Origin of the sequence: Rhodoferax sp. (assembly GCF_028688795.1) — a bacterium.
Taxonomy (GTDB): domain Bacteria; phylum Pseudomonadota; class Gammaproteobacteria; order Burkholderiales; family Burkholderiaceae_C; genus Rhodoferax.
The window spans coordinates 115,343-216,249 of the sequence record NZ_JAQTXM010000004.1; the positions used below are offsets into that span (position 1 = coordinate 115,343).

At 48.0% G+C, this 100,907-nt stretch carries 103 protein-coding genes (1 of these 103 cut by a window edge); 86 read left to right on the plus strand and 17 right to left on the minus strand.

Features of this window, described 5'->3' with window-relative positions:
• The 33 genes from PHQ58_RS04680 to PHQ58_RS04840 all read left to right on the plus strand — a co-directional run.
• Positions 1-266, plus strand: the 3' portion of a protein-coding gene (locus PHQ58_RS04680) for a hypothetical protein (protein ID WP_300107646.1). Its footprint begins 139 nt before the window's first position; 266 of the gene's 405 nt are visible here — the last part of the coding sequence; the start codon falls outside the window, past its left edge; it ends in the stop codon at positions 264-266.
• Positions 267-277: 11 nt separating this feature from the next.
• Positions 278-667 carry a hypothetical protein gene (locus PHQ58_RS04685; RefSeq protein WP_300107649.1) on the plus strand — a complete coding sequence of 130 codons (390 nt, stop codon included), beginning with the start codon at positions 278-280 and terminating at the stop codon, positions 665-667.
• 60 nt (positions 668-727) lie between these two features.
• Positions 728-1,249 (plus strand): hypothetical protein, encoded by a 522-nt coding sequence (locus PHQ58_RS04690; RefSeq protein ID WP_300107652.1) that lies wholly within the window; start codon positions 728-730, stop codon positions 1,247-1,249.
• A 59-nt stretch (positions 1,250-1,308) separates the two neighbouring features.
• The gene (locus PHQ58_RS04695; protein WP_300107655.1) at positions 1,309-1,917 is read left to right on the plus strand and encodes a hypothetical protein; all 609 of its coding nucleotides are present in this window, start codon (positions 1,309-1,311) and stop codon (positions 1,915-1,917) included.
• A complete protein-coding gene (locus PHQ58_RS04700) occupies positions 1,914-2,282 on the plus strand; it encodes a hypothetical protein (RefSeq protein ID WP_300107658.1) in 369 nt (122 codons plus the stop codon). Before PHQ58_RS04695 ends, PHQ58_RS04700 begins: the two co-directional genes overlap by 4 nt.
• A gap of 158 nt (positions 2,283-2,440) precedes the next feature.
• Positions 2,441-2,728 (plus strand): hypothetical protein, encoded by a 288-nt coding sequence (locus tag PHQ58_RS04705; RefSeq protein WP_300107661.1) that lies wholly within the window; start codon positions 2,441-2,443, stop codon positions 2,726-2,728.
• Positions 2,725-3,093: a hypothetical protein gene (locus PHQ58_RS04710; protein WP_300107664.1), complete on the plus strand. Its 369-nt coding sequence runs from the start codon at positions 2,725-2,727 to the stop codon at positions 3,091-3,093. The genes PHQ58_RS04705 and PHQ58_RS04710 overlap by 4 nt, the downstream gene beginning before the upstream one ends.
• A gap of 61 nt (positions 3,094-3,154) precedes the next feature.
• Positions 3,155-3,523, plus strand: coding sequence for a hypothetical protein (locus tag PHQ58_RS04715; protein ID WP_300107667.1), 369 nt, complete (start codon positions 3,155-3,157; stop codon positions 3,521-3,523).
• 60 nt (positions 3,524-3,583) lie between these two features.
• Entirely contained in the window at positions 3,584-3,937 is a 354-nt protein-coding gene (locus tag PHQ58_RS04720; protein WP_300107670.1) for a hypothetical protein, read from the plus strand.
• Between the two features lie 12 nt (positions 3,938-3,949).
• Entirely contained in the window at positions 3,950-4,336 is a 387-nt protein-coding gene (locus PHQ58_RS04725; protein ID WP_300107673.1) for a hypothetical protein, read from the plus strand.
• Positions 4,337-4,373: 37 nt separating this feature from the next.
• Positions 4,374-4,667, plus strand: a complete 294-nt coding sequence (locus PHQ58_RS04730; RefSeq protein ID WP_300107676.1) for a hypothetical protein — start codon at positions 4,374-4,376, stop codon at positions 4,665-4,667.
• A gap of 11 nt (positions 4,668-4,678) precedes the next feature.
• The gene (locus PHQ58_RS04735) at positions 4,679-5,581 is read left to right on the plus strand and encodes a hypothetical protein (RefSeq protein ID WP_300107679.1); all 903 of its coding nucleotides are present in this window, start codon (positions 4,679-4,681) and stop codon (positions 5,579-5,581) included.
• A gap of 159 nt (positions 5,582-5,740) precedes the next feature.
• Positions 5,741-6,346: a hypothetical protein gene (locus PHQ58_RS04740; RefSeq protein ID WP_300107682.1), complete on the plus strand. Its 606-nt coding sequence runs from the start codon at positions 5,741-5,743 to the stop codon at positions 6,344-6,346.
• 46 nt (positions 6,347-6,392) lie between these two features.
• Entirely contained in the window at positions 6,393-6,986 is a 594-nt protein-coding gene (locus PHQ58_RS04745; RefSeq protein WP_300107685.1) for a hypothetical protein, read from the plus strand.
• A 607-nt stretch (positions 6,987-7,593) separates the two neighbouring features.
• Complete coding sequence (locus PHQ58_RS04750; protein ID WP_300107688.1) at positions 7,594-9,858, plus strand: ribonucleoside-diphosphate reductase subunit alpha; 2,265 nt, start codon at positions 7,594-7,596, stop codon at positions 9,856-9,858.
• 98 nt (positions 9,859-9,956) lie between these two features.
• Positions 9,957-10,958: a ribonucleotide-diphosphate reductase subunit beta gene (locus PHQ58_RS04755; RefSeq protein WP_300107691.1), complete on the plus strand. Its 1,002-nt coding sequence runs from the start codon at positions 9,957-9,959 to the stop codon at positions 10,956-10,958.
• A 1-nt stretch (position 10,959) separates the two neighbouring features.
• Positions 10,960-11,466 carry a hypothetical protein gene (locus tag PHQ58_RS04760; RefSeq protein ID WP_300107694.1) on the plus strand — a complete coding sequence of 169 codons (507 nt, stop codon included), beginning with the start codon at positions 10,960-10,962 and terminating at the stop codon, positions 11,464-11,466.
• 162 nt (positions 11,467-11,628) lie between these two features.
• Positions 11,629-12,378: an HD domain-containing protein gene (locus PHQ58_RS04765; RefSeq protein WP_300107697.1), complete on the plus strand. Its 750-nt coding sequence runs from the start codon at positions 11,629-11,631 to the stop codon at positions 12,376-12,378.
• Positions 12,379-12,540: 162 nt separating this feature from the next.
• Positions 12,541-13,095 (plus strand): hypothetical protein, encoded by a 555-nt coding sequence (locus PHQ58_RS04770; RefSeq protein WP_300107699.1) that lies wholly within the window; start codon positions 12,541-12,543, stop codon positions 13,093-13,095.
• 122 nt (positions 13,096-13,217) lie between these two features.
• A complete protein-coding gene (locus PHQ58_RS04775; protein ID WP_300107701.1) occupies positions 13,218-13,466 on the plus strand; it encodes a hypothetical protein in 249 nt (82 codons plus the stop codon).
• Positions 13,447-13,905 carry a hypothetical protein gene (locus PHQ58_RS04780; protein WP_300107705.1) on the plus strand — a complete coding sequence of 153 codons (459 nt, stop codon included), beginning with the start codon at positions 13,447-13,449 and terminating at the stop codon, positions 13,903-13,905. Before PHQ58_RS04775 ends, PHQ58_RS04780 begins: the two co-directional genes overlap by 20 nt.
• 436 nt (positions 13,906-14,341) lie before the next feature.
• Positions 14,342-14,839, plus strand: a complete 498-nt coding sequence (locus PHQ58_RS04785) for a hypothetical protein (RefSeq protein WP_300107708.1) — start codon at positions 14,342-14,344, stop codon at positions 14,837-14,839.
• 1 nt (position 14,840) lies between these two features.
• Complete coding sequence (locus PHQ58_RS04790; RefSeq protein WP_300107711.1) at positions 14,841-15,134, plus strand: hypothetical protein; 294 nt, start codon at positions 14,841-14,843, stop codon at positions 15,132-15,134.
• A 6-nt stretch (positions 15,135-15,140) separates the two neighbouring features.
• Positions 15,141-15,992, plus strand: a complete 852-nt coding sequence (locus PHQ58_RS04795) for a hypothetical protein (protein ID WP_300107714.1) — start codon at positions 15,141-15,143, stop codon at positions 15,990-15,992.
• Between the two features lie 31 nt (positions 15,993-16,023).
• Positions 16,024-16,455 (plus strand): hypothetical protein, encoded by a 432-nt coding sequence (locus PHQ58_RS04800; RefSeq protein ID WP_300107716.1) that lies wholly within the window; start codon positions 16,024-16,026, stop codon positions 16,453-16,455.
• Positions 16,456-16,554: 99 nt separating this feature from the next.
• Complete coding sequence (locus PHQ58_RS04805; RefSeq protein WP_300107719.1) at positions 16,555-17,526, plus strand: hypothetical protein; 972 nt, start codon at positions 16,555-16,557, stop codon at positions 17,524-17,526.
• Between the two features lie 122 nt (positions 17,527-17,648).
• Positions 17,649-17,912, plus strand: coding sequence for a hypothetical protein (locus tag PHQ58_RS04810; protein WP_300107722.1), 264 nt, complete (start codon positions 17,649-17,651; stop codon positions 17,910-17,912).
• Between the two features lie 138 nt (positions 17,913-18,050).
• Positions 18,051-20,240 (plus strand): NAD-dependent DNA ligase LigA, encoded by a 2,190-nt coding sequence (gene ligA, locus PHQ58_RS04815; RefSeq protein WP_300107725.1) that lies wholly within the window; start codon positions 18,051-18,053, stop codon positions 20,238-20,240.
• 100 nt (positions 20,241-20,340) lie between these two features.
• Positions 20,341-20,625 carry a hypothetical protein gene (locus PHQ58_RS04820; protein ID WP_300107727.1) on the plus strand — a complete coding sequence of 95 codons (285 nt, stop codon included), beginning with the start codon at positions 20,341-20,343 and terminating at the stop codon, positions 20,623-20,625.
• 20 nt (positions 20,626-20,645) lie between these two features.
• On the plus strand, positions 20,646-21,218 hold the full coding sequence (locus tag PHQ58_RS04825) for a hypothetical protein (protein ID WP_300107730.1): 573 nt from the start codon (positions 20,646-20,648) through the stop codon (positions 21,216-21,218).
• A 52-nt stretch (positions 21,219-21,270) separates the two neighbouring features.
• On the plus strand, positions 21,271-21,924 hold the full coding sequence (locus PHQ58_RS04830; protein ID WP_300107733.1) for a hypothetical protein: 654 nt from the start codon (positions 21,271-21,273) through the stop codon (positions 21,922-21,924).
• Positions 21,924-22,163, plus strand: coding sequence for a hypothetical protein (locus tag PHQ58_RS04835; RefSeq protein WP_300107735.1), 240 nt, complete (start codon positions 21,924-21,926; stop codon positions 22,161-22,163). Before PHQ58_RS04830 ends, PHQ58_RS04835 begins: the two co-directional genes overlap by 1 nt.
• 76 nt (positions 22,164-22,239) lie before the next feature.
• Entirely contained in the window at positions 22,240-22,809 is a 570-nt protein-coding gene (locus tag PHQ58_RS04840; RefSeq protein ID WP_300107737.1) for a hypothetical protein, read from the plus strand.
• 65 nt (positions 22,810-22,874) lie between these two features.
• Here PHQ58_RS04840 and PHQ58_RS23620 read toward each other — a convergent pair whose 3' ends face one another.
• Genes PHQ58_RS23620 through PHQ58_RS04850 form a run of 3 tightly spaced genes read right to left on the minus strand, consistent with a single transcriptional unit; the run spans position 22,875 to position 25,432 of the window.
• Entirely contained in the window at positions 22,875-23,075 is a 201-nt protein-coding gene (locus PHQ58_RS23620) for a DUF551 domain-containing protein (protein ID WP_367187272.1), read from the minus strand.
• Positions 23,069-23,839 (minus strand): hypothetical protein, encoded by a 771-nt coding sequence (locus tag PHQ58_RS04845; protein WP_300107739.1) that lies wholly within the window; start codon positions 23,837-23,839, stop codon positions 23,069-23,071. The genes PHQ58_RS23620 and PHQ58_RS04845 overlap by 7 nt, the downstream gene beginning before the upstream one ends.
• A gap of 60 nt (positions 23,840-23,899) precedes the next feature.
• Complete coding sequence (locus PHQ58_RS04850; protein WP_300107741.1) at positions 23,900-25,432, minus strand: DnaB family ATPase; 1,533 nt, start codon at positions 25,430-25,432, stop codon at positions 23,900-23,902.
• Between the two features lie 58 nt (positions 25,433-25,490).
• On the opposite strand from PHQ58_RS04850, the gene PHQ58_RS04855 reads away from it, so the two are divergent.
• The 5 genes from PHQ58_RS04855 (at position 25,491) to PHQ58_RS04875 (ending at position 33,859) form a co-directional block, all read left to right on the plus strand.
• Positions 25,491-26,129 carry a hypothetical protein gene (locus tag PHQ58_RS04855; protein WP_300107744.1) on the plus strand — a complete coding sequence of 213 codons (639 nt, stop codon included), beginning with the start codon at positions 25,491-25,493 and terminating at the stop codon, positions 26,127-26,129.
• Positions 26,130-26,225: 96 nt separating this feature from the next.
• Entirely contained in the window at positions 26,226-28,436 is a 2,211-nt protein-coding gene (locus PHQ58_RS04860) for a hypothetical protein (protein WP_300107746.1), read from the plus strand.
• Between the two features lie 147 nt (positions 28,437-28,583).
• Positions 28,584-30,017: a hypothetical protein gene (locus PHQ58_RS04865; protein WP_300107749.1), complete on the plus strand. Its 1,434-nt coding sequence runs from the start codon at positions 28,584-28,586 to the stop codon at positions 30,015-30,017.
• Positions 30,018-30,120: 103 nt separating this feature from the next.
• Positions 30,121-31,728 (plus strand): hypothetical protein, encoded by a 1,608-nt coding sequence (locus PHQ58_RS04870; RefSeq protein WP_300107752.1) that lies wholly within the window; start codon positions 30,121-30,123, stop codon positions 31,726-31,728.
• 31 nt (positions 31,729-31,759) lie between these two features.
• The gene (locus PHQ58_RS04875) at positions 31,760-33,859 is read left to right on the plus strand and encodes a hypothetical protein (protein ID WP_300107756.1); all 2,100 of its coding nucleotides are present in this window, start codon (positions 31,760-31,762) and stop codon (positions 33,857-33,859) included.
• A 183-nt stretch (positions 33,860-34,042) separates the two neighbouring features.
• On the opposite strand, the gene PHQ58_RS04880 is transcribed toward PHQ58_RS04875, so the two are convergent.
• The gene (locus tag PHQ58_RS04880; RefSeq protein WP_300107759.1) at positions 34,043-36,805 is read right to left on the minus strand and encodes a hypothetical protein; all 2,763 of its coding nucleotides are present in this window, start codon (positions 36,803-36,805) and stop codon (positions 34,043-34,045) included.
• Between the two features lie 40 nt (positions 36,806-36,845).
• Here PHQ58_RS04880 and PHQ58_RS04885 point away from each other — a divergent pair, with 40 nt between their 5' ends.
• The 5 genes from PHQ58_RS04885 (at position 36,846) to PHQ58_RS04905 (ending at position 41,606) form a co-directional block, all read left to right on the plus strand.
• A complete protein-coding gene (locus PHQ58_RS04885) occupies positions 36,846-39,074 on the plus strand; it encodes a hypothetical protein (RefSeq protein ID WP_300107762.1) in 2,229 nt (742 codons plus the stop codon).
• A gap of 82 nt (positions 39,075-39,156) precedes the next feature.
• Entirely contained in the window at positions 39,157-39,987 is an 831-nt protein-coding gene (locus PHQ58_RS04890) for a hypothetical protein (RefSeq protein ID WP_300107765.1), read from the plus strand.
• A complete protein-coding gene (locus tag PHQ58_RS04895) occupies positions 39,987-40,577 on the plus strand; it encodes a crossover junction endodeoxyribonuclease RuvC (protein WP_300107768.1) in 591 nt (196 codons plus the stop codon). The genes PHQ58_RS04890 and PHQ58_RS04895 overlap by 1 nt, the downstream gene beginning before the upstream one ends.
• Positions 40,578-40,661: 84 nt before the next feature.
• Positions 40,662-40,988 (plus strand): hypothetical protein, encoded by a 327-nt coding sequence (locus PHQ58_RS04900; RefSeq protein WP_300107771.1) that lies wholly within the window; start codon positions 40,662-40,664, stop codon positions 40,986-40,988.
• Between the two features lie 3 nt (positions 40,989-40,991).
• Entirely contained in the window at positions 40,992-41,606 is a 615-nt protein-coding gene (locus tag PHQ58_RS04905) for a hypothetical protein (protein ID WP_300107774.1), read from the plus strand.
• 51 nt (positions 41,607-41,657) lie between these two features.
• Here PHQ58_RS04905 and PHQ58_RS04910 read toward each other — a convergent pair whose 3' ends face one another.
• The 4 genes from PHQ58_RS04910 to PHQ58_RS04925 all read right to left on the minus strand — a co-directional run bounded on the left by PHQ58_RS04910 (position 41,658) and on the right by PHQ58_RS04925 (position 45,735).
• Entirely contained in the window at positions 41,658-43,091 is a 1,434-nt protein-coding gene (locus PHQ58_RS04910) for a hypothetical protein (RefSeq protein WP_300107777.1), read from the minus strand.
• Positions 43,092-43,105: 14 nt separating this feature from the next.
• Positions 43,106-44,491 carry a hypothetical protein gene (locus tag PHQ58_RS04915; protein WP_300107780.1) on the minus strand — a complete coding sequence of 462 codons (1,386 nt, stop codon included), beginning with the start codon at positions 44,489-44,491 and terminating at the stop codon, positions 43,106-43,108.
• A 65-nt stretch (positions 44,492-44,556) separates the two neighbouring features.
• Positions 44,557-44,880 (minus strand): hypothetical protein, encoded by a 324-nt coding sequence (locus tag PHQ58_RS04920; protein ID WP_300107783.1) that lies wholly within the window; start codon positions 44,878-44,880, stop codon positions 44,557-44,559.
• A gap of 9 nt (positions 44,881-44,889) precedes the next feature.
• On the minus strand, positions 44,890-45,735 hold the full coding sequence (locus PHQ58_RS04925) for a hypothetical protein (protein WP_300107786.1): 846 nt from the start codon (positions 45,733-45,735) through the stop codon (positions 44,890-44,892).
• 130 nt (positions 45,736-45,865) lie between these two features.
• Between PHQ58_RS04925 and PHQ58_RS04930 the strand changes: the two genes are divergently transcribed.
• Entirely contained in the window at positions 45,866-47,098 is a 1,233-nt protein-coding gene (locus PHQ58_RS04930; RefSeq protein WP_300107789.1) for a hypothetical protein, read from the plus strand.
• Between the two features lie 36 nt (positions 47,099-47,134).
• On the opposite strand, the gene PHQ58_RS23625 is transcribed toward PHQ58_RS04930, so the two are convergent.
• Positions 47,135-47,398, minus strand: coding sequence for a PAAR domain-containing protein (locus tag PHQ58_RS23625; protein ID WP_367187273.1), 264 nt, complete (start codon positions 47,396-47,398; stop codon positions 47,135-47,137).
• A gap of 11 nt (positions 47,399-47,409) precedes the next feature.
• Complete coding sequence (locus tag PHQ58_RS04935; protein WP_300107792.1) at positions 47,410-48,210, minus strand: hypothetical protein; 801 nt, start codon at positions 48,208-48,210, stop codon at positions 47,410-47,412.
• A 79-nt stretch (positions 48,211-48,289) separates the two neighbouring features.
• On the opposite strand from PHQ58_RS04935, the gene PHQ58_RS04940 reads away from it, so the two are divergent.
• The gene (locus tag PHQ58_RS04940; protein WP_300107795.1) at positions 48,290-50,773 is read left to right on the plus strand and encodes a hypothetical protein; all 2,484 of its coding nucleotides are present in this window, start codon (positions 48,290-48,292) and stop codon (positions 50,771-50,773) included.
• 56 nt (positions 50,774-50,829) lie between these two features.
• Entirely contained in the window at positions 50,830-51,309 is a 480-nt protein-coding gene (locus PHQ58_RS04945; protein WP_300107798.1) for a hypothetical protein, read from the plus strand.
• A gap of 63 nt (positions 51,310-51,372) precedes the next feature.
• Here the strand turns inward: PHQ58_RS04945 and PHQ58_RS04950 are convergent, their stop codons facing one another.
• Positions 51,373-51,996, minus strand: coding sequence for a hypothetical protein (locus tag PHQ58_RS04950; RefSeq protein WP_300107801.1), 624 nt, complete (start codon positions 51,994-51,996; stop codon positions 51,373-51,375).
• A gap of 13 nt (positions 51,997-52,009) precedes the next feature.
• Entirely contained in the window at positions 52,010-53,332 is a 1,323-nt protein-coding gene (locus tag PHQ58_RS04955) for a hypothetical protein (RefSeq protein ID WP_300107804.1), read from the minus strand.
• Positions 53,333-53,449: 117 nt separating this feature from the next.
• On the opposite strand from PHQ58_RS04955, the gene PHQ58_RS04960 reads away from it, so the two are divergent.
• From PHQ58_RS04960 to PHQ58_RS04975, 4 genes are all read left to right on the plus strand, one after another.
• A complete protein-coding gene (locus PHQ58_RS04960) occupies positions 53,450-53,917 on the plus strand; it encodes a hypothetical protein (RefSeq protein ID WP_300107807.1) in 468 nt (155 codons plus the stop codon).
• A 20-nt stretch (positions 53,918-53,937) separates the two neighbouring features.
• The gene (locus PHQ58_RS04965) at positions 53,938-54,231 is read left to right on the plus strand and encodes a hypothetical protein (RefSeq protein ID WP_300107810.1); all 294 of its coding nucleotides are present in this window, start codon (positions 53,938-53,940) and stop codon (positions 54,229-54,231) included.
• A 44-nt stretch (positions 54,232-54,275) separates the two neighbouring features.
• Positions 54,276-55,736 (plus strand): ribonuclease H, encoded by a 1,461-nt coding sequence (locus tag PHQ58_RS04970; RefSeq protein ID WP_300107813.1) that lies wholly within the window; start codon positions 54,276-54,278, stop codon positions 55,734-55,736.
• An 80-nt stretch (positions 55,737-55,816) separates the two neighbouring features.
• Positions 55,817-56,194 carry a hypothetical protein gene (locus PHQ58_RS04975; RefSeq protein ID WP_300107815.1) on the plus strand — a complete coding sequence of 126 codons (378 nt, stop codon included), beginning with the start codon at positions 55,817-55,819 and terminating at the stop codon, positions 56,192-56,194.
• A 57-nt stretch (positions 56,195-56,251) separates the two neighbouring features.
• On the opposite strand, the gene PHQ58_RS04980 is transcribed toward PHQ58_RS04975, so the two are convergent.
• The gene (locus PHQ58_RS04980) at positions 56,252-57,193 is read right to left on the minus strand and encodes a hypothetical protein (protein ID WP_300107818.1); all 942 of its coding nucleotides are present in this window, start codon (positions 57,191-57,193) and stop codon (positions 56,252-56,254) included.
• Positions 57,194-57,252: 59 nt separating this feature from the next.
• Complete coding sequence (locus tag PHQ58_RS04985; RefSeq protein ID WP_300107820.1) at positions 57,253-58,098, minus strand: hypothetical protein; 846 nt, start codon at positions 58,096-58,098, stop codon at positions 57,253-57,255.
• A 173-nt stretch (positions 58,099-58,271) separates the two neighbouring features.
• Here PHQ58_RS04985 and PHQ58_RS04990 point away from each other — a divergent pair, with 173 nt between their 5' ends.
• The 11 genes from PHQ58_RS04990 to PHQ58_RS05040 all read left to right on the plus strand — a co-directional run bounded on the left by PHQ58_RS04990 (position 58,272) and on the right by PHQ58_RS05040 (position 65,122).
• On the plus strand, positions 58,272-58,682 hold the full coding sequence (locus PHQ58_RS04990; RefSeq protein ID WP_300107823.1) for a hypothetical protein: 411 nt from the start codon (positions 58,272-58,274) through the stop codon (positions 58,680-58,682).
• 117 nt (positions 58,683-58,799) lie between these two features.
• Positions 58,800-59,183, plus strand: coding sequence for a hypothetical protein (locus PHQ58_RS04995; RefSeq protein WP_300107825.1), 384 nt, complete (start codon positions 58,800-58,802; stop codon positions 59,181-59,183).
• Between the two features lie 91 nt (positions 59,184-59,274).
• Positions 59,275-59,481, plus strand: a complete 207-nt coding sequence (locus PHQ58_RS05000; protein ID WP_300107827.1) for a hypothetical protein — start codon at positions 59,275-59,277, stop codon at positions 59,479-59,481.
• Positions 59,482-59,615: 134 nt separating this feature from the next.
• Positions 59,616-61,043: a hypothetical protein gene (locus tag PHQ58_RS05005; RefSeq protein ID WP_300107830.1), complete on the plus strand. Its 1,428-nt coding sequence runs from the start codon at positions 59,616-59,618 to the stop codon at positions 61,041-61,043.
• Between the two features lie 77 nt (positions 61,044-61,120).
• The gene (locus tag PHQ58_RS05010; protein WP_300107833.1) at positions 61,121-61,447 is read left to right on the plus strand and encodes a hypothetical protein; all 327 of its coding nucleotides are present in this window, start codon (positions 61,121-61,123) and stop codon (positions 61,445-61,447) included.
• A 136-nt stretch (positions 61,448-61,583) separates the two neighbouring features.
• On the plus strand, positions 61,584-61,727 hold the full coding sequence (locus tag PHQ58_RS05015) for a hypothetical protein (protein ID WP_300107836.1): 144 nt from the start codon (positions 61,584-61,586) through the stop codon (positions 61,725-61,727).
• Positions 61,728-61,834: 107 nt separating this feature from the next.
• Positions 61,835-62,209 (plus strand): hypothetical protein, encoded by a 375-nt coding sequence (locus PHQ58_RS05020; RefSeq protein ID WP_300107839.1) that lies wholly within the window; start codon positions 61,835-61,837, stop codon positions 62,207-62,209.
• 104 nt (positions 62,210-62,313) lie between these two features.
• Entirely contained in the window at positions 62,314-62,982 is a 669-nt protein-coding gene (locus PHQ58_RS05025; protein ID WP_300107842.1) for a hypothetical protein, read from the plus strand.
• A 10-nt stretch (positions 62,983-62,992) separates the two neighbouring features.
• Positions 62,993-63,886, plus strand: a complete 894-nt coding sequence (locus PHQ58_RS05030) for a hypothetical protein (RefSeq protein WP_300107845.1) — start codon at positions 62,993-62,995, stop codon at positions 63,884-63,886.
• Positions 63,874-64,392, plus strand: coding sequence for an SLOG family protein (locus tag PHQ58_RS05035; protein ID WP_300107850.1), 519 nt, complete (start codon positions 63,874-63,876; stop codon positions 64,390-64,392). The genes PHQ58_RS05030 and PHQ58_RS05035 overlap by 13 nt, the downstream gene beginning before the upstream one ends.
• On the plus strand, positions 64,367-65,122 hold the full coding sequence (locus PHQ58_RS05040) for a hypothetical protein (RefSeq protein ID WP_300107853.1): 756 nt from the start codon (positions 64,367-64,369) through the stop codon (positions 65,120-65,122). The genes PHQ58_RS05035 and PHQ58_RS05040 overlap by 26 nt, the downstream gene beginning before the upstream one ends.
• Positions 65,123-65,195: 73 nt before the next feature.
• On the opposite strand, the gene PHQ58_RS05045 is transcribed toward PHQ58_RS05040, so the two are convergent.
• Entirely contained in the window at positions 65,196-65,639 is a 444-nt protein-coding gene (locus PHQ58_RS05045; protein ID WP_300107855.1) for a hypothetical protein, read from the minus strand.
• A 201-nt stretch (positions 65,640-65,840) separates the two neighbouring features.
• On the opposite strand from PHQ58_RS05045, the gene PHQ58_RS05050 reads away from it, so the two are divergent.
• The 11 genes from PHQ58_RS05050 to PHQ58_RS05100 all read left to right on the plus strand — a co-directional run bounded on the left by PHQ58_RS05050 (position 65,841) and on the right by PHQ58_RS05100 (position 73,355).
• Complete coding sequence (locus tag PHQ58_RS05050; protein WP_300107858.1) at positions 65,841-66,272, plus strand: hypothetical protein; 432 nt, start codon at positions 65,841-65,843, stop codon at positions 66,270-66,272.
• Complete coding sequence (locus PHQ58_RS05055) at positions 66,269-66,706, plus strand: hypothetical protein (RefSeq protein ID WP_300107861.1); 438 nt, start codon at positions 66,269-66,271, stop codon at positions 66,704-66,706. Before PHQ58_RS05050 ends, PHQ58_RS05055 begins: the two co-directional genes overlap by 4 nt.
• A gap of 3 nt (positions 66,707-66,709) precedes the next feature.
• The gene (locus PHQ58_RS05060; protein WP_300107863.1) at positions 66,710-67,237 is read left to right on the plus strand and encodes a hypothetical protein; all 528 of its coding nucleotides are present in this window, start codon (positions 66,710-66,712) and stop codon (positions 67,235-67,237) included.
• 15 nt (positions 67,238-67,252) lie between these two features.
• A complete protein-coding gene (locus PHQ58_RS05065) occupies positions 67,253-68,191 on the plus strand; it encodes a hypothetical protein (RefSeq protein ID WP_300107866.1) in 939 nt (312 codons plus the stop codon).
• Between the two features lie 89 nt (positions 68,192-68,280).
• A complete protein-coding gene (locus PHQ58_RS05070) occupies positions 68,281-69,513 on the plus strand; it encodes a hypothetical protein (protein ID WP_300107868.1) in 1,233 nt (410 codons plus the stop codon).
• Positions 69,514-69,735: 222 nt separating this feature from the next.
• A complete protein-coding gene (locus PHQ58_RS05075) occupies positions 69,736-70,167 on the plus strand; it encodes a hypothetical protein (RefSeq protein WP_300107871.1) in 432 nt (143 codons plus the stop codon).
• A gap of 24 nt (positions 70,168-70,191) precedes the next feature.
• Positions 70,192-70,527, plus strand: a complete 336-nt coding sequence (locus PHQ58_RS05080) for a hypothetical protein (protein ID WP_300107874.1) — start codon at positions 70,192-70,194, stop codon at positions 70,525-70,527.
• Between the two features lie 232 nt (positions 70,528-70,759).
• Positions 70,760-70,990, plus strand: coding sequence for a hypothetical protein (locus tag PHQ58_RS05085; RefSeq protein WP_300107876.1), 231 nt, complete (start codon positions 70,760-70,762; stop codon positions 70,988-70,990).
• A gap of 154 nt (positions 70,991-71,144) precedes the next feature.
• Positions 71,145-72,161: a DHHA1 domain-containing protein gene (locus tag PHQ58_RS05090; protein WP_300107879.1), complete on the plus strand. Its 1,017-nt coding sequence runs from the start codon at positions 71,145-71,147 to the stop codon at positions 72,159-72,161.
• A complete protein-coding gene (locus PHQ58_RS05095) occupies positions 72,151-72,633 on the plus strand; it encodes a hypothetical protein (protein WP_300107882.1) in 483 nt (160 codons plus the stop codon). Before PHQ58_RS05090 ends, PHQ58_RS05095 begins: the two co-directional genes overlap by 11 nt.
• 53 nt (positions 72,634-72,686) lie before the next feature.
• The gene (locus PHQ58_RS05100) at positions 72,687-73,355 is read left to right on the plus strand and encodes a hypothetical protein (RefSeq protein WP_300107884.1); all 669 of its coding nucleotides are present in this window, start codon (positions 72,687-72,689) and stop codon (positions 73,353-73,355) included.
• A 61-nt stretch (positions 73,356-73,416) separates the two neighbouring features.
• Here the strand turns inward: PHQ58_RS05100 and PHQ58_RS05105 are convergent, their stop codons facing one another.
• On the minus strand, positions 73,417-75,504 hold the full coding sequence (locus tag PHQ58_RS05105; protein WP_300107887.1) for a hypothetical protein: 2,088 nt from the start codon (positions 75,502-75,504) through the stop codon (positions 73,417-73,419).
• An 85-nt stretch (positions 75,505-75,589) separates the two neighbouring features.
• Positions 75,590-84,502, minus strand: a complete 8,913-nt coding sequence (locus PHQ58_RS05110) for a transglycosylase SLT domain-containing protein (RefSeq protein ID WP_300107890.1) — start codon at positions 84,500-84,502, stop codon at positions 75,590-75,592.
• A 96-nt stretch (positions 84,503-84,598) separates the two neighbouring features.
• On the opposite strand from PHQ58_RS05110, the gene PHQ58_RS05115 reads away from it, so the two are divergent.
• The 14 genes from PHQ58_RS05115 to PHQ58_RS05180 all read left to right on the plus strand — a co-directional run bounded on the left by PHQ58_RS05115 (position 84,599) and on the right by PHQ58_RS05180 (position 100,765).
• Complete coding sequence (locus PHQ58_RS05115; RefSeq protein WP_300107893.1) at positions 84,599-86,239, plus strand: hypothetical protein; 1,641 nt, start codon at positions 84,599-84,601, stop codon at positions 86,237-86,239.
• 10 nt (positions 86,240-86,249) lie between these two features.
• Positions 86,250-89,477 carry a hypothetical protein gene (locus PHQ58_RS05120; protein WP_300107895.1) on the plus strand — a complete coding sequence of 1,076 codons (3,228 nt, stop codon included), beginning with the start codon at positions 86,250-86,252 and terminating at the stop codon, positions 89,475-89,477.
• 704 nt (positions 89,478-90,181) lie between these two features.
• Positions 90,182-91,099 (plus strand): hypothetical protein, encoded by a 918-nt coding sequence (locus tag PHQ58_RS05125; RefSeq protein WP_300107898.1) that lies wholly within the window; start codon positions 90,182-90,184, stop codon positions 91,097-91,099.
• Positions 91,100-91,154: 55 nt separating this feature from the next.
• A complete protein-coding gene (locus PHQ58_RS05130; RefSeq protein ID WP_300107901.1) occupies positions 91,155-92,378 on the plus strand; it encodes a hypothetical protein in 1,224 nt (407 codons plus the stop codon).
• A gap of 296 nt (positions 92,379-92,674) precedes the next feature.
• On the plus strand, positions 92,675-92,950 hold the full coding sequence (locus tag PHQ58_RS05135) for a hypothetical protein (RefSeq protein ID WP_300107904.1): 276 nt from the start codon (positions 92,675-92,677) through the stop codon (positions 92,948-92,950).
• Positions 92,951-93,016: 66 nt separating this feature from the next.
• The gene (locus PHQ58_RS05140) at positions 93,017-93,928 is read left to right on the plus strand and encodes a hypothetical protein (RefSeq protein ID WP_300107908.1); all 912 of its coding nucleotides are present in this window, start codon (positions 93,017-93,019) and stop codon (positions 93,926-93,928) included.
• Between the two features lie 49 nt (positions 93,929-93,977).
• Complete coding sequence (locus PHQ58_RS05145; RefSeq protein ID WP_300107911.1) at positions 93,978-94,178, plus strand: hypothetical protein; 201 nt, start codon at positions 93,978-93,980, stop codon at positions 94,176-94,178.
• The gene (locus tag PHQ58_RS05150) at positions 94,178-95,623 is read left to right on the plus strand and encodes a hypothetical protein (protein WP_300107914.1); all 1,446 of its coding nucleotides are present in this window, start codon (positions 94,178-94,180) and stop codon (positions 95,621-95,623) included. Before PHQ58_RS05145 ends, PHQ58_RS05150 begins: the two co-directional genes overlap by 1 nt.
• A gap of 5 nt (positions 95,624-95,628) precedes the next feature.
• On the plus strand, positions 95,629-96,354 hold the full coding sequence (locus PHQ58_RS05155) for a hypothetical protein (protein WP_300107918.1): 726 nt from the start codon (positions 95,629-95,631) through the stop codon (positions 96,352-96,354).
• A 45-nt stretch (positions 96,355-96,399) separates the two neighbouring features.
• Positions 96,400-97,536 (plus strand): GIY-YIG nuclease family protein, encoded by a 1,137-nt coding sequence (locus tag PHQ58_RS05160; protein ID WP_300107921.1) that lies wholly within the window; start codon positions 96,400-96,402, stop codon positions 97,534-97,536.
• Positions 97,537-97,558: 22 nt separating this feature from the next.
• Positions 97,559-98,314 carry a S80 family phage morphogenetic serine protease gene (locus PHQ58_RS05165; RefSeq protein ID WP_300107924.1) on the plus strand — a complete coding sequence of 252 codons (756 nt, stop codon included), beginning with the start codon at positions 97,559-97,561 and terminating at the stop codon, positions 98,312-98,314.
• Positions 98,315-98,382: 68 nt separating this feature from the next.
• The gene (locus PHQ58_RS05170; protein ID WP_300107927.1) at positions 98,383-99,471 is read left to right on the plus strand and encodes a hypothetical protein; all 1,089 of its coding nucleotides are present in this window, start codon (positions 98,383-98,385) and stop codon (positions 99,469-99,471) included.
• Between the two features lie 166 nt (positions 99,472-99,637).
• Entirely contained in the window at positions 99,638-100,474 is an 837-nt protein-coding gene (locus PHQ58_RS05175) for a hypothetical protein (RefSeq protein ID WP_300107930.1), read from the plus strand.
• A gap of 63 nt (positions 100,475-100,537) precedes the next feature.
• Positions 100,538-100,765, plus strand: coding sequence for a hypothetical protein (locus PHQ58_RS05180; RefSeq protein WP_300107933.1), 228 nt, complete (start codon positions 100,538-100,540; stop codon positions 100,763-100,765).
• Positions 100,766-100,907: the final 142 nt, after the last annotated feature.

Below are 100,907 nucleotides of genomic sequence, written 5' to 3' on the forward strand. Positions count from 1 at the left end.
GCGACGTGAAAGGACATCAGCCTGGAGGCACAGATTGGGTACTGGGTAAAGGAAAACCACCACTGAACCCAAGCACGGACTTATGGAAAGAATATCTCACACTCTGGAGACAATGGGCCAACAACAACTTGCCGTTGATGCGAGAACTCTACTACCATGCACGGGACCGCGACAGCGTGTTAACAGACTGCTTCGCAACCACTGAAGTGAATCAAGCCCGTGCTCTAGCCACAGTGCTCAACGAACTGGTCGTAAAAGGACCATAACAAGGACTGATATGGAAAACAAAATCCCTCTAACCAAGACAGGAAAAAGTAGTCTGCTGGAAATCAACGGGCAACGCTACATCGCTTGCATGTTGAACGAGGTTTCGACACTGGGCATACTGATGGGCTATTCGCTCTCAGGATTAAGCATTTTCGCATTTCCTTGGTCAAAGTCAGCTTACAGCAACCGTTGCATGATCCTGGTAATGTCGAATGATACGTTTATCAACATAGATCAACCGATCTATGCGCAGAACTACGAAGGAGTTCGCGCACCGCGTGTTTATTACGAGCACATGAAAGAAGCCGTGACTCGTTCGGCATTATTCAATAAACTACAAATCAACAAGTTTGTCTGGATGGATGCAAATGCTGTTTGCGAATTCGTAAACGACAACTAATCCCGACAGTGAGCAGTGTATTGCTCGTTTATTTTTAATGATTTTCCACAAGGAGTTACCATGAGCCAATCTGACAGCAACAACAACATCGACCCTGACATCGAAGCAGCCAACCAGCATCGAGAGGAGCAACTTCGAAAGTTTGGTCATCAGATACCACCCGCACAACAGATGGGCCATATGTCGCAGAATGACTTCAATCGCTGGATGGGCGGCTACCGGTTGCCGTCTATGGCACAACATCAGTATCCTGATTCCCTGCAAACTCAACCAGAACAGCTGAATACGGGTAAGCTGGTTTATGTGCGTGAGAGGTTGGCTCACGCAGGCGTACTGAGCACGCAGTCAAAGCAATCTATAGTACGTTTTGGTGAAAGCTTTCGTTGCGCCATGATCTTCAAGTGCGTGGCCGAGGACGAACACTGTGCTTATGTGCAGTGTGTTTTTCAGAACAACACTGTGCAGGACGTTCCAGAAAAACCCGTCTTGGTCTCTAAAGCAAATATGTTGCTTTTGCCTGTCGGCGAAGAAGTAATAAAGGCTTTGGGCCTTGAGGTCAAGGACGACAAGCTCCCGTTTTAAGCAATCCAAAGCGCCCTAGGGCGCTTTTTTATACATAATCACACCTTTGAGGGTACAACATGAGCAAGTCAATTCAAGTCTCCATCGACATCGACGAAAGTGATCTCTCTAAACGAGTCAAGAAATACCACGATGAGGCAGTCGCGCGATGCCTCGAACAATTGATGGGTAGCCGTCTCGACCTGGTCGCAGGAAAGCTCGTGCGCCGTCAAGGAGCAGTGGCAGAAATCGTGGAAGAGACAGTGGCCAATAGCCTGGCTAACCATGCGGTTAAGTTCGAAAAAGAAATCGAGCACCGCATTGCACAAGCATTTGACCAAGCAGTCCTCAAGGCCATCGACAAGGCTGCAACGCACTTGGCCAACAAGATGGTCTTTGGGTCCGATGCACGCACCAAAGTCAAGGACCTCTGCCTGAAAGAACGGCCATGTCTGTTTGCTCGAGTCAGTGAAGGTTATTTTAACCTCACCGTTCGGGATTGGGTGGTGCTGATGGTCACGCCTGAGTTCTTGAATCAGAACAGCGAATGGACAGGTGGGGAAATTCAAGCGCTTTACCTGAATGACAACGTTCTTCTCGATCGAGAAAATCTGGCCCGTTCTGACACCAAGGAAGAGGCTGAAGCCTATATCAAAAACTGGTGGGCTAACCAAAAGGAGCAATCATGAAGCTGGCGGTCAGTAAGAACAAGCTGGTGGTGCGCGGAACAATGGGCAGCATGGAAATTTTCAAAAGTGGAGAACGCACGGCAAAAATGCACCTGTGGCGCTCCGGCGTGCTGGTGTTTGAAACCACGCACCCTTTGGAGTGGTACAAACACAAGCGCCAGCTCAAGAAATATATCCGGCAAGTCGCTGCAAAGTGGCTCAATCCACGTTGTCGCTTGGTGAAATACACCTCAATCACGAAGAGTCTCCAGGCTGGTCAACCCGACAAAGTGGAAGTGTTCCACTTTGTCGAACCCAGAGACACGCCTACACGGCAAAACTTCAGCGACGAACTCTACGTCAATCGGTTCGTCTCCCTCGACTAAAGCACTCGACCATAAGTCTAAGCGCTTTAAACGGCTTTAAACGCGTTTTGTAGTTTGGTGATAAGCTGATACCAAACTCTAAAAACAATCGCTGTAAAGGGCTTAGAATTCGTGCTAAGCCCATTACAAACACACTGCCTTTGTGCAGGAAGTCTTTCATGACAGAAACCAAACTGCCTTTTATTTTTGCCCGCATTGAAGAAAATTCTCGGGCCACTGAGTATCCGATTAAAGATTGGGTGGTCATAGTTGCTAATCCCGACTTCGTGACTTACAACACGGAATGGATGGATCACGACGGTCTTGGAAATTTGTGTCTAATACCCAGTGTCGACATCTGCGTCGAGGACGATGAAGTCTTCCAAACCTACCACGAAGCCAGGGAATACATCAGGCAGTGGTGGTGTAAACAACAACAAACCATTTTTATCAAAGGTGCATCATGAAAGTTTACAAATCCAAGAACCGCATCGTTATCAAGAACCGCTATGGTACACTGATCATGAAACGCCACGCCGGCGAGGGTGCAACGAAATATCGCCTCTACCGTAACGGCTTCCTCGTGCGCTCAGGAGGTGATGGCTGGATCGAGCACTACCGTTGTGATCGACAGCTTCGTACTGTGGCCAAGATTTTGGTCAAGCATTACTGTAGCCCTAAAACGAGTGTGTATGAGGCCACAATGGAGATACGCTCGGGCGAGCACAAAGGCAACATATCACGAACTGCGTTTTTGCGTCCAGCGGACATGCCGCTCCCTCAAAACGTGCTCACTGACGGCATCGAATACCGTTATCGTCTATTGATGTAACGCCTTTGACGAGTACAGTGCGCTGTACTCGTTTTCTTTTTACTTCTTGCAAGGACGCATCATGAAACTCTACAAATCCAAGAACCGCATCGTTATCAAGAACCGCTACGGCACTCTAGTCATGCGCCGGAACGTGAAAGAGGAATTCGTAGAGTATGTACTCTGCCGCTGCGGGCACGTAGTGCGCCGAGGCGGCCCGCAATGGATACCGCCATATTTGAACAATAGGCAACTGCGCACGATTGCAAAGGTCATGGTCAAGAATTTCTGCAGTGCCAAATACAGCGTGTACGAAGCCACGACAGAAATCACTGCCGAAGAAAACAAAGGCATTGTCGAGGTGACAGGGTTCTTGCGCCCCGCTGACGACCCTATGCCAAAAACAGCAGATGTCGGTGGCGTTTTATTCCATTACCGCAAACTCATGTAACTCCACAACGGGTACATGACCATGTACCCGTCCAGCATTACTCTATTGAAAGCAAACACCATGAAACTGTATCAGAGAAAGAATCGCATTGTGGTAAAGAACAGCCGTGGACTTATCCGCATTTACAACGAAGGTGATTCTGCAATAATGCATTTCTACCGCAGTGGTCATTACCTGTGGACTTCTTCTCTGCTATGGATCAGACCCCATACAGACAAACGCAAACTTAAAAATATGGCGCGAGTGACAGCGAAACCGCTGTGCGATGTCAAGAAGAAACTCTATCGGGTCATCACCATATTCACAAATGGCATCACCACAAAAGTGGGTTACGATCTTCAAGACCCTTGGGCACCGCCTCCGCAAGACTACGCCAATGCAGCGTACAGCGTAAAATACACCTTGATCGAATAAAAAGGATCGACTATGCGGCGTTATCAATCCAAAGACGGAATTGTCATCAAAAACTCCCTAGGGAGGGTTGTTGCAAGGTATGTCGACAAAAGGGCCTACATCAGCGTGTGGTACAATGGGTCTCAAGAGCGCAGCTCGCACTATCCTGGTGTTCGTGTGGCGACCTTTTCTGATTACCGTAAGCTATCCTGGGTTAACTTCAGAAAAGGAGTTCAGGCTCTGGCCAAGGCGTGGCTGAATCATGAAAATACCGTTCAAGTGCTTACTATTTTTGAAAAAGAAACTGCGGATGCAGACGAGACATTAAGAGCCACGGAATATCTGATTGCCAAAAAAGGCTCCAAGCCGCACCGCGAGATCATCACACCCAAAATGCGATATCACTACAGCGACTTCTAAAGCCACAGTTAATCGGTTAACTCAAAAGGAAATTGACATGGACTGCCAAGAAGCTCATCAGACGCCGTTTTCCGACCAAGAAGTAGCCAGGCATCAAGCGGTTACAAATAACGCGCCACAGAGCGATTTGACACCTTCGCAGGCAATCGTTAAAGAACTCGAAGAAGCAGAGATTGCATGCATCGACTGGCTGACCAGAAACCTGCAACCTCAACAAATCCAAGAGTTCTTGCCCATCCTGGGTAGACAACTCAAAGCAATGAGCCACTACTCCCAAGACCTGGTTTGGGCCAGCTTGAGCGAGCGTATCAAATTCATCAAACCCCTTTGAAAGAAACTACCATGTTCATCTCTCAACCGAAATGCCAAACGTTCAAGAGCACGCTGCACCGCCAACCCTACAGCGACCAAGCCAAGGCGATCATTGACAAAATCAACGCCATTGAGGAGATCGCTTTCATTTCCATGAGCTATCAGAAGACCTGCCGTATCAATGTCGTGACCACCCGTGAGGGGCTCGACAAACTGATGACATTGCTCAAGCTCTTGAGCGTCAGTATCAATACCGCCATACCCAAGCTGTCGATCGATGCTTTCTTGTCCTCACAGTACCGCGTGCCTGTCTTCAGCTTCTATCTCCCCATCTTCAACTACGACGAGTTGTCCCTGGCAGCATTCGACAAGGCGTTAGACTTGCTGAACACCCCCAACCAAGACGACTGCTTCGTGTCACAAGACCTGCTCGACAAGAGCCGCGCCATGCCTGCCAAGCACCCACTGGCGCAAGATGGCCCTTACGCCAGCGAATGCCAACGAATCCGTCAAGCACTCTCTCAACGCAAAGGGATTCATTGCTTCATTGCCAAGGTTGAAAACGACAGTACTGCTGTGTTAGCAAATCAACTCATCCTGCGCAGCGTGTGTACTGCCGAGGGGTTTAAGGATCTCGTGGACTTCTTTGTCAATGTCGAAGCCATACTGGAAGACCGAGCTTTCGTCACTGCAGTGTTCCACGCTGCGCAAGGCGTGTCCTCGTCTTCGATTCATATCACACCTCTCGTCGTGTTGCAAAAGGACAACACGAAGTATGATTTTCACCACGTGGATGACTCTATCTTTCGCTTTGGTGAAGCGGTCGTTCCTGAGAAAAATGAACCAGTCATGACTGAGCTCATCAGCGAGAGGCTCAATGAGTGTGTTAACAAAGTTGTAGCCGCTGCAGAAGAAGGCTACAAGGTAGACTAACTACACAGCGACCCTAGACCTGCTCAGTGCAATGTTGCACTGGGTGGGTCAAAGGTTGTTTATTTTTGTATTCCAGAATAAGCAGGTCCTATATTCTTTCATTGAGTATATTAGGTACTCACGCAATCCCATCACCCTTTTCTTCTTGAGGTAATTCAAATGAAAAACAAAGCACTGAACGCACACCAGACTAACCTCTACTGGCTCTTTAACACGCCGTACAACGTTTATATCAACGGGCTGAGGGTAAGGCGTCAGAACTCTAGGAAAAACGCTCCTAGCGTCTTCCATGCCATCATTGGACATCAGGCGATTCACTCGTTTGACAACAACAAAGTTAGCCTGGCACTCAAAAACCCCGGCACTGCACGCTGGATAGAAGACACTCGCGGCGCGACGCATCAAATGCAGTTCAAAGACACGCAAGGAAAAGTCGTACCACTCAACGTGGTCTACAAGTACCTTGCTGAAAACGAGGTCTATGGATACAAAGAAGCCCGAGACTTCTCCATTTTTTCTGACGTCTGCAGCGCAGTACCCACTTCTGTGCTTTGCGATCAATGGGGGATCACGCGGTCCACGTTGTGCCTCATCATCAATCGCCTCATTCGAAAAAGCAAGTTCACTGAATCGGCCAAGCGTGACCCTGCACAATTCAACGACAAAGGCACTACCATCACAGGGCTTAGGCAACACCCTGAGTTCTGGACAGAACGACTCAACGACCTCAAGCGCCACGTGCACAGCCGACTGATCAACGACTGATCCCTCTCTTGCTTTCCTCATTATCACCATTTTGGAGTAATTGAAAATGAACATCAACGGTCAACCTATCGCATTGCCTGCATTGCAGTGGCTCTTTAACACCCCTTACCATTGTCAGCTCAATGGCAAAGAGATCAAGTCCTTCAAGGAGTATGCCAAGAAGAGCAAGCCTCTGCGCATCACCTTCACAGACGGTGAGGTGATGGACATGCCACACTACCTGATACTGGAGAGTGCAACACCTTCACAAAACACCATCCATCTCAAAGACAACAAAGGCAGTAGTTTCTTGCTGCGCTATTACGACTTGAAAACTAATCGGGTGTTGGTGCAACAAGTCCTGGATTATGTCAGAGACAACCAAAGGTACGGCATGAACATGTCCAAGTACCTCTCAATGGCTATAGCTGTCTGTAATGGCGCTCCTATAGCTGCAGTAGCCCAGCAATGGCATCTGGGTGAGTCGTATGTCAAGGTGCTGATAGAGCACCTAGGATTACGACTAACAATCCTCAGCAAGAAGCATCCTCATCTCACCCCTATCATCTCGCAGATGTCAGCAAGCAGACTCAAACACTACAGCGACTATTGGATTAAAACCTTAGAAGAGTACAAGCCTTACCTCAAAGACGCTGAGTGAGACTACACTACCCTACTACTCTTTCCAACAAGGAAGGGTAGTAGGGAGTTATGTCTGTATTTCTTTTTTGTTAGGTTTTTGTCTAAACTTAAGCTAAAAGCTAAAATAAGCTGTTTTACAGCTTTTCTCTTCTTTTGTCTTGTTTAGTGTTAATCTTGAAAATAAGGTAAAGGTTAATCGGGTTTGACTATGCTGTCAAACCCTTAAGTGTAAAAGGTCTCTTAATCGCAAAACCACCTGCGTGGTTTTAACGAGCTCACTGCTCGTTCGCTCTAGCGACAGCATAAAAGCTCACAGAGCAGTCTCTGTGAGCAGTGTTTCTGGTTTCTTCTTCAAACAAACAAATACCTGATTATACCCCTGTAGACTGGGGTATAGTTCATTTTGCTAATATATAAAGATAATAAACCCTTACCCATTTATACGTAGTATTTTACTATTCTTTATTAGTATTACTAGGTGCTGGTTCTCAATTCATATATACAGTGCTGATCTTTTTTAACATACGTACATCTATGTATGATACCTACCTAAAAATATAAAGAAATCATGACCTAAATTCTGTGTACTCGACCCAAATAACCACAACCCACCTAACAGGTACCCCATGAAGATTATCAAGCGTGATGGCTCCTCTGAAGACTTTGACTTCTCTAAGATTGAACGACTCAACGAGTATGCTACCAAAGACCTCAACGTAGACCTCTCCTTGCTACGCAGCCAAATCAAGTTCTTGGTGTATGATGGCATGTCCACCCAAGAAATCTTCCAAGCACAGATCAAGGCAGCTTCTGGCCTCATCTCTCAAGAGAACCCTGACTTCACCTTTGTAGCGGCCCGCTACCTCCTGGCAGACACCTTCAAGCAAGTCACAGGTCATTCCACCTACAACCACCTGTCTACTTGTATCGCCTACGGCATCGAAACAGGTCGTTACACCGACAAGCTCAGCACGTTGTTTGATCTGGATCTTCTGGATGCCATGATCGATTACGACAATGACTTCCTGTTCGATTATTACGGCCTCCAGAACGTCGTAGACCGCTACCTGATGCGTGACCCTTCAGGCAAGCTCTTTGAGCTGCCACAGCACTTTTTCATGCGTGTAGCGATGGGTTTGTGTTTGAACGAGAAAGACCCCACCTCCATGGCAGCACAGTTCTACAAACTGCTGTCTTCGTTTGACTACATGGCCAGTACGCCAACCTTGTTTAACTCGGGCACCAATCACAGCCAACTGTCGTCGTGCTACCTGAACACCGTCAATGACCAGATCAGTGCGGACGGTGTCGACCACCGCTACGCTTCCATCTTTGGCACCATTGAAGAGTCTGCTCGTCTGTCCAAGTACGCCGGCGGCATTGGTACGGACTGGACCCGTGTGCGAGGCGCAGGCAGCGCCATTGCGTCGACCAATGGCAAGTCCTCCGGTGTGATTCCTTACCTGAAGATTTACAACGACACTGCAGTCGGTGTGAACCAAGGTGGTCGACGCAAGGGAAGCTTTGCACCCTACCTTGAAGTGTGGCACCCTGACTTCTGGGACTTCTGTGAGATCAAGAAAGAATTCGGTGATGACCGCCTGCGTGCCCATGACATCTTCCCTGCGGCTTGGGTAGCTGATTTGTTCATGGAACGTGTGGAACAAAACGGCCTCTGGAGCGAATTCCAACCACATCTGTACCCTGAGCTGCATGAGCTGCATGGAGCGGCTTTTAAAGACCGCTACGAGCAGTTAGAGCGTGAAGGCAAGGCCTATAAGCAACGACCAGCAACTGACGTCTGGAAGCGCATCCTGACCAACTTGTTTGAGACAGGTCATCCTTGGATCACTTTCAAGGACGAATGCAACCGCCGTAATCCTCAAGACCACGTGGGCGTTATCCACAGCTCCAATCTCTGTACTGAAATTACACTGAATACTTCGGACACAGAGACCGCAGTTTGTAACCTGGGCTCTGTCAACCTGTCCAAGCACATTCACAACGGCAAGATCAATGAAGCCAAATTGCAGCACACTGTCAAGCTGGCAGTACGGATGCTGGACAACGTCATTGACTTGAACTACTACCCTTCTGACCGGGCTAAAACGTCTAACCTCAAGCACCGCCCTGTGGGCCTTGGCCTCATGGGTGAGACTGAAGCCAAGGTCGCTTGTGGGATCGCTTTTGACAGCGATGAGGGTGTGGTCTTCTCTGACTACGCCATGGAGCTGATCAGCTACTATGCCATCACGGCCTCCATGGAGCTGGTAACGCAACACGGTCGCAAGCCTTACGATTCGTTCGAAGGATCGAAATGGTCTAAGGGTATCCTTCCGATTCACACCGCTGTGATTCGCCAAACTTCTCTTGGAAAAGAAACGTGGAATGCCTTGGCAGATGCCATTATCTACAACGGCATTCGAAACAGCAACTTGATGGCAATTGCACCGACTGCCACCATTTCTACCATCACCGGCACGACCCCTTGCATTGAGCCGATCTTTGAGATTGAGCGCAGTGAAAAGAACATGAGTGGTCAGTTCAAGGTGGTGGACCCTTGCGTGAAGTACCGTCGTCCTGATTTGCTCAAGACCGTGTGGGAGATTGATCCTATTTGGATTCTGAAGAGTGCAGCTGTTCGCCAGAAATGGATTGATCAGTCTCAGTCAGTCAACATCTTTGTCAAGCAAGGCACAAAGGGTCGTGACCTGGCCACCATCTACATGACTGCGTGGAAGTTTGGTCTGAAGACGACCTACTATCTGCGCGGCCAGACCAAGACCAAAGAGACCCCGAAGCCTGTTGTGGTACAACCCACACCTTCAGTGCTGGAGGAAGAAGTCAAGTTCTGTTCGCTCGATAACCCAGATTGTGAATCGTGTCAGTAACCACTCACAAAGGCCGTTTAAAGCCACTGTGAGCGCGTAAAACACACCGACAGCATAATGGCAGCCATTGGGCTGCCAAATCGTTTTAAGGACCTCTAATGACAAGCAGTACCCATATCACCAATCGCCGCCGGATTGCCTTTGGTGCCAAAGACGAGCTGATGAATATGTCTCGCACCAAGTACCAGTGGGCAACAGAGATTTATGACCGCATGGAGGCCAACACCTGGTTTCCTAAGTCGATCCCCTTGGGCGATGACCGCGTCATGTACCGCAGTGGCGCATTGAACGAGCGCGAGCGCAATGCGTTTGACAAAGCCCTGGCATTCGTCTCCAACCTGGACGGCATTCAGTTTAACAACCTGATCCACAACATCGGCCAGCACATCACTGCGCCTGAAGTCAGCCTGGCAATCGCACGACAAGCTTCTGAAGAGGGTGTACACGTGCGCAGCTACCAGTTCATGATTGAAGCGGTCTCGCTTGATCCTGAATCGGTGTACATGATGTTCGAGCGAGACGGTATGCTCGCCAAGAAAAACGAATTCATCATGCGCAGCTCTTCAGTGCTAAAAGATGATCCGACTCCAGAGAACTTTGCTCGTGCAATTGTTGGCAACGTCATCTTGGAAGGCATCTACTTCTATTCGGCGTTCCTGGTGTTCTACACCTTGGCACGCAACGGCAAGATGTTGGCCTCTGCTGACATGATCAAGTACATCAATCGTGATGAAGGTGAGACCCATCTCGATCTTTTCACGAACATGCACCATGCGTTCAAGGCAGAAAACCCTGAGCTTTACGATGAACAGTTCCGCAAGGACGCCATCGAGCTGATCAAGACCGCTGTTGACATGGAAGTCGCGTGGGGACAGTACATCATTCAAGGCGGTTTCTTGGGTTTGACCAATGACGTGGTGGAAAACTTTGTTAAGGGTTTAGCGAACAAGCGCGCACTCGCTCTGAACTTGGGTGAGATTTATGCCAATGTACAAAACGCTGTGCCTTGGTTCGACGACTTCAGCAAACCCAATGGCACACGAAGCAACTTCTTTGAGAGCAAACCCACAGACTACGCCACTGATGGCTTAGAGTGGTAACGTGTTGTTGCCAAAAAAGCTTTATCACGGTTCTGCGTATCGGCACACAGAACTGATGCCTGGCTTTAATAGAACAGGTTCTTTGGTAGAATGGGATAAAACAGAGAACAACAAATTCCTTTACGCCACTGCGGATAGGGACTCTGCAATTGAGTTAGGTTTTGCCAGCTCGATTGAAAAGAAATTCTACCTGGATCGGTTTAAGTCGAGTGGAAGAATGTTGTTAATTGAAACGCCAGATAAAACTCTGACTGTTTCAAAACTGTATGAGCTGGATGTCTTTTTGTACGACATAATCGTCACGGTCAATGATGGTTGGGTTAAAAACAATAATCAGCATAACGGCATAACAACTGAATTCAAAACACCCAAAACCATTACGTCCATTGAAAAATGTGAAAAGATCAATGTGCGGGAGTGGTTGTCTAATTTTGACGTGCAAATAAAAACTGTCAATCAATCGCAAGAGAGCTTGAGAAGTGACCCTGCAAAGTTCATGGACTGGTAAATTACGATTGTACAAAGACTGAGTGGCCCTAAAAATAAGACAAACTCTATACCTGAGCATTTTGCTTAGGCTCAGGGTTTGCCTTATTTTTTATCTACTGTAAATTAATATCTACCTTTGCTCATTAAGTGGCACTCGCTAAATCCCATCACTCACATTGCTATGTCTACCAAACTCGACCTCACTGCGCTCAATGACGCCGTTCAAAAATTTGATCTGGCCAACCAACAACAACACCTAGTCAAGCTCTTTGAGCATTACGGCTTGGTGAGTTATCTGATCGGCTTTGATGAAGTCCAGCCGGATGAAGACGGTCCCGTGTATCACGGCATCATGCATTCCTACATGACGGCGCTGAACTGCCTGGAAGGTTCTATCCACACTGGCTTGGGCAATTCGGAAAAGCGTGCCATGTTGGTAGCCGGTCTGTACCATGACGTGCTGCACAGTCGTGGTCAGTTCAGCGACAACATCAACATCTCTGTAGCAGTCAAACAACTCGAAGCCATCCATGCTCGCGTCCCAGAGCACCTCAAGCTCAAGCCTGAGGAATTGAAGATTGCTATTACAGCCATCCGCCAAAGCAAGTACCTCAATGGGCGCTACGTCAGCTCCAAGCCCAGCGTATATGGTGCGATTCTGCAAGATGCCGATCGAATGGGTGCTTACTGCACCAATGATGAAGAACTCGTGGGAATGTGGGTAGGTCTCTATAATGAGATTGACTATGGCCGGCGATACAACTTCGAACCACCACTGTCTGCAGAGCAGTTCATGGAAATGCAATCCAATTTCCACAGCAGTGTGAAGTGGAATACGAAGTGGGCCACTGTAAAAGCCATGAAGCTCAATTGGCCCAATAAATGGAAGAACGGCCTGACACTCCTGTGGGCACAACCCCAATTCAAGTAAACAACATAATACCAGCGGCATAATAACCGCTGGTATTATGCCGTCTAAAACTCTAATCCAGATTTTTTCAATCACATATAGTTATCGTGAGCTTCTACAAGTGTAGTTAAGCTTAGGTACTCAAACGCCTATTTTAAAGCTTTGAATCTTTTGGAGTTTACCATGACCGCAATCAACAACAACACCGAAACCGTCGTCGCCACCGAAACCACCACTCCGGTGGAGACTACTGCTGCTCCGGCACCGGCAGCGGCACCCTCTGAGACGAAGCTGAGCTTGCGCGACCTCGCGCAGCAGTTGGCGGCTTCGGCCGCCCGCGAGGTAGCCATCAAGGCCGACCTCGATAGGCTGCTGCAGCAGCATGCGGAAACGCATGCAGCTGCTGCCGTAGCAGCTGCAGCTGCTGCAGACAGTGCGAAAGCGCTGGCGGCTTCGGCCGCTGCTACGGAGGCAAAGGTGGTTGCAATGGCGACCACCACGTCGGCCATCCAGACCACCATGGCCACCAACGCCCAGATGGACAAGGCCCTCGCGGCCATCCAGGCCCTGGCAGCCAGGGAGGCTGCACCTGCAGCCGCACCGAAGGCCACATCGGCCGAGTGGATGGACTCCACGCCGGTTCGCATCGGCTTGGGCGTGGCCGCTGCCGGTCTCGTGGCCGGCGCAGGGTACTTCGCCTACACGAAGTTCTTCGGAGGTAACACCTCCGAAGCTTAAGCCCTAAAGGCTTAAGCATACGAGGAGGGGTAATCCCCTCCTCGTATGAACTTCTTTTTTTTTTGTTTAAAAACATAAACCTCAAACATCGTTCGAGAAGCACAACCCACAGAGGAGCTAACGTGACAGACGAAATTATCATGTATCCCAAGTGCAACCCTGAAGAATTTCCAGAGTTGTTTACTGCGCACATGAGCGCGATGACTACCGAGAAATTGGAGTCCAAGTCAGCAATTGCAGCCCAGTTGGCTTACCGCGACCATCAAATTCAAACGCTGCTTAAAACGGCTGCAATCTTGGCAGGCGTGTCCGAGACTTATCACAAAAGACTTTTTGCGAATGGAGAAGGTAATGCGACTCGATCGGTTTGAAAACCCAGACTACTCACTGATGGTTCGGTTCTATCAACAAGATCCGTTCCCTACACCCGGTTCTGATGTTATCTTTGTCTTTGGCTCTAACCTGAGAGGCCGGCATGGAGCTGGCGCAGCCTTGGCTGCAGCTAGACACTATGGGGCCATAGAAGGTGTAGGTGTAGGAATACAAGGACAGTCTTACGGCATTCCTACTAAAGACGAGCACATACGGACTTTGAGCCTTGAAGAAATCGAAGTATATGTCAAGGAGTTCGTCAAGTTCACGCACGTCAATCCGCACCTGTGTTTCATGGTGACACCTATTGGCACAGGTTTGGCCGGCTACTCACATCACCAGATCGCACCGATGTTCAGGGACGCAATGAATTGTTGGATGCCGTTGGTGTGGCTGCCTTTCTGGACGGTACAGAACACACCCGTATTCCAGATTTAAGTGAACCTATATCACTAATGTGCAGCTTGAGCAATCCAAAAGGCATAGGTAAAAATAATCAACTTACCTAATTGCTTGAGACAACAAATTTTCGCTGTCTCATGTGAATGTTTAATGACACAATCGTTAAGCATCGCGCACTTACTCACAGAACACAATCTGAAAAAGAGTAGGTTAACAAAAGCCAGTAGGATTGTTATGCTGAACGTTTTTGTGAATAGCCGCCGCAAGCCGATGCCAACACCTTGAGACTAGGGCATGACCTGTCGATTGGTTTATACTGACTCTTGTGGCGGCGCCCTTCTATGCCTGATGAGGTGCCGTCACCTCATTTTTAAAGCCACCTTTGTGGGTGGCTTCTTTTTGTCAGCTAGAAAAAGCCGATGTAAATATCGGCTTTTTATGCTGTGTGTTTTCTTTCCTCAAGGAGTTTAACGTGAATGCACCCGTGTCTTATGACGACCTGAACAAAATGCTTTCTGACCACCAATGGGCAGACCCTCAGAGCCCGCACAATGAATACTGGCGCGCGATGAAGGCGGAACAACGGCTGTTCAAGCTGGCGCAGTCTCTGGGTGGGCGCGGTGTCGAGATGTACCGCATCAGCCATGAGAATCACCTCGCGCAGGCCAGAGCAGTCAGTTATCGCAGTGGCATGGACTATCAGCGACAGAGTGATGCTACTATATTGGCGACGGTGAAAAGGCAGTTGGAAAACTGCCGTGCCAAGTACATGACGCCGCTTGATCTGTTCAAGGAAAAGCTGGACAAGCATGATTGGTACTATGAGTTCAGCGACGACATCACAGTCTATCGCTCAGGCAAAGCCAATGAAGCTGCTCTCATGAAAGAAGCTGCAGAAGCTGGGCCTGAATTCCAAGCAGCCTTCTCCGCAGCGCGCATCGAACGAGCCAACAACATCAATAAGGGGTAAGATGAAAGTCTACATCGCATTCAGTATTCATGGAACGAATTGTTTCATCACGGCGACCAAAGAGATCGGCTCAATAGCCGAACTGCCTTCGGGCATGGTGCGTGTGGTGTCACGCCGTAAGAACTACGACCCTGCTACCGATTGGAAAGTCAATTGGGATGGTCTGCTGACCAAGAAGGGTACGCCGTATCGCTCGCACATCCGCGTGATGCAACGATTCAATGAGCTCGAGTCCCAAGGCTGGGCTGTCGATAAGACGGCTTTCCTGAACAAGTTCTTCAAAAAGAAAGGATAATCCACTATGCTCGATACCATCACACTTTTCCGTGGCGACGCAGAAAAAGTGGGTGAGTTCGACATCAAGCGCACCAGCAAGCATTCCTTGCTGGGGCGCGGTGTTTACTTGACAAACTCAAAGGCGGTGGCTGGTACCTACCGCTCAAAGGGTCTGTACTCCCCCAAGGGCGCCCGTAAAATTTTGTTTGAAGGAGCGGCTAAAGACAGAAAGGAAGCGCTGGAGTTGGCGCTTCCGCATTTTGCGGATGATTTTTTTCCGCCCATTCCCTACAGCTATCCCAAGCCAAAGCGGGACGCTTTACGTAAAGCAAACATCGAAAAGGCCAGGTCGCAATTCTACCGGATGGTAGAAGAAAAAAGCATTGTCGCCGAATACCTTAGCAGCAGCCAGGGTAAGTTTTTGCGCGTATCAAATTTCTCATTGCCCGAAGAGGGTTACCTGACCGAGTTTCACTTCAACCGCCGTGAGTTCAATACCTCTGTGATAAAGGTAGACGGATATATCCGTGACGAAGGCTTCTGGGAACTGATGTGGGAGCATAAGATCCCTGTTGGCCTAGAGTTCACTACCAAGGAAGCGTATTGCAACATTAACAGTTCTGCAAACTTTAACCTGTCCCGCAGCCTTATGAACAGGGTATCGTCCCATTTATACGGCGAACAAAACTTGCTCAGGAGTGGTCTGAACCGGTCGGTGATATTTACAAAGATCCGCCATGCTTTAGAACCCTATGGCTACCGCGGATTGGAGTACAGCGGTGGCAGATACCTGGGCGGAAACCGATACACACATCGAGCGTTTTGTATGTGGGACGATGAGTTTGTTAATGATCACAAAGTTCGTGTGATTGCCTAACCTCTTTGTTCTTTTCGTTTCGAGTAGTTTAATGACAAAGAAAAAGAGAATACCAAAACCTATCCATCCGATGATTGTGCACAAGTTGACGAAGGAGGAATCTGATTCTCTCAAGAACGCCCCGCGAGTAGGACACATTCGTTTTTCCGAAAACATCGGCACTGCTACCAATTGGTACGACATGACCCTTCGGTTACAAATTGGTCGCTTGCTGGTAAAGAACACTTCAAAGCGCTGCGAGTATACTGAAGAAGTCACCAAGGTGCTTGACTTGGCACGGACTGCTTCTGATGAAATTCGCCAGCGCGCTGTCAGTGTTTCACCTCAGGTGTGGACAGCTAGTGACGCAGAACTGCTGAGGCTGGGTGACGGCCTAGATGTCGTCGATGACCTCCAAGACATCTGTACTCGTTTGGAGTTATTGAAAGCCCATCGGCAAGCCCAGCGCCTCATCAAAACCTGATCTTTTCACTTGCAGTGCGTTGCGTAAAATTAACCAATCACCACAATCTTTTGTGTTTCGCACTGCTTACCACTTTCTCTCAACCAAAGGAAATCAATCATGGCTAAATCTGCCCTTGTCATCCCTGCTGAACAGCGCTTCTTCCATTTTGAAAACTGGACGCCGTCTATGGTCTCTCGTGACATCTGTGAGACCGACCCCACCACTCTGCAAGTGCTGCCGTACGTCATCCTCGTGAACGAGCACAACGAGGTTTACATGTACACCCGCGGCACCGCTGGGGATGAAAGCCGTCTGCATGCCAAACGCTCGATCGGCCTGGGTGGTCACATCGACACATTGCCGGTCAGCATCAGCATGGAAGACCACATCGTCAGTGAAACCATTCGCGAGATCGAAGAAGAATGCGGCTACAAGGCGAGTTTCGATGAAGTCAAGCAAGCACTGTCCCAACACAACCGGATCTATTTGACCGACACAGACGTGGATGCGGTTCATTTGGGCCTGGCGTTCCCGTTGCGCGTCAAGAAGAGCGACATCACTCGGCCGGAGGCTGGCACCGTCATCAATCCTCAGTGGGTTCCCTTGGACGAACTCAAGCACTACATCTACATGGAACGCCTGCTCAAGCCGCAAGTGCTGCTGTGGACCATGGAGAACTGGTCCAAGCAAGCGGTGTCTATCATGACCGTCCAGAACCACCTGTTTAACCTGAGCATGCAGGCTGAAGCAGAAATTGCGCGTTACCGCTTCTACGCGGATATCGTGACCTGCATGAACAAGGTAGGCATCAATGCCAAGCTGAACGCCGTTCGCGGCCTGAGGGTGATGATCCCGATGTGGGCAGATGAAGACGGCAATGGCGAAGGTTATGTGGCATGGTCTATCGAAAACGAAGAACGCTACAAGACCGTTGAACAGTATCTGGAAGGCTTTGTCTTCAGCGACGGCAGCGGCGTGGGTGAAGTGGCCGTTACGCCGGACTTCGAACGCTGGGAAGTACGTGACATCACCACGCTGCATCCTCTGCCTGCTGTAGATGAGGCTGCAACAGCTAACAGCCCAACATAAATACCCTCGGTATTTCGTTGCACACCTCGTAATTCCATCCTCGCATAAAGAGACAGCATGCGTTTTGCATGCTGTCTCTTTATTTCAACTAAGCTATAAATCTTTTTATTTTCCAGCCAATCATGCTGAAGTCAAAAATAATGCCTTATCACATCCTCGGAATGTTTGCAATGGTTTCTGTTATCGCTGTAGCGATCGTTAAGCCGGACTCATTGCTGTATTTGATCGGGGGATTCATGTCCTTGATCATGGCACCCTACGCAATTATCATCATTGCGATGATGATTGCTATGGCTGTCATGGTGCTCTTAGCCGCAGGTATCCTTCTTTGGGAAGGCGTGCGCAATATTGCTGCTTGTTTCTCGAGAAACCCTTGGAAGCGATAATGTTACTTTACGTCATCAAGCAGGTGATTGTCGTAGTTGCGTTTGTCGCAATTGCCTGTTACTGCTATCGTGTCATTTCAACCATCGATGAAGATGACAATCGCGATTCGGATTAACCCATCTAACGGAGATTGAAACATGTCTAACAGTCCTTTGGAGGAATTGAGCTATCTGCGCAGCAAGATAGTGAAATACAACGATGCTTACTATGGTGCTGACAAGCCCGAAGTCTCTGATGCTGAATACGACAGACTCTATAAGCAGCTCAAAGAAATTGAAGGCGAGCATTCTGAATTGGTTACTGAAGATTCACCCACACAAAAACTGACCTACACCCTGCCAGAAACTGCTGCCAAAATCAAACACAGCGTACCCATGCTGTCGCTGTACACGGAGACGGACTTCACTTCTGAAGGTGCTATTGAGTTCGTTCGCCGCGTCAGTGCTTATTTGGTCAATAAAAGAATCGTTGAAAACAGGGACCGTGCTTACTGTTGCGAGCCGAAATACGACGGACTCGCAGTATCCTTGCGTTACACAGATGGCCAACTGGTGTGCGCAGCGACACGTGGCGATGGGGAATACGGCGAGGACGTTACAACCAACGTCCGCAGGATTGCGAATATCCCCAAAAAGTTACTGGGTGAAGACGATCAAGTAACCGAGTACCCGCCAGTCCTGGAGGTAAGAGGAGAGGTGCTCATGCCACTTAGTACCTTTAAGCGCCTCAATACAGAGCTGGTGGCACAGGGTAAAAAACCCTACGTCAATGCCAGGGCTGCTGCAGCGGGTTCGCTTCGCTTGCAGAACGCCGATGAGTCCGCTGCGCGCGGGTTGATCTTTTACGCGTACGCCGTGGCCAACCCTGACGAAGTGCGTCAAACCTTTACCTATGTCAAAGAACACTCCAGTCTGCTCTACCTGTTGGGTCAATGGGGTCTGCCCACTAGCCCCTATGGGCCAAACCTAACAATCTGGAAAGTCACCAAGGACCCAGACTACCTGACATACTACCACGACCAAATTCTCAAAGAGCGCAAAGAACTGGACTTTGAAATCGATGGCGTGGTTTACAAGGTGGATTCGCTGGACTTGCAACAAGAGCTAGGCTATGCAGGCAAGGAACCGCGCTGGGCGACTGCGCATAAGTTCGAACCTGATAAGGAAACCACAATTATCAAGTCTATTGACTTGCAGGTGGGACGCACAGGAAAGATCACACCTGTCGCAAGGCTGAGCCCTGTGTTCGTAGGCGGCACCACAATCAGCAATGTGACGCTGCACAACAACGATGAAATTCGTCGCCTTGGTGTGGATGTGGGTGACGAGGTGTATGTCCAGCGAGCAGGTGATGTGATTCCTGAAATCACAGCAGTATTCAGCAAAGCGATTGAGGGTTCGGTCTTCCGTTTCCCTGAGAACTGCCCCTGTTGCGGGTCGCCGCTGGTTCGCTATGACGGTGAAGTGGATTTTCGGTGCCCAGGCGGAGCTACTTGTCCTGCGCAGCAAGTGCAGGCTTTGATCCATTTTGTCAGCCGTGAAGCGATGAACATTCAAGGCGTGGGCGAGCGCCTGATCGAGCAGTTGCATGAAGCAGGTCATTTGGATACGATTGCAGACCTGTTCTGTTTAGGTTCTAAACAAAGTGCAAAATCCTTAGGGATGACAACGTCTGAATTCATTCGGACAATGCAGCCGGTGAAAATTTTGGCATTGGCTTACGACACATTGAGCGGACTTGAAGGATATGGGCCAGTCGCAGCTGCTAATATCTTAGCGGCTATTCAGTCTGCGAAAGAGTGCACACTGTCCAAGTTTTTGATTGGCCTGGGAATACGGTATGCTGGCAAAGGAACTGCAAAGCGCCTGAGCGAGCATTTCGGAAGACTAGAAGCCATCCAAGCTGCTCCCTTAGACTACCTGGAAACAATCAAGGACATTGGACCCGTTGTGGCCTTGAGCGTTTATGAGTTCTTCAACAGCCCTAGAACACATCAACTTCTGGAAGACTTGGAAGTGCTAGGGGTATCCCCACAACCCACAGTGATTCGGACAGAGTCCTCCGGAACGCGTCCTAGGATTGCCATAACCGGCAAGTTCTGTGTCTCACGAGAAGAAACCATTGCACTCATTCAAAACCTTTTGGATGCCGACATCACCTCTGATGTGGGTGCCAAGACAGACTTGTTGATTTGCGGTGAAAAACCCAGCAGCGGAAAAGTAAAGACGGCTGAGTCTTTGCACATCCCTATTATCAAAACACAAGAAATGGAGCACCCGTTCGGACACCCTGAATGGTTTTCCTACATAAAGGCAGCATTGCCTTGAATTGACCACAAGGGGGAAACCCTTGTGGTTCTAGTTATTTACGATCACACATAACCCAATCGTAAGCACTGTCGCTTATTCCTAATTGACCTTGTCAGATATGTCTAATTCTCAAAACTCCTGGATGGTAAGTAATCAAATCTGCGTCGATCTCAAACTCGACGAGAAGAACAATGTGAAGGTCCTCAAGGCTTCCACTACCGACAGTATCTTTGCAGAGACCGCAAATCTCCCTGCTGGAGTCAACCTGGTGAGAAATGCGCGCACGCTGGCGCTCAAAGGTCGCCCTACCAAACAAGGCGTCTATATTGTCAATCTGGACATTTACGAGGCTTGGCCTGGAATCAACAATAAAAAGCTGGTGTTGTCCATCTCCGTGATCTGACTATTAAACGGACAATCAAAATGATCGACATATATTCACTCAAAACTCATGCGACCATATTGAGTTTCTGTAATGGCTTTTTGAAGTCGTCTGACGTAGGAACATTTCCTGCGTACCTGGACAGAACAGCGGACACCTTCCGTTTTGGAATTACGTGCTCAGACCTGTCGCCGCTGGTGCAAAAGACTTTGCGCGGCTTGGAACTGATGTTCGTCATGGATGCCAATGGACACGTGGTGTGTACTTGGCGTGAAGAGGCTGAAAACAGCACGCTGTTGCACGAGTTCTCTTTTGACGCGGACATCTTGTCTGAAGCGTTGTTTGAGGAAATGAACAGGCTTGTTAACCTGTTTACCCAGTCTTTTGCAAAAGAGATAACGAGACTGGTCAAAGAACCCTTGGTTGAAACCGATCACGTCTTCTCGAAGATTGTTTCCGTCAAGGAGACTCAACTCACTACGTACGAAGTGACTTTAGAGAATAAAGTCATATTCGGTATCGCTGGTGATAGGGACGATGTGAAAGAAGGCAACTTCGCTTACATGGACCCTTCTGGAAAGTTGGAAATACTTTCTCCCACCTCGCTCAGTTAACACACTTAGTCTGTTTCAGCGGACTTATTTTTTATCCTATTAGGAGATTATCATGGAAATCATTGACAACTTCGGCCTTCCCTCTAAACAGAAAGAAGGCTTTAACCCCTGGCTGGAAAACGTCCTTGACATGGTCAAGGAAAAGTCGCAAGACACGAAGTACACCATACGCCTGACAGGCAATCGAACCAACAACTCGATTATCTACACCCTGCGAAACAGTCAGAACAAGACCAGCGTTGATGTCTACAAGCGCAACCGCATCTTCCACCTGGAGCTGTACAAACGCGACTTACCTGACCAGACCAAGGCTATAAAGCCTGACAGCACCCTGGTGGGTAATTACGTCTTCCAGCGCGGTGATGTGGTGGAGCTGGAAGAAATGGCAGACCTGATTGCCAAACACATGTCGATGGACACTCCGTATTCGGAAGGTACTGTGTCACGTATCAAGGTGCGCATCGCTGCGCAGCCTGGCACCGCTGACGGTTGTTTCGTAGGCGGCCAAATCTCTGGCATCGTTTACAACGACGACGAGACTGTGGAAGTGATTGTCGAGCGCGGCAGTGCTCGCTACATCTTGTCCAAGGCACAAGTCGAGGATTGCAGACTGGCGTTGTTGAAGTACATCATCTTCAACAACAACGGTGAGTTCGCGCTCATCAATTCCCCTGAGTTCAACGTGTATTACGAAATGGAGGTGTAATGGTCAAACAACAAGATTACCAGGCACTGATACAGGGGCTTCACCGAAAGCTGCTTAACATCAACCACGACATTCGCAGCGCCCGAAAACAAAAGGCTGCTGTGGAAATAATGGCTGAGCTCATACAGCGCAGAAAAGCAGTGGATAAAGCGTACAGCAAATGTGTCACGTGCCTTGGCGATCTACAAGAGCAAGACATCGTGTATAAAGAATCGTTTCAGATATACAACACCCACTGACATAGTCCAGCCTAGCGCCAAAGCGCTAGGCTGTTATGCCGTGTTCTCACTGCAATCTTTGCGTAAGGTTATCATCATGGAAATCGTTAAAATTGTGAAGCAGCGCATCGTGATTGATGCAAATCTGTATTCTCGTTACTTTGTAGACATGGAAGGCCGTGTCAATGGCATTCCTACGGGACTCTCGTTTGAGTTCCGTGACAGTAAGTGCGGCAACTATGTCTGCATTCGGCACACAGTGAAGGCTAAGCATGTCCCTTTTTCAACGGGTACGTCTTACGCCAACTCGCTGAGCATCCAGTGCGATGTCCTGAAGAAATGCATCGGTAATTACCTGGCTGAACAGGTCGTGCCCAACACTTACACCGACGGCAGGATCGGCAGTAAACGTACTGGTAAAACTAACTACGCTGGCGTTATTACACCGCAGGGTGTACATTTTCGAAAAATGAACGATAAGTGCGTGGGGTTTAACGTGAGCGCAATTGACAGTAAAACACTTAAATTAAAAACTGAGTTCTGGTACTGTGGCACTATAAACACCTGGAGAAGTCGATATTTCAAGACTATCAAAATGGTGCTGAAGTACAAGCGGGCTAACGATAAGTTGCTTGAGCGCATCATGGTTCTGGTAGAGAACAAGTAGCGCCGTTTAGTTTACGGCATAAATGCCATTGGGCTAAACACCCAATGGCATTATTTTTTTTTTGTTTAGGGCCGTTCTGGAAGACCTTGCCAGTGTGTGACGCCGTGTACACTAGCGTTGCTCAACACACAGACCCAATTGCCATACTTGTTAAGCATAGCGATGTTGATAAAGCCGCACCAGACCAAAACAGGTTCTTCTCGGTTAGGCAGTTTGGAGGAAGTGGTTGTCCAGGAGTTTTTATTAGCATTCATAGTTCTTACCATTTAAGGTATTGTGGTTTGTTTTCTGCGTGACTCAAAAGCGAAGCACTTAATCTTTTCACTTTGTCATAGCTTTCCTTGTCGATTTCAACAACTGAGAAGTTGTCTTCCTCGTTGGAAGAGCCTACATTCTTTTTTCTCTCAAAAGAAATAGTAGCTATGTGATATCCTTTTTTTAGGTGAATGGACGGACTTAGAAGAATTCCTTCAGCCTTGTCTACTTCAATGTATATTTCGAATTCAGGCTTTGGCATGTTACCAGTCCTAGCCAGGTAGCTGACCTTACTAACAAAAAGTTTACCTATTTTTTCAGGTACATATTCGCGTGTTTGTTCGTTGTAGTTAACTAGCCAATGCTCGCCGCTTCGTTTGGAGTCATATACCATTTTTGGCGATGGCTGTATTGCGTGCCTAAAGGGAAGAATGCAGATGTCATAACCGCCTTTAAAGTTGATGGCTTTAATTACGTTTTTATGACTTCCTTCCATGAAATCATCTTCCGCTCTAGAGTAACCAATGAAGCAACCTATCAGTGTTGGTGCTACGGTGATTCGCGCTACTGTGTTATTTTCTGTTAATGCGGCTGACCTGGGCATCATCGGTATAAAAACCTTTGGCATCTCTTTGTCAATGTGAAGCATATAGTCTTGCTGCATCGATTCAGAATCAACAATCACGCAATTGTCTTTTACTTCATTTGACTGTAGTGCCATCCAATTACGAATATCTTCGTAATCTTGCGTCATGATTTCTTGTTGTGTGTTCATGGTGAAAAATAAAACAATTAAACAAATAAGCGGATATTTTCACATCCGCTTAAAAATGAATTAAACGTATGACCAGAATGGCGTTTCTTCTCCAGATCCCTCAACACCACCACCAACCTTGCGGCTGTGTATGGGTTTCTTGTTCATGTCATCGGGAATAGAGCTGGCTTCAGGGAAAGGGAGCACCAGATACTTCATGCTGTCGGGAATGATACCCACGCCGCGATGCTTGCCACGTTGTACAGTCAGGTACGCCCTCCCGTTGATTTTCTCAATGTGAAGATACAGTTCGCCATCGACCTCTTGGTCAACACGTTTACATCCATCGTAGTAGCCTTTACCTACAACCATTTTGACAAATTCGGTATGACCGTCACGGATTAGCATTTTTGCCTCTGTACTGAGCTGATGAGGGGTGATCAATGTGATTTTCTTTGCAGAGAAGAAGTTACGAGTCCGGCGATAGAGATCACGCAGTGCATGACCGGCAGGGCCTTCCTCGCACCCAGTGGTGGGCAACATGGGCAGATAGTCAAGCATACAAACATGAAGTTCGTAGCCTGCAGCTTCAAGCTCAAGAACAGTGTTCTGTAGATCACGCAGTGACCACTCTGACGGGTTGACACGCAAGAACTTGACATGGTAGCCAGTGGCTTGCAGCTTCTCTTTAACATAAGCAGCAATTTCAGCGGAAGTCAATGCGCTGATGTCAGGTGTTGTACCGTGCTCGTTCTCATACAGGTTCTCATACAAGAACCGCAAGTTGGAGATGAGGTTGTCTTCGAACGAAATGCGAAGCAGCAGTGGCTTCTTGTTCGGGTCCGTCATTCGCGGTGTGTTGTACAGCGCGAAGTGCTTGAACAGTGATAGCGTAAAACCTGTTTTGTAGCTATGCTGCAGTGCAGGAATTACCCATTGTTCACCGCGCCTAAAGCCGCCTTGGAGCGCGTCGTTCAGGCCTTGCCAACCCGTGACCAGGATACTGGTGCGATCTTCATCGTTCTTGATCTCGTCATAGACACTAGCAAGCTCATCCAAGTTATCTACGTCAACGGATTCTACAATGGCAGGGTCATCCTTATTGCTCTCCAGTTGATAGGGTTCTATCTTTCCTATGAATTCTTGCAGGTAGTGCTTGAGATCCGTGATCTTTTCCCGCTCAAATCTTAGTGCGTTAGCGGCTTTGGTGAATATGTTAACGACTTCATTTTCTTTAAAGCTGTCAGTGATGTACTTTCGGATACTGATAACTGCACGCTTTAAATTGTCTTCTTCCATGTCTTTCTCGATACCGCGCTGCAGAGCTTGGTAGAGTTGTTCATCGGAAGAGCAGTTGATCTTCAAGCGCTGCAGTAGCTCGTCTTTCTCGTAAATGGTGCTCAGGGGGTTGTTGCACATGTACAGCAACGTGGCTTTCAGGGCCATGAGCATTTCTTTTTCACTGTTCACGCTCAATGACAGCTCAGGCAGTTTGATGCTGTCCATCACCATCCTGGCCAAGTCTGCTGAGTTCTCGGTCTTGTCTTTAATCAGACTCTCCCTGTACAGCAGAGTGATGCACTTGACCAAGAGAATGCGGGTGTCCATCGTCATAGCTTGATTTCTTATTACGTGCGAGTTTGTTGAAATATGAGGTGTGGCAAGAGGCGTCTTGCCCGCCGAACATAGAATTGCCACGGACCATATTTTTTGCCTTTTGCCAGTACTTTTTATCTATGTTGTAGGCCTCCATGCTTTTTACAAGGATGTAATAAAACAAATGTCTAATTCCGTTAGTGTTAAAAAACCACTTTTTATTCCGTACTGGATCAAGCAATTGTTGATCCGCAACCAGCTTCCCTTAACTGCTGCGATGGATCTTTCTGCACTGCGTAAGGTGGCAAGTATCGAAGACCTGGTGTTAACGTTGTGCATGAACCTGAACACTACGCCCATTCTGGGCTACATGAGTTCAGAGTCGTGCTTGTTCACCCACTGGTTAAAAGACACCGACAGTGAGCGAATCTATAACCAGCTCTACCAGCTCAAGGAACTGCATGAAAGCGGGCTGGAAGCACGACTGTACAACCAAGTCAATGCCCATCCTCAACTTTCTTTGCCGTATGAGATTTTAGACGTCTCAAGCGACGTCTTTTTAATCGTCATCAACCCTGGCTTTTTTGGATCTCCAAAAGGTGCAGAATACCAACGCCAGCTGGTGAGTGATTATTTGAAGCAATGGTATGGTTACAATAACTATGACACCATTGCGCAGAGCCAATTCTTTGAGCAATATCTGAAGCAATTATAATGTTACTGGGTTTTTTCAGTAATATCTATGCGGCGTCGATAGCGTTGTAAAGCCTTTAGTTTTTTTGTCCCATCAACTCCATTTAGGAAACAAACAATGAAAAGTTCCCTTTTTTCCGCCAGCCGTCGAAGCGCTGCCTTGCTGGGCCCGGTGCATTCGATCGTTGAAAACCTGCAAAACGAAAAGAATTCGCGCGGCGCCGTCGTCACCAGCGGCGTCGCTGCTGCTGGCTTTGCTCTGGAAGGTCTGACTGACCAACGCACCCAGATGGAACTGCAAACCGCAGTCGAGAACCTGGAAACCATGATCCAGTCGGCTGTCAAGGGTGTTCGCGGTTACGCCAATCTGACGGTCTCGCAGGAAGAAGCAGCCATCACCGCCGGTGTTGCTGCCTACGCCATCAAGCCCTATATGTCGCGTGACGTGTCGGCTGCTGCTCTGTCCAAGTTCGCCAATGACAACACCGTGGTGATCGGCCACGGCATGGCTACTGGTCAGTCGGATCAGCGCGTCATTGACATGCAGGCTTTTGACGAAAAGGAAAACAAGAACGCCATGGTTTACTCCGTGGCGTACAACATGCAAGCAGCACGCCAAGACGAGTTTGGCGAAGCGTTCTATCCGACCGTCATCGTCACCCCGAACAACGTCGGCTTCAGCATGTCCATTCGCCTGATGTACGTTTACGACGAAGTTCGTCGTGATCTGTCGGGTTCGCTGAACAAGTTCAACCGCAAGAACGTCATCAAGGCCGTCATCGACCCGACCATCCTGCGCAACGACCAGACCAAGATCGTTCCGGTCTATCGCAAGTCGAACCCGGCTGCTGCACAAGACAGCGACCGTTACTTCGCTTCTGATGTTGGCACCACCACGGTGCTGCTGGACAACGAGCCGGTGGTGACTGGTGCTCTGGCTGTTGGCAAGAAGTTCTCTCTGCTGGGTATTTCCCAGACCGAAGCCCTGCTGGCTACTGGCGTGCAGGACCAAACCGACGCCATCGATTCGTCGGTTCGTCTGGCAAGCATCTACCTGAAGATCAAGGGCACCGTTGCCGGTCAGCCGACCTTCAACGTCATCAAGTTCAACGTCGAGAAGCTGCCGCTGAGCGACTTCAACGCTGCACCGCAAGGCAACACCCGCCTGCTGCAACTGAACTTCTCGACCGACAGCCTGTACCTGACCAAGGACCACCTGGCTGTTGACGGCGCTGCTGCTCCTCTGCTCAACCAGCTGGGCACCAACACTGTCCGTCTGTCGGCACAGCTGTTCGGCTCGGTGCTGCAAGACAAGGGCGACACCCAGGTCACCGCTGCTCCGGTTGAAGTCGCCAAGGTGACCGATGATTCGGGCAACGTGCTGGACATGGCTTCTGGCGTTGGTCTGACTGTTGCTACGGTGTTTGCTGAAGCAGAGATCGTTGGTTACGACCTGCTTGCATACCGTACCAACAGCAACCGTCGTCAGCGCGGCCAGCTGATCGACACGCAGTACATGAACTACCTGTACACCGTGCCGCTGCTTCCGCCGGTCACTGCTCTGCGTCCGGTTGGTGAAACCGAGACCAATGACAGCGCACTGCTGTCGGCTCTGATCACCACGACCCATGGCCGTACCAGCAACGCTGCTGTGACTGCACTGCTGGAAGCCCGTAGCTTCCTGCGTGAGTACACCAACACCAAGGACTCGATCAACGACGCACCGGAAATCCTGGGCGTGGCCCGTTACCTGGTGACTCCGGCGTACCTGGAAGAAGTCCTGGACTGCGAACTCAACCTGGACTCGCTGAGCACCTCGGATCGTACCATCGATCTGCAGAACCTGATCCAGAACAAGCTGCGCGACATGGCTTTCCGCCTGTACGTCTCGTCGGGCTACAAGGCCGCCGCTGACGCACTGTACGACGGCGCAGCTCCGAAGCCCTGCCTGATCATCGGTACTGACCCGATCCTGGCTCGTTACCTGACTCTGAACGGCGACCTGCGTCTGGTGGGTGAAACCATCGACTACAAGCTGGTCAACACGCTGGACAACCGGATGACCGGCAAGATCCTGTTCTCGTTCGGTATGGAGCCCAGCTTCAACTCTGGCGTTCCGAACCCGATGCACTTCGGCAACATGGCTTGGAAGCCGGAGCTGACCCTGATGATGCCGATGATCCGCAACGGCAGCAACGTCATGGAACTCACCGTCCAGCCGTCGTTCCGTCACATCACCAACCTGCCCATCATGGGCTCGCTGGACGTGATCAACATCGAGAAGGTCATCGCTTCGAAGGTCCAGGTTTACGCCAAGACCAACCCATAACTGGACTAATTGGCTGAGGTAACTCAGCCAGTGACAGTGTAGTGAGTTTAATAGCACCCACAGAGTCTGAAAGGATTCTGTGGGTGCTATGCCGTAAGTTTTTTTATCCCAAATCAATGTAAATTAATTAAATCACACATTACTACCATGACGCAAAATATCGGAGTTGTCATGGTACTCACTGAAACAATCCCACCTCTCGCTGAAAGTAGCCAACCCACTACACGGTTGCATCTCAACAGCCCCTATACCTTTCACGGGGAACCCATTGCTTCGCCGCTTGTCAATGACATGCGAAAGCAAATGGATTCTACAGAATTCGAAGAGCAATACTACTACATCAACAACACCCATCGACCCATCACGATCATGAAGCGTGATGGCGTAGCGATAACCATTGACCACAAGCACTCTTACACTTGTGCTGATTTCACAGTGCGCCGTGTGATGAAGTTAAAAGGCATGGCACTGCAAACGGCGGTCGCGTGCTTGACATCGATGACGGACTTGGAGACTGAAGAATTGTCAGAACTCAAGCGCTGTCTTTGTAATGTGGATTACAAGAGCCACAGCGAGGCCACAGTCATGCTGGACTATGTAATCACACCTAAGGACATAGCCGATAAGGGTGGTACGGTGTATCACTATAAGCTTGATCTGTTGGTGTCTACAAAACCCACGCCGCTCACGATCATGCACCCTTACAGTGCACGATTCAGGAACATCGGCCCGTTCGGTAATACCACAGAGTACAAACATCAAGAAGAGCTGAATGTTAAAATACGCCTGGTTGATCACTCGCCCACAGCGTGTAAAAAATATATCAACATTGCCGGTAAGATTTTCTGTCTGACGCCACAAAAGGATGCACCTGCTTCGACCATCACTTCGAAGATCAATGGAAAACGTACCGAGAAAGTCTACAGCGATTACTTGGAAGTTTTCTACAGCGCTAAGAATGACCCTGAGTTGGTAAACAATTTTGGTGTCGGTCACAAGCGTGTGTCGATTGAAGAAGCCAAAGAGTCCATGGCGTTGTATGATAGCTATACGGACGCATTGAACTCCGGTGACGTGGATATGGCGCGGCGTGAAAAACTTACTCAACGTCTCCATGACGTAGAGATGCTCAAGACGCAAAACATGCTTGAAAAGAATCGCCTTGAGAAAGAGGAGATGGCAAGGAAAGAAGCTATGGCGAAACAGCGCCATGAGCTTGAGCAGCTGCAAGCTACCATCGCAGCACAAGCGGCTGAGCAAAAGCAATCGCAGGCTGCCTTGGATGCAAAACTGTTGCAATTGGAGAATGATCGTAAAATCCTTGACATGCAAAGAAAGGCGCAAGATGAAGCACTAGAGCGTGAACGAAGGGAACACCAAGAAAAAATAAATAAGCTTCGAGAGGATAACGAAGCAAGGATCAAAAACGAATCCCTTTATTGGAAAGACTTCTACGAAATGCGGTCACAGGTCAGGAAGGACACTTCGGACTTCACACGCTTCGTTCCAGGTCTCCTGATAGGCGTCGCGGGTATTGCGGGCGCATGGATGAAGTTTTCATCAAACTCGCAAGCAGCTTGAAACCTTATAAAAAATTGAATATTCAATAAAATATGCAATATCAATATCCAATGATAGGACACAGTTTGCCAGCCTGTCGCATCCACCACCTTTAAGGAAAGTCATGTTCCCAAAGTCCCTTCTGGAGCACGTAGATAATGCCACTACAAAGTTCAATCCAGCCATTGCCAATGGCCTGGCTGTTGAGCACATGAAACATATCGAGAGTTATGTGAATCGTGTCTTTGAACTGACGGCAGCCGGGTTTCCACCTGGTCTAGAGTATCGCGGCTGCAGGAAGTGCACACCTCTTGAAGAATATCAAGAAATCACAAAGAAGAAAGGAAGCAGATGCGTTTACGATGTAGCACGCAGTGATGTGTATTTGATGGAATACAAATTCCGCTACAACGGAGTGGACCTTCCGTCACGGTACATGTACTTGCCGTTTGTAACGAAAGCAGGAACGATCTATATTGGTGGTAGTCGTTTCGTGATTTCACCGATCCTTGCTGACCAGGTGATTTCTGTTCAACTCAACAGCGTGTTCGTGAGGCTCCTAAAGGCTAAGCTTACGTTCAACCGCGTAGCGCAGCACTATGTTGCCAATGACCGACGCGAAGGCATACGCGTCGCATACAGCGACATCTACAACAAGAAAGCCTCAACAAACGCACCTCGGCCAACAGTGAACGCCAAATGCACACTGGTACATTACTTGATGTGCAAGTATGGATTCTCTGAAACCTTCAGGATGTTTGGCAACTGCGACCCTGTCGTGGGAGGAGATGACATCAACTCGGACAATTACCCAGAATCCGACTGGGTGATTTGCAGGAGTACGACCATACCGCCAAAAGGGTTTGGTAAAGGCTTCTATGAGCCGAGTAACGTGCGTCTTGCGATACCTCGACATAAATACACGCCGCTGGTTAAAGACCTGGTTGCTGGCTTCTTTTACGTAGTGGATCACTTCCCTACGCGAATAAAGCCCGACTACGTCAACAGCACACGGTTGTGGATGATTCTGCTTGGCCACTTGATCTGGAGCGGCAATGTCAGCGAAGGCAAGTTGTACAGTGATGTGGAAGCACACATCGCGTCATTGGACGAATACATCGATGCCATGGTCAGTGCAAAACTCAAAAGCATTGGCTACGAGTGTACGGACATCTACCAGTTGTTCTACCTCATCATCGACAAGTTCAACGAATGGCTATTGACCTCTGATGACAGGGTCAGCACCATGTACGACAAAGAGCTGAGCATACTGCCGTTTGTGTGTTACGAAATAACAAACGCAATCAATACTCTGTACTTCAAACTGAAGGCTGCACAAAAGAAAGAGCTTACAGAAAAGAAGATCGCCAACATCATGAGTCTGATCCTCAAAAAGGGTTTGATTTTCAAGATCACTAAAGAACATGGTGAAGTGACAACCACTTCAACATCTGGCGATAACATGGCATTGAAGATTACCAATCTCCTAGTGCCACAAGGTAGTTCTTCTAGGAACAGCAAAAAGAAAGACCGAGCAGCAATCAATGACCCAGGCAAACGCCTGCATTCTTCTATCGCGGAAGTGGGTCAAGTGTTTGCATTGCCTAAGTCTGAGCCCACTGGGCGCAGCAGGGTTTCTCTCACCGTCCAACTGGATGAACACGGAGTTGTTGTTAGGAACCCTAAATTCAAAGAGCTTCTCGATCAAGTGCAAAATCAGATTCGTCGATAACTCAGTGTAGATAACTCAAAGGAAGAAAACGATGTATAACCAAGCTTATGGCCAGCCGGCTTTCCAAGAACTCCCGTTCCCTGACAATCGGTTGCTGTTCCAGCCCATCCAAGTGGCCTACGGCAACCCTCCGTTCTTGCCGCAAGTGCCTTACATGCCGCAGGAACTGGCACAGTTCTTCCCCTTGATTGTGTCGGCCAGTATCGATGCCATTCAATCGAAGTGCAATCAAAACACGTTGCGTGTGTTCCTGTTCAACCAGATGGCACAGCAGGGGTTTAACAACCCTGAATTCACGGCGTTCGTCGATGCGGTCATTCGCATCGTGGAAATGCAAATGTACAAGCTGCAGTATCGTGACGTTTCTTCGTCTGCGCAGAAAGCAGCAGAACTGTATGCAGAACTGTGCGTAGCGGCGAACACGCAGCGCTTTCCAGCACTGCTGCGCAGCGTGGACCAAACAGTGCTGCCGCACATCCAATCCGCATTGAGGGACCTGGGCATGTTGGGTCAGGACCTTTCCCAGTTTCAACAAGGAAAGGCTCGTGGCTTTGCAAACAACGCGCCCCAGCAGCAACAGCAAGGCTACCCCAATCAGTACCCGAACCAGTATTCCAACCAGTACGGGGTTCCTCAGCAACAATACGCCGCTCCGCAACAGCAATTCCCACAACCTGGCTTCAATCGCTGGAACAATCCAACGGCGCACGTTGATGGCGGAGCAGTGAGCGCAGGTGGTATCCAAAGCCCTCAAAACTACAATACCCCCACAGGAGGAGAAGCCATGTACGGTAAAAGCAACGACCCCATCGCCCAGCGTTTTGAAGCGACCGAACGCCTGCGCCAGAGCGCTTCTTCTGTGCATGCGCAAAACATCCAGGACCTGCGCCGCGAAAAGGAAGCGGCTATCATGGGTAGCATGCCCAAGCCCGTTGGTGTTCCTGCAATACCCAGTCAAGAGCTTCCGCCTGAGTTCATGGAAGTGTACAAAGCCAGCTCGTCCCCTGTGAAATGGCAACCCAGCGAGGAGTACCCTGTCGTCCCGGCATACGACCCCAACACTGCGGATTTGTACTACCAAATCGTTGGCGAAAATCAAATCAAACCACTGATCAAAAAGAAGGAGCAGTCTGAAATGGATATCGAAAAACACCTGATGGTGCCGTCTTATGTCAAGGTACCTCCGGCAGCAGTGAAATCGCTCGACAGCGACGTTCGGGTATTCCAGACGCTGGAAGCTGCCCGCGCACAAGCCAAGGACGCTGAAGAAGCTGAGCCGCTGGAAGTGAACATGGCCTACAAGGACTCGTCATTCTACTCCGAGACTTCGCTGGAGCAACTCTGGTTCAACAACGACGTGACTTTGGCAACCATGAAGCGCAGTGGGAAGAAAGCAAACGTCTTCCGCTCCTGCGGGGTCTTGCTCGATCCGTTGGTCTGCACGATCAACCCCAAACCGATGATTGCAGAATTTGCACAGGCTGAGAACTTCGACCAACTCTGCCGCAAGATGCTCACGGCACAAGACGGCATCAATGACGGCACTTACGTTGACGGCGACGCCAAATCCTTGACGTTCGTTAACCGCCGGCTGACCAAGCGACTCAACGACTTCCTCAAGCACAACTTGGCCGTTCCCAACGGTTGGATCGATAGTTTCATGGATGATGCCAAAGACGTCATTCCTTACCTGGAAAAGAAGTACGGCGCCAAATTCGCAGAAGCGCTGCGCACGCGCCAAAAGCTGCTGATCGAGCAAGCGTTGTTTTATGGCGATTCCGAATTCGAGAAAGATCAGAACACCAACCTGTTCCCTTTCACGGATGTGGACGTTGAGATTTTGCTCGGTAGCGTGACGATCACGTATTTCTGCGACAACTATACGCTGACCTCGATGGACTTGTTTGCACATGAGCTCAAGGCTGAAGTGCTCAAGGAAGGCGAGATTTCGTGTGGTGTCTTCAATGCACAGACTCCGACGCTGCGTCAAATTGTGGAGAACATCTTCACGCATGAACGCTCGCTCAAAGTGACCTTCTCCAAGCACCTCATCCAGACAGCCGACAAGGTGGTTATCGAGGTGACCAAGTCGCCAATACAGGAAGATTTCTTCTTGATGGCTGCCGTCTAACGCCGGCCTAAAATAGACAACATACGAGCCCTGGAAAACCAGGGCTCGTATGACGCATGTGTATAGGAGGGTTTTGAAATTACACTTAGCTTTTTATTGTGGGTTGTTAGTTGTGGGTTGTTAGTAAGACATAAAAAATACCGGTGCATTGCGCACCGGTATTCCTAGCTATTTTTTTTTTAGTTAAGCGGGCTCTTCTTCAGTGTCGTTAGGATCTTCTTTGCCCGGATCTTCTCCTCCGTCAGCAGGAACAGGCGCCTCTTCACCACTGGGGATTTCAAAGCCTGGTGCTGACTCAACATCGCCACCAGCGTCACCCATACCGTCGTCAAACCCAAAGTCATCGCCTCCCATACCAGAATCGTCACCAGAATCGCCGGTATCAGAAGTGCTGCTGTTATCGCTTGGTTCCACGTTCATGGCTTCCATGTCTTTGTTAGCTGCCTGTACAATAGGCGCCAGTTTTGCCAGCGCTGTGATACCGGAGCGAACCAATGCTTGGACGTGGTCAGTCATTGTGGACATCAGGTTGAGTTGCGGGTTGCCGGCTTCATCGTTTGCAGTCAGTTCAGCCAGCTCAGGCAGTACGCCCTTGTCACTGAGCCATTTGCGAATAAAGTAGGACTTTATCAGCGCACGAATTGTATTGGCTTCATTGGATACTTCACCAGCCGTACTGGTGGTGAAGAAACCATCAGAGATGTAAGCATCTAATGCCGCATCGAGCGCGTCAGAGTAGGTGCGCAAATCTGCCAATTGGTTTTCCAAAGTAACCGAGGAAGGCTTAGGTAACTCGACGTAGAACTTCTCTAAGAACTCGTTAAGTGCTTTGTTGATCACCAGCTTATCTGCCAGCTCACCTTGCGTGCCTTCAGTTTGCTGGGGGTTGTTGTTCGTTGTTTCGACCTCTAGATTGATGCCCTTCGGGTTGTCCTCTAAGATGGCCTTTAGATCGACCAGCAATTCCTCAGTGTTGGAAGCAACCTTTCTCAAGTGGTCACTCAGCAAAGGTGTGAAGATGTCTTGCATCAACGACACCCGCTTGCTCAGCAAAATGTTGTTAGCCACTGCTGTCGTTGCAAATTCCGTATTAAAACCATTATCCACAGTCTCCGGGGAAAGACCAAAAGCCATGATCGACGATTTCCTCAACAGGTCTTGAAGATCCGTGTCAGGCTTAGTGTATGACGTGTTGGTTTGTTGGAACTCGAACTTCAAGTCAGGTAAACCAGGATGGCCACCAATCTCCCATTCGTAACCTGCACGCTGAATGAATTCAAGGATGTCGCCAGGACTACTCACACCTAATGGAATGCCGAGCATGCGCGAACGCACAATCTCATCCTGCGCCAGCTCCAGTGTCTTCATGGGGTCTGGGTCAGATTCAGGCACGTTGGCAGTTACCTTGGTTCGTCCGATCGAATTCTTTACTGAGGCCATGACATCGGTAAACAACATGATAGAACGCAGTGTATTGATCATCGCTGTGTCATCCAAGAGACTGCGCCCAATCCCATCATCACCGTACTTGAACGCAATGTAGGTCATGAACTCTGATGGCAAGTAAAGAATTTGGGTATACTTTTTTGCCAAGACACGTGATAGCATGATACGGTACACTTCCTCATTACGTGCCAATGAGGCCGAAGAAGCATATACGCCGTTCTTAATTCGACTGATCAGATCGCGCTCAATCATGTCAGCGTACACACGAGATGCAAAATCCAAATGCGCATTGTTCATGGGGTCGAACGTATTGGCATTACCCAAGTTAGATTCGACTTTCCTGATCAAGTTGGACGCCAGTGAGTTACCGGCTGAGTTTGCGTTATTGAGACCGTTGTGGTACTCGTCCCCATCAGGCACTTCGACAGGGTTGCCTTCTTCGTCCAAAATGACAAAGTAACCAATGTGCTTCTTGACGTTACCGGGAACGTGTACTGGGATGACGGACTCCGATGGCAGTTTCATGACCAATGGACCACCAACAGAACGACGCTTGAGTTCATTGGGCTTCTTCAGCGTAGCCACAGGCTCAGTGTTGTATTGCCTGTTGCGGTAAATAGCTTGCTCAACGCGGCTGTCAGGCACTTGCGCAATGCTTTCAATGGCTATGCCCATGTTGTTTCTGGCGTACTGGCGTTTGACAGCCTGGCTCTTGGTTTTCTCGTTGAGCTTGGGAAACTTCAGAACCACCGGGTTATCGACAACCACCAAGTAATCTTCAGCAACGTAGTTGCGATAGTCACCAATGTCGTCACTCTGGTAATGTATCCGTTGATCCACCTTCGATGAATCTACAGTACCATAGTAGCTTTCCATCATGATACCAACACGCGACTTTTGCTTGCCGTCATGAGGACCCAGAAGGCCAATGTTTCTGACATTTCCGTCAGGGTTGACGAATTCTTTGAGCGCTTCAGTGCTAATGGATTTGTTGCCGTTGATGAAGTCATCGATCGCGTTCTCCGGAATAACCGCAATCGGGTAGCTGCCCTTTTCAAACAGAGGGTCCCGCAGCATTTCGGTCAGTTGAGCCTTGATGTTGTAGGTCTCTTCAAAATGCTCCTTCATCCGGTTGAGTAAAGAAGCACTCAGCTCAGGACTGAACAGGTTCTTGGGTCCCATGTACAGCAACTCCATGGAAGTCATGTCTTTAGGAGACAGAATGGAGCTGACCAGAATTTGTGCCGACAACTCGATATCGGGTAACAAACGAAGAATCGCTTGGGCATCCGCATTGCGCCGTGCCCGCTTTTGCAAGAGCGAACGAAACGCAAACGTGTTTGCAACCAGTGTTTTCCGATTACCCAATTCATCGCGAGTCGTACCATGCATCGAGGTAGTCATCTTCGAAATCATGGCGGCCAGCTTGGGGTCTTTCTTCGTCAGACTGACCGCCGGGTAGTTATTTTTTTGTAACGAATTGAATTGACGAATTGCCATGAAAAAACCTTTTTTAGAAACTGGAGCCAGGAGCTAAGCCATGATTGATTATTCTTACACCCTATATGTCGAAAAGACTTTGAGCCTGGCAGAGACCATGGTCATCAAATTTGATGACGCGGCTCAGGCAATGAACCTGGCTGTTCTTAGCGAATACGGAATGGGTTCTGTGGATGAGTATGATCCGTTTTCTTGGAAATACTATCTAAACATAAGTGGTGATTATCATTTTTCTGACGAGGACAGCAATGGCAACCCGAAGATTAAAGTGGTGTCATTGGACACCTCAGAAGAAATCTACTTCACTAAAGAAAATCTGGCATTACACCCAGCAACGAAAAACAACTACCAATACGGTACCCGATATTACAAAGAACTGTTGATTCAAAACCCTGGCAGCGAGTTGCTGATACTGGGAATTTTGTATCCGTGCAACATTGACGATGCAGTCAAATCCATCGACGGCACGATATTGAGTTACCCTAAAAATCTCGTTGAAGACAACGAGTACCGCCTGATAGAGAAGCTCCAGCAATGGACTTATGATTACATGGACCGCTGGGTCAATAAGCAGTACAGCATGAGCGATAATCTGTACGTTGCAACCTACATTGGCCAGCTGTTCTTGCATTTAACGCAAGCTATTTTTGCATTCCGCCTAGAAGCATGCAAGACTAATGAAGTACACAGCTTCCATGTTCGGCACTATTTAGCTAGCCATAATGGATTGGATGCTTATTTCCAAGAGCTTACCCCGCATCAAGCGCTCTGGTTTTATAGGAACATCAATCACATCCAGCGACACGCTGGAAAGAAAGAAACTTTCGATTGGTTGGTTGAAAACATATTTACGCACAGAGGTCTGCCACTGTACGAATACAGTGGAGCGCAAGACAGCTCTATCATGATTTACGGTGATGGCACAGACACTCGCCACTTGACCCCTGAAATCTTGTTCAAGCGCAAACCAGTCAATGAACCCGCCCGTAAAAATGGCCGTTCAATGCATACGTTGGACATGGTCACAGGACTGATGGATAATTTGGCTGTAGGAAACCCTACATACCACAAAGATCAACTGGAGGCCATGCGCAGCACGCTTGTGCACGCACCCTCTGCAGCGTTAACCACCAAAGTGCTTGAATCTCAAGTTGCTGACTACAGCACCTCGTCGTTGTATTCCTTAGACGAAACGCTGATGTCGCATTGGTTATCTTTCTCGTCTAAGGGCTGGTATACTGCTTATGTGACCTTCTCGCTGCCAGGAACAGGAGAGAGTATCAAGCTCACGCCTAAAGAGGCGGTGATGGTGTTCCTCTACGCCATGCACAAAGCAAACTGGATGGCAGAAGACAATGCGGATTACACAGAACTGTTGAATGTTCCTGATGTTACATTGTCTCGCGCAATTAGGGACAATCCCCCATCGCGTGCTGCGATTGAATCAGTTGTGGACAAGCAGTATGTCTCTACTGCGCAAATCGATGCATTGTTGTCGACTACGATTACGCCTACTCGGATTGGCACAAACAAAGACTTTTATCTTTTTTGTGCAGAGATATTCTCAAAGTCCAGAGAACAATACCTGTGGTATTCGTCCATGGAAAAATACCTCAGTCGTGGTATGGCTCAGCGTGCAGTCAGTTTGTTGTACACCGACGAAGTGGTTAAGTTCAGAGATACTGACAATAAGCCGATCACATACATCGACTTGCTGTACCGCACAGGTTTAGACATTCGCGACTACAGCCGCTCAATGCTGTACGACTTAGCTGCCGCCATTTACTTCAAGGCTGTGGGCATGGAGTTCTCTTCCAGTCAAGACTTCAGAAGAGCACACCAAAGCATGGTCAAGCTGTTCACAAAGCTCAGCAGCTATTCCATCTCGTTGACTGACAACTCCAACCAGACTGAAATTATTCTTCTGGTCAATCCCACGATCCGATTGAATGATGAAAAGGTGTACGAGAACCAGCACCATTATATCGATGGATCAGTCATCGAACCGATTACCATTCGTAGTTCTCAAAAGTACGAACACGAAGTAATGCACGAAGGTGTGGTATCGTCGCACGTAGAGCAAAGTAATGCAGCAACGACTTATGTCCAGGATGTGAGTCTTAATGTCACGCAGAGTACCACTATGCTGTCATTGTGGCCGCAACAGATTCGCAGCACGTTATCCTTAACCAGCTCATTTGACACTCAGGAACAAATAAAAGCACTTACTGTTGAGCAACGTATGGCCATACGTGATGTTGTGCTGTAGTGATAAAAAATGTGTTTACGAAATACTGTGACACTTTCGAAATGCAATCACGCATAAAGAAATCTTAAAGAAGGATATTTCCATGGAACCCGTTGTTCGTTCAGTATACGGAGCCGCTCTGCAAACCGCCATGTTGTTGGGCGTGCCTCACGAAATCAAGCCAAACTCCACGCTCAATCAGCGATTTGATGTAGAAAAGAATGCCGTGCATCCCGAAGGGGTTTGGCCACGCGTTGCGTATTTCTGCATTGGTAACGGCGGCCACATGCTATCGTCCGGTGTCGATGGCATCCCGTTTGTTAAATCTCGCCAGCATGAAGCAACGAACGCAAACCTGTTCAAACCGCTTCCCTTCGTTCTTCGGCTGATCACTGACGACCTGACACCGCTGCAACGCGCCAAATACGCCATGCGGCGACAAGAGACGCATGGTGGCCAGACCTACTATGCGTACTACCTCAAGCGCATGGACAATGCGTCGCTGGATGTGACGATGCAAACACGCATCATCGACAAAGGCATTACGACGACTTCTGACTTCGTGCCTTCGACTTCCGACCTCGTCCCCCAACCTCCTGCTTTGCCTAACACAGGCGCCATACCTGTCACGTCGACTTACATCACAGTCTCTACGTTACTTGCGCTTAATCTGACCGCAGAAGACTGCAAAGAACTGCTCGATGTAGCCTCGATCATCTATGGTGATCAGAACTACGCCATCATCTCGGAAATCGGTTTGTGTTCGGGTGTAGATAAAGTCCTGGCGCTCACAGACGGATCGAACTACAAGGAATCGATCTCTACCCAAATTGTTTCCTTTATCTCTGCCTTCCATCAAGTGGCGTTTACTGCCAGCGGCATCAGTGGTCTGTTCGACATCGGCTCCAATGAACCGCTCATGACCACAACGTAATGCTTCAAATTCCTGAGACAGCATCGGCTCGCACCAGTGTCATTGGTATAGATCCAGGAACAAAGATGCTGGGCGTTTGTGTTTTGGAATTTGACCTGGTGTCTTTTGAAATTGTGAATGTGCAAGCATTCACATACGACGGCGCCAGACTACCGAGCAGTGAGTGGGCAGGTTATCTTCATGGTGATCGCGTTAGGCGAATCAGTGCGCTCAGAGACAAGCTGGCCGATGTGTTTAACGCCTACCGTCCCTTGTACGTATGCTGCGAATCGCCGTTCTATAACCAAAAGCGCCCTAGTGCATACGGTGCCTTGACAGAAATTGTCTGCGCAGTTAGAGAAGCTGTGCGTGATTACGATGTCTGGAAACCACTGTACATGATTGACCCGCCTTCCGTAAAGAAGGCAGTTAATGCATCGGGCAACGCCGGCAAGGACGACGTCAAAGCTGCGATCTCAAAGATCGAAACATTGAGCCGAGTATGCGCCACTCCAATGGCAAAATTAGACGAACACAGCATAGATGCTATGGCTGTAGCGTACGCACAATACGTTGCATGTCGGGAATCTAGGCTAAAAGTGTTTGAATAGCATAGACCCGTTACAGACAGCCGCATGCGTGCAGTGCTGTCTGTAACGGTATTTATGTTGTGTTAATGTAATTGGAGTATTATCTTGTCGAAATCAGTAAACGGTCAAAATGAAGAAGACGAACGACGTGATACCGCACAAGACCCATCGCTTATGCCAACTACTGAGCCAGTACCAGTTGTTTGTGGTCGAATGTCCGTTGAAGACATAAAGGACATTGAGAAGTTTCGGTTAGGGGTGTGGATTGCAAAAACCTCAGTGGTTTTAATGGGCATCATAATCACATTGACCATGTCGGTGTTTTTGTACCTCTCAATCTCTACGGGGACTATGCCTGACGCAGGTGTCGTCTTCACGTTGTTCAATCACTTAAAAGAACTTGTTGTCATTGTCATTGACACAGGCAAATAAAAAATGCGAAGAAAGCCATTGAGTTTCTTTAATGTTGCTACAGAAGACAACGCTACGGGTAAAGCGGAAATAGAACTGGAAATGGTCTTTTACGCCAAACTCTTGGATCGTAATCTGTTGGCTACAGCAAAAGAGACAGAACACCATGAGCAGTGGGAAATTAAAATTCCTAAGACTGATGAGACTGCCAGCTCAGGCAGAATGCGAGTCAGAAAGACAACAAAGCCAAACTCAGAGCCTGAGTACGTGCTGACGATTAAGACTAAGCATTACCTGGGCGGAGAAACGGAAGTAGGCAATCCTTCTTCCGAAGACGCATTTAAGCAGTTTAAAGCCATGTCTCCCAGGGGCATGAACAAGACACGTTATGTGTTTGACATCCCCAATCGCGTAGAGAAGTGGGAAGTGGATATTTTTGACAATCCGGACGGCACGCCTTGTGACTGGTGCAAGATCGACCTAGAATTGAAAAGCAATATCCGCGAAGTACCAGCATTTCCTGTTGGGTTGTTTGATGAAAGGTCTGTGATCACAAATAACGACAGGAGCGTGGAATCTCACATGAAGATTCAAGAACTCTATGATACGGTCTTCATTCGAAAAAACGAGCTTCGTTAAGACAACACATACAGCATAAAAGCCAGGGGTATCCTGGCTTTTATGCTGTGCTTAAGCAGTCTTGAGTGTTCCAAAAACACCTATCGTCAAATCTGCTAAGGCAGTGTCGACAGTATTAGGCGCCTTGATCGTGAGTGTATCACCTACTACAAAAGTAGTCGCGCTTAGGACGTTGAAAGAGCCGAAGTTATTGCCCGCAGGAAATGTCAGTGTTCCAATCGTTGTGCCGTTTCGCTGTATGTCACAACTCGCGTTTTGTGTAGCTGCTGTACCGCAGCGCGCAATGCTCCCGCTGAAACCCAGTCCACACGTGAACTGTCTCAGCGCTGTGATCTGAAGAAGAACTTGACGAGAGGCGGGTTTGCCTAAGGTGTATTTCTGTAGATCGTAAACAGCAGGCGCGCCGCTCACAATTAGCTTTTCTAAGTAAGTTTCATCGATCTGTTTAGCAGTATTCAATGGAACAACACCGTTTGCTTGTCCAATGAGCGACTGCGGAACCAGTGAAGGCGTTGCGTTATCCACCACAGCTTTTACGTTTGCAGGAGAGACATAGAGCGTTGTACTCGTACCTGCTAGTGCTTGCGTGTTTGTAGCAATCGCATAGTTTTGCACATTCCCCAATCCCAATTGCGCCTTGGTGGTCATGTGCGGGTTGTTAACGTTGTCTTCGTGCGCAGCAATATCCACAGCAATTGTTGCAGAGATTGCGTCCATAGCCGTCGCAGGCGTCAGGTAGTGCGATGTGCTGATTCCTGCTAATGCAATCGCTGGGGTTGCCAACGGGTAGTTCTCCACATTCCCTAACCCTACTTGTTCTTTGGTGGTGTGGTGCGGATTGCTGGTGTCGACAGTGTGGGCGTCTAGCGCAGTCGCGTCTTCATCGATCTTATTCAGTACCGCTTGTCGATGCGTATCAATGTAATTGAACGCGTTGAGCAGCCTCACTTCATCACCAAGAAGGATAGCGGTCTTCACTTCCTCCAGAGCGGCAGCAACATACTCCCAGCCAACGACATCGCCCATGGCATGGAAATGTAAAGCTGGTTCAAAATCAACATCTTTATTGAGAATGTTGGGCCACGAAGAATCGCGCTTTCGCGTGTCTACCAGCACCGCTTCAATTAGCTTTGCGATTGTGGCGTAGCTGCGAGTGTAATCGCCACCCAGTGACTGATAGCTTACGTTTATGGTGTTGGAAACTGCCAAGTCCGTAATTATGATTATCGAATATACCTCATCCCCATTACCTGCCATAGCTGTGGGGAGCGGCACAAGGTTCATTAACTTGTATTGCTCTTTGGTTAACGCCTTGTCATTGGTCTCATCCTTGATTTGAAGCCCTGCTTTAAAGAAAGGCCCATACGTAGGCACTGCAGAGCGAAGCTCGGTATTTCTTAAAGTGATTTTCTCAGACGAAACATAGTTGTCACGACTGACACCAGTAAGATCCAGCGGGTAACGGTTGGGTAATACTTGAGACATTTTTGTTCCTAAAATTAAGCAGGTACGCCTGCCATTAAACCGAGGCCAATCCCCGCAAGCGTGGTATCAGCTGTAGCAGGTGCCTTAACTTGAAGCAGGTCGCCTGGAAGTAGCTTTTCCATGTACGTACCAGTAACACTGGTGTACACGCCTTGAGCGTCTCCTGCAGAAAAGGTGAATTGACCAATTTTTGTGCCGTTCTTTAGCACTGTAAAAATACAGGCTGCTGTGGGTGATATAGAACACGTCAAGACAGAACGCTTAAACAAAACAACGCAATGCGGGTTTCTTAAAGTAGTTACAGAAAAGACGACTTGATTTGCAGTAGGCTTTGCAACAAAGTAATCATAAACATCTGCACAAGTATACCCCAGCTCTACAGGGATGAGCGCAGTGGGTGTTGTTCCACTGCTACTTAACTTAGCGACACCACCGGCGACGCCGAGGTTAGATTTCTTGATGTACGGCGCGAGAAGATTCTGTACAGCAGCAGCCAGCGTTGCAACAACCACATAACCCTCTGCGGTGTAGTCCGAAGTGGTGTTATCGATGGCTGTAACTCCGTAGTCTGATACGTTATCTAGTCCCAGTTGCGCTTTTGTTAAACTGTGTGGATTATTGTAATCGGACAAATGGCCTAACTGGCTTCCTTTTTCATCGCTGCTAAGCAACTTCTTCAATGCTGCTGGTGTGCAAAGCACTGTGTTTTGAACATCTTCTAAACCAATTTGTGCTTTGGTTAACGTGTGTGTGTTGCTGACATTATCCAAATGGGCATTCAGTTCCCCAGGAGGTGTGATCCTGATCAGTATCCACTCTTTAATCAGTGCCTGTATGGCTGCATTAAGCCCCAGCTTTCGACTGTTGGTAGTGTTGAGGATGTCTGCTTTTATGCGAGCAATGGCGTCCCTGAGGTACTCCATGCCATACAGATCCTCAGCATCCTGAGAGTGTGGCTTTGGTGTAAAACCATTGGGCTTATCATGCACCTCGCTCCATAGAACTTGTACGTCAGTAGCCAACGCAGCGTTCGCGTTTTCAAGGGTCTGTACAACACTGCCGTTCTGTTGTCCGCCTAAAGCGCGGTAAGTGATACCTACTGTGCCTGAAATGTTCTGTCGCGTAATTAAGATAAATCGGTATACCTCAAGCCCAGTCTCTTTTGTAATGCCTGAGACAATGTCGACACACTGGTAGTCTGTACCGCTGCTTAGGATGATGCTACTGTTGTCTGCATCAGTTACAGTAACAACAAGATCCTTCTTATAAAACGGCGAATACTGAGGCTTTATCAGCTTAATCGCCACTGAAGACAACGCATGCTTTTCATTTTCTACCAGATTCAATGAACTTGATCCAGTCAAGTCAAGCGGTAGAAAGATTGGTTTTTGGTTAGGCATAATGACGCGTATTTATTAAACAACATAAGAATCTATAGGCGTGTTGCCTATAGATTCTGATTGGTTTAGAGAGTGTCTTCAAACCCATGAACGCGTACTGCTATGTCCGTTTTATCGGAAAAGGCATACACGCTTTCACCTTCTTGGCAGACAATGCCTGTGCGCTCCAAAACGCCGGAGGCTTCCAGCACTTGGCCCGATTCGATATGATCTTTGGGAAGGACGCTGGAAACTCCCGTATCAGTGATAGCCAGGTAGACCTTAGCCGTAGCGGTACCTACGTTGACCACATTGATATTGAAGCAGGCTTCGTTGCCTTGCGGTACTTTGTACACCAGTGCCCATTGATTTGCTGTTAACAGGACTTTGCCTAATTTTCCCGATGCCATAGTTGTTCCTTAAATTTGTGATTGATAATACGCGCGTGATTTTTTCACACTGGTGCCAGTACCACCACCAGTACTGCCTCCAGCTCCTAGGCTGTTAATGGCAGCTGCGGTTAAGCTAGGTGTCATGTAGGCGGTTGTTGAGGTTCCTTGAATCGCTTCAGCTTGTGTGGCGACACGGTAGTTCTGCACGTTGCCTAAACCCACTTGCGTTTTTGTAACGTTATGTGGATTATTATGATCGAGGACGTGTGTGGTCTCCACAGTCTCCACAGGTTGCAGACTTGCTTGAGCAATCGCATCTGCAACTCCACGGATTTCATCCACAATTTCTTTGGCGCCCACCAAGTCGTCGAGATTCCATTCATGGTCAATGACCGGAAACAACACGGGCTTATCGACTACCTGTTCCCACGATAAAGCACGAGGATTGATGATAACGTCGGTTAAGATGGTTGCCAGTTCGCTCAGAGCCAGTGTCCATGAACCACCCAGGGTCTGGTAAGTCAATGTGATCGTACCAGCCAACTTGGTGTTCAGAAGACTTATTGACCCATAAATAGGTTTCGCGCATGCGCGCGACGCTCCAATGAATTGGTGCGCAGGTAAGTAATCGATCCCTAAGCGCAGGAGCGTGTATACACCAGCACTGCTGGTGTGTCCTACTGCCAGTGTCTCATCTGCGAAGAATGGAGCAAACAGCGGAACAATAAAATGAAAGTCTTTATTGTTGGCCGCAGAGATGACATGCTTCTCACCCGTTACTCGATTGGATGCCAGCTTTCCGGTGTTGTCAAAAACAGGTTTATACAACCCTGGACTGTAAGGGGTCAGGTATTCGTAGCTCAAGGTAGCCATTGAGAAACTCTTTCATGGACAAAATAATGTTGTAGTGCCTTGCAAAATCGTTGCAGATTGTCAGTAATCCGTTCACTTATTCACGTTGGCGCCATCGTCAAATCATAGTCAAACCAAAAGGAAACCAATCATGTACCTTCTCATAGAAGCCTATGGCGTAAAGCTGGGCACCAATCAGCGCTGGTCGAAAGTGGACACAGCTCAAGCCACAATAAAACAATTGTTGGAAGCATTCCGAGAGCTTCAATTTACCTTGAAAGAAAAGCTTACCAGTAAGGTGGTTTTTCTTGACGCAAGTACCTTATTGCGGGAATACAGCACTGTGAACACCCTTGCTCCTGTGTTCTTTCAAAGTCTTGCTTTACCGCTGAAAACAAAGACGACCTCGCTGCTGATCAATAACAGCGTTGCAATGTATTGCGACGCATTTTCTGCCGGATACAGCGCGACTCCAGTTACCCGTGCCAACATCGCCTTGCAAGACAACCGCTTGCGTGAAGTAACTGATGTTCGCTTAACCCATAAGGCTAATGGTTTAAACTACGCTACATTTGCCAACCATTGCCTAGTGAGCGTGAATGGCTTTTTTCATTTGCCTGACACTGATGGCGTCAATGGGATTGTGGTATCGGATGCCATGAATTCCGTCAAACTCAGCGGCAGAAATCACATTGGCATTTATAGCTTTAAGGAAATAGGAGCGATTAAGTTGGTGCCTATTACAAAGGAAATGTTGTTGCCGTCTGATGACGTTAGAAAAATCAGTATCTTCATAGATCAAGACATTGGCAACAAACAGGTGCTGATTAGCCTAGGTGGATATTTGCATTGGATTGATAACCAAACAATCACAAGGACTGGCGACAAAACAATCAAAGTAGACTTTAGCAAGATTCCTCTCTTGGAGCGGTATTATGAATCCAGGCGATTCATAGATTTGTCAGGTCTACCCACTAACAATACGCCTGCTAACCCTACACAGATAGGCAGCAAAGACGCATGGACTGCTGAGTTTTTGGCAGAGTACCTGCAGTTGTCGCAGTCGTTCGTTGTGATACTGGATAAACCCAGTATCTATGTTGAGAAGCACCCGTTGCGTGATTCAAAAATCCCTGACACATACGTTCATTATACGCGCCCGCTGTTCCCACTGGTTTCCCATTGGGGTCGCTGCAATGAATACATTGCAACAGAGGACGATGACCATTACTTGCTGACTACAAGCGACTGCTCCAAAGAAAATTACCTTTTCAACACCATTGACAACCAGGCTTTCCTAAGCGTATCGGATGCGTTAGATCCTGACCAGCGCAGAGAACACTCTGATGTGTGGTTGCTTGAGATAGGTACCGAAACGCACTAACAGCATAATAGCCAGGGCGTACCCTGGCTATTATGCTCAATCGCCTTGCCAGGTGTCTGGACTACCTGCTGTTATCGTCGCACCGCACCCAGCCTTATCACCCACTAAAGAAATGGACTTCCCATTGCTAGTCGCACTGTAGTTTGAAGAGATGGGCGTCTTGCCGTGTCCACGAATAGGACAACTGTGCATATCGCCATCGATGCACTGCGTCTTTCCATTAACGGTGAATAGTCCTGTGGCAGTGACCATAGACCCACCGTGATCGCTGGTGTCACCTAATCGTACTAATTTCTTCATGTGTTAACCCATCAGTTAATTGAAGTTGCTGGAGACGTGATTCGCACGGAACTAGATCCATCGAGGGTGGTCGATGTGGTGTTGATCGCCAGTTTATTGGTATTAACAGTAATGCTGTCTGTCGTGGTAATGGTTAGATGGGTCTTATCCATGTCAAAGTGACTGCCGTCACTGTTCTTCATCTCTAACCGTCGCTCACTAGAATCCAGAGAGATGAAGTTGCCAGCATCGTCAGTGATGAGGACATAGCCTGTTTTGGTGTTGATCTGTATGTCGTAAGCAAAGGGCTCTCCATCTGCTTTACTGGTGTGAAAATGCACCAGCTTGTTGTGTGACGACACCTCGAAATAATAGGAATGGTCCGCATCCGTAGCATCGGCCTCATTGCGAGTGGCGCTGATAGCCCAGACAACAGTCTCTAGCTTTCTTAAGTTACTGTCTTGTTTGAGCGTGATCCAGTAGTATTTGTCGGCATCACCAAATTGAAAGATCATCACCGCTTCGCCCCGCCTGACATCAGGTGGTGTGAGGCGGTTAGAGTCACCGAACCTTAACCATTTCGCCTTAATGCTGACATGGGCTTTAACGCTGGATTGGTAGTGTCTACCCATAGCGTCTTGCGCGCTGCCTTTGTAGTCGGTGCCCTTCGAGGTCAGCTCACCATCCAGAAATGGCAACTCTTCAATGGGTGTAACCTCAACCTCATGGGAAGACAGTTTTTTATTCTCAGCAACCAGACCTATTGAATAAAAGCGCATTTTGGATAAAGAGACTTCTTCACCCCTAAACGTACCGGTTTCTTTGTGGTTCATACTTCGCCTTTTTAAAACACACAATAGCTAAAAATACCAATTCGACCCATCAATTGACAGAACTAACAGGTATGATATCGTGAAATATCTTCATATTGAATTGGTTGGATTCAAGCGCTTTTCGCTGAACAACATTGATCGTTTTTCGATGACCATCACGGAAGCCGTGCAACTGATCCTGGGGACCAACGGCAGCGGTAAGTCTTCACTGATGGAGCAGATCACTCCACTGCCCGCTAACCACGCAGACTTCAGCAAACAGGGAAGTAAAGTCATCACGATTTCCCACAACCGCCACATTTACACCTTAAAGAGTGTCTTCCATCCTTCACAGAAACACAGCTTTTTGCGAGATGATGAAGAGCTCAATGAGGGCGGCACGGTCACAGTACAGCGTGAGCTGGTCAAGCAACACTTTGGCATAACGCCAGATATCCATGAGCTGGCGTTGGGCAATGAGACTTTTACTGGCATGTCCCCAGCCCGCCGTAAAGAATGGTTCATCCAGCTGTGCGACACCAATTACGATTATGCCATCAAGGTGTACAACAAGTTGCGTGAAAAACACCGCGACTGTTTGGGTGCAATTAAACTCGCTAAGAAGCGGCTGGTAACAGAATCAGAAAAACTTATTCAAGACGATGAGGAGAAACAGCTGCATTTAGAAGCCATGCAGCTGTATGAGTGCGTGCAGTTCTTGGCAGAGTACAGGAAGCCCATAGAAGCGGATCTGGACAATCTAGAGGTCATCCAGTCTCAGCTGGACCAATCTCTTTTTGCCACAGCAAAATCATTAAACGACATACATTCTGGGATTGTCCATTTTTCAGGCAGCCAAGCAGACTTGGATATTATCGTGTCTGAGACGGAGCACGGTATCTCTCGATGCAGGACCATCATAGAAAAATACACCAACGACTATCACAAGAACCAAAAGAAGATTGAAGCACTTCAAAAAGCTGAAGAAAAAACCATTCAAGAAGTACAGGAGTCCTTGGCATTTCTGCTAAAGGAGCGCGATGCGTTTTGTCGCAACAGCATACTGACTGTGCCAGTAAAACAGCCTAAGTTGGCATTGGATGCACTCAATGCAGTAAAATTGTCTTTGATAGAAATCTTTTCTTCTATCCCCAAAAACGATGACCGGCGTTACAGCCAAGATGCCTATACTGCTACAAAGGAAAGACTGGCCAACTTCCAGGTCACTAAAGCTTCCTTGAGCGAAAAGATCCAAACCAAATCCTTGCGCTTGAAGCACCTGTTGGACCACAAAGATCAACCTGATCTGGAATGTCCCAAATGCAGCCACCAGTTTTCTCCGCATTACAACCAAGTCGAACACGAGCGGTTAGAGAAAGAACTGGTACTTTTGCAAAAGGAAATGGATACGTTCGTACTTCCTGCAATTTTGTCGCATGAAGAAAACTTACAGGGTTTTGCCGAATATGCAAGACTCTATCGGCAGTATGTTCAATCTGTATCGGCTTGGCCAATATTGAAACAGTATTGGGAATGGATGGCTGAACAAAAGATCATCACTGATGATCCCAGGAAAGGCACCTATTGCTTGTCACAAATCGATACGGATTTGAATTACCATATTCGAATTGAAGAAATCGATAAACAACTTAAAGAAAAAGAACAACTGATTTTGTCTCTCAAGGACGTAGGCGGTGCCGACCTAAAAGGCCTCACTGAACAAAACAATGAGCTGGACCATTTGCTGGCAATAGAAACCGACAACCTTAGACAGTTGACGCAAAAGAAAACCCAGGCATATAACGATTGCAAGCGCCTACTGCAGATCAGCACGTTGACAGCGAAGGTCAAAGAGATCATACAAAAGAAACGCACTTACAACAAAGAGCAAATCGAGACTATTAGAAGAACGGAATTCAATGCCGTTATACGAAAGCTGCACAGTGAGCTGGCCAGTCGAGAGCACGTGCTTTCTGGTTTGAAACAGCAAAAGGCGATTGTTGAAAACATCACCTTACAAATTTCAGACTTGGAGAAAGAAGAACAAGCTCTGAGTATTTTGGTTAAACAGCTCTCTCCTACAGAAGGACTGATTGCAGAAGGGTTGTTTGGCTTCATCCGAAACTTTGTGCACCAAATGAACGTCTTCATCCAAAAGGTGTGGACGTACCCACTCACGATACAAAGCAGTGTGATCCAAGAAGGCAATAGTCTTGATATGGATTATAAGTTTCCTTTGCTGGTGCAGAGCGCAGAAAATCGCGCGGCTGATGTGAGCAAAGGCTCTGTAGGTATGAAGGAGATTGTTAACCTGGCTTATCGCTTGACTGCAATGCGTTATCTTGGACTCCAGGAATACCCTCTGATCCTTGATGAATGGGGTGGTGCGATGGACGAAGCACACCGAGGACAGGCCAGCATGGTGATCAAGTCACTGGTAGAGCAACAAGTATGCAGTCAGTTGTTCATGGTCAGTCACTACTTTGCGCAATATGGCGCACTCTCTAATACTGAGGTTTGCGTGCTCAACAACTTGAATATCACAGTCCCTGTCAAATACAACACCCATGTTAAAATGAACTAAAGTGTAGAAATATACAGAACGATATCAATGACATGTAACTACTCAAAGGAACTCTAATGTCTTTTCAAATGCCTAAGAAACTCACTCCGCGTCAGCGAGAAAAACGAGTGCCCGGATGGGCGGTCTATAGAAGTGAGCAGTGCCAAGACATTGGGATAACCAGCTTTAGAGAATACGACAAAGAGAGTTTTTTCAAAAGGCTGCTGGGCGACCGAATTTTTAAAGATTCAAATTGGTACTATTTCCCAGATTTGCACAAGCACTATTACCAAGTCCTCCATACTTACCCAAAACTGCAGGAGCGTTTGAATGTCGTCCTTGATGAAATAAACAAGACTGTTTTTAAAGACATTATCATTCCGGTGCTGATGGTGCGCAATGATAAGGCTACTTTTCGGCTGTTCTGCTTGCCGCGCAAACCTCGCGTGCGTAATCGATTCTGGGCATATAACGAGGTCTACGAGAGGTTGGCGAGCTTTGCACAAGAAGTTTGGATCGATCTAGAATTACCCGAACATGTGCCAGTGACCACCTGATTGTTATCAAACAGCATAAACGCTCTGGAAAATCCCAGAGCGTTTATGCCATCTATTTTTTTTTTATGTCAACACGTTGTCTTTGATGTAGGTTTCTAGCAATTGTAGTTTTTGCTTTAGCTCAGTATTGGCGCTTTCCAGTACCTCACATTTTGCACGCAAGGACAATTCAGTCTGTGTGGTAATGGTGCGCGCCTGAGAAATCCGTTTGTGGTCATCGTGGCTAACGATGACAGGAGCGCCCACTACGGCTGCTTGTATCTCTGGCTTCACCCCTAGGTGCTCGTACACCAGTTGTCCTATGGCCACGTTCAATGCGTTGAGGTCCGTGGTTTCTGCGATTGCGGACAATGACACACCTAAGTACGTGTTGACGTACCTGACACCGTCAGTCACAGGCAAGCCAGCGAGCTTGTGTGAAGGAACCACAACCAGTTCCCCTGCGCCAGCCTGAAGCGTTACAAGTGCTCTATCTACGGAAACATCCAGATTGTAATTGTCCTCGGTATCTTCACTGAATAAATACACATCAGTCAATGGGTCTTGACCGGCTGCAATCAGTGCGTTTATGTTGGTTACTGAAACACAGCGGTATTCCAGCATGGAGTTAATCAGTTTGTCATAAGGGGCAATCGCAGCAAATAGCCCTGACATACCGACTTTAGGCAAAAGTGTGTTGGTAGCCATCGTTCACTGTTCGTTAGGTGTAAGCAGGCGTGCTGGGTTTACAAGCCACCAAGTAGTCGTGCTCACCAAGCCGTTGACTGATGTAGAGGATTCCGTTTCTGTTGAGCTTTTTCATGCGAAGCGGGATGCTTGTGTAATTGGTAGCGGTTTCTGCCACAATCACCATGTTCTCAATTTCCACTATCCAATTACGGGTGTCGAGTGACATCATCTCAAACAGCGTATCCGTAAAAGGTACGCTGATCAAGTCAGGGTACACCTGAGAAATGCTGCTCTGTCCACCTCGGTTATTCAGACCACCCACCACACTGACTGCAACAGATTTGTAATTGCACGAAAAAGCCTGAGCATTCTTCAGGATGTGTGCGCTAGTGAGCTCAGGGTGGCGCTCCTTTAAATAAGTCAGTTCTTTATCCAGCGAAATGATCGCCGAATAAGTACCTGAATACAAGAGCCGCTCAGGAATGGCTAAAGCGTGCCAGCGTGGGTACAGATAAAATTCACTGTTCTTGTAAATGTCGGGGAAAATTACTCGCCATTCTGCTTCACGACGCAGGGTATTTTTTGCAATATAATCCCTGATAGCGCCACGTATTACGTCTGCGTCATAGCCGCGTTTGCCGTAGATTAGCACCATCCAAGTGGTGTTAACCTTACTGCCGTCAGCCATAAGCCTAGAATAGTTCTCAGAGGTCAGTATGGTCTCAGGGTGGTCGTTCTTGATCTCTTGAATCTTTGTTAAGACCTTGCCCAGCGTGTTGGTATCAAGCAGCGACTGAATGACAATTTTATTTTGGAAGAAACTGTCAATGTCATCGATTGGTGGGACGATGATAACCTTGTATTCGTCGTACTGATCAGCAAACGCTGAATCACTGAACCACAGCGTAATTTTGTTGTCGTCAGATGGATCACCCGTGGCTGGTGTTAAGTTGGTCCAAGTCAGACGTTCTGGGAACTTAAGGCCTGGGCTGTACTCAATCAATGCGCCGGATTCAACGGCATTGATTTTTGTTGCAAAGTTGGTTTGCAGCTTCTCAGCCAGTGCATTGGGTGATACAATCTCAGAATCAGAACTGGCACTGTCATGCAACCATTGCGTGACTTCAAAGATTTGCTGCCTGAACGCAGCTGGCACCTCTACGACAGTGCCGTCATCGTAGTGGCATGCAAAGGAATAAAACCTTAACTGGTTGTCAGTGCCTCCGGCGTAAATCCCCTTATCTTCTGCATAGGTGAGGGAGTATGTCGAAATTTCACCAATAGGTGAAACTTCATTAACCGTATTACGAATGAGGCTCTCAATTGTGACAAAGCCTTTAATCTTCAGTTGCATAGTGACCTTTTACGTGTGTTTATCAAAAGAGGCCCAACAATGGACCCGTTAACTAAATCATAAAATGCTTAACACGGAAGGATGTACCGAGTGCTATGGACGCTTATTAAAGCAGGTATGTTTTTGTTTCCCTTCTTAAAAGAATTGTTTTTAGGCAAGGACTACAACAAAGGCACGCTACCTGCAGACCGCAAAAACACAACCAGATTCGCATGGCTGAAAAAACTCTTGATTGCAGCAGCCATAGTTTCTTTCATGTCTAATGTCTTGTTGGTCAAAAAGACCTACGACATGGCATATACGCTGCTGCAAGCAAACAAAGAGATTGCCAGATTACAGGGACTGTACCGCGAGAGAAGGGCACCAGAGCTGCAAAAAACAGCACCGCCCGTTCCTGAGCAGCCATTGCCTCGACCGCCACCCATCAGCGATATGCAGAGCAAGCCTGTGTTACCGAGGCGCAGTATCGGTGCAGAAAAAAAAGCACCACATTACAGCGAACAGATGTTTGATGAAAACAACACAGGCAGCGATGAGACAGTGTTTATCTTAGAACGCCTTAAACAAATCGATAAAATACAATGAAGTACCTTTATCTATTCCTTATGTGCGTAATCACCAGCGCCTGTTCGGTGTCCCAAGTGAATTTGCACTACGTGCCGATTTCTGTGGATAAGCCACTTTCTTCAAAGGCCTGTACACCGTTCCTGATGCCAGAGATGCTACCCGTTCCAGCTGCGCCCATTCACGAATACGCTGCGATTCCAGATCATGAGGATACCGGACGTATCCATGTGCTGGTGAATTACATCGAAAAGCTGCGCATGCACATCAGCGAAACAAAACGTCAACTCAATACCAATTACCAAAAACATTTAGCGGATTGCCAGTCAGAATAAAACATTGAACACGCTGATGTTTTGTACACCTACTGGAGCGTTAAATGTCTAAGAAAACTATTGAGAAGATTGAAGATCAACCCCACGGCATCGTCATGTACAGTGATGGCTCTGCCAATCCCAATCCTGGAACAGGAGGATGGGGCTTACACGGCTACGTCTATGGCGAACACCCTCCGAAAAAAGGAAGTGGTAACAGCACGCAATACTTGACTGAAAAAGGGTACGTGGAAAAGCTGCAGACCAAAGAGGTTAAACCTCAAGAGGTCAAGCCTTTGATGTATGTCGATGGATATGGCAGCTTCCCACACCCTGTAACCAACAACATCGCTGAAATCGTGGGCGCTGCCAATGCGTTTTCATTTGCACTAAAGCACGACAGCGTCAAGAAAGTCCAGCTGTTCACAGACAGTGAACATGTCCTCAACGGCGCAACCTCTTGGCTTCCTACATGGAAGAAAAACAATTGGATCAAGCGTGATGGCAATCCTGTGGCTAACAAAGAATTTTGGCAGGTGCTGGACGAGAATCTGCAAAAGCTCCTGGACAAAGGAGTATCGGTTGATGTCAAGTGGGTCAAGGGACACAGCAATGATTTAGGCAATCACATGGCCGATCTCAATGCTGATATCGGGACATTGAGCTCCAAGCAAAACGCTTACCGCGTGGAGTTCAATAAGTCGCCTGCCGATGGTTACTGGACACCTAAGAACAACAGACACCCTTTCATTTCGCACCGTCGAATCTATTTCAGTTCGCTGGAATCGATCAACGTGCCGGGTGAATACTATTTGGGCGAACACGGAAAAGACGACGAACTGCTGGGTAAGCGCACTGCAGATGGTTGTTACAGCTACTTGTGTCTAGAGACCCCTGACGAGTACATTGAGATGCTGAGGCGAAAGCAATGCGAAGCCTCCAATGGTCTTGACAGTATCATCATGGGTCGTTTGGACAAACTCTTTGAAGCCGCCACGCGCTCACGTTTAGATCGCTTCGGTGAGATATGCATTTACCGCCCTAAGTCACAAGTTCTTGATATGCATTTCCTCGATGGTGAGCCGCTCACCAAAGAACTCAATCCTCCACGGCTGGCCGTGCGCGCAGTCGAAGCAGTCAACACACTCAAAGGGTTGCTGCAATCGTGGAAAGACAAGACACCCAACACCGTAACCGCCACTGATCTGACAGATACGTTCTATACCCAGGACGAAAAGGGCAACACGGTGTTGAAGTCTGAGTTCATTGTAGGGTTCTCTACGCTCGCAGCACAGGTCTACTACGGTGATTTGGCTAAGGCACAACAAGAGCGTGTAGACCTCTGCATGGGTGTTGACCTACCTGACAGGAACACACTTAAGAAATTGGAAAAGCTCAAACCTGAAATCATAGTGATTACGTGGATGGAGTCTGAAAAGATGTTCCGCTACGCGACCATTGTGAAAGCAGGCAACGACCATGGCATTTGGGCTGGAATGTATTCGAACCTGCGAGTCCTGACGTGAGTATCCTTTAGTTGACATTTTTGGTCATTCACATGCCAGGTACATACGCCATTAACACCAATCCCTTGATGAGAGCTGTCATGAAAGTGATGCCTTCACGAATGAAGCGAATCATTTACTTGGCTTCTCTCACAGCGATTGCAAAGGAGACAAACATTCCAGAGAAAGCGCTTATCAACAAGCTGAATCGGGTACTGCATCTAAGTAGCACTGGAGACGATGCGCTAAAGCTGCCGATTCATCTGAGTCAGTTGATTTGGGCAGACAAAGTGGTGTTTCGACAAGACGTAAAGAAGCTCACTACCTGTGAGCCTGATGAGGTCAAAGCTTGCGCAGAGCGATTGGTTAAAGCCACGCCCAGTTGGTTTAGCTACGGCAGCGCCAGTATGTTGACAGATGACATCATTGCCTTATTCAGGAAAGACAACGACATCTTTGACAATAAAGCCACAGGGTAACGAACTCTACAAACAGCATAAAGAGGATGGGTCGCCCATCCTCTTTATGCTGTAAGTTTAAGGAACGACCCAACCCGGAGAAGAAGAAGCGGCAGCAAAGTGCCTGCGGATCGATTTCAGTGAAGTGCCTGAAGTGATGGCGTGGGTAGCGTATGTATATTTTTCCACGTTTGCAATGACAAGAGTAACTGTGATTCTACCGCCTGCAAAAATGCCCACTTCATTATTTCCGGCACCTGCTAAGTTCAGTCGTGCAAGGCCCAATGAGTTACCGCCATAGAAAGACAAGCTTGCATAATCGAGAATCTCTACAGTGTTCCGGATAGAGGCAGTGCTTCCGCCGCCTGCAAAACAAGCCATGGTAGCGTTGCCAGCGCCTGCTAACATGCTCCTACTTGCCGACAGAGCAATACCTGCAGCCCAAACGCCTGTTGCGTGGGTGTATTTTTTAGTAGAGGACGTGTTGTAAGTTCCAGTAAAGTTACCGTTAGTGGAGCCACCTGCAACAATTCCGAGTTCTAAATTACTTGCTGCGCCAGCACCACTTGCTGCACCAGAAAGACTAGTGTTTGGTCCATAGGTAAAATTGGCGTAAGTGTATTTCTGGGCATTGGTTAGGCTTGCGGCACTGTAATAGCCTAATGCAAAAATTCCGTGTGTTTCATTTCCAAACGCAATATGCTCATGTCTTCCGCTTGTTAGTGTTTGTGATCCAGATGCCGCAGTGTTGGCTGCGTAATTATAAATGGTAGTTTGGGTGCTGTAGTTGGCGCCGTTAGCGGCACCGCCAGCGAAAACACCCACGCTGGAGTTACCTGTACCTGCGTGGAGAGCCAGTGTAAGCGGTAGGCCATATCCAGCGGTTACCGCGTCGTTAACGTAGTGGTATCGGTCAGTGATGGAAAGTGTTGTTGAACCTGTCGAGCCGCCGGCAAAAAGAGCATAACGCCATAAGCCTTCTATAAATTTACGCTTACCTGACATTAATAATTCAAACATATTTAATACTTTCAAAAATAAAAAAGTAACTGGGGCTACCAGTTACTTTAAATGTGTTTTTAAATGCTTTTCTGGATGTGCTCAATCGTGTTCTTCACGCTGCCATTAAGCGCCAAAACACGGTAATACGTGGTGCTGAAGAATTGCAGTTGTTGTGCCACTTCGTAAGCACCTGCAGCCAGGTTCTGCGCAGCTTCTTGGCTGGTGGACTTGGCGTTGTCTTTACTCAGGTTTTGGTAAATGATTTCCAAGTAGTCCGTACATTGCTTGACTTGTCGTGCAATGCTCTCACGGTTGACAGACTCCACATTGATCACGCAGCTCTTGAGTTGAGTGAATATGTCTTTCCAGTCGGCATTGCGCTCGACTACTGCGCCTACTTTGGTGACGGCTTTGTAGGAGTTCTTTTCGTACAGCTTGGCCAAACTCGCGTAGGCCTCGTCACGAATGCTCTTCAGTTTTTCGTAGGTGGCTTGTTCGCTTTTGGTACTGATGTTGGCATTAACATCTGACACCATTTGAGCCAGTAGGAAAAGATAAGGGCTTGTAACATCACGTTGAATGTCCTTCAAATAAGTGGTGACAGGCACCAGGGTTTTCAAATATTCCAAATACGTCACACTCACGCCTTCAGGCACAAATGCACGCAGTTCACGCAGCTCCGTATACGGTACGCTTTCAATCTCAGACAAGAACGCTTTTTGGTACTTGTCTAAAGGAACAATGTCAGGCAAGACCACGGCTTCTTTGGTAGCAGAGAATCCTTGTATGATTCCCGGCATGATGCCCTTTAGTTTAGCAGCTGCCTCAGACAGCGTACTAAAACCTTTGGTGATGGCGTCATTGAGCGACTCGCTGGCATAGCGCAGCTTTTCTTCAGGAGTAAGAGTGTAGGTCAGTTTCATAGTTAAATGATTCAAGAGAGTGACACGGCATAGCATGGCCGCATTGGGGGTTAGAAAGCTGGATTCCAGATTTTTTCAATCACATATACCAATCGTGAGCTTCTACAAGTGTAGTTAAGTTTAGGTGATTGAACTACCTATTTTAAAGTGTTCTGTTCTTTTGGAGTTTTATCATGGCTAAGATCATCATCACTTTCGCCGAAGTCCGCGCCGCGAGCAACCTGGTCGCTACTATCATCGACGCCGCTCTGGAGAACGGCGTTGACTACGCGGTCGAGAACCGCTGCAAGTTCGTGAGGAAGAGCGAAGAAATTCGCAACATGTCCGACGAGGGCGTCCGTAGCTTCTTCCTGGAGACAATGAACGAAGCCGAGCGTAAGCTCGTCAACGTCGGGTACAACGACATCACTGTCGAAGTCCCCGAAAAATTCATCATCAAGTATTTTGCCGCCAGCGAAAAATTTGTGGTGAAAGCCGCACCGATCTTGAGCGCGATGGCTAACCTGGCCAAGAGCTTTTTCAACGTCGTCAAGGCGTTCGAGAAAGACTTGGCTAAGCTGGCCAAAGAGACCTTCGGGTCTTAATCTGCCTAGGTAACTAGGTGGTCGGATCGCCTAGTCATAGGCGGTCTCTTTATGGGTTTCATTCAGGAACCCATAAAGAGACAATGTCGTCTCGTGTGTTTCCTTTGGAGTTTTATCATGGCTAAGATCACTATCGTTTCCAACCGCATCATCAACCGCCGTACGCTGACCGGACGCCGTGGCGTCCGAAAGGATGTCAAATACATCGAATTCCGCGCCGCGGACGGCCAGCTCCACGGGGCTGACAAAAGCTGCATGCTCGCCGACCGCGAGGTCGGCGCCATATCCGGCGTCCGTCACTTGTTGAATGTGTTGGACGCAGAAGGCAGCTGGTCTGTGCTGCCGAATGGCGGCACTCTGGGGTACTATGAGGGGGGGTTAAACAGCGAGACCAGTCTTCCGGCTGGAACACTGTTTAAAACTGCTCAGGAGGGCAATGCTGCCGCCAGCTCGACGTACTACGTCCGCCGCCCAGGTGTCGACTACAGCCTGGGTCTCTGACCCAGGGCGGCAGGATCACCCAGCAATGGGTGATATTTTTTAACAAGAGCAGCTAGAAAAGTAGCTGCTCGTTTGTTTCATGGAGGTAAGAATGAAACATATAAGAAACGCCATCACTTCGGTGAGGTCCATGCGTGGGCCCGCCGAAGGGGAGCTTCTGGTTGACCTGCAGGTCAACCAGGAAAGCATCCTCGGGCCCAGTGCCCGAGGACTATTCACCGCTGAACAAGCGGTGAACTATATCAAGGACCATCCTCGACTGGAGATAACTCCAGTCGAGAAATGGATTCTCGACTAATCCCAGAGGCTCTCGAAAGAGAGCCTCTAAAGAAAGCTCCGGCTTTCTTTTTTTTTCATCCAAATTAAATACCTAGACCTATGATCTTCTGAGCCACAAACACTGTCGGCAAGCAATACTTCAGAAGGACCCTCATGACGTTCAATCTCCAACCTGCATTTACCCAAATCCCATTTGTCAAAATCTCGTACAACATTGGTTGTATGCTTGACATTCCTACGGGTGTCTACGAAGTAGGCGTTCATGGAGAGAGCATTCTTAACGGAGGCCTGGGTGCCATTACTGGTGTGGTGGGCATCGGCAATAATTTCAAATCCACGATTATGCACTTCATGATGTTGTCCGCAATGTCAAGGTTTGCAAGAAGTACGGCCAATACCTACGACACTGAAATCAACATGTTGCAGTCTCGTCTGTCGCAACTCGCATGTGCAGTCAAGGACTTCTGTGGAGAAGATGTGATTGATAATGGGCGTTGGCAGATCACAGATAAAACCTTGTACTACGCCAACGAATGGTACGAAATCTGGAAAAAGTTCATTAAAGAAAAACGAGACAACCTTTCCAAGATCAGCATCACCACTCCGTTTATTGATCGTGACGGTGTCACGCTGATGAAGGTGAGTGTTCCTACCTTCACAGAAATCGACAGCTTCAGTGAATTTGAAACTGAAGACGTGGCAGCCATGCAGGCCAACAACGAGCTGGGTGATTCAGGTGCGCTCACACTGCACATAAAGCAAGGCCTGTCCAAGCTGCGTTTCTTGACGGATATCCCTAAGCTGATTGCTAACGGCAACAATCCCTTGCTGATGACTGCACACATCGGTAAAGAAATTCCCATGGATACCCGTGCTCCTGCAGTCAAGAAATTGCAGTACCTCAAGAACGGTGATAAGCTCAAGGGCGTGACTGATAAGTTCACCTTCCTCACCACCAACTGCTGGCAGTGCCAGAACGCTACACCGCTGATCAATGACACCACTAAGGCTGCAGAGTATCCGCGCAATAGCGACGAGAATCAGCGCAAAGGTGACACCGACTTGTTCCTTGTTACGCTGGTGCAGCTTCGAAGCAAGACGGGCCCTACCGGCCTCATCATGCAAATTGTAGTGTCTCAACAAGAAGGCGTACTGCCGTCCTTGTCAGAGTTTCACTACTTGAAGACCATGGACCGTTATGGTTTCGGCGGAAACCGAGACAACTATTACATGGAACTTCTTCCTGAGGTGAAGCTTTCGCGCACCACAGTGCGTGGTAAGTTGGATCGTGATGCCAAGCTTCGACGTGCCATGAACATCAGTTCAGAAATGTGCCAGATGAAGATGCTGTGGAGCAGGCTACCGGAAGACCTGATCTGCACACCCAAGCAACTGTATGATGACCTGATTGCTTTGGGCTATGATTGGGACACCTTGCTCAATACCCGTGGCTGGTGGACGGCTGATAACGACAATCACCCAATTCCTTTCCTTTCTACCATGGACCTTTTGAAGATGAGGAAGAAGGAATACATTCCATTCTGGTTCACAGAAGAACAACGCAGCAAACTCAAGCTGTAATTTTTAATAGCCGAGCAATCCATTAGGTGTGTAAACCACACCTAATTCTTTAACAACATTAAGAACCGTTAGCCATTATGCAGATCCTCACCCAAAACGTATTTCAAGAAGTTCGCCAACCTGGAGACATTGATCTGGTCGAACAAATCACTGCCATGCTTGTGCGCGAAGGACACCCTAATCCCACTGCTTGGCACGATCACCCGAACATTGTTCAAGCCAAACAAGCCGCGCCTAAGCTGCAGCGCTTCCTCATCAACCGTTACTGGCGAATGCGCTTGGGTCAATGCGAAAGCTCTACCGTCGCAGAGCGTTTCTGTTTGATCGAAGACGGTACAGATAAAGAATGGTTGTCCTTGTTTGATTCAGGTGTATTACCTGCCATTGTCAATTACGTCCTTTGAATAGCGCAGCATAAAAGCTCTGGTACTTCCCAGAGCTTTTATGCCGTCTAAAACTCTAATGCAGATTTTTTCAATCACATATACTACTGGTGACCTTCTACAAGTCTGTGGAAGATAACCCTTTAGGAGAATTGAAATGAAGGCAAAACTTTACGCTTGGGTGATGGTGATAAGCGGCATGGCTGCGGCCGTGACCGCCGAGTACAATTTGCCAGCAGCGCTTGCGCTGCTGGGCGTCGTCGCTTTCGCGCTGGTGAAAGCACTGAAGCACTGCGATTAATCTCAGTGCACTGGATCGCCTAGCCATAGGCGGTCTCTTTATAGGTTTCAGTCAGGAACCTATAAAGAGACAATGTCGTCTCGATTGATTTCCTTTGGAGTTTTATCATGATCAACGCAATCTACAACAAAGTATTCAACAACGAAACGGCGCTGCGCCAGCAGCACCTCGAGCTGCGTGAGGTGGATCACCGGATCATCAGAAAGGTGATCGACAAGATCGGTAATGTAGGATTCTTTGATGGGTATTCCATCGAGGAATGGCAACTTATTGGTGAGGTCAGCTCCAGTAAGCTGGCAGAAGGCGAGTCTGCCCACCGTGAGGTCAGCATGATTGCTGACCCGAAAAACCGAAGGGTTCTTTGCTGCGTGCCGCTTGATCTGCAGGATGCCACCCACCCTCTAGAGGTGTGGGCAATAATCGCTGACATCGTCGGCGAGGTGGCCTTACGCCACACTACTGTGGTTTACAGCAAGGATTAATCCCCTTGCTGTAAATCCAAAAAGAAAGCTCCGGCTTTCTTTTTTTTTTTTGTTTAATGGCCGTCCGCCCATGAAATGATTAGACCACACACAAAGGAACCGCTATGGCAGGAAATCGCAAAGCTGCAGAAAAGCTAATACTGGATACTATTGAGAAGATTTGTCCAGGAGGAGAGAACGCCCAACTCTATAAAGACTTGTTTGCCGGAATGGATGACAAAGCGTTCGAGACTTTCATCAATGACTTAGAGTCCGAAAAACAACGCCTGGCAATTATCGCTCCTAACTTTGGCAAGTCCAGGTTATCTACAGAGAGAAACTTAGCCATTGCTGAAGAGCTGGGACATAACTTCTTCCAGCGTGTATGGATGCCTGCAAAGGGTGACAGACCCGCTTACCTCACGCCTATCCCTTATCTGGTGGTGGATCTTCCATTACGCCGACAAGCCCAGTTGTTGGATAAGAAAATCTCTATTCCTGAAGACAACAACTCTGTGGATGACTTCACTGGACAGCCCACAGGTAAATCAAAAGGCTCCAAGATATCGTACCCTGAGGTGCAAGTCTTGGCTGCTTTGGGTCTCCAAGAGAACTTGGTAGAATTCATGAAGTACCGAGGTGGTGATGAAAAAGGATTTAATGCCATGAACGTCACTATTGGACGAACGGGTGGCGTCAGTCTTAAAGCCATAGAGCCCTTCTCTGGTAAGGTCAAGAGCACACAATCTTTGAAGACAATGCTGACGGCAGCACATTTGAAAAATACTCTGTAAGGAATTAAAAATGTTTGAATTATTATTAATAAAGAAAACTGCAAATGCCGCAAGTGGTAAATTTGCTCTGTTTGCAGGAGGCTCTAACACTGTCTTGTTATCAGACAAGTATTACTACAGCAGCGATGCTTCTGCCAGCGGCAAGGCACTGCGCAGCAAGAAAATGGACTTAGCTGGCACGGGCAACGCAGACGTTGGACTATTCAGCGGCGGTTCTAGCGGTGTGACGAACGGCTATACGTCACATATAGAGAAATACAACTATGGTAGTGATACCATCGCGCTCACGACCAACCTATCCAGAGTAAACTATCAGCACACTGCTGCGAGCAAATCTACAGTCGGATGTTTCTTTGGCGGGTACGACAATGCCAATTACCTAGGACTCGCAATAACAGACAGGTACAATTACAGCGACAGCAGTCGTGTTTCTGGTGCGGCATTGATACAAAAGCGAACCCTGAGTTGCTCAATAGGAACATCGGAGTTTGCGGTTATTGTGGGTGGTTCTTACTCAGCCACTACTACTGAAAAATACAACTACGATAACAATACACGAATCGCGAGCGCTACATTGAGCCCTGGATCAAGTAGGGTGGCTAGTGCCAGTGGCGTTGAGGTTGGTATAATTGCAGCAGGTATTTCCACTTCTTCTAGGAAATACACTTTTGCAAGTGATGTGGTTGTAAGTGGTACGCAGCTCAATATCATCCGGTCGTATCTTGCGGCTACAAGCAATCCAGAAATCGGTTACTTTGGTGGCGGTTATGTGGGTGGTTCAGGATATCAGTACTCTGTAGAAAAATACCTATTCAGCAACGACACCGTTAGCATTGGTGGAAACTTAGTTAATTACAAGAGCGAACATGCCGCCACTTCAACAACCCCGTCTTGGTCGAGTTAAACAATAAAGATCATCTTGGTCTATGGAATGTCCTCACTTACCAAGGAAGTACAGTGCTTATTCCTGACGCCCAAAAGCTACAGTCCCTCAACCCAAAAGACTACACCAATCGAGTGATCGTGGCGGGCTCTCGCGGTTATGACAACCGTGAAGAATTTCACCGCATGATGTGCGCTTACGTCAAGCGTTTTGATACGCCTATACTTTTTATCTCAGGAGTAGCTCCCAGTGGCGCAGATGACCTCATTATCCGCTGGTGCGCAAGGTTCAAGTATCCTTGTCTTCAAATGCCAGCAGATTGGGACTTAAACGGTAAAGCAGCAGGTTTTATCCGAAATGCAGAGATGGCAAAAATAGCATCTCATGTCTTGGCATTCTACGACGGTGAATCTAGAGGTACAGGACACATGATCGATTTGGCGATCAAAGACAAACTCCAGGTCAAAATACTGTACATCAAACAAGGAAAGAAAATCCACGATGAGCACCCAGACCAATACTGCTAAGATTTACATATCGCTAGACTGCTTGCTGGACATGAGGCAAGGTGCATTGGTTTTACTTGATTCCAATTTGGCCTATGAGATCACTACATCCGAAGACTATTTCACTCGAGAAGAAGACAAGTTCACTTCTCCGAAATACGGCACACTGAGCAAAGAGTTGCTCGCACGTTTGCTAAAGGATCGTGCCGATACAATCGTTGGCACTTCGTTAAGAACAAAGATGCACAGGTTTATTAAGGACCTGATTAAGCAACTTAAAGACCAAGCGCACAACACGCCCTACCACACGGCAATCGCAGTGGAAGTCAATACCCATCCCTGTCTGTTAGACAGTGCAGAATATGAAGAACTCAACAAGACGCTTCGTAAGCTGTTAGGGGAAGGCTTTCCAATCACACTCATCAAGAAATCAGAAGACCAGCTAACTTACCAGTATGTCAAAGACAACTACCGATGCATGGTCATGTACGACTATGTGAAGTGGATGAATCTTTATGACAAGGAAATAAAGAAAGCACCGCTCAAAGACACGTGCTTTTATGTGCCTAAGTTGTATTTTGGAAAACCACCGACTGCTGAAGAACTGCAAGAGCTTGCTAGACACAACACAGATCCTTTTGCATTTATGTCGGAGGCCATGACACCACTCGTACCTATGCAATTCTTACCGATTGCTTTGTATTGCGTAGACATTCCTATGAATCGTGACAGTTACTGCGCGATCACTTGACAGCATAAAGCCCTGGGAAAATCCCAGGGCTTTATGCTGCTTATTGAATCTTGTACTTCAAACGTCCAGCTAATCAAACCTCTTTAAATTGATCGTCCTCATCCGTCTCGATTATTCGAATGTTCCCATGTTTGCTCATGAAGCTCTCATAAGTCTCGTGAGCCGGACTGGCGTCCAGTTCGCCTTCAACCACATCAGGCACAGGAAGGTCTTCACGCAGCACAGGAATGGGGCGATTCGGGTCGTATTGAGACTTTGTGTGCGCTTTCAAACGTGGGTCCATGAACATCATCGCGATGGTCTCCGCAGCAATCGCCTTGGCGTTGTTAGCGCCTTCCTCAGACTTCAGACGCTTGTTAGCCAAAGCCGCACGGTCCATGCCATCCAGCACAGCCAGCAGCGTCATTCGGTCTTTGTTGTCAGTAGGCAATTGTCCCTTGGTCATGTCCTCAGCCAGACGCATACGCATTTGTCGGGTATAATCAAGGTCCTTGTCGTCGGTATTCTCGGTACTCATGGTTTTTCTTTCTTGAGGGGGTAAAGATGTTTACAATCACATATTACAGTTTTGTAATAAGATAGTCATGCCATATCTCAAATTAAATCAAAGGAGCACACCTTATGTAGGAGATTCACATTCACTTGAAAGGAAGCTGTGTGGCTTAGAAAAAAATATACACAATGTGTCGTATGGTGGAACCGATTTCGCAAATCCAGCATGGCTGAGCGAGACATCATTCTAGCCACACTGCACGCACTCGATCCAAACCTGTTTGCCAATTACACAGTCTCCAAAGGCTGCGTGTTTCCAATGCGGGTTTTGTACAAAGACTTAGAGACGTACAACAAACGACTCAGGCACGCTAACTATTTGCTGACTCACAAAGTAGCAGTAGCTAATGCATGGTGCCAATATACTTGGATCAATTCTTCACTGGAAGAACTGTGGTCCACGAGCAACAAAATTCGCTGCGACCCCGTCAAAACGGTTGCAGAGTTTAAAAGCCTCGCACTTACGTTCATCGACCAATACGACCTCATCAAAGAGGCTCATATTGACACTGATGGACACAACGCTAGAATGTTAGCAACGTTCAGGACATCCATTGTCCTTCTTGCTGACAATCTTTTACACTTCACGCTATCATGACCACACCTCCTGGCAACGATAAAAAAGCGCTGCATCAAATTCTGGCCGCCACCTCCGGAAAAGGCGTTGAGCCTGTTCGAGGCATTGGAGGCGTCTTGGCATCGCTTTGGCGAAACATCCTGATTGAGATACCCATCAAGCCCATGCAGTTTGAGGTGCTCTTGAATGACTTCGTTGAGCAAGCCAAAAGAACAATTCCAGAGAACCGCGTATCCAAACACTTTACGCGAGGCAACTTGCGCAGAGAGTTCAGCAAGTCTACGATGACCTTCAAGGTCTTCATCAAAGCGATGCGGTTTTTGAAGATCAAACACATCACCATCAATGTGGAGCTCAAGCATTCCAGTGGTCGAAGGACTGTACACCAGACCGCTGTGGACCTAGGAGATGCATACTTGGATGACCTCATCGAAACCCCTACAGACGACGAATAACCCATGACTACAGCCACACCACTGAGTAGTGATGAAATGGGCCAGCTGTTTATTGTGCTCCGTGACGTTCAGGAGTTCATGCGCAGCGAGGCCGATAGTCAGACCAATGCTGCGATTGATGAATGGGTGCTCAACACAGTGCTGCTGAACAAGCCTGTGTATTCCATGCGCCCTGACTCCATCGTAGAGATCACAACCGGCATCTTTCTTAACGAGGCGGTTTCTGATTATGTTACAGAATTGGCATTTCGCTTATTCTCGACCTGGTCAGTAGGCGCAGATTCCTACGAACGACTGTGTGCCTCTTTGGCCTGCGGATTAGAGATGGACGCGTGTCAAACGGATCTGTGCCTGATACCCGCAGCAATCCGTGGCTCAATGCCAGTAACCGTATTTGGAAGCCTTGAAGAAGAAGGCAAAACCTACAGCTTGTCTTATGGCAAGAAAAAGATCAAGACTTTTGATTTTCTGTGTGATAACCGACACATGGTAGTTTTCTTTTTGATCTACCTGACCAACAAACGCAATTAACCCCAAGAGCTTATCATGGAAACCAATCCGTCCTTCGTCCCACTTGACCAAGCTACGCCGATCATCGAAGAGGCCGTGAAAGAATACGAGAACAACCCGAAAGACGCGCCGATCATTGTAATCGACAGCCTCCCACAAGACATGCTCGATGTCGCGATTGAACAAGTTGCTCCAGAAGAACAACAAGAACAAGAACAACCCAAGGAAGCGGTGAACCTCTGGAAACTGAGCACCGTCCATCGCGTCACACCGGCACGTCAAGCCAAGACTGACAAAGTCAAGCGTCAGAAGAATCCAAGTGCGCAAGCCGATGCCCCAACGCCGCGCAGCTTCTCATTGCGTGACGCCAAGGCACAGGACTACCTGCAAAAGCTGCTCAAGCGCAATCTGGGTGAAGACGGTGAAGACCACATCAACACGGCTTCTGCAGCCTTCACCCCGCTGGGAAAGCTGTTACAGATCAATGCCTACTCGCCATTTGAGCACCCTGATCTGGGTCCATTCAAGTCGCTGGGCGGTCTGTGGTACTACGTCAGCACGGGGTGTGAAGATGAAGTGTTCCGAGGCCTCTCTGGCTACGCGTGCCATTCCCGTGGTCAGTCGATACCGTTCCAAGAGATCGATGGCTTCAAGTTCATCATCGCAGAAGCGGCTTGGATGAAGGTCCAACAAAACCGCAATCTGCAAGCCATGATGTACCACAACCAGATGCCTTACAAGCACTATACGTTTGTGGGTGAAACACGGGCTCGACAGACGCCGTCGATTGCCGCTTGGTATGTGCCAATCATCGAAGAGATTGCGCGGGTGGTCAAGCTCAATGCGGGACTGGAAGAAATCCATCAACCTGACTTCTCGTTCTTGGAAAATAACGAACCTGCCGCCTACAAGGAAAAGAGGCCGAATTACGGCTTCCGTCGTTATGGGCAAAACTACAACCCCATGCACCCTTGAGTCAATAGACTGACACTGCGCCGTATCTGAATCTTATGGTTCAGATACGGCGTATGCTGTCGTCTTATTTTTTTTTAAGGTTACTCACCATGGCTCAAGGTTTAGCAATCTCGGTATTTTCCAGTAAGCCCACAGACAGTCTGTTGGCAGTTGATGCGTACGAGCAAAGCACTGCTACGGAGAACATGACCGCTGTTAAGGATATCCTTTCTGAGGATCTTGGCAGTGGGTTAAAATCAATTGGCAACTTAGCCGTTGGGCTAAAGCCAGAAGGGGGCTTAGGCCTCAAATTACCTGAATCCTTAGCAGTAGATGCCAAGGCAGCGCTGAACGACGCTATGGGCCAATCCACAGCCGCCATGAGCGCTTTCAACTCCATGGCAGGCAGTGCCAAGTCAGCGCTGCTCAGTGGGATTAACAAAGACTTGATTGGTGCTACTGGACTGGGTAGGGTCACTGCAACTTTAAATGGCAGCATTACAAAGATTGCTTCTACGGATTTAACTTCACTTAAAGGTTTAGGCACGCTCGTGGGAGGGCTTTCAAGTGTGCCGTATTCCTTGAAGCTGACTGATCCTAAGTCGATGTCTGTCGTGGCTTCGAACATCATGAAGCAGGCCACCATAAAAGGCCTTCCAGACGCGTTTAAAGCCTTCTCAGACGGGACTACAGACAAATCAATACTAGGACGAGTAACCAAGGATTTATTGCCTACAATCGTCTCTACGAGCAATGTCAATACGCTGTATAACATCGCCACAGGCAAAACCAAAGCCAGCGTAAAAGCCTTCATGCCCAGCTTTGCCATGGACTATGTCAAGGCGTTTAAAAACCCTGGGAAGATGAGCGTAGGCCAAGTATCGTCCATGATGCGCACGGTGGGTTCAAGCATGACTGCTATTGACTCCAAGTGGGATAAGTGGGTCACGCCAAAAGGCACAGAGTTGCTCAACATGGACATGTGCATGAAAAGCAGTCCTGATTTTCAAACTGCCATCAATCGCACGGCGCAAGCAATGCCTGTCACAAAAGTGAACTCTCCTGGCCTTGGAGATGTCGGGGCCAAATTCGTTAACGATGCCACCTCCAGCATGAGTGCCATGATGAGCATGTTCTCTTCTGACAAAGCAGCGCAAAAGAAACAAGCTTATGTCAAAGAAGACGGTAGTAACAACTTAGGCTTGTTTGGCTTAGGTGTCTATGTCCCACCAGGATTAAGAGCACCAGCAGCACTTCAGGTGAAACAAAGTAAGCCAGCATTAGATGCCAATGCAGCAGACCGATTAGCGTATGACTTTGGAGATGTAGTCTCCAGTGTGTAAATATTTATACACATCACTAATATAGATTGAGAAGCCAGGTGCATCAACTCTATAAACTACTAAGATATAACAATCTTAATAGGGTAAGGGTTTTATAATTATTATAAGAATTATGCACCTGTAACTTATAAGCTCCATTAAGCCTGTTAACAGGCTTAAGGTTAGCAGTATAGCACACAAACCATTCACAACAACAAACCCTCCAATTAAACCTCTCTAACCGTGATTAATACCACCACCATGAACTCAGGACTCTTTCTCATCTTCTCTATTTTGTTTATCCTTTTCTCAGTGATCTCCTACCTGACGGGTGTGTGGATGACCAAGAAACTACTCATTGGGGAACACAACACCTTTGGCAACATCTTTATTGATGACCGTATGTTTGTAGAAGCCCCATCAAAAACACGGGTTGACAAAGCACACGACACACTTAGTTATGTCAAGTACCCTAAGACCCAAGCGATACGAGCCGCTTGTGAAGAATACATTGGCGTGTGTTTGAGTGAAGTGGATAAACAAGACAAGCACGACTCTTACCTGGCGCGTCAACATTTGGATGAGCAACTCCAAAACTACCATCAAATGAGGAGAGAGGCTGTGGCGTTTCAACAACTGCAAGCTCGCTCACCTTACAAAATCGCAGGCATTTAACCCACAGAGAGGAATAAAACAATCATGGATGAAGTCGCAAAACGAGTGAGTGCTGAGCACGATGAGCTCAATGAGAAGATCACAAAGCTGCGGGCTTACGTAAACAGTCAGAAGTTTACCGAGTTGGCTCAAGCGCATCAGAACTTGCTGTGCAAGCAGCTCGATAGCATGTGTGCTTATTCTGACATCCTGGCTGCGCGGTTGCGGCTATTTAACTCCACTCATGAAGACATCAATTGGGAAGAGTGGGAAACTTCCCCTGAAGCACCAGTGTTCAATCAGTTGGAAGAGCATACTTCTGGCGTGTCAGTGGATTGGCTGGATGGGTTTCGCGAAGTAGAAACCTGCAACGACGTATAAGCCTGAGCATACAGCATAAAAGCCTTGTAGAGTACCTTAACAGGCTCTACAAGGCTTTTATGACGCAAGCAGTAACTCGTACTACTAATTACATTAAAGACGCTCTAAAACGCTTTAAATCAGTTTGTTAAAACAGAGGGTTTGCTTTCTGTAATACAGATTTTTTCAGTTATATATACCAAACATGACCTACGACAATGGTGTCTTAGGTGTTGTCCCATTTGGAGTAATTATGACTGAAGCACAAGAGGTGTATCGGGAACTGATGCTCGAGGTCCTCAAGCTGCGCAAGCAGCTCAGGGACCTCGAGGTCCAGAAAGTGTTGGCCAGGCTGGCCAACACCAAAGAGAAGACGACTTATGTCCGCCACCTCGAGGCGGACCTGGGCGCGCAACTGGCGCGCCCGCTGCGCGACAACGACAAGGTTGACAACCTTGTCGAAATTCTGCGAGACCTTGTCTAAGGTCTTGTAGAACTGCGGATAAGCAGGTAGGGGTAAAACCTTACTTGCTTATTTTTTTTTTTGCTTGTTTGTAAATATTTAAAGCAATATATCATTGATTGGAGTAGTAAACTTCTGCTCAAAACAATTCACACTTTTCTTTTCAGAGGAACCTATGTCCGATACCAAAATCACTGTCATGTATCACAAGAACTGCATTGATGGACTGATGTCTGCAGTGAACTATTATGCGATGTACAAGGAGAAAGACCTTCTCAGTTCCGTGACCTTCTTGCCTGTGCAGTATGGCGAGCCTCTTCCTCCTCTGGAGCTGATTAAGGACCGCGTGGTGATTGTGTTGGATTTCTCGTTCTCTTATGCGCAGACACAAGAAATCATTAAGATCTGCAAACAGTTTTCAATGCTGGATCACCACCAGTCTGCAATTGACAACCTCATGCAAGAGGGACTGTTTCCTGATGCGTTGTTCAACAGCGCAGCCATTGTCCAATGTACACACCTTGTCGCAGGCGCTAACTACAGAATCTTGATTGACAAGGATAAGTCTGGCGCAACATTGGCGTATTATTCGGTGCTGTCATCCATTGCTAATGTGCAAACACTCGCTGCATTAAAATATCTGTCTGTGCGAGTGGCTGACAGAGACCTTTGGAAGTTCGAGTTCCATGACTCCAAAGCGGTGCACGAATTCCTGTCCCACATTCGAGGTGATGTCGGTCGTGTCTATGACACTATCTTCAAAACGGTTCAAACGCCTATGCAGGAAATTAATGACTGGGTGAATTGGGCAGATGTGCGCGTGACGTTCCGCGAAGAACTGGCCATGAACTATGCGAAGAAAGCTGTGGTCGTGCCTTTCATGGGTTACGATACGCCCGTGGTCAACGTAGCGTCTGACTTCGCTAGCCTGGTGGGTGATTTCCTCGGAAAGGAAAATCCCCTGGCAGCGATGTATGTCGTCACGAACGACAAAGTGCTGGTGTCTCTGCGCAGCAATCAAGCAACAGGTGTGAACGTCAAGGAGATCGCCGCCAAGTTTGGTGGTGGTGGCCATGATCACGCAGCAGGCTTCTCTATTCCTCACGACATGATCGGCGTCCTGGTCAAAGGCGAGCTGAGTCCTTGCCATCCGTACTTTGACAAACTTAAGGAGGGTGCAAATGTTCGTTAATGACGAGGAGTTTGTTGCGTTAAAAGCCAGGTATAACGAGTACGCAGCTTGTGAGTTTCCGAATTGCGACAAGTTGATGATCCCGGTGTTGCAAAAGATCAATACGCTCTGTGGCGTGACCACGATCTTTTGCTGTGAAGGGCATTACGGCCCGGATAACTACGAGGACACCGGCACCAGGATCTACATCCTGTTGGCGATTGCTGAGGACGGCCTTCCAGTTATCCGAAAGCTGTATGAGCAACTCAGGCAAAAGCTCAACATGACACACCGCTTCGATCTGACGTTCCAGCAAAGCATTTGGCCAATTGGTGAGAACATTCAAAACTATGCCCAGTTCCTCAGCGCAAAGACATACACCTCGTGCTGTTTGGCAGATGTCTTGACAAACCTCACGCGAGGCATGTTCGAAGACTGTAAGCTGGAATTCCTTCAAGCAGTCTGTGATTCCGTGGACAACATTAACTGCTGATCAACTCTTTTACCCACTGCCAAGGCAGTGGGTATTTCTTTTGGAGAATAGAAATGACTACACACAGTGATTTGAAACTGCAACAGCAACTGATCAATAAGCGTGAGTCCGTCCTGCAGCGCATCGCAGTCATTGAAGACATCATCATAAAAACAATGCGCCCTACTGCACCTGCAGTTGCGCCATGTACACCGCGCAGCGCAGATATAGCATACAGGCACAGCTACAGCTGCTACGAAGTAGATGCGATTGATGCCATTTTGGCTGGTGAAACACCTCTGAAACCCTCGATTTTTGTATTGCACCTAAAGACTTTGCATCTGGCTGCTAAAGTGGACAAGGAATATTCCTCGCAATACCAGTACCGCAGCCTGCCTGTTAATATTGTCGACCCAGAAAATCTGTGGTATGTCGGAGGGTGCGACGGCGCATCCAGCAGTGGTGTACTGGAATGGTGTGCTGGCGAAACCGATGCCGTTCATCGATTGTTTATTATGTCGGCGTACCCTCAGTTTACCAAACTGAATGCATCAAAATATCACCAACCTAAAGGTATTCAAACCGTGGTCTCACTCGTGTGGGAGCCATCCGAAGTATGTCGTGTCATCGAAGACTCGCAAAGTCAAGGCGGCAAGTTTGTGTGTCTGTCGTTAGGCAAGCCTGGCCCTAGCGGCAAACAACCTTATCGCGTTGTTTGCAAGATGCCGATTCCTTTGAAATAACGCGCAGCATAAATGCCAGGGTTTCCCCTGGCATTTATGCCATTGCTTATTTTTTTTTTGTTTACTTACGCATATCACCCACACCACGCATCATTCCCGCTAACATGCCGACACCAGGAAGGCTGGCCGTATACGCAGCGAAATGGGAGGAGCTGGTGAAAGAAGCCAAGTCAGCAGCCTTACGAGCCAACTGTTTCTTAAGCATAGGGATTCGATGAATCGTGTCACTGAGCTTCATTGAAGACAATGCCATCAAGTAGTCAGAGAACGCATTGTCACCATCGAACAAGCCCTCAGCTGGCATGATACCAAAACCAGGCACAATCGGTAACGACACCACGCTGGAGAGATCCAACACAGTAAACGTGACTTTGATGGCCATTGGCATGCCTTCGTTGTTAAAGCCTAAGTTAGACGTACCGCGCGAAATGCTCAAGCTGTCGATAATACCCAGACGCGTCACTGCGTGTCCTCTGTCATGCAGCTGACACAAGAATGGACTTGTGTGCGACTGTTTACCCGTAGACAACGGCAACGCACCGCCCAGTAAGAGTGAGAGCGGGAAGTAGATGTTAAACATCTGTGACACAGGGTTGCCGTAAGGACTAATCAAGGTCATCGAATAAGATGCTTGCGGTAAGCGTGCTGACGAAGATTCCCAGTGTTTCGGAATGTCCACAAATGCTGAACCTGCAGTAGCAGCTAATCCCTCCAAATGAAGTACGCTTAAGGTCCCGTTGACCACGGCACCGATACCGTCCGTGATGGTTTTCAAACCCGGAATGGATTCTACAGCACCGCCAAAGTTCATTCGCAAGTCTTTAGCAGCACTGGACATGCTGTTGAACTTTTGAGCCAAAGAAGATTCGGTGGTGGAGTTGCTGAAGGACTCCTGCGTAGCGCCTGTGTAATCCACACGGAACGACACCCAGTCAGAACCATCTGCGGTGTTGGCAAGCAAGTGTGTCAAATAGCCGTCAATCCCTTCAGGAGGACCGTAGTTGGTTTTGTTTTCATCAACGGTCTTGGGGTCTTTCTCGATTGTGGAATCTTTGTCGGAAGACTTAAAGAACTTGTCCGCATCACTCAAGAAGCGTTCCAGGTACGCTTCGATTGAAGGGTTCCTTCGTGCGTTCGGGTGAGCCGGGATAGCGTTGCCCGTTTGTTTGTCGGTGATGTTGCGAATGGTGCCAAAGAATGCTTCAGCGTCCGAGCTGTCTGCGTTGTTAAATCGCTCCACCATGTCGTACTCATACGCCATCTGCATCCGTTTAGCGCGGTTTGCAACCGCATACACATCGATCACACCGCGCTTGGTGAACACATTGCCCAACATGGCTGAGAACATATTGTATTCAGAAGCAGTGAACTTGTGCTCTTGTCCGATGATGCTGTCTTTTTGCTTATCATCCAGATACGTGATGACACCTTGATTGGTACCGATCTGGTTAACCAAAGAAGTCACTGCGTTCCAGTACATGTACATCGCAGGCTTTAGTGTATAAAACTTACTGGATGGCCATTTCAAGAAAAAGCGCGCTGCTGAGCCTAGCATGAGCACGGCAATCGGAATGATAACCAGCGGCGCAATGGCCGCTCCAATGATCTGTCCCGCTGTTCTTAGAAAGCGAGAAATGACACCTTCAGAGAATCGTGCCTGTCTGGCCATCATTCCTGCTTCACTACTGTAGAACCCCGTAAAGAATTGCAGCAATGAGTTATGTTGCGCTACACCAAAACGCAGGTGAATGACTTGGTTGTTGTCGTCAATGGCTTCGCTGTAATAACGACCCATGCCATTGGGACGATCACTCATCGATAGTCCTAAATCCCTGTCACGCATCTCAGAGCGAATACCGGGGTCAGGGATGTCTGCATACCGGGTGAATTGAGGCGGTGGGTTGATGACAATGTTACCACCCAGACTGGAGTCGGTGTATTTCAATGAGGCTGAGGAGAACTTCCGGTTACGAATATCAATCGAATCCAGCGCAGGCGCTTCCTCTCGGTCCATGCCCACAATGAAGGACTGCCGTATCCATTGGTCGTTGCGACGCCAATCGGTGCTGGTTGTGTCTATTTCTGGGCGTGTAGAAAGCAGCTCAGAAGCTAACACATCCAGATAACTGCCGTTTGCAGAAGTAACCATAAATCTTCCTTTATAAAAAGTTTAGTCACTTGATGTCAGATATACGTCATAAGAGCCGGGTGTTATCCCGGCTCTTATGACGCAGTTAGGTGCTCAGTCTAGAGCGTGCCATGGATACAGGAACTTTAGGCACCGTATAGTTTTCAGTGTAGCGATTGGCGTTCGTGTTCTTAGGGTCAGGCACCTTAGGCATTTCACCTAAAGGTGCCGGTTTGTTGGAACTCATTACACCGAAGATGTTGCTCATGACTTCAAGCATCTTCTTTTGAATTTCAACAGATTGCCCTAATAAGTTTTCCGTAGTAGTAAAGAGCTCTTTGCTCAGTTGGTTGGTCTGCCCTTGAGGTGCCAACGACGCGGCTTGTTGCATGGGTTTAAACCCGTACGCGTCAGCCAATGGTGAGTTGCTCTGGTTAGTGAGCGCCGTGGAGACAGGGTTGGCAGGAGCAGGAGCACCGGGACTGTATGAGACCGGTGTAAATCCTGGCACCTTATTTCCGCCGCCACCAGGAACATGTGGCGTGGAATAGCTTTCACTAGGCATTGCCGCCTTACCAGCCAGTGCGCTGAGTTCAGCAGGCACGCCGTGCGCCCTGGCTTGTGTGGCGACCTTTTTATCAAGCACCGAATAGACTTCGGTCATGGTTCGGGGTCGACCACCTTCGTAGAAGATAGGCTTGTTGCTGGCTGCTGCTTCAGGCATGACCTGTGCAGCAGGTGCCTGGGGATTCTTCTCCATAGCGGTGAGGAATTTACCCGCCCCAGCTGGGCCTAAGAAGTGAGCCATGTAGGTCTCAGTGGCGCCTACGGCACGCCCTATTCGTTTGCCCAATGCGGACATTGAGTCTTTGATATAGTGCGCGCCCATAATGGCAGCAGCTTTCGGATCAAATGGCGATACATTACCGGGTGTGTAGCCGTACTTGGCACCGTACTTTGTCACCATTTCTTCCCAGGTGCCTTTAGTGAATTGGAACAATCCAGACGCGCTGGACGTCCCCGCCTTAGCACTCGGGTTAAAGCCTGATTCCACTGCTGCTGTTTTGAACAGGATGCTAGGATCAACGCCCACCATTTTTGCTGCAGCTGCAATGGTATCCTTCACTGCACCAAACCCACTACCTTTTGCATCGGGTACTTTCACTGAAGGGTCTGCGGGCAGGTTAGCGACAGGCGTACTTACGTTGGAACCAAACCCAAACGCACTCTTAACCCGATCGAATATACCAGGTTGTGGTTTCGCTTCTTGGTCTGCACTTAATGGTGCTGCACCAGCCGCAGGTGTCGCAGCTACGGGTGCGGGTTTGTTACCAGCACCAAACCAGCCAGAAACCGTAGAAGCCATAGAAGACAGTACCGACTTCTCCTGTGCAGGTTTATCACCCGCCTGTGCCGTCAGCGTTTCGCTGTCTGGTTTGTTCTCTATGGCTTTGCCAGGGGCTGCAGCCAAGAGTTTCATTGCCAGTTCACGATTTCGTGCATATAGAGGCGCGCCTGCGACTGTGCCCAGACCACCACCACCTCTACCTACACCTTCCTTGATGGCATGAGAGGCTTCGCTTGCGTTTCGCTTATAGCCACTGATGTCAGTTTGGATGCCAGCAGGCTCCATGTGCCAAGGCTCCCCACCCACGGGGCGTGTAAAGCCATACTTGCGCATGAGACCCATTTTCTCCATTTCACCCAACACCGCCGAGTCGACATCCAAGGCAAGTCCGAATTCATGCAAGGAGTTACCTGGCTCAGCGGCCCTGGCTCCATACTTCTTCTTCATTGCCACTTGGTCTTCGTAAGAGCGGAAACCGTCATTGACGCCCACCTTCTTACCTGTCATCTTGCCGTACTCCTCCACCATGCCGTAGAATTGTTTCAACAGCTGTGGGTTGACACGTGTGAGGTTGACGTCCTTTTTGAAGTTGAGATACGCTTGCGCGTTTCGTCCATCTACCATTTCACCGCCAGCAATGGCAATATTGCCTAAGCTAGACATTCCAGCAGAAGAAGGCGCTACACCCAGCGTACTGGAGCTGGCCTTGACTTCTGCATCAGGCGATGAAAAACGATCTGTCAGATTGTTGTCAGGTGCCTTAGGCGGCTTGAAAGCCTCCTTAGGTTGTTCACCTGCTTTTGCACCCTTATCGGATTCTTTGTTGTCCGAAGCTTTTCGATCCTCTTGGAGCTTTGTCACTTTCGCCACATCGTCCAGAAGGTTGATGTTCTCTTTAGTGGCTTCGCTGGAATTGCCCAAGACGTAGTTTGGCCATGGGGATTCCTTGACTGACCAAATGCCTTTGAGTCCAATCAAGAGTTTAGCCAGTTGCAGCTGTTGTTCGCTGGAGATGGTGTCTGGATTAGGACTGGCTTCTACACGTCCTGTATACGTCCGCATGGCAGACAAGTAAGCCATATAGACCACCAGGAATCGTTGCGTAAACCAGATAGACCAGTCGTTAGATTCCTTGCCATACATTTCACCAATTCCAAAAGAACCAGCAATGTTTTCCAGCAGTGCAATTGGGTTGCCTTTCCACGAGGCTGCGGACTTGGCATTGTAAGTAACCTCTTTGCTCACTTCACGCTCTAACATGCGAAGTGCGGACACCTTGCTTGCATCCATCTCGGTTAAGCCATACGCTTTAAACCGCACTGCATCCAATGCAGAGGTGCGGTTGCCTGTCTTAGTCATCGTCGAATCGACCCCAGAGGCCACTGTCGTGGTTCCGGCAGGTAGGGTTTGGTTGGGCTTACCCGTCGCTGCGTCGAATGCCCCCAGTGGTGTCTGGGCAGGTTTATCTGCAGCTGCATCTTTAGGTGCAGGAGGTGCTTTGAGCTGTGCGCCTGTGACCTGTTTTTTCTTGTCCTCAGCCAAAGTAGCAATGAGTTCGTCTACCACTGCGCGCACGTCACTCGCGTCGGATGCTTTAAAGTCAGGCTTTACAAGAGGCAACGACCTGACGTGGTAGGGACCATCGCTGAACTTCACGCTATCGAGGAACTGCTTAAGGACATCGCCCTTGAGTTTATCCGCTTGTGACAGGTCAGTCTTTTGTGTAGCGGTTCGGATTGCGGTCAAGTGAGTCAAGTATACGGGTTTAAAGCGTTCTTGATACCACTTGAAGAAGGAAGTCATTTGGTCTTCGTCAGTGGGGTCCATGCCCCAAGGTGACATCAGATTCTTAACATCCATTTCGGATTCGACAATCGTCAAACCCTTCTCGCCTTCACGAACAAAGCCCTTGATATATTTCTCAAGCTCTAGCATTTTGCTGGCGTGCTGCTGGTCTCCGCGAGGGAAACCATATTGCACATACCGCAGCTTCTCAAACCCCGTCAAGCTGTTCTTCATGTATTTGTACAGCTTGTATCCACCGTAGCCCAACGCCGCTGTAGCGGCTGCGCCTAAGACCACAGGAGCACTGAGGAATGCTAACAATCCGCTACCAGCGGCGGCAATGGTGGAGCCCGCAGTAGCAGCACCAGCCGTGCCAGCTGCCATGGTGCCCAGCGATGGCAGTAAGCGAGCAGCCAGTCCTAAGGCACCTCGACCTAAGCCCATGGCGCCTTTTCCTGCTAACCCAATCGCTGCCTTGCCCACTGAGCTTCCTGCCACTGCGCCGGCTACGCGAGCAACCGTACCCACACCAGGAATCAGGCCAAGCACAGTCTTCAGTATCCCAAACATGGAAGTGAGTCCACCAATCTTGGAGATCAGACCACCGATTGCTGGAAGCAGCATACTCAGCCAGCCGTTTTTCTTTTCTTTAGTCTCACCAGGCTTAGCCTCAGGTTTGTCGCCTTTTTTGTTCTTCTCAGCTTCACGCTTTTGGCGCTTGTCTTCAGAAGAGTTCTCTCGATCTCCATCGCCATCACTGTCGCCTAAGACTGTTTTCTTTGGTTGTGTGAATCGCTCAACCATGTCTTTTATTTCAGACAGTAGAGCTACAGATTTGTCAGCCGCTGTAGCCACTGGGCTCTTCATCAGCGCCTTAGACGTTAGTCCATTCTTCGTGGCATTTAGTTTCACACGGAAACCAAACACCTTGTTCAGTGTATTCAGCGTGTTTCCAAATATCTGAAGTGCTTTACTCTTGAAAGGGCGACCTGCTTCATCAACCAAGCCTTGCTTGATGTGGTTTTCATCTAACACCGGCTCGTTGTTTTTGTCCACCACTGGTCCGTCAATGTCGTCTGGAATCAGGATGGGCTTACCCGTAGTCTTAGAAAAGTATTCGCCTTCCTTCATGCGTATTGCTGACAGGCGAGCTTTTGTCTCTCCCATCACAAACACATCTTGCGCTTTTTGAAACAACCGCACAGCGCCCTTACCCAAAACACCCAGTGCTTTCCCGGACAGAGCAGCACCTTGTTTCATGGTCCACCAAGCGGCTTTAACCGCACCTTTAACGGTGGCTTTAGCCGCCTTTGCTGCAAGGCGCACAGCTTTAGCCGCCAGTCGGAACGGATTGAATATCTTCAATACCGAATCGTAAACCTGTAAGCGATCCAGGTCCTCTTCACCAATTACGATTTTATTATCGCGATCACTGACCGGTCCCTTGATGTCGTCTTGGTGGTTAATGATGCTGCCGTTGTTGAAGTCAAAGTAGTCACCTGCTTTGATGCGAGCGGCATAGAGGCGAGGCTTACTTTCACCTTTGACATACACGTCTTTGACGCCGTCCTTCCAATCACCTATCAGGAACTTACCTGTAGCGACAGCAGCCTTCTTGAGCATGCGCAAATTGAACATGACCAACTTAGGTGCAATCTTGGTCTGGTAGTGCCACAGGCCTCTGCCAATTCGCGCCAAGATATTGCCTACGTACTTTATCTTTTCAAACCGTTTGTTCTCTCTGACCCAAACACGCAGCAGTGGAAGCTGTTCTACAGAAACCAATTCTCGACCTTCGGCGTTGACCACTGCGCCGTTGATTTGCGTTTCGTGACGAATAGCTTCACTGGTTTCTTTATCGAAATACTCACCACGCACCATACCTGCACCTGTTAGGACAGGCTCCGCAATGCCTTCAATAAAGACATCCAACGGCAATTCGTTTTTATGGAACATTGCGTTAGTGACCTTATCGAGCCCAGTTTGCAACGCTTTGGTCGCTAGTTGTTTAGGATCAGGAATCCTGAAGTTTCTTAAATCCAACTTCACAGGCGCTTGCGTAAGCGGATCGATGCGTGTGAGGTTAGGTAAATCTTTGCCCTCGATCACCACAGTGTTGTTATTGGTGGTGTCGATCACAGGGCCTTTGATGTCGCTGTACTCTTTAATGACTTTCTTTGTCGTCACATCGAAGTAATGGCCTTCTTGCAACTTCAACGCCGTCAGGCGAGGCAATTCCTCACCTGCAACAAACACATCAGTCTTTACGCCATCACTGGCTTTAAGCCGGTTCAGAATCTTTTCCAGATTAGGCTTAACCAACTCATCTTTAGCCTGTTTGGCTTTAGCCGTTAAGGCGTCTTTAGTTTTCCCAGACTTGATGTCGTCTACAATCGTATTGACCTGACCCAATACGGCATTCACATTCTCTTTAGTGCTGCGCTCAGAAAACGTCTTTGAAGTTTGCATCAATCGGTTTTTGATGGCTTCGACTTTGTTTTCCAGCTCACGCACACCTGGCTTTTCTTTGAGTTTGTCCAGCCGGATCTCGCCTTTCTTTTTCAGCTTGGCAAGCACCTGTGCAACAGTGTCCTCACGGCTCAAGGCCGTAGCAGCTTGCTCCTCTTCACTCAGAGGTCTTCCGCCAGCCGCGTTATCAATGGCCTGCATCGCAGCAGTTGCTTTTGCAGTCACTGATGTTACAACGTCCGACTCTTTAAGCTTTTGCAGGTTGGTGCGGCTTCGTTTACCAAACTTCTTGAGCAAGTCAAGGGGTTTGTCCTTGATACTCATCGGTCGTTCGAGGGACTTATCTTCGGTATTGCCACCCGTTGCTTCGTTCAGCGTAGTCAGGGCACCTTTAGCTTTCTCAGTAACCGCCGACACAGCGCCTTGAATCTTGGGAGAACTTTTGACTTGTTCAATCCCAGACATCGTCTTGTTACCCATTTTCTTGAGCAACTCAACTGGAGAATCTTTAAGGGACAAAGGTTGGCTGGCTTTGCCGTCTTTGTCTTGCAATTCACCTTTGAGTTCTGAGAATTTCTGCGTGGCTTCAGTTGCCTTATCCTTAGCCATCTGTATCAAAGACTTGGGATTCTTTAAGATGTTTGTCAAGTCACCCAGAATGCCCCGAACCTTTTTGCTAGCAGACTGGAGTGGTGCTTCTTCTTTTTGAGTTTCTTCTTTTGTCGAAACTTCAGGTAAAGTATTTGTCGGAATGCTTCCCTGACCCATGAGTGTTTGAACTGCATTCGCAATACTGGTCAATTGAGGATCAGATTGCTTTTTATTCTTGCGTCGCGATGCTTTTGCTTCAGCCCTTGCCTTGGCTTTGTTCTTCTTAGTCTTGGCGGGCGCAATGACGCCCAGCGTGTTTTGTTCTGTGGGCGTAACCATTGCACCTAAAGGCGTGGTACTTGGTTGTACCTCGTCAGCGGAATCGGCCTGTGTCGGCGGTGTCGACAGTCCTTTAAAGAACGAAGACAGTGATCCAGTAGAGCCTTTGAACTTGTCAGCCAAGGCTTGTGCGGGGTCTGGGCTTTGTAGAAACTCAGCGGCGTTTTTACGTGTACGTGCAACAGTTCCAGCCGCGCGTCTGCCTAAGTTTCTGGCGCGACTACGCGTGTTGTTAACTGCATCTCGTGCTTTGTTAACAGCTGTGTTTGCGGCAGAGTCAGGGTTATTGATCTGCTCCTTTGCCGAACCCATTAATGAATCAAACTTGTTGCGCAGCGCCTGGCCCGTTTTCTCCATGGACTCAGGAGTCAGCTCGTCTACGATTCGTTGTTTTAATCGCCCTGCGCTGTCTTTGAGTTGTTTGCGCAGCGGGGCGCGAGGCTGTCTAGGGCCCACAAACAAGTCACGGTCAGACAGCGACTGATATTCATCAGTGCGTTTTTTGACAGGGTTATTCTGGGTCTTGTTTCTCGGATCTTTAGTTTCAAGAATGTAGTCAAAGACTTTGTCAATGTCTATTTGGTCACTGTCCTTTTTAACCAGGCCCAGCTTCCTGAGTTGGTTGATGTTACCTAAATTGATCTCGTTTTGAATCGAGTATTGAGGACTGGCAACCGTGCTGGCTAAGCTGTTGTAGCTTGATGTGAATTCATTGCGTTTATCCTGATCCAGGCCTGCAAAGAACTTCTCCATGACAGGAAGAATCTCATCACGCAGCTTAGGGTCCATTTCGCCATAGCGTCGAGCAGTGGCAAGAAACTCTTCATTGCCTTCACGATTGAGGCTGCTGCTGGTCAACAGCTTTTTCTTTAAAGCTTTTTGGGCTTCAGGAGAAAGCTCTTTGCCCGTGGGATCGATTTGCTTCATGATCGATTCCAGGCTGCGATTGGTCCAGTTTGCAGAACTCTGGTTAATGGTTTTAGGCACCAACTTAGCGTCGAGTTTGCTTTTGCTGGTGAACTTGTTTTTATCCAAGTCGTATTGCGTGAGCTCAATCTTCTCATTACCTGTTCGCAACACCTGCACTTCCCGAAGAATTCGTGACAAGTAACCAGGAATGATTTCCGTGATGGATTTCTCAGTACGTCGCGTATAGCTTTGTTGTGCGGTAATGCCGTTGGAGGTTTGTACATCCACGCCTAAATCAGGACGCATGTTTGGGATGAAATTCTGAAACAGTGTTTTCAGCGTACCGAAGAACGTCCCGTCATCGTGGTCTTTGGTGCGGAAGGTGTTGGCTTTTTGCGCAATGTTTTCATTAGCGTAAGTCAATTGCTTGGACTTGTCTAACAACCACTTACCCGGCTTACCCAGCTTACCTTCTTCTATCCTGTTTCGGATGCCTCCACCCAGCTTAGAGCCCAACCAACCCACACCCATGCCGCCGACCATTTTACCGCCTTCGGTATAGCCGTCCAGGTTCATGGACTCTTTCATTTCTTGCATCTGACCAAACGCATCAGAACCCATGTTAAAAGCACCTACGGCACCTTTAACCTGCTCTATGACCTGCTTTCGCATGTTGGTCAGAATAGTCTCGACCACGTTGTCACGACCGCCGAATAACGAACGGTAAACGGTTTCGCTGAATTTGTTCTTAGCTGTTAAGCCTGCGATTTCCGTGTTCTTGATCTTCACTGCTTCAGGCAGTGTCGTGTTCTTAGAAATCGCAGTGAGGATGTTGTCGCGTTTAGCGGAATCCTCTTTGGCAAACTGCAAGGTGTCTTGCAGCATAAAGAGCTGACGAAACTGAATCTCTAAGCTTTTCTTCTGGTAACCCAGCGTAACGCTTTGCTCGTACTTTTGCAGCTTGTCGACCGACACTGCGGTCATTCGAGCGTAGTCGGACAACTCATTGTGCCGCGTTAATGCGATGCCTTCTTGCAGTCGCTCGTGTCCTTCTTTCTTGGCAGCCTGATCCACGGCCATTTCGGTCTGGATCTTGAAAATATCTGCCAGTTGGGAAGATAGCATGGCTTCTTGCTGCGCTTCCTTAGACAGCACAGCACCACGCTTCTCGGCGTCTTCTTCTTCCTTCCAGCGTTCAAGCAGTTCATAAACTGCTTTAGGTACCAGTTTTGATTCTTTAGGAACCAATTTCCCTATGAGCTTTTTGCCTTCTTTTATAGCAGGCTTTATTTCTTTTGCACTTTCATCGTATAGCTCCTTGACCGACTCCTTGACGGTGTCGGCAATGTCCATGGACTCGCCAAACGAATGCGGCAGCGCGTCTTTGAGTGTTTGCTTTAAAAACGAAGTGTCTTTGACCTTCTCCACAGCGCCGCTAGCAATGCCGCTGGCCACCTTGACGATAGGCTTTCGATCGTCCTTTACGTCTGGATCAGGAAAATCAAAATCGTCAAAGTCTAACTCATTGTCCAGATCAAAATCGCTTTCGACCTTGTTTTTCTTTTTAGCAAAAAACATACCTTAGGCTCCTTTACTTCGCCAGTTGGAGTAATTCAGCTCCGGGTGTGAAAACACAGCACGGAATGATACATAACAAAAGGAACTCTACCTACCATGAAAAAGTTATCCATCCCTTTTAACATTGATTTACTACAGCTTACACCGGAAGATACTTCTCGTATTCGCCAAGTCAAATCTCTGGACCCTTTCGAGGGTGCTACCAGGAACTTCCACCCAGATGGATTGTATTCCACCCAGACGTTTGGTGTAGCAGGCTCTGATGCACGCTCTACTAAATTTGGTTACATTGATCTGAAGATCACAGTCATTCACCCGACTTTGTTCCTTACGCTTACGTCGATGCGTGGGCTATACCGGGACATCATGGCCGGTAAAGAGTTTGCCATTTGGGACCCTGAGCTCAGCGACTTCGTCAAGAGCGACATCGTGGATGGTCGCACAGGGTTCCAGTTCTTTATGGAATACTTCCCTAAGATCAAGTACCAGGAAACGCCCAGCATTAAACGACAGCAAGCCATACGGTTGCTCGAAGGCAAGAAGAAGAAAGCCTTGCTGGACAAAGTCCTTGTACTGCCCGCAGGTTTGCGTGACATGGAAGTCGACGGCACTGGACGGTATACGTCTGACGAAATCAATGACCTGTACCGAAAGCTCATTGCTATCTCCAACACAATCAACCCCAGCACGGTTTCTATCAGTCCTGAAGCCTACAACGCCCAACGCTGGGCTCTTCAGAACACCTTCGTTGAGATTTACGAATACGTTATAAAAATCATTGAGGGTAAGAAAAACCTCATGATGGGCAAGTGGGCCAGCCGTAAGGTATTCAACGGCACGCGTAACGTGATCACGTCACTGGACACTGTGGTCGATGAATTAGGTGCTCCTGGCAATATCACCACTAACAGTGTTGCTGTAGGTATTTACCAAGCCTCTAAAGCCATATTGCCCGTAACGCTGTATCAGCTGCGCACAGGGTTCCTCAGCGAAGTCTTCCCAGCACCTGGTGCTCCTGCGCTGTTGACAAACAAGACTACGCTGATGACTGAGCGTGTGCAGCTGAAGGCGGAGGTTTATGACCGTTGGCTGAGCAACGAAGGCTTGGAAAAGTTTGTCAGTCACTTCAAGGAAAATAGCATACGACATAATCCTATTTCGATAGACCAAGACCATTACTTGGGCTTGATCTATCGAGGGCCTGACCAGACATTTAAATTAATCCACGGGATTGATGAACTTCCCGAAGGAAGAAATAAAGAAGACTGTACACCTATTACAATTGCGGAACTGTTGTACACGCAGATTTATTACATCACGAACAAATACACAGGGTTTGTTACCCGGTATCCGATTACAGGTATCGGTTCTATCACGCCCTGTAAACTGCATTTAAAGTCCACGGTTAAAAAAGAAACCCGTAAAGAATTGGCGCAAGACTGGAAAGAATACGGAGAACCTAGAATCTCTTATGAGTTTCCAGTGACGGGTTCTGAGTTCTTTAACTCGCTTTCTCCCCACCTAAATCGTCTTTCGGCGATGGGTGGGGACTTCGACGGGGATATGACCTCCTTGACTGTGGCGTATTCGGATGATGCCATGAAAGAGAGTGAGCGCCACTTTGCCAGCAAAAAGGGTTATGTTGGCACTGACGGCAGGTTCCTAATGGACAACAACATTGACACGATTAAATATGTGCTATTTAATCTAACGGGTGATCCAAAGCCCGCTATCTAAAGGACTCACAATGATTTTGAATCACCAAACGTTTTACCGCAAATATGGCGTGCGTATGTTGTCGCAGGTATTGCACCCGCTGGCAACAGACTTGAAGTTTTTGGAGCTACCTCTAGAGTCCATCTACCATTTCGTCCGTTTTGACGGAACAGAATCAGGGCCGCCCTCTGACGACTACTTGTTCAGGAACATCAAGAAGCCGATCCTGGTTAAACACTTTATCGATTTAAAAATTGATTTAGGTTCTCCGAGAAAGCTGGCTGTCAACTTGCCTGAAGCTATGCGGGACTACCACGCCCAGCACCGCCGCATGCGCATGCTTCGCAATAACGACACCGCGGACCGAGACAAGACCGCGTTGGTAGTTTATAACTACAGCTTGTTGGGTAAGAGCTATCGCTACGTGCACAGCTTCTTTACTGAATACCACAAATGGCACAACATCTTCGCCACCACTATTCAGGCGATTGCCGAGACCACTGAAACGTCAGAGCGACACCATTTCTTAATGGCGGCTGCGCCCAAGTTGATTCCTTCAATCACACAGTTGGAAAACGCAGAGGAAGAAGTCACCCAGGAATCTTTGAAGTACCTGCGAGACAAAGACGCGTACGTGCTCTTGGAGCTGTGGAAGTGGTTAGGCGAAGACAGAGACAAGAGCTTGTTTAGTCGCATTCCTGAGAACAAGATTCATCTGGTCAATTTCGTTTTCCAGGAAAATGGAAAATGGATGCTGGTAAATTTGGGAACGCTCAACAGCTTTCGCATGCCTAAAGACCCAGAAAAAGAAACGGCAGTATTGCGTGATCGGCAAAGGCTCTCTCCGGCCCAAATGCAAAAGCGTTTACTCCGCATGTTCATGTCAGTCATGGAGCTGCGCACCCTCACTGCGAACCTGGATAGCGTCGAAGAAGATGCAGTGGATGGTGAAGAGATTGATCTACCTAATCCACCAGAAATGGATGATACCGAACTGGAGAATCCCGATTTTGACGACGATACTTCCGGTGTTCCTAAGGCACAGCCCAACGAGATTGCAGAGGACACCTCTCTGCCTGAAGTTCCTCCAGAACCCATCAACGTCGTTGGAGAATATGACGACAACGCCACAGATGAAGAATTGGCAGCACAGCTGAAAGCCGAAGACACACTGTTGGATGAACAGCTGTCCCAGCTCAATGAGATTGCACAAAAGAAAGAGGAAGAACTAGGCGCACAAGAAGCAACACTCCACGAAGTCATCTTTGAGGACAAGGGCGCTTCACTTGAAGAAGGCGTGATGAACGTGTGTGACCGTTTGGCTGACGAAGGTCTTTTGTCAGCAGGTGAGTACAAACGGTTCAATAAGCTGGCAAACGCGTACAAGACCATGCAAGGTCCTGATGGACGCACACCGTTGGGTGAGTTCATTCAGATCAAACCCGAAGAACTGGCAATTACGGAATCAAGCTCCGTGCCTGACACCAAGACGGTTCTGGACAAGTCCATGCTGAAATCCAGCCTATTGAGCTTTGACGATCGTTACATTGCTGATGTCATGCTCAAAGACACAGCAGCAATGATACTGAATGTGCAAAACGCAGGGGTGGCAGTCTCGGGCTATCGCGTAGATGAGCACACTGACATTTTGGGTGGGTATCAGATGCACACCCTAAAGCTAACACCTGTGATTGGTGCGCCGTCCACTATTCGATTTAAGCTACCAGTCGTGGAACGAGACGGAACATTTACGAGCAATGGCGTGAAGTATCGTTTACGTAAACAGCGCGGTGACCTTCCGATTCGAAAGATCAACCCCACTCGCGTGGCATTGACGTCGTACTACGGCAAAGTGTTCGTTTCGCGAAGCATTAAGAAAGCAGACGATTACGGCTATTGGTTGCAGTGTAAATTCACGGAGAAGATACTTGATAAGTCTCAGAGCGACATCACAGAAGTAGCCCTGTCGAATGTGTTTGATAACGCCCTAGATGCCCCGCGCACCTATGGCGCATTCTCCCAATTCGTCAAGTCATTCAAGTGCAAAGGCTTCACGTTTGTCTTTGACAAAAAAGAACAACAAGCACTCTTTCCTCCAAAAGAAGTCGCACGCTATGAAAAGGGCGGGTCTGTTGTCATTGCACGCAATAATGGCGGACAATACCTGCTGCTGGATAAAAACAACACACTCTACGTAGCACAAGACAGAACTCTGACTCCTTATGGGGATTTGGAGACCTTTATTGGACTCCAGACCAATAGCGCGCCAGTGGAGTTTGCCAGCCTGGCGGTGTATGGCAAGACCATTCCGATTGGTGTCATCCTTGGCATGACAATGGGTATTGACAAACTGCTCCGATTGCTCAAGGTGCAGCCTCGCCGTGTTCCTACGGGAACACGATTGAATATGGCACTAGAAGAATATGCCATTACATTCAGCGATGAATCCTTGATTTTTTCTAAGGACGATCGCTTTGCTTCCATGGTCTTGGCTGGCTTTAACGACTACGCCAGAGCACTGAAACTCTTTAGTGTGCACAGCTTCAATAAACGAGGGGTGTACGTTAACTTGCTGGAGTCCAATGGGCTCGGTGTTCGGTATGTGCGCGAGATTGAATTGATGTACGCCATGTTCATCGATCCTATCACCAAAGACTTGCTGATTGAAATGAAAGAGCCCTTGACCTTCCAAGGTCTTTTACTTCGTTCGTGTGAACTGTTGCTCAATGACCAGCATCCGCATGAGCTTGATCCGGCATTCATGCGCATCAAAGGCTATGAGCGCATGGCTGGCGCAGTCTACACTGAACTGGTACAATCCTTGCGTGCGCACAACGGGCGCTTAGGGAAATCCAACGTACCGGTTGAGATGAATCCTTACGCTGTTTGGAAGCGTGTCTCTGAAGATTCGGCCAAGAGCCAGGTCAATGAGATCAATCCCATTGAAGCATTGAAACAAACCGAAGCTGTCACGTTTGCAGGCACAGGAGGACGAAGCAAACAAAGCATGACCAAGCACACACGGGAATACCATCCCAACGACATGGGCACGATCTCTGAATCGACCGTGGATAGCTCTGACGTAGCAATCAACATTTTCACCAGCGCAGATCCGCAGTTTACCTCCTTGCGAGGTATGTCCAAGCGGTACAAGTTAGGTGAGACTGGCGCGACAGCCTTGCTGTCGACTTCAGCGTTGATCTCTCCTGCCTCAGATACAGATGATCAAATTGCGGTCCTTCTAATCAGTAATGATTAGAAGAATTCTCCTTAATTGCTGGGACGTCCTTAGAGCCATTCACCACAAATGCCGCGAAAGCAGGCATTGACGGTTTGAAAACGAATGGATTGGGCAATCAGCAGCCAAGACGCTACAGACTGCTGGGAAGCAGGCTACGCGTAAGGTTCAACGACTAAGGCCTTATCAGCCTGTACCTGCCAAGTGGCGGGGAAATGGGAGACACCCCTCGGAGGGTGAAGATATAGTCTCGGCATCTGAAGAAAATTCAGAGCAGTCCAGCCGCTCGGGAGAGTCGCTGCCAACGGAATAGCCTAACGAGCTATTTGAAGATTCCGCCAAAAAGAGTAAAATTGTACTGCTTGTCAGTAAGCATTGCTCCCTTAGCTAGAAATAGCTATTGAAAACTTCTTTAATTGACGGGGACATCCTTAGAGCCTCTTGCACCTACTCATCGCAGCAATGCAGATGAGGGCTGAATTAATTACTCAGGTACGGTAAAAGACAAGATGGATTGGGTAATCCGCAGCGAACCTCCTACGAGGAGAGGCGTTCATCGACTAGAGCATGGAGCTCGTAGGACCCAGCGGGTCTGAAATGGGAAGCACCTGAACCCTTTGTAGGGAAGGTGAAGATATAGTCAGTTCCACAGGGAAAGCCTGTGGCGGGTGTCTGCGCACACCGACATGTGGTATAGGTAAGTTCAAATAGAACTGAGCGACCGCATGTGGACAGTAAGAAACTTCATCGCCATTCAGCAAAGTCACTCGATTTCTTGCCAAGGCTATCATCAGTACACTGTGAGGACCGGCTACGATCCCGTGATCGCGCACCGCTCTTATGCGCTCTTTGCTTTCACCGCAAAGAAGCCAGGCGCAGTAACGTCTGTGGATGAAAAGGGCGTGATTGTAGAATACGAAGATGGTCAAATTGAAGGCTATGAAATCGGCAGGCGGTTTGGCAACGCAGCAGGACTGATCATTCCGCACCAGATTGTCACTCCTTTAAAACCTAAGGATAAAGTGGCAGTCGGTGACGTGATTGTGTACAACAGCGGTTTCTTTGAGCCCGACTTCTTTAATCCCAAACAAGTGGTGCTGAAAAACAGCATCAACGTGAAAACTGTGTTGTGGGAAAGCATTCAAACTTTTGAGGACTCTTCCTCAATCTCTAAGCGAGTGGCAGATAAGCTGACTACCAGCATCACTAAAGTCAAAGACATCATTCTGACCTTTGACCAAGCCGTCAGCAAACTGGTCAAGCCTGGTGATAAAGTCACCGCAGACAGCGTACTGTGTCTGATAGAAGACTCTGTGACAGCCAACAACAAGCTGTTTGATGATGCGTCAATCGACACACTGAAAGCCTTAAGTGCGCAGGCACCCAAGGCCAATATCAATGGTGTCGTGGAAAAGATTGAAGTCTATTACCATGGCGACAAAGAAGACATGTCAGAATCTTTGAAGGCTGCAGCGAATACCTCTGACAAAGAGCACCGTAAATTGGCCAATAGTTTGGGACGAGAGTCTTTCACTGGGCGAGTTGATGGAGGGTTCCGCATTGATGGCAATCCATTGGGCTTAGACCAATTGGCTATTCGCATCTATATCACCACTTCTGTAAGCGCAGGTTTGGGCGATTAACGTGTTGTCTTACCATTTTACATACATCGTGTGAATAACACATGGAGTAAGTACAATGGAGTTAAAAACTCTTCTTCTTAACGAACAATACAAGTTCAATCATTCCGGATATTGCGAGATTTCCGGAGAACCATTACATCAAGGCGTTGGGGATTTGATTGGCATTAAAATAAATGATGTCGAGTACTTCCTTAGCAGAAAGTGGTTGTCGCTCGTTTGTCATTACGAAGTAGACTTACCGCTAGAAGAAGTCTTTAAAATAAATTTTGTAGAATGCAAATCTAAAGTCATTAACCTGCGCTGCGGGGAGATGATGGTATTTACTAAGCCTATTGAGTTTGAAGATGGATTCAGGTTAATTCCAGGATTTCCTGGCTTCATCGTAAATTCTAAAGGCACAGTGAAGTCCAGAAAATTTGGACGAACATTGAGCCAAGCAATAGGTCCTTATGGGTATCCTTACGTAAATATCTACGATCCCGATAAGAGCAAATGGAGAAGCGTAAGCCTACACATTCTCTTAGCGAGAGCATTCGTACAGAACGATGATCCTAGCTATCGTTGTTTTGTTAACCATAAAGACGGAAATAAACTTAATTACGACTTAGACAACCTAGAGTGGACTTGTTCTCGAGGGAACAATATCCATGCAGTAACCAATGACCTTAGAAATGATAACAAGCCTTGTCGTGTACGAGATGTGCAAACTGGCGAAGAAAAGCATTTTAAGTCGATTGGTCAAGCGCTTAGCGAAATCGGGTTGGTGTCTAAGAGTAAGAAAATCTGTAGGAATATCGGTAGTAAAGTAATACCTATCTTGTTTTTGGGAAGGTATGAAATAAAACATGCCGATGACCTTACCGATTGGTACTATTCTGATTCGTGTCGTGATTATAGTCTCCGTCTAAATGGTCCGTATCAAGCGAAACATATCGAAAGTAATGAAGTGATTGAAGAAAAAACAGTGGCTGGCCTATCCGAAAAGATAGCTGTCTCAGAGGAGAGGATACTCACTGCGCTTCGATCTACGACTCTAAGGAATTGTCAAGGATACGTGATTAGGGTAAAGTGCGACGATGAATGGCCGTCCGCATACGGCATCATTAAAACAAATATCCCTAGAGTGTTTTTGGCGAGGAATGAGGACACTTCAGAAACAATAAGATTTGAGAGCATGCATAAGCTCATCGCAAAAATAGGTATCGACAAAAGAACGTTAAAAGGAAGACTTCTTTCCAAAAAGCCTTACAATGGATGGATTTTTGAAGAAGAGAAATAAAAAAGACAAGTTAGTCCTATCAGTCAGCAATGGCTGGATAGATTTCTCTCTAATTGCTGGAAAATCTCGCAGGTCTCATAGCTACAACGCAGCTTGAAAAGGCAAACGTGAATGCTCGAAAATATGGGAACAGAGACAATCAGCAGCCAAGACGCTACAGACTGCTGGGAAGCAGGCTACGCGTAAGGTTCAACGACTAAGGCTTAGCCAGCCTGTACCCGCCAGCGGCGTGGGAAATGGGAGACACCCCTCGGAGGGTGAAGAGATAGTCTGCCCCCACTGGTGACAGTGGGCGGGTGTCTAAGCACACCGGCACAAGGAGGGAGTCGCGGGAGCGACAGCGGCCTTATGTGGACAATGGGAAGGGCGTCTTCAGTAACCAGTTAAAAACGGTTTTTGGAGAAGTTTTTGATGGCGATATGAAAACCGAAGATGGTGAGTTGATCGATGCTATATTCGGCGGTAAGAGTGTCCATGCTCGAATCGTCAACTCAGCATGGTCAATTGGAACCACCAACACGCTTCTGAGCGTGTTGGCCAAGAAAGCGGTACAAGCTTACCGAGGTAAGTAAACAACAAATACGCCTTGGGTACCTAAAAAGTACCCAAGGCGTATTTTATTTTTTGAAAGAACAAACATGTTTGAATTATTGTTGTTAGGCAAGAAGGTGGGTAATAATGGGCAAATATACACAGGCCCGAGCCTGTGTATATTTGCCGGTGGTGCAAACAGTGGCACTACGACTACGTTTAAGATTACGGATAAATATTTCTTAAAGGACGATACAGTTTCTTCAGGGACCATGCTTATCGTTGAAAGAAGGGAAACATCGGGCGCAGGAAACCTCTCAGAAGGGTTTGTGTTTGGCGGCGCCAGCAGCGTTACTACCATAGCTAGCACAGAACGGTATGTGTATTCCACTGACGTTGTATCCGCATCCACCAATATGCTCTATGGGTTGTGGGGTACCGCTGCGACTGGGAACGCAGACATGGCCATAATTACGGGTGGATACAATACATCTGCGTCTCAGAAATTTGTGTATTCAACAAAAACCATGTTGGCTACGACCAATCTAGACAGTGCAGTCTACAGGCATTGCGCAAGCAGTAACGTAGAAACTGGTTTCTTTTTTAAAACAGGAAGCTCTAGGGCTTCGATAAGGCGATATAATTACAGCAGCGCGACCATAACGTCTGGAGTCGAACTGTCTTTAGCGGGCGAGGGACCAGCAGCTGCAGGTACGACCAATTACGCGGTGATTTCCTCCGCTTATAACGCCACAAACTGGACAGGTACCGAGAAATACAACTATGGTGCAAATACGAAAGCAACTGGGACAAAACTTAATACTGGCAGAATTTATTTATGTGCTGCAGGAGATAAGCAAAAAAGCATATTTGGTTTAGGCCAAAGTAAGGCAGGCTCTATCGTAAACCTAACAGAAGGGTATTATTTTTCTAATGATTCGGTAGCACCAGGTACCTCTTTGTCGGTTGCACGTTATGGTGCGGCCTCTTTGTCCGCGCCACCAGGTTGGGTAGTTTGATGTTCTGTCATAATCTGACTGATCCTCACCTCCATTTATAAGGAACAATATGCTCAAGCAATCCGAAAAAACTGTACTCACTTTAGCCAATGCAATTTCATTGGCTACTAACATTGTGCACCAAGTCAGTGGCAATGAAGTCGCCAACACGCTCAATGGGTCTGTGGTCAACAAAGCTGCAATGGGCGAGCTGATCGCCAGCCGTGTCCATTCCAATTTCTCCAACTTCACCAAACAGGCAGCTAAATAATGATTCCGCAAAGCAACGCCAAGTCCGCTATCGCCGTCGCCCAAGAGTTTGATCGTCGCGGACTGATCATGGTGCCTGTTGCAGGCACTCCTCTTGCCAAGCTCGTAGACCTCACTCACACCCTTGCGCCGGCTGTGGGTACCAGCTCAGAGTACATCCCAGATGCCGGCTATATCGAAGCCTCCAGTACTGGGTATCTGTCCAATGTAGCCAGCTCCCATACCCAGGAAATGGAAGCCCTGAGCGCACAGATCGCTGACGCAGTCAGCCAGCACTTGAACTTCGCCAAAAACGTAGTGCGGCCTGTGGTCGAAGAACTGGTCACAGAAGTCCAAGCCGACATCAATGCCCTCACCATCCATCCGGAGTATTCCTTGGACGTGGTGTGTGTGGACCTTCCTGAACCTTTGGTGCTCTCTAGCTTTGAAGAAATGGTAGAAGAGTTCAAGGAAGTGAACTACACACCGATCAACAACTATATCTCTTTAGTGGCTAAAACCCCTGAAGAGATTTTGCAAACCATGGTGACAGGTATCGACGAGATCGATGAAGCCGTTACTGCTTGGGCCACGCGTCGTGGTGATGCGTTCTTCCAAAATGTCTGGAATACCGTCTTCACTCACGAACCCACACAAGAGCGATTCGAAGTGCTGGTGTCCAACAATGACACGGGTATCGATGCAGCAATCACGGTCTTCTTGCTGTGCAAGCGCCTCTATGACAACCCGCCAGAAGGCACGCTCTTGCCTCTGGTCAAGTACAACGAACAAATTGCAGAACTGCGAGACCAAGCAGCGCTTCGCATCCAACACGGTTATGGAGACTACGCACGCAGCAAGTCGCTGGGTCTGATCATCCGAAACGTGACAAAGAATGAACTCTTCGTCAATGGCGAAGTATATCGCAAGTGGATTGAAAACGGTGGCAAGAATGCAGTGCTGTTTGGTAGCATCCTGTCGGAACGCCCTGCCAAGTTCATTGCTGACCTCGACGCTAAAGCGGCTGAGTTCGTGCAAATCTGGGAACAACACAACCACATGCTGAGTGTGACGGTTCGCAACAAGCGCTTTGTCAACTACAAAACCATTTTGCTTGAGCGCACTGAACAAGTCATTGGCAACAACCTCAAAGAGTGTTTTGGTCCAGTGGCCAACAACCGCGCACTCACCATTCAGCTTGAAGAAGTAGGCCAAGGCATTGCCCGTTTAAAGTGCTACCTTGACACCCTCAAGGAAAGCGACTTCGATAATCTCTGGATGGTGTGCACTCAAGCAGTTTGTGAAGCCGGCTTCTTCTATACCAGTGCTGACAAAATCCTCTTTGGCATTGAGAAAGCGTGCCGAGAGAACGCCAACATTGAAGTGCGCGAAGCAGCGCTGCTGTCGCTGGTGGAATATGTCACGGATTACGTCTGTGACCAGATTCACATCACAGGAAGCCTGTAAAGACCATGGACGTATCACAACTCGTTCGTGACGCGTCACGTATCCACGATTGCCTGACAGAGATGCCCGATGGGCGTCTTTGCACCAGCAAAGAAGTGAAGATTCACATCCCTTCACGCTTTGCTGAACGCAACTTAGCCTACGTGGGTACAGAGACACACATCTTAGGCATTTACGCGATCATCGTAGAAGACAAATACTACGGCGTGAGCCTGGTCAATGCCATGATGGCTATTGACCCTGCACAGACCAACAAGATCAAAGTCGATGAAGACGAGTATTTTGAGTTTGTGTTCCCGGCAGGTGCTACAGTCATCAAAGACGTTAACTTGGTTAAGACCGATACGTTGACGTACATGATCTACGACGAGATGCTATCCGGTGGACGAATCCCTTGGTACGTGGGGTATGAGGAACTCGGCAAGATATTCGATACTGCCAAGTACCACGCAGGCGCTAATGTGGGCTCTAACCAAGAGGTCACTCAGCTCATTGCCTCCATTGTGGCACGAGACCCCAAAGACCGTACCAAGTATTACCGCTCGACAGTGAAAGACATGGAGGACTTGAAAAAGAACCCTCCCGTGTATGTGCCACTCAAGAGCGTGGACTATTCAGCTACAAACACTACCAACAAGCTGGGTGGTTCGTACATGTCGGTGGGTATTGTGTCTGCTCTGAATGATCCCTCTGATCGAGTGGAAAGAGTAGAAAATCTTTTATTGAGCTAACTCAACTAAAATACATATCTTGTGACCAACCAAAAAGGAAACAAGATGCGTACTGTTTTGCAATTAAACCAACTACTCGCTTTGAATAATACGTATTATTCGGGCGAGTGTTTTTATGTTGAAGTAGGGGGAGAAAAGTATTCCTTCATTAAAGGGATGATGACGGATCGTCCGAGAAGGTATGAACACAGCCTATACAACGTAAACATTGTTCAACCTGGCGCATATGTCATTAGAGAAATTTTCTCTGGTAAAATTTACTTTGGTAGCAGTAAGAACATTTATAAGCGCATAACTGGACATAAGGCAAAAATAGAAAAAAGAAAACATGAGAACCATAATCTTAATAGCCTTATGTCGTCAGCAAACGTAAAGACATTTGAACTTATTGTAATCTTTACTAAAGATAGAGAATCGGCATATAGCCTAGAACAGCACTTTTTAGACCAATGGGAACATCCTGAACTACTGCTTAACATTGCGCACGACGCTAGAACGGCAATGAAGGGCGCAAAGTTAACTCAAGAACATCGTAAAAACATTTCAAAAGCCAACACTGGACGAATCAATTCTGCGGAGGCTAGGGCTAAGATTTCAGAGTCTAGGAAGAACAGCCCGCTGGCTATTTCTCAGTTAACAACACTTCATGAAAATAGCCGCAGAAAGGTGATGGTAGATTTCGTAGAGTACGAAAGCATTACCAAAGCCAGGGAAGCTACAGGACTGTCTGAGACCATTATACGCAAGCGGATTGCACGATGCACAGATGGAAGCTGCAAATGGCTAGAAGCGTCTAAGAATTCGCTGGCAGGTAGGACCCTGCCTATGGAGCTGCGACAAAAGCTTTCAGCGATTAAAAAGGCCTCAGGCATGGAGCAGTTTAGAAAAGCAGCAGAACAATCAAAACGCCCCATTATCCTGAATGGTGTTTTGTATAAGAGCGTGAAAGAAGCAGTAGCCATTACTGGTATTTCAGAACCTGTTATTCATCGAAAGCTAAAAGCTTGCGGTGGTAAAAGTGCAAATGGTCCTTATGTTCTTGATTACAAAAAGCCTACAGTGAATAAAGTTCTGTTTAATGAACAGATTTACGCCAGTGTGACAGAAGCGGCTTCTGTTCTAGGTATCAGTAAAAATACCATGAAATCCAGAGTGCGAGACGGACTCGCCTCTTATGTTTAAACCAAAATAAAAGGAATAACAAATGAGAGATACTGTTCGATTCTCTTGTACCGCATTAGCAGGTACAGGAAAACAAGGCTTATTGCCTAAAGATACAGATGGGTATTACACCATGCCTATCGGTGCACTGAACACATTCAACAGTGCAGGGGATTACTACCCTTATGAAGAAGCCAAAGAGCTGTTCACAAGCTCTGCACCTCTGATGCGGCGCATCAAGACTGGTTGCTTAAAAGGCGAGTATGGTCATCCCAAGCCGTTGCCCAACCAGTCAATGGACAGCTTTGCCAGTCGTGTCATGCAGATCGACGAGCAAAAGACGTGTGTGCACTTCAGCGACATTTGGTTAGACTTTGACTCCGTCAAGGATGAGATGGGCAAACCTGTGATTGCTGTGTTGGCTAAGCTCACACCAACTGGTCCTTTTGGCCCAGCACTGCAAAAGTCGTTGGACAACCCCAAAGAAGACGTGTGCTTCTCCATTCGTTCATTCACCGAAGACATTCGTGTCAATGGTGTGCGCCAGCGCAATCTGCGTGAGATTGTCACCTATGATTTCGTGACCGAACCCGGCATTAACGTGGCTCGTAAGTACAAAGCCCCTGCTTTGGAAAACTTTGAAGACGTGGTTTTCACCAAAGCCAACATCGAAAGCGTGGCCCTTGCTACAATGGGCGATGTGGCTCTGGAATCTGCAGCGGCCACGGGTCGTAACCTGATTCGTGCACTGGGTTGGGATTTTGATCCCAAAGCCAAACCTAGCTACTTTAAGTGGTAAAATATAAAACCCTCAGACACTAAAATGGTCTGAGGGTTTTATGTTGTGTTTTTATTTAAGGAACTGTTGTGAAGAAATCTCTATTTAGCCAGGCGCAGGTATGTCTTGATAAGCGTAATGCAAACGAAACAACGATTAATGGCGCTACTGTTGCTTACGAAGAATACCTAGAAAGAAAAATCCAATCACTGAAAAAGAAAAATAAGTTACAGCAACCCTTTGTCATCACTAAAAGGAAAGTAGTAGCGATAGAGGGCATGTTTGGAACACTGTTTAACAAAGATAACGACAAAAAGAATACGCCGCCCGAAGACGACGATAGCGAGGACTGGGGTGTCATTAACGTTATTATGAAACAGCGTGATGGTCTAAAAGCTGCCAAACAAAAGAATAACGCAAGCCAAACAACCATAGCGTTTACCAACTGCCCTTTAGCCACGTTTAAAAATCTGAATGATTTTTTACAATTCTTTAAATGGTATCAATCCATTTTAGAGTATTTACCTAAGTATTACCAAACACTATTGGATTGCCATCAACAGCTATTACCATTGGCTACACAGTACACTCAGTCACCCAATGATGAAACCCTTGTAAAAGGTTACATTGCTGTGGTTAGGAGAATGAAGACGATTGATAAGGTAAAGGCTTTGGGCTTTAAACATCATCAAGATGAAGACCACGAGTACGGCGTGGATTCTGACATTAATCAATCTTATTCCGATAAAGACACGCTCTACCATTTGACGTATCGTACAAAAACCAACGACGAAGGTTACAAATACGATTTGATAATGCCTAATATTACTGGTTTCAGTGAATGGGATTACCAAGCAAATACGAAGTTAGAATTACAACTCTCTGATACCGAGTACGAGAAATTCTTAGACGCTGCCATCGATTTGATGGATATTGCTGATAAGGTGTTTGAAGATGTCTTTGAAAATAATATTAGAGAGATGGTTTTTCTGGGAGAGAAGTTTGAAAACATCAATGAACAAGGTCGTCAGAAGAATAGTAAAGGGTCAGGTTTTGACCAGTACAAAATTGATGGCATTTCCTCAAGTTTAATGGAAGGGAAATATACGGATTTCTTTTTTGAAGTATTTGCAGAATTGGCCAGTTGTGGTAATAAAGTATTGAAGGCGGTTAGTTAAATACATAAAGAGTAGTGGATAAAACCACTACTCTTTATGCCGTCTAAAACTCTAATGCAGATTTTTTCAATCACATATAGTCATCGTGAGCTTCTACAGGTGTAGTTAAGCTTAGGTGTTCTAGCTACCTATTTTAAAATGTCTAGAATCTTCTGGAGAATAGAACATGTCCGCAACTATCATCAAGGCTTCGGCCAAGGGTATCATGGCCGCTCTGGCGGCAAAAAGCGTCAACGCTGCGTCTGTTGACGCAGCGCTGGCTGTTGCCAGCGCCATCGAGGCGCTGGTGGGGTGTGAGTTAGACATTGGTGTAGGGGAGGCACAAGGGTTCGTCGTGTTGAACTTCCCTGTGGAGGCAAACCGCCACGGCGGTTTGCCTCACCTGGTAGACACGCTGTGTCCTGCCGCAGGCTGGCAGGGTAAGGCAATCGTTGTCGACGGGGTAACTTGGGTAGAGATTCTCATGCAGCAGGTGGAAACACCTGCTGCAGTACCTCAACCTGTGGCAGTTCCGGCAGCCACGGCTGCTGCGGCGCCGGCAGTGCCAATGAAACCCATTGCGCCAGCAGTCCCTGCTGCACAGGCAGCTCCCACAATACCTGCTGCTGCCACCGGCGCCATCGAGCAGCTGCTGGCGCAGCTGACCAAGTCTGTCGAGTCAGTCAGCGGCGTGATTGCTGCGGCTTCGTCGGAGCGCAATGCGCTCCTGGCTGCCACCCAGGCAGCACTCGCACAACGGCAGGAGTGCGACAAGGCTCTGACGGCCTTGTCTGCTCAGGTGGAGGTTGCCAAGCAAGCGACCGCTGCCGCACAAACGGCCGCGCAAGCGGCCGTAGCTGCTCTGGCTGCCAAGGCAGCAGCGCCGGCTGCCGCACCGGCCGCTAAGGCCGACTGGATGGACTCCACGCCGGTGAAGATCGGCTTGGGCGTGGCCGCGGCCGGCGTAGTGGTCGGAGCTGGGTACTTCGCGTACACAAAGTTCTTCGGCAACAACGCCGAGTAAGTGGTTTTTTGGCCAGGTGAGAAATCACCTGGCTTTTTTGTGTTTTCTAAGAAGGAGAGTTTCATGGCTGATTTCAACTTCACCACTCCGGTGGTGTCCCTATCGACCTCGGACGCTGCGTCAGAGGCGCGCAAAACGAAGTACGACGCAATCGCGTCGTCCTCTTTTGTATCCAACCTTGGCACTGCTGCCAAGGTTGGGTTGTATGTTGGCGTCGCCGTTGGCGTCGCCACCATCGTGGCAGGCGGCGCCCGCTGCCTGTCGAGTTCAATCTTCGGCAACGGAGATTGAGACATTAGAATCGAATAACCCAATTCGATTCTAAAAAACTACAGGAACATATCACTATGTTGGTGTAATAGGAAACACAGTTTCCTACTGCATCGATACGTGATATGTTCCTGCCTTCCTTTTATTTTTCTTTTTCTTTTTA

Coding starts and splice junctions, on each gene's coding strand:
- PHQ58_RS04950 (WP_300107801.1), bottom strand. CDS start 51,996: ATGGCTACCAACACACTTTTGCCTAAAGTCGGTATGTCAGGGCTATTT.
- PHQ58_RS05045 (WP_300107855.1), bottom strand. CDS start 65,639: ATGAGTACCGAGAATACCGACGACAAGGACCTTGATTATACCCGACAA.
- PHQ58_RS05015 (WP_300107836.1), top strand. CDS start 61,584: ATGAAGGCAAAACTTTACGCTTGGGTGATGGTGATAAGCGGCATGGCT.
- PHQ58_RS05060 (WP_300107863.1), top strand. CDS start 66,710: ATGACTACAGCCACACCACTGAGTAGTGATGAAATGGGCCAGCTGTTT.
- PHQ58_RS04905 (WP_300107774.1), top strand. CDS start 40,992: ATGCGAAGAAAGCCATTGAGTTTCTTTAATGTTGCTACAGAAGACAAC.
- PHQ58_RS05090 (WP_300107879.1), top strand. CDS start 71,145: ATGTCCGATACCAAAATCACTGTCATGTATCACAAGAACTGCATTGAT.
- PHQ58_RS04865 (WP_300107749.1), top strand. CDS start 28,584: ATGACGCAAAATATCGGAGTTGTCATGGTACTCACTGAAACAATCCCA.
- PHQ58_RS23625 (WP_367187273.1), bottom strand. CDS start 47,398: ATGAAGAAATTAGTACGATTAGGTGACACCAGCGATCACGGTGGGTCT.
- PHQ58_RS05040 (WP_300107853.1), top strand. CDS start 64,367: ATGAGCACCCAGACCAATACTGCTAAGATTTACATATCGCTAGACTGC.
- PHQ58_RS04810 (WP_300107722.1), top strand. CDS start 17,649: ATGCTGAAGTCAAAAATAATGCCTTATCACATCCTCGGAATGTTTGCA.
- PHQ58_RS04985 (WP_300107820.1), bottom strand. CDS start 58,098: ATGAAACTGACCTACACTCTTACTCCTGAAGAAAAGCTGCGCTATGCC.
- PHQ58_RS05095 (WP_300107882.1), top strand. CDS start 72,151: ATGTTCGTTAATGACGAGGAGTTTGTTGCGTTAAAAGCCAGGTATAAC.
- PHQ58_RS05085 (WP_300107876.1), top strand. CDS start 70,760: ATGACTGAAGCACAAGAGGTGTATCGGGAACTGATGCTCGAGGTCCTC.
- PHQ58_RS04735 (WP_300107679.1), top strand. CDS start 4,679: ATGTTCATCTCTCAACCGAAATGCCAAACGTTCAAGAGCACGCTGCAC.
- PHQ58_RS04695 (WP_300107655.1), top strand. CDS start 1,309: ATGAGCAAGTCAATTCAAGTCTCCATCGACATCGACGAAAGTGATCTC.
- PHQ58_RS04835 (WP_300107735.1), top strand. CDS start 21,924: ATGGTCAAACAACAAGATTACCAGGCACTGATACAGGGGCTTCACCGA.
- PHQ58_RS05100 (WP_300107884.1), top strand. CDS start 72,687: ATGACTACACACAGTGATTTGAAACTGCAACAGCAACTGATCAATAAG.
- PHQ58_RS04920 (WP_300107783.1), bottom strand. CDS start 44,880: ATGGCATCGGGAAAATTAGGCAAAGTCCTGTTAACAGCAAATCAATGG.
- PHQ58_RS04705 (WP_300107661.1), top strand. CDS start 2,441: ATGACAGAAACCAAACTGCCTTTTATTTTTGCCCGCATTGAAGAAAAT.
- PHQ58_RS04945 (WP_300107798.1), top strand. CDS start 50,830: ATGTCTTTTCAAATGCCTAAGAAACTCACTCCGCGTCAGCGAGAAAAA.
- PHQ58_RS04960 (WP_300107807.1), top strand. CDS start 53,450: ATGTTTTTGTTTCCCTTCTTAAAAGAATTGTTTTTAGGCAAGGACTAC.
- PHQ58_RS04745 (WP_300107685.1), top strand. CDS start 6,393: ATGAACATCAACGGTCAACCTATCGCATTGCCTGCATTGCAGTGGCTC.
- PHQ58_RS05030 (WP_300107845.1), top strand. CDS start 62,993: ATGTTTGAATTATTATTAATAAAGAAAACTGCAAATGCCGCAAGTGGT.
- PHQ58_RS04885 (WP_300107762.1), top strand. CDS start 36,846: ATGATTGATTATTCTTACACCCTATATGTCGAAAAGACTTTGAGCCTG.
- PHQ58_RS04845 (WP_300107739.1), bottom strand. CDS start 23,839: ATGAACACACAACAAGAAATCATGACGCAAGATTACGAAGATATTCGT.
- PHQ58_RS04765 (WP_300107697.1), top strand. CDS start 11,629: ATGTCTACCAAACTCGACCTCACTGCGCTCAATGACGCCGTTCAAAAA.
- PHQ58_RS05130 (WP_300107901.1), top strand. CDS start 91,155: ATGGAGTTAAAAACTCTTCTTCTTAACGAACAATACAAGTTCAATCAT.
- PHQ58_RS05080 (WP_300107874.1), top strand. CDS start 70,192: ATGGATGAAGTCGCAAAACGAGTGAGTGCTGAGCACGATGAGCTCAAT.
- PHQ58_RS04895 (WP_300107768.1), top strand. CDS start 39,987: ATGCTTCAAATTCCTGAGACAGCATCGGCTCGCACCAGTGTCATTGGT.
- PHQ58_RS04935 (WP_300107792.1), bottom strand. CDS start 48,210: ATGAACCACAAAGAAACCGGTACGTTTAGGGGTGAAGAAGTCTCTTTA.
- PHQ58_RS04715 (WP_300107667.1), top strand. CDS start 3,155: ATGAAACTCTACAAATCCAAGAACCGCATCGTTATCAAGAACCGCTAC.
- PHQ58_RS05050 (WP_300107858.1), top strand. CDS start 65,841: ATGGCTGAGCGAGACATCATTCTAGCCACACTGCACGCACTCGATCCA.
- PHQ58_RS04685 (WP_300107649.1), top strand. CDS start 278: ATGGAAAACAAAATCCCTCTAACCAAGACAGGAAAAAGTAGTCTGCTG.
- PHQ58_RS23620 (WP_367187272.1), bottom strand. CDS start 23,075: ATGGTAAGAACTATGAATGCTAATAAAAACTCCTGGACAACCACTTCC.
- PHQ58_RS04710 (WP_300107664.1), top strand. CDS start 2,725: ATGAAAGTTTACAAATCCAAGAACCGCATCGTTATCAAGAACCGCTAT.
- PHQ58_RS05155 (WP_300107918.1), top strand. CDS start 95,629: ATGGACGTATCACAACTCGTTCGTGACGCGTCACGTATCCACGATTGC.
- PHQ58_RS04915 (WP_300107780.1), bottom strand. CDS start 44,491: ATGCCTAACCAAAAACCAATCTTTCTACCGCTTGACTTGACTGGATCA.
- PHQ58_RS05120 (WP_300107895.1), top strand. CDS start 86,250: ATGATTTTGAATCACCAAACGTTTTACCGCAAATATGGCGTGCGTATG.
- PHQ58_RS04860 (WP_300107746.1), top strand. CDS start 26,226: ATGAAAAGTTCCCTTTTTTCCGCCAGCCGTCGAAGCGCTGCCTTGCTG.
- PHQ58_RS04980 (WP_300107818.1), bottom strand. CDS start 57,193: ATGTTTGAATTATTAATGTCAGGTAAGCGTAAATTTATAGAAGGCTTA.
- ligA (WP_300107725.1), top strand. CDS start 18,051: ATGTCTAACAGTCCTTTGGAGGAATTGAGCTATCTGCGCAGCAAGATA.
- PHQ58_RS04790 (WP_300107711.1), top strand. CDS start 14,841: ATGAAAGTCTACATCGCATTCAGTATTCATGGAACGAATTGTTTCATC.
- PHQ58_RS05110 (WP_300107890.1), bottom strand. CDS start 84,502: ATGTTTTTTGCTAAAAAGAAAAACAAGGTCGAAAGCGATTTTGATCTG.
- PHQ58_RS05125 (WP_300107898.1), top strand. CDS start 90,182: ATGTGGACAGTAAGAAACTTCATCGCCATTCAGCAAAGTCACTCGATT.
- PHQ58_RS05115 (WP_300107893.1), top strand. CDS start 84,599: ATGAAAAAGTTATCCATCCCTTTTAACATTGATTTACTACAGCTTACA.
- PHQ58_RS05150 (WP_300107914.1), top strand. CDS start 94,178: ATGATTCCGCAAAGCAACGCCAAGTCCGCTATCGCCGTCGCCCAAGAG.
- PHQ58_RS04850 (WP_300107741.1), bottom strand. CDS start 25,432: ATGACGATGGACACCCGCATTCTCTTGGTCAAGTGCATCACTCTGCTG.
- PHQ58_RS05010 (WP_300107833.1), top strand. CDS start 61,121: ATGCAGATCCTCACCCAAAACGTATTTCAAGAAGTTCGCCAACCTGGA.
- PHQ58_RS04890 (WP_300107765.1), top strand. CDS start 39,157: ATGGAACCCGTTGTTCGTTCAGTATACGGAGCCGCTCTGCAAACCGCC.
- PHQ58_RS05025 (WP_300107842.1), top strand. CDS start 62,314: ATGGCAGGAAATCGCAAAGCTGCAGAAAAGCTAATACTGGATACTATT.
- PHQ58_RS04805 (WP_300107719.1), top strand. CDS start 16,555: ATGGCTAAATCTGCCCTTGTCATCCCTGCTGAACAGCGCTTCTTCCAT.
- PHQ58_RS05055 (WP_300107861.1), top strand. CDS start 66,269: ATGACCACACCTCCTGGCAACGATAAAAAAGCGCTGCATCAAATTCTG.
- PHQ58_RS04955 (WP_300107804.1), bottom strand. CDS start 53,332: ATGCAACTGAAGATTAAAGGCTTTGTCACAATTGAGAGCCTCATTCGT.
- PHQ58_RS04720 (WP_300107670.1), top strand. CDS start 3,584: ATGAAACTGTATCAGAGAAAGAATCGCATTGTGGTAAAGAACAGCCGT.
- PHQ58_RS04780 (WP_300107705.1), top strand. CDS start 13,447: ATGCGACTCGATCGGTTTGAAAACCCAGACTACTCACTGATGGTTCGG.
- PHQ58_RS04990 (WP_300107823.1), top strand. CDS start 58,272: ATGGCTAAGATCATCATCACTTTCGCCGAAGTCCGCGCCGCGAGCAAC.
- PHQ58_RS05105 (WP_300107887.1), bottom strand. CDS start 75,504: ATGGTTACTTCTGCAAACGGCAGTTATCTGGATGTGTTAGCTTCTGAG.
- PHQ58_RS04725 (WP_300107673.1), top strand. CDS start 3,950: ATGCGGCGTTATCAATCCAAAGACGGAATTGTCATCAAAAACTCCCTA.
- PHQ58_RS04755 (WP_300107691.1), top strand. CDS start 9,957: ATGACAAGCAGTACCCATATCACCAATCGCCGCCGGATTGCCTTTGGT.
- PHQ58_RS05005 (WP_300107830.1), top strand. CDS start 59,616: ATGACGTTCAATCTCCAACCTGCATTTACCCAAATCCCATTTGTCAAA.
- PHQ58_RS05020 (WP_300107839.1), top strand. CDS start 61,835: ATGATCAACGCAATCTACAACAAAGTATTCAACAACGAAACGGCGCTG.
- PHQ58_RS04700 (WP_300107658.1), top strand. CDS start 1,914: ATGAAGCTGGCGGTCAGTAAGAACAAGCTGGTGGTGCGCGGAACAATG.
- PHQ58_RS04910 (WP_300107777.1), bottom strand. CDS start 43,091: ATGTCTCAAGTATTACCCAACCGTTACCCGCTGGATCTTACTGGTGTC.
- PHQ58_RS05140 (WP_300107908.1), top strand. CDS start 93,017: ATGTTTGAATTATTGTTGTTAGGCAAGAAGGTGGGTAATAATGGGCAA.
- PHQ58_RS05180 (WP_300107933.1), top strand. CDS start 100,538: ATGGCTGATTTCAACTTCACCACTCCGGTGGTGTCCCTATCGACCTCG.
- PHQ58_RS04795 (WP_300107714.1), top strand. CDS start 15,141: ATGCTCGATACCATCACACTTTTCCGTGGCGACGCAGAAAAAGTGGGT.
- PHQ58_RS04690 (WP_300107652.1), top strand. CDS start 728: ATGAGCCAATCTGACAGCAACAACAACATCGACCCTGACATCGAAGCA.
- PHQ58_RS05000 (WP_300107827.1), top strand. CDS start 59,275: ATGAAACATATAAGAAACGCCATCACTTCGGTGAGGTCCATGCGTGGG.
- PHQ58_RS04965 (WP_300107810.1), top strand. CDS start 53,938: ATGTGCGTAATCACCAGCGCCTGTTCGGTGTCCCAAGTGAATTTGCAC.
- PHQ58_RS04840 (WP_300107737.1), top strand. CDS start 22,240: ATGGAAATCGTTAAAATTGTGAAGCAGCGCATCGTGATTGATGCAAAT.
- PHQ58_RS04770 (WP_300107699.1), top strand. CDS start 12,541: ATGACCGCAATCAACAACAACACCGAAACCGTCGTCGCCACCGAAACC.
- PHQ58_RS04870 (WP_300107752.1), top strand. CDS start 30,121: ATGTTCCCAAAGTCCCTTCTGGAGCACGTAGATAATGCCACTACAAAG.
- PHQ58_RS04830 (WP_300107733.1), top strand. CDS start 21,271: ATGGAAATCATTGACAACTTCGGCCTTCCCTCTAAACAGAAAGAAGGC.
- PHQ58_RS05160 (WP_300107921.1), top strand. CDS start 96,400: ATGCGTACTGTTTTGCAATTAAACCAACTACTCGCTTTGAATAATACG.
- PHQ58_RS05175 (WP_300107930.1), top strand. CDS start 99,638: ATGTCCGCAACTATCATCAAGGCTTCGGCCAAGGGTATCATGGCCGCT.
- PHQ58_RS04800 (WP_300107716.1), top strand. CDS start 16,024: ATGACAAAGAAAAAGAGAATACCAAAACCTATCCATCCGATGATTGTG.
- PHQ58_RS04970 (WP_300107813.1), top strand. CDS start 54,276: ATGTCTAAGAAAACTATTGAGAAGATTGAAGATCAACCCCACGGCATC.
- PHQ58_RS04995 (WP_300107825.1), top strand. CDS start 58,800: ATGGCTAAGATCACTATCGTTTCCAACCGCATCATCAACCGCCGTACG.
- PHQ58_RS05065 (WP_300107866.1), top strand. CDS start 67,253: ATGGAAACCAATCCGTCCTTCGTCCCACTTGACCAAGCTACGCCGATC.
- PHQ58_RS04875 (WP_300107756.1), top strand. CDS start 31,760: ATGTATAACCAAGCTTATGGCCAGCCGGCTTTCCAAGAACTCCCGTTC.
- PHQ58_RS04740 (WP_300107682.1), top strand. CDS start 5,741: ATGAAAAACAAAGCACTGAACGCACACCAGACTAACCTCTACTGGCTC.
- PHQ58_RS04930 (WP_300107789.1), top strand. CDS start 45,866: ATGTACCTTCTCATAGAAGCCTATGGCGTAAAGCTGGGCACCAATCAG.
- PHQ58_RS04975 (WP_300107815.1), top strand. CDS start 55,817: ATGAAAGTGATGCCTTCACGAATGAAGCGAATCATTTACTTGGCTTCT.
- PHQ58_RS04825 (WP_300107730.1), top strand. CDS start 20,646: ATGATCGACATATATTCACTCAAAACTCATGCGACCATATTGAGTTTC.
- PHQ58_RS05145 (WP_300107911.1), top strand. CDS start 93,978: ATGCTCAAGCAATCCGAAAAAACTGTACTCACTTTAGCCAATGCAATT.
- PHQ58_RS04925 (WP_300107786.1), bottom strand. CDS start 45,735: ATGGCTACCTTGAGCTACGAATACCTGACCCCTTACAGTCCAGGGTTG.
- PHQ58_RS05165 (WP_300107924.1), top strand. CDS start 97,559: ATGAGAGATACTGTTCGATTCTCTTGTACCGCATTAGCAGGTACAGGA.
- PHQ58_RS04730 (WP_300107676.1), top strand. CDS start 4,374: ATGGACTGCCAAGAAGCTCATCAGACGCCGTTTTCCGACCAAGAAGTA.
- PHQ58_RS04880 (WP_300107759.1), bottom strand. CDS start 36,805: ATGGCAATTCGTCAATTCAATTCGTTACAAAAAAATAACTACCCGGCG.
- PHQ58_RS05070 (WP_300107868.1), top strand. CDS start 68,281: ATGGCTCAAGGTTTAGCAATCTCGGTATTTTCCAGTAAGCCCACAGAC.
- PHQ58_RS04750 (WP_300107688.1), top strand. CDS start 7,594: ATGAAGATTATCAAGCGTGATGGCTCCTCTGAAGACTTTGACTTCTCT.
- PHQ58_RS04820 (WP_300107727.1), top strand. CDS start 20,341: ATGTCTAATTCTCAAAACTCCTGGATGGTAAGTAATCAAATCTGCGTC.